113 protein-coding genes, 1 tRNA gene and 3 riboswitches (1 of these 117 cut by a window edge) are annotated in these 112,078 nt (G+C 60.5%); of the genes, 69 read left to right on the top strand and 45 right to left on the bottom strand.

Annotation, left to right across the window (positions count from 1 at the left end; genetic code table 11):
• On the top strand, positions 1-1,812 hold the 3' portion of the coding sequence (gene pyc / locus ASD32_RS13420) for a pyruvate carboxylase (protein WP_060638525.1). Its footprint begins 1,647 nt before the window's first position; 1,812 of the gene's 3,459 nt are visible here — the last part of the coding sequence; its start codon lies beyond the left edge, outside the window; its stop codon occupies positions 1,810-1,812.
• 54 nt (positions 1,813-1,866) lie between these two features.
• Here the strand turns inward: pyc and ASD32_RS13415 are convergent, their stop codons facing one another.
• From ASD32_RS13415 to ASD32_RS13405, 3 genes are all read right to left on the bottom strand, one after another.
• A complete protein-coding gene (locus ASD32_RS13415; protein WP_060638524.1) occupies positions 1,867-2,628 on the bottom strand; it encodes an amino acid ABC transporter ATP-binding protein in 762 nt (253 codons plus the stop codon).
• Positions 2,625-3,305 carry an amino acid ABC transporter permease gene (locus tag ASD32_RS13410; RefSeq protein ID WP_060638523.1) on the bottom strand — a complete coding sequence of 227 codons (681 nt, stop codon included), beginning with the start codon at positions 3,303-3,305 and terminating at the stop codon, positions 2,625-2,627. Before ASD32_RS13410 ends, ASD32_RS13415 begins: the two co-directional genes overlap by 4 nt.
• Positions 3,306-3,624: 319 nt before the next feature.
• Positions 3,625-4,398 carry an amino acid ABC transporter substrate-binding protein gene (locus tag ASD32_RS13405; RefSeq protein WP_060638522.1) on the bottom strand — a complete coding sequence of 258 codons (774 nt, stop codon included), beginning with the start codon at positions 4,396-4,398 and terminating at the stop codon, positions 3,625-3,627.
• A gap of 305 nt (positions 4,399-4,703) precedes the next feature.
• Here ASD32_RS13405 and ASD32_RS13400 point away from each other — a divergent pair, with 305 nt between their 5' ends.
• From ASD32_RS13400 to ispG, 4 genes are all read left to right on the top strand, one after another.
• On the top strand, positions 4,704-5,486 hold the full coding sequence (locus ASD32_RS13400) for a DeoR/GlpR family DNA-binding transcription regulator (RefSeq protein ID WP_060638521.1): 783 nt from the start codon (positions 4,704-4,706) through the stop codon (positions 5,484-5,486).
• Positions 5,483-5,866, top strand: coding sequence for a VOC family protein (locus ASD32_RS13395; RefSeq protein ID WP_060638520.1), 384 nt, complete (start codon positions 5,483-5,485; stop codon positions 5,864-5,866). Before ASD32_RS13400 ends, ASD32_RS13395 begins: the two co-directional genes overlap by 4 nt.
• Before the next feature lie 30 nt (positions 5,867-5,896).
• Positions 5,897-7,090: an MFS transporter gene (locus ASD32_RS13390; RefSeq protein WP_060638519.1), complete on the top strand. Its 1,194-nt coding sequence runs from the start codon at positions 5,897-5,899 to the stop codon at positions 7,088-7,090.
• Between the two features lie 335 nt (positions 7,091-7,425).
• Positions 7,426-8,679, top strand: a complete 1,254-nt coding sequence (ispG, locus tag ASD32_RS13385) for a flavodoxin-dependent (E)-4-hydroxy-3-methylbut-2-enyl-diphosphate synthase (protein ID WP_060638518.1) — start codon at positions 7,426-7,428, stop codon at positions 8,677-8,679.
• 1 nt (position 8,680) lies between these two features.
• Here ispG and ASD32_RS13380 read toward each other — a convergent pair whose 3' ends face one another.
• From ASD32_RS13380 to ASD32_RS13370, 3 genes are all read right to left on the bottom strand, one after another.
• Positions 8,681-9,319 carry a LysE family translocator gene (locus ASD32_RS13380; RefSeq protein WP_060638517.1) on the bottom strand — a complete coding sequence of 213 codons (639 nt, stop codon included), beginning with the start codon at positions 9,317-9,319 and terminating at the stop codon, positions 8,681-8,683.
• A gap of 108 nt (positions 9,320-9,427) precedes the next feature.
• Positions 9,428-9,985 (bottom strand): manganese efflux pump MntP family protein, encoded by a 558-nt coding sequence (locus tag ASD32_RS13375; protein ID WP_060638516.1) that lies wholly within the window; start codon positions 9,983-9,985, stop codon positions 9,428-9,430.
• Positions 9,986-10,065: 80 nt separating this feature from the next.
• A riboswitch (yybP-ykoY riboswitch) is annotated at positions 10,066-10,163 on the bottom strand.
• Between the two features lie 209 nt (positions 10,164-10,372).
• Positions 10,373-11,281: a polyprenyl synthetase family protein gene (locus tag ASD32_RS13370; RefSeq protein ID WP_060638515.1), complete on the bottom strand. Its 909-nt coding sequence runs from the start codon at positions 11,279-11,281 to the stop codon at positions 10,373-10,375.
• A 171-nt stretch (positions 11,282-11,452) separates the two neighbouring features.
• On the opposite strand from ASD32_RS13370, the gene mtgA reads away from it, so the two are divergent.
• The 4 genes from mtgA (at position 11,453) to ASD32_RS13350 (ending at position 13,910) form a co-directional block, all read left to right on the top strand.
• On the top strand, positions 11,453-12,199 hold the full coding sequence (mtgA, locus tag ASD32_RS13365) for a monofunctional biosynthetic peptidoglycan transglycosylase (protein WP_156383171.1): 747 nt from the start codon (positions 11,453-11,455) through the stop codon (positions 12,197-12,199).
• 79 nt (positions 12,200-12,278) lie between these two features.
• Positions 12,279-12,926 (top strand): glutathione S-transferase family protein, encoded by a 648-nt coding sequence (locus ASD32_RS13360; protein ID WP_060638514.1) that lies wholly within the window; start codon positions 12,279-12,281, stop codon positions 12,924-12,926.
• A gap of 159 nt (positions 12,927-13,085) precedes the next feature.
• The gene (gene rpmF, locus ASD32_RS13355) at positions 13,086-13,271 is read left to right on the top strand and encodes a 50S ribosomal protein L32 (RefSeq protein ID WP_037097119.1); all 186 of its coding nucleotides are present in this window, start codon (positions 13,086-13,088) and stop codon (positions 13,269-13,271) included.
• Between the two features lie 231 nt (positions 13,272-13,502).
• Positions 13,503-13,910, top strand: a complete 408-nt coding sequence (locus ASD32_RS13350; protein WP_060638513.1) for a hypothetical protein — start codon at positions 13,503-13,505, stop codon at positions 13,908-13,910.
• Positions 13,911-13,967: 57 nt separating this feature from the next.
• On the opposite strand, the gene phaR is transcribed toward ASD32_RS13350, so the two are convergent.
• The gene (gene phaR / locus ASD32_RS13345; RefSeq protein WP_060638512.1) at positions 13,968-14,549 is read right to left on the bottom strand and encodes a polyhydroxyalkanoate synthesis repressor PhaR; all 582 of its coding nucleotides are present in this window, start codon (positions 14,547-14,549) and stop codon (positions 13,968-13,970) included.
• Positions 14,550-14,782: 233 nt separating this feature from the next.
• On the opposite strand from phaR, the gene ASD32_RS13340 reads away from it, so the two are divergent.
• Together ASD32_RS13340 and phbB are read left to right on the top strand one after the other, a co-directional pair.
• Positions 14,783-15,964 (top strand): acetyl-CoA C-acetyltransferase, encoded by a 1,182-nt coding sequence (locus ASD32_RS13340; RefSeq protein ID WP_060638511.1) that lies wholly within the window; start codon positions 14,783-14,785, stop codon positions 15,962-15,964.
• 128 nt (positions 15,965-16,092) lie between these two features.
• Positions 16,093-16,818 (top strand): acetoacetyl-CoA reductase, encoded by a 726-nt coding sequence (gene phbB / locus ASD32_RS13335; RefSeq protein WP_060638510.1) that lies wholly within the window; start codon positions 16,093-16,095, stop codon positions 16,816-16,818.
• 403 nt (positions 16,819-17,221) lie between these two features.
• Here phbB and ASD32_RS29585 read toward each other — a convergent pair whose 3' ends face one another.
• Positions 17,222-17,398 carry a hypothetical protein gene (locus tag ASD32_RS29585; protein ID WP_156383170.1) on the bottom strand — a complete coding sequence of 59 codons (177 nt, stop codon included), beginning with the start codon at positions 17,396-17,398 and terminating at the stop codon, positions 17,222-17,224.
• Positions 17,399-17,529: 131 nt separating this feature from the next.
• Here ASD32_RS29585 and ASD32_RS13330 point away from each other — a divergent pair, with 131 nt between their 5' ends.
• The 5 genes from ASD32_RS13330 to gfa all read left to right on the top strand — a co-directional run bounded on the left by ASD32_RS13330 (position 17,530) and on the right by gfa (position 23,372).
• Positions 17,530-20,643 carry a helicase-related protein gene (locus ASD32_RS13330; protein ID WP_060638509.1) on the top strand — a complete coding sequence of 1,038 codons (3,114 nt, stop codon included), beginning with the start codon at positions 17,530-17,532 and terminating at the stop codon, positions 20,641-20,643.
• A 16-nt stretch (positions 20,644-20,659) separates the two neighbouring features.
• Entirely contained in the window at positions 20,660-21,073 is a 414-nt protein-coding gene (locus ASD32_RS13325; protein WP_060638508.1) for an RNA-binding S4 domain-containing protein, read from the top strand.
• A 203-nt stretch (positions 21,074-21,276) separates the two neighbouring features.
• Positions 21,277-21,615: a ferredoxin FdxA gene (gene fdxA / locus ASD32_RS13320; RefSeq protein WP_060638507.1), complete on the top strand. Its 339-nt coding sequence runs from the start codon at positions 21,277-21,279 to the stop codon at positions 21,613-21,615.
• Positions 21,616-22,022: 407 nt separating this feature from the next.
• Positions 22,023-22,592: a CarD family transcriptional regulator gene (locus ASD32_RS13315; protein WP_037097139.1), complete on the top strand. Its 570-nt coding sequence runs from the start codon at positions 22,023-22,025 to the stop codon at positions 22,590-22,592.
• A 204-nt stretch (positions 22,593-22,796) separates the two neighbouring features.
• The gene (gfa, locus tag ASD32_RS13310) at positions 22,797-23,372 is read left to right on the top strand and encodes an S-(hydroxymethyl)glutathione synthase (protein WP_060638657.1); all 576 of its coding nucleotides are present in this window, start codon (positions 22,797-22,799) and stop codon (positions 23,370-23,372) included.
• An 86-nt stretch (positions 23,373-23,458) separates the two neighbouring features.
• On the opposite strand, the gene typA is transcribed toward gfa, so the two are convergent.
• The 7 genes from typA to ASD32_RS13275 form a co-directional block, all read right to left on the bottom strand.
• Positions 23,459-25,288 carry a translational GTPase TypA gene (gene typA, locus ASD32_RS13305; RefSeq protein WP_060638506.1) on the bottom strand — a complete coding sequence of 610 codons (1,830 nt, stop codon included), beginning with the start codon at positions 25,286-25,288 and terminating at the stop codon, positions 23,459-23,461.
• A gap of 137 nt (positions 25,289-25,425) precedes the next feature.
• Positions 25,426-26,988, bottom strand: coding sequence for an alkaline phosphatase (locus ASD32_RS13300; protein WP_060638656.1), 1,563 nt, complete (start codon positions 26,986-26,988; stop codon positions 25,426-25,428).
• 136 nt (positions 26,989-27,124) lie between these two features.
• Positions 27,125-27,790, bottom strand: a complete 666-nt coding sequence (locus tag ASD32_RS13295) for a Fic family protein (RefSeq protein WP_060638505.1) — start codon at positions 27,788-27,790, stop codon at positions 27,125-27,127.
• Complete coding sequence (locus ASD32_RS13290) at positions 27,787-27,966, bottom strand: hypothetical protein (RefSeq protein WP_060638504.1); 180 nt, start codon at positions 27,964-27,966, stop codon at positions 27,787-27,789. The genes ASD32_RS13295 and ASD32_RS13290 overlap by 4 nt, the downstream gene beginning before the upstream one ends.
• 102 nt (positions 27,967-28,068) lie before the next feature.
• A complete protein-coding gene (locus tag ASD32_RS13285) occupies positions 28,069-30,129 on the bottom strand; it encodes a M3 family metallopeptidase (protein ID WP_060638503.1) in 2,061 nt (686 codons plus the stop codon).
• Between the two features lie 114 nt (positions 30,130-30,243).
• The gene (locus tag ASD32_RS13280; protein WP_060638502.1) at positions 30,244-30,885 is read right to left on the bottom strand and encodes a LysE family translocator; all 642 of its coding nucleotides are present in this window, start codon (positions 30,883-30,885) and stop codon (positions 30,244-30,246) included.
• 118 nt (positions 30,886-31,003) lie between these two features.
• Positions 31,004-31,267 carry a hypothetical protein gene (locus ASD32_RS13275; RefSeq protein ID WP_060638501.1) on the bottom strand — a complete coding sequence of 88 codons (264 nt, stop codon included), beginning with the start codon at positions 31,265-31,267 and terminating at the stop codon, positions 31,004-31,006.
• 244 nt (positions 31,268-31,511) lie between these two features.
• Between ASD32_RS13275 and ASD32_RS13270 the strand changes: the two genes are divergently transcribed.
• A complete protein-coding gene (locus ASD32_RS13270; protein WP_060638500.1) occupies positions 31,512-31,991 on the top strand; it encodes a MarR family transcriptional regulator in 480 nt (159 codons plus the stop codon).
• A gap of 8 nt (positions 31,992-31,999) precedes the next feature.
• On the top strand, positions 32,000-33,205 hold the full coding sequence (locus ASD32_RS13265; RefSeq protein ID WP_060638655.1) for a multidrug effflux MFS transporter: 1,206 nt from the start codon (positions 32,000-32,002) through the stop codon (positions 33,203-33,205).
• Positions 33,206-33,395: 190 nt separating this feature from the next.
• On the opposite strand, the gene ASD32_RS13260 is transcribed toward ASD32_RS13265, so the two are convergent.
• Both ASD32_RS13260 and ASD32_RS13255 read right to left on the bottom strand, forming a co-directional pair.
• Complete coding sequence (locus ASD32_RS13260; protein WP_060638654.1) at positions 33,396-34,613, bottom strand: argininosuccinate synthase; 1,218 nt, start codon at positions 34,611-34,613, stop codon at positions 33,396-33,398.
• A 258-nt stretch (positions 34,614-34,871) separates the two neighbouring features.
• The gene (locus ASD32_RS13255; protein ID WP_060638499.1) at positions 34,872-35,321 is read right to left on the bottom strand and encodes a BA14K family protein; all 450 of its coding nucleotides are present in this window, start codon (positions 35,319-35,321) and stop codon (positions 34,872-34,874) included.
• Between the two features lie 194 nt (positions 35,322-35,515).
• On the opposite strand from ASD32_RS13255, the gene ASD32_RS13250 reads away from it, so the two are divergent.
• Complete coding sequence (locus ASD32_RS13250; RefSeq protein ID WP_060638498.1) at positions 35,516-36,157, top strand: LysE family translocator; 642 nt, start codon at positions 35,516-35,518, stop codon at positions 36,155-36,157.
• Between the two features lie 6 nt (positions 36,158-36,163).
• On the opposite strand, the gene ASD32_RS13245 is transcribed toward ASD32_RS13250, so the two are convergent.
• From ASD32_RS13245 to ASD32_RS13225, 5 genes are all read right to left on the bottom strand, one after another.
• Positions 36,164-36,958 carry an ABC transporter ATP-binding protein gene (locus tag ASD32_RS13245; protein ID WP_060638497.1) on the bottom strand — a complete coding sequence of 265 codons (795 nt, stop codon included), beginning with the start codon at positions 36,956-36,958 and terminating at the stop codon, positions 36,164-36,166.
• Positions 36,955-37,833: an ABC transporter permease gene (locus ASD32_RS13240; protein WP_060638496.1), complete on the bottom strand. Its 879-nt coding sequence runs from the start codon at positions 37,831-37,833 to the stop codon at positions 36,955-36,957. The genes ASD32_RS13245 and ASD32_RS13240 overlap by 4 nt, the downstream gene beginning before the upstream one ends.
• A 164-nt stretch (positions 37,834-37,997) precedes the next feature.
• Positions 37,998-38,951, bottom strand: a complete 954-nt coding sequence (locus tag ASD32_RS13235) for an ABC transporter substrate-binding protein (RefSeq protein ID WP_060638495.1) — start codon at positions 38,949-38,951, stop codon at positions 37,998-38,000.
• A gap of 93 nt (positions 38,952-39,044) precedes the next feature.
• Positions 39,045-40,277, bottom strand: coding sequence for a 23S rRNA (adenine(2503)-C(2))-methyltransferase RlmN (gene rlmN / locus ASD32_RS13230; RefSeq protein WP_060638494.1), 1,233 nt, complete (start codon positions 40,275-40,277; stop codon positions 39,045-39,047).
• Positions 40,278-40,564: 287 nt separating this feature from the next.
• The gene (locus ASD32_RS13225; RefSeq protein ID WP_060638493.1) at positions 40,565-41,068 is read right to left on the bottom strand and encodes an invasion associated locus B family protein; all 504 of its coding nucleotides are present in this window, start codon (positions 41,066-41,068) and stop codon (positions 40,565-40,567) included.
• A gap of 444 nt (positions 41,069-41,512) precedes the next feature.
• Here ASD32_RS13225 and ASD32_RS13220 point away from each other — a divergent pair, with 444 nt between their 5' ends.
• On the top strand, positions 41,513-42,085 hold the full coding sequence (locus ASD32_RS13220) for a sigma-70 family RNA polymerase sigma factor (RefSeq protein WP_060638492.1): 573 nt from the start codon (positions 41,513-41,515) through the stop codon (positions 42,083-42,085).
• 9 nt (positions 42,086-42,094) lie between these two features.
• On the opposite strand, the gene ASD32_RS13215 is transcribed toward ASD32_RS13220, so the two are convergent.
• The gene (locus ASD32_RS13215) at positions 42,095-42,472 is read right to left on the bottom strand and encodes a YkvA family protein (protein WP_060638653.1); all 378 of its coding nucleotides are present in this window, start codon (positions 42,470-42,472) and stop codon (positions 42,095-42,097) included.
• 90 nt (positions 42,473-42,562) lie between these two features.
• Positions 42,563-42,880: a 4a-hydroxytetrahydrobiopterin dehydratase gene (locus ASD32_RS13210; protein ID WP_060638491.1), complete on the bottom strand. Its 318-nt coding sequence runs from the start codon at positions 42,878-42,880 to the stop codon at positions 42,563-42,565.
• A 117-nt stretch (positions 42,881-42,997) separates the two neighbouring features.
• Here ASD32_RS13210 and ASD32_RS13205 point away from each other — a divergent pair, with 117 nt between their 5' ends.
• Complete coding sequence (locus ASD32_RS13205; protein WP_060638490.1) at positions 42,998-43,459, top strand: low molecular weight protein-tyrosine-phosphatase; 462 nt, start codon at positions 42,998-43,000, stop codon at positions 43,457-43,459.
• On the opposite strand, the gene thpR is transcribed toward ASD32_RS13205, so the two are convergent.
• Together thpR and ASD32_RS13195 are read right to left on the bottom strand one after the other, a co-directional pair.
• Positions 43,399-43,986: an RNA 2',3'-cyclic phosphodiesterase gene (thpR, locus tag ASD32_RS13200; RefSeq protein ID WP_060638652.1), complete on the bottom strand. Its 588-nt coding sequence runs from the start codon at positions 43,984-43,986 to the stop codon at positions 43,399-43,401. The two genes, ASD32_RS13205 and thpR, sit on opposite strands and share 61 nt — an antisense overlap.
• A 133-nt stretch (positions 43,987-44,119) precedes the next feature.
• A complete protein-coding gene (locus tag ASD32_RS13195; RefSeq protein WP_244490162.1) occupies positions 44,120-44,710 on the bottom strand; it encodes an arylesterase in 591 nt (196 codons plus the stop codon).
• 123 nt (positions 44,711-44,833) lie between these two features.
• Here ASD32_RS13195 and ASD32_RS13190 point away from each other — a divergent pair, with 123 nt between their 5' ends.
• From ASD32_RS13190 to ASD32_RS13175, 4 genes are all read left to right on the top strand, one after another.
• Entirely contained in the window at positions 44,834-45,559 is a 726-nt protein-coding gene (locus tag ASD32_RS13190; RefSeq protein ID WP_060638489.1) for an ABC transporter ATP-binding protein, read from the top strand.
• Complete coding sequence (locus ASD32_RS13185; protein WP_060638488.1) at positions 45,556-48,108, top strand: ABC transporter permease; 2,553 nt, start codon at positions 45,556-45,558, stop codon at positions 48,106-48,108. Before ASD32_RS13190 ends, ASD32_RS13185 begins: the two co-directional genes overlap by 4 nt.
• Before the next feature lie 228 nt (positions 48,109-48,336).
• Complete coding sequence (locus ASD32_RS13180; RefSeq protein WP_060638487.1) at positions 48,337-49,080, top strand: Bax inhibitor-1/YccA family protein; 744 nt, start codon at positions 48,337-48,339, stop codon at positions 49,078-49,080.
• Between the two features lie 130 nt (positions 49,081-49,210).
• On the top strand, positions 49,211-49,768 hold the full coding sequence (locus ASD32_RS13175; RefSeq protein ID WP_060638486.1) for a GNAT family N-acetyltransferase: 558 nt from the start codon (positions 49,211-49,213) through the stop codon (positions 49,766-49,768).
• Here ASD32_RS13175 and ASD32_RS13170 read toward each other — a convergent pair whose 3' ends face one another.
• From ASD32_RS13170 to acnA, 3 genes are all read right to left on the bottom strand, one after another.
• Positions 49,769-50,176 (bottom strand): DUF2794 domain-containing protein, encoded by a 408-nt coding sequence (locus ASD32_RS13170; RefSeq protein WP_060638485.1) that lies wholly within the window; start codon positions 50,174-50,176, stop codon positions 49,769-49,771.
• Between the two features lie 402 nt (positions 50,177-50,578).
• On the bottom strand, positions 50,579-51,337 hold the full coding sequence (locus tag ASD32_RS13165) for a thioredoxin family protein (protein WP_060638650.1): 759 nt from the start codon (positions 51,335-51,337) through the stop codon (positions 50,579-50,581).
• Between the two features lie 206 nt (positions 51,338-51,543).
• Positions 51,544-54,234, bottom strand: a complete 2,691-nt coding sequence (gene acnA / locus ASD32_RS13160) for an aconitate hydratase AcnA (RefSeq protein ID WP_060638484.1) — start codon at positions 54,232-54,234, stop codon at positions 51,544-51,546.
• 269 nt (positions 54,235-54,503) lie between these two features.
• Between acnA and ccmA the strand changes: the two genes are divergently transcribed.
• The 5 genes from ccmA (at position 54,504) to ASD32_RS13135 (ending at position 57,692) form a co-directional block, all read left to right on the top strand.
• Positions 54,504-55,145: a heme ABC exporter ATP-binding protein CcmA gene (gene ccmA, locus ASD32_RS13155; RefSeq protein ID WP_060638649.1), complete on the top strand. Its 642-nt coding sequence runs from the start codon at positions 54,504-54,506 to the stop codon at positions 55,143-55,145.
• Between the two features lie 235 nt (positions 55,146-55,380).
• Complete coding sequence (gene ccmB / locus ASD32_RS13150) at positions 55,381-56,040, top strand: heme exporter protein CcmB (protein ID WP_060638483.1); 660 nt, start codon at positions 55,381-55,383, stop codon at positions 56,038-56,040.
• A gap of 110 nt (positions 56,041-56,150) precedes the next feature.
• Complete coding sequence (locus ASD32_RS13145; RefSeq protein WP_060638482.1) at positions 56,151-56,912, top strand: heme ABC transporter permease; 762 nt, start codon at positions 56,151-56,153, stop codon at positions 56,910-56,912.
• A gap of 4 nt (positions 56,913-56,916) precedes the next feature.
• The gene (ccmD, locus tag ASD32_RS13140; protein WP_200953596.1) at positions 56,917-57,087 is read left to right on the top strand and encodes a heme exporter protein CcmD; all 171 of its coding nucleotides are present in this window, start codon (positions 56,917-56,919) and stop codon (positions 57,085-57,087) included.
• Positions 57,088-57,089: 2 nt separating this feature from the next.
• Complete coding sequence (locus tag ASD32_RS13135) at positions 57,090-57,692, top strand: DsbE family thiol:disulfide interchange protein (protein WP_060638647.1); 603 nt, start codon at positions 57,090-57,092, stop codon at positions 57,690-57,692.
• 89 nt (positions 57,693-57,781) lie between these two features.
• Here ASD32_RS13135 and ASD32_RS13130 read toward each other — a convergent pair whose 3' ends face one another.
• Both ASD32_RS13130 and ASD32_RS28995 read right to left on the bottom strand, forming a co-directional pair.
• Positions 57,782-58,783, bottom strand: a complete 1,002-nt coding sequence (locus ASD32_RS13130) for an MBL fold metallo-hydrolase (RefSeq protein WP_060638481.1) — start codon at positions 58,781-58,783, stop codon at positions 57,782-57,784.
• Positions 58,784-58,851: 68 nt separating this feature from the next.
• On the bottom strand, positions 58,852-59,394 hold the full coding sequence (locus ASD32_RS28995; protein WP_210171107.1) for a hypothetical protein: 543 nt from the start codon (positions 59,392-59,394) through the stop codon (positions 58,852-58,854).
• A 172-nt stretch (positions 59,395-59,566) separates the two neighbouring features.
• Here ASD32_RS28995 and ffh point away from each other — a divergent pair, with 172 nt between their 5' ends.
• From ffh to ASD32_RS13095, 6 genes are all read left to right on the top strand, one after another.
• A complete protein-coding gene (ffh, locus tag ASD32_RS13120; RefSeq protein WP_060638479.1) occupies positions 59,567-61,150 on the top strand; it encodes a signal recognition particle protein in 1,584 nt (527 codons plus the stop codon).
• 13 nt (positions 61,151-61,163) lie between these two features.
• Positions 61,164-61,466: a chorismate mutase gene (locus tag ASD32_RS13115; protein ID WP_037097220.1), complete on the top strand. Its 303-nt coding sequence runs from the start codon at positions 61,164-61,166 to the stop codon at positions 61,464-61,466.
• A 65-nt stretch (positions 61,467-61,531) separates the two neighbouring features.
• Positions 61,532-61,894 (top strand): 30S ribosomal protein S16, encoded by a 363-nt coding sequence (gene rpsP, locus ASD32_RS13110; RefSeq protein ID WP_060638478.1) that lies wholly within the window; start codon positions 61,532-61,534, stop codon positions 61,892-61,894.
• Positions 61,895-61,986: 92 nt separating this feature from the next.
• Positions 61,987-62,550: a ribosome maturation factor RimM gene (gene rimM / locus ASD32_RS13105; protein WP_060638477.1), complete on the top strand. Its 564-nt coding sequence runs from the start codon at positions 61,987-61,989 to the stop codon at positions 62,548-62,550.
• Positions 62,551-62,553: 3 nt separating this feature from the next.
• On the top strand, positions 62,554-63,234 hold the full coding sequence (trmD, locus tag ASD32_RS13100; protein WP_060638476.1) for a tRNA (guanosine(37)-N1)-methyltransferase TrmD: 681 nt from the start codon (positions 62,554-62,556) through the stop codon (positions 63,232-63,234).
• Between the two features lie 127 nt (positions 63,235-63,361).
• Positions 63,362-65,251: a diguanylate cyclase gene (locus ASD32_RS13095; protein WP_060638475.1), complete on the top strand. Its 1,890-nt coding sequence runs from the start codon at positions 63,362-63,364 to the stop codon at positions 65,249-65,251.
• A gap of 47 nt (positions 65,252-65,298) precedes the next feature.
• Here ASD32_RS13095 and ASD32_RS13090 read toward each other — a convergent pair whose 3' ends face one another.
• Positions 65,299-66,522: an MFS transporter gene (locus ASD32_RS13090; RefSeq protein ID WP_060638474.1), complete on the bottom strand. Its 1,224-nt coding sequence runs from the start codon at positions 66,520-66,522 to the stop codon at positions 65,299-65,301.
• A 165-nt stretch (positions 66,523-66,687) separates the two neighbouring features.
• Between ASD32_RS13090 and ASD32_RS13085 the strand changes: the two genes are divergently transcribed.
• Positions 66,688-67,254 carry a TetR/AcrR family transcriptional regulator gene (locus ASD32_RS13085; RefSeq protein WP_060638473.1) on the top strand — a complete coding sequence of 189 codons (567 nt, stop codon included), beginning with the start codon at positions 66,688-66,690 and terminating at the stop codon, positions 67,252-67,254.
• Between the two features lie 17 nt (positions 67,255-67,271).
• Here the strand turns inward: ASD32_RS13085 and ASD32_RS13080 are convergent, their stop codons facing one another.
• A complete protein-coding gene (locus ASD32_RS13080; protein ID WP_060638472.1) occupies positions 67,272-68,018 on the bottom strand; it encodes a sulfite exporter TauE/SafE family protein in 747 nt (248 codons plus the stop codon).
• A 306-nt stretch (positions 68,019-68,324) separates the two neighbouring features.
• On the opposite strand from ASD32_RS13080, the gene rplS reads away from it, so the two are divergent.
• The 8 genes from rplS (at position 68,325) to leuC (ending at position 73,981) form a co-directional block, all read left to right on the top strand.
• On the top strand, positions 68,325-68,888 hold the full coding sequence (gene rplS, locus ASD32_RS13075; protein WP_060638471.1) for a 50S ribosomal protein L19: 564 nt from the start codon (positions 68,325-68,327) through the stop codon (positions 68,886-68,888).
• Between the two features lie 75 nt (positions 68,889-68,963).
• Complete coding sequence (locus ASD32_RS13070; RefSeq protein ID WP_060638470.1) at positions 68,964-69,788, top strand: class I SAM-dependent methyltransferase; 825 nt, start codon at positions 68,964-68,966, stop codon at positions 69,786-69,788.
• Positions 69,789-69,812: 24 nt separating this feature from the next.
• Complete coding sequence (locus ASD32_RS13065; protein ID WP_244490161.1) at positions 69,813-70,127, top strand: type II toxin-antitoxin system RelE/ParE family toxin; 315 nt, start codon at positions 69,813-69,815, stop codon at positions 70,125-70,127.
• Positions 70,127-70,435: a HigA family addiction module antitoxin gene (locus ASD32_RS13060; protein ID WP_060638469.1), complete on the top strand. Its 309-nt coding sequence runs from the start codon at positions 70,127-70,129 to the stop codon at positions 70,433-70,435. The genes ASD32_RS13065 and ASD32_RS13060 overlap by 1 nt, the downstream gene beginning before the upstream one ends.
• Positions 70,436-70,510: 75 nt before the next feature.
• Positions 70,511-71,308: a basic amino acid ABC transporter substrate-binding protein gene (locus ASD32_RS13055; protein ID WP_060638468.1), complete on the top strand. Its 798-nt coding sequence runs from the start codon at positions 70,511-70,513 to the stop codon at positions 71,306-71,308.
• A 10-nt stretch (positions 71,309-71,318) separates the two neighbouring features.
• Entirely contained in the window at positions 71,319-72,134 is an 816-nt protein-coding gene (locus ASD32_RS13050) for an amino acid ABC transporter permease (protein WP_060638467.1), read from the top strand.
• Positions 72,135-72,288: 154 nt separating this feature from the next.
• On the top strand, positions 72,289-72,462 hold the full coding sequence (locus ASD32_RS29580) for a hypothetical protein (RefSeq protein WP_162252665.1): 174 nt from the start codon (positions 72,289-72,291) through the stop codon (positions 72,460-72,462).
• 109 nt (positions 72,463-72,571) lie between these two features.
• Entirely contained in the window at positions 72,572-73,981 is a 1,410-nt protein-coding gene (leuC, locus tag ASD32_RS13045) for a 3-isopropylmalate dehydratase large subunit (protein ID WP_060638466.1), read from the top strand.
• A gap of 207 nt (positions 73,982-74,188) precedes the next feature.
• Here leuC and ASD32_RS13040 read toward each other — a convergent pair whose 3' ends face one another.
• Complete coding sequence (locus ASD32_RS13040; protein WP_060638465.1) at positions 74,189-75,691, bottom strand: MDR family MFS transporter; 1,503 nt, start codon at positions 75,689-75,691, stop codon at positions 74,189-74,191.
• Positions 75,692-75,811: 120 nt separating this feature from the next.
• Between ASD32_RS13040 and ASD32_RS13035 the strand changes: the two genes are divergently transcribed.
• From ASD32_RS13035 to ASD32_RS13025, 3 genes are all read left to right on the top strand, one after another.
• On the top strand, positions 75,812-76,336 hold the full coding sequence (locus ASD32_RS13035; protein WP_060638464.1) for a MarR family winged helix-turn-helix transcriptional regulator: 525 nt from the start codon (positions 75,812-75,814) through the stop codon (positions 76,334-76,336).
• 214 nt (positions 76,337-76,550) lie between these two features.
• Complete coding sequence (locus tag ASD32_RS13030; RefSeq protein ID WP_060638463.1) at positions 76,551-77,201, top strand: thiamine diphosphokinase; 651 nt, start codon at positions 76,551-76,553, stop codon at positions 77,199-77,201.
• A gap of 2 nt (positions 77,202-77,203) precedes the next feature.
• Positions 77,204-79,030 (top strand): ABC-F family ATP-binding cassette domain-containing protein, encoded by a 1,827-nt coding sequence (locus ASD32_RS13025; RefSeq protein ID WP_060638462.1) that lies wholly within the window; start codon positions 77,204-77,206, stop codon positions 79,028-79,030.
• A gap of 387 nt (positions 79,031-79,417) precedes the next feature.
• Here the strand turns inward: ASD32_RS13025 and ASD32_RS13020 are convergent, their stop codons facing one another.
• Both ASD32_RS13020 and ASD32_RS13015 read right to left on the bottom strand, forming a co-directional pair.
• Positions 79,418-80,002, bottom strand: a complete 585-nt coding sequence (locus ASD32_RS13020; RefSeq protein ID WP_060638461.1) for an SIR2 family protein — start codon at positions 80,000-80,002, stop codon at positions 79,418-79,420.
• A 1-nt stretch (position 80,003) separates the two neighbouring features.
• Positions 80,004-81,029 carry a ParA family protein gene (locus ASD32_RS13015; protein ID WP_060638460.1) on the bottom strand — a complete coding sequence of 342 codons (1,026 nt, stop codon included), beginning with the start codon at positions 81,027-81,029 and terminating at the stop codon, positions 80,004-80,006.
• A 334-nt stretch (positions 81,030-81,363) separates the two neighbouring features.
• On the opposite strand from ASD32_RS13015, the gene ASD32_RS13010 reads away from it, so the two are divergent.
• Positions 81,364-82,554, top strand: coding sequence for a GGDEF domain-containing protein (locus tag ASD32_RS13010; protein WP_060638459.1), 1,191 nt, complete (start codon positions 81,364-81,366; stop codon positions 82,552-82,554).
• A gap of 144 nt (positions 82,555-82,698) precedes the next feature.
• On the opposite strand, the gene ASD32_RS13005 is transcribed toward ASD32_RS13010, so the two are convergent.
• Entirely contained in the window at positions 82,699-83,130 is a 432-nt protein-coding gene (locus tag ASD32_RS13005) for a DUF4345 domain-containing protein (RefSeq protein WP_200953595.1), read from the bottom strand.
• A gap of 143 nt (positions 83,131-83,273) precedes the next feature.
• Positions 83,274-83,351: riboswitch (SAM riboswitch) on the top strand.
• A gap of 78 nt (positions 83,352-83,429) precedes the next feature.
• Here ASD32_RS13005 and metA point away from each other — a divergent pair.
• From metA to ASD32_RS12980, 5 genes are all read left to right on the top strand, one after another.
• Positions 83,430-84,356 (top strand): homoserine O-succinyltransferase, encoded by a 927-nt coding sequence (gene metA, locus ASD32_RS13000; RefSeq protein WP_060638458.1) that lies wholly within the window; start codon positions 83,430-83,432, stop codon positions 84,354-84,356.
• A complete protein-coding gene (locus tag ASD32_RS12995; RefSeq protein WP_060638457.1) occupies positions 84,353-84,805 on the top strand; it encodes a GNAT family N-acetyltransferase in 453 nt (150 codons plus the stop codon). Before metA ends, ASD32_RS12995 begins: the two co-directional genes overlap by 4 nt.
• Before the next feature lie 140 nt (positions 84,806-84,945).
• A complete protein-coding gene (locus ASD32_RS12990; protein ID WP_156383167.1) occupies positions 84,946-85,962 on the top strand; it encodes an aldose epimerase family protein in 1,017 nt (338 codons plus the stop codon).
• Between the two features lie 145 nt (positions 85,963-86,107).
• A complete protein-coding gene (locus ASD32_RS12985) occupies positions 86,108-86,875 on the top strand; it encodes an SDR family oxidoreductase (RefSeq protein WP_060638644.1) in 768 nt (255 codons plus the stop codon).
• A 78-nt stretch (positions 86,876-86,953) separates the two neighbouring features.
• A complete protein-coding gene (locus ASD32_RS12980) occupies positions 86,954-87,535 on the top strand; it encodes an intradiol ring-cleavage dioxygenase (RefSeq protein WP_060638455.1) in 582 nt (193 codons plus the stop codon).
• Positions 87,536-87,564: 29 nt separating this feature from the next.
• On the opposite strand, the gene ASD32_RS12975 is transcribed toward ASD32_RS12980, so the two are convergent.
• Positions 87,565-87,639 (bottom strand) — tRNA-Gly (locus tag ASD32_RS12975).
• Between the two features lie 253 nt (positions 87,640-87,892).
• On the opposite strand from ASD32_RS12975, the gene ASD32_RS12970 reads away from it, so the two are divergent.
• The 4 genes from ASD32_RS12970 to ASD32_RS12955 all read left to right on the top strand — a co-directional run bounded on the left by ASD32_RS12970 (position 87,893) and on the right by ASD32_RS12955 (position 90,504).
• Positions 87,893-88,402: a prolyl-tRNA synthetase associated domain-containing protein gene (locus ASD32_RS12970; protein ID WP_082546760.1), complete on the top strand. Its 510-nt coding sequence runs from the start codon at positions 87,893-87,895 to the stop codon at positions 88,400-88,402.
• Positions 88,403-88,460: 58 nt separating this feature from the next.
• On the top strand, positions 88,461-89,462 hold the full coding sequence (gene trxA, locus ASD32_RS12965; RefSeq protein ID WP_060638643.1) for a thioredoxin: 1,002 nt from the start codon (positions 88,461-88,463) through the stop codon (positions 89,460-89,462).
• 160 nt (positions 89,463-89,622) lie between these two features.
• Positions 89,623-90,306, top strand: coding sequence for an LON peptidase substrate-binding domain-containing protein (locus ASD32_RS12960; protein WP_060638453.1), 684 nt, complete (start codon positions 89,623-89,625; stop codon positions 90,304-90,306).
• Between the two features lie 9 nt (positions 90,307-90,315).
• Complete coding sequence (locus ASD32_RS12955; protein WP_060638452.1) at positions 90,316-90,504, top strand: Trm112 family protein; 189 nt, start codon at positions 90,316-90,318, stop codon at positions 90,502-90,504.
• Positions 90,505-90,720: 216 nt separating this feature from the next.
• Here the strand turns inward: ASD32_RS12955 and ASD32_RS12950 are convergent, their stop codons facing one another.
• Positions 90,721-91,935 carry a ubiquinone biosynthesis hydroxylase gene (locus tag ASD32_RS12950; RefSeq protein WP_060638451.1) on the bottom strand — a complete coding sequence of 405 codons (1,215 nt, stop codon included), beginning with the start codon at positions 91,933-91,935 and terminating at the stop codon, positions 90,721-90,723.
• A 102-nt stretch (positions 91,936-92,037) separates the two neighbouring features.
• Here ASD32_RS12950 and tesB point away from each other — a divergent pair, with 102 nt between their 5' ends.
• From tesB to ASD32_RS12920, 6 genes are all read left to right on the top strand, one after another.
• Entirely contained in the window at positions 92,038-92,922 is an 885-nt protein-coding gene (gene tesB / locus ASD32_RS12945; RefSeq protein ID WP_060638450.1) for an acyl-CoA thioesterase II, read from the top strand.
• A gap of 224 nt (positions 92,923-93,146) precedes the next feature.
• Entirely contained in the window at positions 93,147-93,497 is a 351-nt protein-coding gene (locus ASD32_RS12940; protein ID WP_060638449.1) for a P-II family nitrogen regulator, read from the top strand.
• Between the two features lie 29 nt (positions 93,498-93,526).
• The gene (locus ASD32_RS12935) at positions 93,527-94,891 is read left to right on the top strand and encodes an ammonium transporter (protein WP_060638448.1); all 1,365 of its coding nucleotides are present in this window, start codon (positions 93,527-93,529) and stop codon (positions 94,889-94,891) included.
• Positions 94,892-95,167: 276 nt separating this feature from the next.
• The gene (locus tag ASD32_RS12930; protein ID WP_060638642.1) at positions 95,168-97,843 is read left to right on the top strand and encodes a DNA translocase FtsK; all 2,676 of its coding nucleotides are present in this window, start codon (positions 95,168-95,170) and stop codon (positions 97,841-97,843) included.
• A 149-nt stretch (positions 97,844-97,992) separates the two neighbouring features.
• Entirely contained in the window at positions 97,993-98,643 is a 651-nt protein-coding gene (locus ASD32_RS12925; RefSeq protein ID WP_060638641.1) for an outer membrane lipoprotein carrier protein LolA, read from the top strand.
• Between the two features lie 372 nt (positions 98,644-99,015).
• Positions 99,016-99,822 carry an exodeoxyribonuclease III gene (locus ASD32_RS12920; RefSeq protein ID WP_060638447.1) on the top strand — a complete coding sequence of 269 codons (807 nt, stop codon included), beginning with the start codon at positions 99,016-99,018 and terminating at the stop codon, positions 99,820-99,822.
• Between the two features lie 77 nt (positions 99,823-99,899).
• Here ASD32_RS12920 and ASD32_RS12915 read toward each other — a convergent pair whose 3' ends face one another.
• The 3 genes from ASD32_RS12915 to ASD32_RS12905 form a co-directional block, all read right to left on the bottom strand.
• Entirely contained in the window at positions 99,900-100,922 is a 1,023-nt protein-coding gene (locus ASD32_RS12915) for an LLM class flavin-dependent oxidoreductase (protein ID WP_060638446.1), read from the bottom strand.
• 142 nt (positions 100,923-101,064) lie between these two features.
• Positions 101,065-101,520, bottom strand: coding sequence for a cyclic nucleotide-binding domain-containing protein (locus tag ASD32_RS12910; RefSeq protein ID WP_060638445.1), 456 nt, complete (start codon positions 101,518-101,520; stop codon positions 101,065-101,067).
• A 51-nt stretch (positions 101,521-101,571) separates the two neighbouring features.
• Positions 101,572-102,255 carry a response regulator transcription factor gene (locus tag ASD32_RS12905; protein ID WP_060638444.1) on the bottom strand — a complete coding sequence of 228 codons (684 nt, stop codon included), beginning with the start codon at positions 102,253-102,255 and terminating at the stop codon, positions 101,572-101,574.
• A gap of 142 nt (positions 102,256-102,397) precedes the next feature.
• Between ASD32_RS12905 and ASD32_RS12900 the strand changes: the two genes are divergently transcribed.
• Positions 102,398-102,946 carry a L,D-transpeptidase family protein gene (locus ASD32_RS12900; RefSeq protein WP_060638443.1) on the top strand — a complete coding sequence of 183 codons (549 nt, stop codon included), beginning with the start codon at positions 102,398-102,400 and terminating at the stop codon, positions 102,944-102,946.
• 11 nt (positions 102,947-102,957) lie between these two features.
• Here the strand turns inward: ASD32_RS12900 and ASD32_RS12895 are convergent, their stop codons facing one another.
• A complete protein-coding gene (locus ASD32_RS12895; RefSeq protein WP_060638442.1) occupies positions 102,958-103,488 on the bottom strand; it encodes a histidine phosphatase family protein in 531 nt (176 codons plus the stop codon).
• Positions 103,489-103,638: 150 nt separating this feature from the next.
• Positions 103,639-103,759, top strand: a riboswitch (TPP riboswitch).
• Between the two features lie 39 nt (positions 103,760-103,798).
• Between ASD32_RS12895 and thiB the strand changes: the two genes are divergently transcribed.
• The 4 genes from thiB to ASD32_RS12875 all read left to right on the top strand — a co-directional run bounded on the left by thiB (position 103,799) and on the right by ASD32_RS12875 (position 109,160).
• Positions 103,799-104,809, top strand: a complete 1,011-nt coding sequence (thiB, locus tag ASD32_RS12890) for a thiamine ABC transporter substrate binding subunit (RefSeq protein ID WP_060638441.1) — start codon at positions 103,799-103,801, stop codon at positions 104,807-104,809.
• A gap of 209 nt (positions 104,810-105,018) precedes the next feature.
• Positions 105,019-106,656 carry a thiamine/thiamine pyrophosphate ABC transporter permease ThiP gene (gene thiP, locus ASD32_RS12885; RefSeq protein ID WP_060638640.1) on the top strand — a complete coding sequence of 546 codons (1,638 nt, stop codon included), beginning with the start codon at positions 105,019-105,021 and terminating at the stop codon, positions 106,654-106,656.
• Positions 106,643-107,365, top strand: a complete 723-nt coding sequence (locus tag ASD32_RS12880; RefSeq protein ID WP_060638440.1) for an ATP-binding cassette domain-containing protein — start codon at positions 106,643-106,645, stop codon at positions 107,363-107,365. The genes thiP and ASD32_RS12880 overlap by 14 nt, the downstream gene beginning before the upstream one ends.
• Before the next feature lie 370 nt (positions 107,366-107,735).
• On the top strand, positions 107,736-109,160 hold the full coding sequence (locus ASD32_RS12875; protein WP_244490167.1) for a M48 family metalloprotease: 1,425 nt from the start codon (positions 107,736-107,738) through the stop codon (positions 109,158-109,160).
• A gap of 4 nt (positions 109,161-109,164) precedes the next feature.
• Here the strand turns inward: ASD32_RS12875 and ASD32_RS12870 are convergent, their stop codons facing one another.
• Positions 109,165-109,965 (bottom strand): APH(3'') family aminoglycoside O-phosphotransferase, encoded by an 801-nt coding sequence (locus ASD32_RS12870; RefSeq protein ID WP_060638438.1) that lies wholly within the window; start codon positions 109,963-109,965, stop codon positions 109,165-109,167.
• 199 nt (positions 109,966-110,164) lie between these two features.
• The gene (locus ASD32_RS12865; RefSeq protein WP_060638639.1) at positions 110,165-111,637 is read right to left on the bottom strand and encodes a diguanylate cyclase; all 1,473 of its coding nucleotides are present in this window, start codon (positions 111,635-111,637) and stop codon (positions 110,165-110,167) included.
• Positions 111,638-112,078: the final 441 nt, after the last annotated feature.

Genomic DNA, 112,078 nt, shown 5'->3' with positions numbered 1-112,078 from the left:
CACCAGTCGCTGCTTGCCACCCGCGTGCGCACCTACGATATCGCCCGCATCGCCGGCACCTATGCCCGCGCCCTGCCAAACCTGTTTTCGCTGGAATGCTGGGGCGGCGCGACATTCGACGTGTCCATGCGCTTCCTGACGGAAGACCCTTGGGAGCGTCTCGCCAAGGTACGGGAAGACGCGCCGAACCTGCTTCTGCAGATGTTGCTGCGCGGCGCCAATGGCGTCGGCTACAAGAACTATCCCGACAATGTCGTCAAATATTTCGTCCGCCAGGCGGCCAAGGGCGGCATCGACGTTTTCCGCGTGTTCGACTGCCTGAACTGGGTCGACAACATGCGCGTCTCGATGGACGCGGTGGCCGAAGAGAACAAGATCTGCGAGGCGGCAATCTGCTATACCGGCGACATCCTCAATTCCGCCCGGCCGAAATACGATCTGAAATATTACACGGCGCTTGCCGCCGAACTCGAGCGGGCCGGCGCGCATATGATCGCGCTGAAGGACATGGCAGGTCTGTTGAAGCCGGCCGCAGCCACGGTGCTGTTCAAGGCGCTGCGCGAAGCAACTGATCTGCCGATCCATTTCCACACGCATGATACGTCGGGCATCTCGGCTGCGACCGTTCTGGCGGCGGTGGATGCCGGTGTCGATGTGGTCGATGCGGCCATGGATGCCTTTTCCGGCAATACGTCGCAGCCGTGCCTCGGTTCGATCGTCGAGGCCTTGCGCGGCTCAGAGCGCGATCCCGGCCTCGATCCCGAATGGATCCGCCGCATCTCGTTCTATTGGGAGGCCGTGCGCAATCAGTATGCCGCCTTCGAGAGCGACCTCAAGGGTCCGGCGTCGGAAGTCTACCTGCATGAAATGCCGGGCGGCCAGTTCACCAACCTTAAGGAACAGGCCCGTTCACTCGGTCTTGAAACCCGCTGGCACCAGGTGGCGCAGGCCTATGCCGATGCCAACCAGATGTTTGGCGATATCGTCAAGGTGACGCCATCCTCCAAGGTGGTCGGCGACATGGCGCTGATGATGGTCAGCCAGGACCTGACGGTGACCGACGTGAAAAACCCGGCCAAGGATGTGTCCTTCCCGGACTCGGTCATCTCCATGCTGAAGGGCGATCTCGGCCAGCCTCCGGGCGGATGGCCGAAGGACATTCAGGACAAGGCGCTGAAGGGTGAGAAAGCCTATACGGAACGTCCAGGCTCGCTGCTTGCCGATGCCGATCTTGATGCCGAGCGCAAGGTGATCGAGGAAAAGCTGGAGCGTGCGGTCAGCGATTACGAGTTTGCCTCCTACCTGATGTACCCGAAAGTCTTCACCGACTATGCACTGGCCGCCGACACCTACGGCCCGGTCAGCGTGTTGCCGACACCAGCCTATTTCTACGGCCTGACCGCCGGCGAAGAACTGCTGCCGGAGCTTGAAAAAGGCGTCTCGCTGGTTGTCCAGCATCAGGCGATGAGCGAGCCCGACGAGCAGGCGATGGTCAAAGTGTTCTTCGAGATCAACGGCCAGCCGCGCCTGATCAAGGTTCCCGACCGCAACCGCGCAGCCTCCAGCACCGCCCGCCGCAAAGCGGATCTCGGCAACGCAGCCCATCTCGGCGCCCCGATGCCCGGCGTCATCTCGACAGTCTCGGTATCCGCCGGCCAGACGGTCAAATCCGGTGACGTGCTGCTCTCCATCGAAGCGATGAAGATGGAAACGGCCCTGCACGCGGAAAAAGACGGCACCATCGCCGAAGTCCTGGTCAAGACCGGCGACCAGATCGACACCAAGGACCTGCTGATCGTTTATGGGGTTTGAGGGCCTGTTCTTTGAATGAAAATGGCCGGGCAAAACCCGGCCATTTTCATTTTCCTAGATATCGTAGCTATGGCTCGCGCTCAGCGAGGAGATGAACTTTTTCGTGCGCTCGCGTTCCGGGGTTTGGAAAATATTCCTGGGCGCGCCGCTTTCGACGATCAGGCCGCCGTCGAGGAAGAGGACCTGGTCGGCGACTTTGGAGGCGAGGCGCAGGTCGTGGGTGGCCATGATCATGGTCGTGCCTTCGGCGGCAAGACGGTTGAGGACCTCGACGACTTCTTCGGCAAGTTCGGGATCGAGCGCCGAGGTCGGTTCGTCGCAGAGCAGGACGCGGGGCGACGGGGCAAGGGCACGGGCAATCGCCACGCGTTGCTGCTGGCCGCCGGACAGGGTTGCCGGCCAGGCGTCGGCCTTGTGTGACATGCCGACCTTTTCGAGCAGTTCCTGAGCCCGCGCTTTTGCCTTTTCCTTTGGCCATTTCAGGACCGTGACCAGCCCCTCCATGACGTTTTCGATGGCTGTCTGGTGCGGGAAGAGCTGGAAATTCTGGAAGACCATGCCGGTCTGGCGGCGCAGGCGCTGGATGGCGTCCCAGCCGGTCTTCCTGCCGGGCTCAAACGTGATCTGTTCTTCGCCGAGCTTGATCGTGCCCGATGTCGGAATCTCCAGCAGGTTGACGCAGCGCAAAAGCGTGCTCTTGCCGCCGCCGGATGGACCGACGAGCGCCGTCACCGTGCCTTCGGCGATCCGCACGCTGATATCCTTCAGGACGACATTGTCGCCGAAACGTTTTTCGATATGGGTAAGCTCGATCATGTGCGCGCCTCCAGGAAGCCGCCATAGCGGGCGAAGCGTTTTTCCAGCCGCACCTGTAGCGAGGAGAGAACAGAGCTCAGCGCAAGGTAGAGCAATGCCGCCTCGATATAGAGGATCAGCGGCTCATAGGTGGTGGCGACGATGCGTTGTGCCGTCTGAAAAAGCTCCGGCACGGTGATGGCGGCGGCAAGCGACGTGTCTTTCACCAGCGAGATGAACGTGTTCGACAAGGGCGGTACGGCGACACGTGCTGCCTGCGGCAGGATGGTGCGGCGCATGGCCTGGCTCCAGCTCATGCCGATCGAATAGGCGGCCTCCCACTGGCCGCGCGGCACCGAGGAGATGACGGCCCGGATGATCTCGGAAGTATAGGCGCCGATATTGAGCGTGAAGCCGATGAGGGCGGCCGGGAAGGCGTCGAGCAGGATACCGAGGCTCGGCAGGCCGTAGAAGATGACGAAAAGCTGGACCAGCAAGGGCGTGCCGCGAATCACCCAGACGTAGAACCGCGCGATGGCGACCAGCGGCTTTGGTGCGAACAGCCGTGTGACGGCGGTCAAAAGCCCCAGCGCCAGGCCGAGCGTGAAAGAAAGCAGCGTCAGCGGGATTGTGAAGATCAGCCCGGCGCGGATGAGCGGCCAGAGCGAATCGAGCATGAGTTGAAGCCAAGGGGGCACGGCTATTCTTTCGTGGGCTTTATGACGTGAGCAGAATACACGTCCTTTCAGACAGAGATACCCCTCGCATAAGGGCAGGGCCGTCGTCTATGACCTGTGGGAGGATGGGAATGATGTCCGCGTTTTGCCCGCCTCAAGAGATGTGCCGGGCGGCTTCGAGGGGGCTTTGGTCAAGCTGGGGCCGGACATATGGGGCGTGTGGCCCCCTCATCCGGCGCGGTGCGCCACCTTCTCCCCGCTGGGGAGAAGAGGGAGGACGCGGTTGGTCCTGTGCGTGTCCCCTCTTTTTCGGGGAGGGGACTTTGCCTGTTACCTGTAATTACTTCGAAACGTCGGCGCCGAAATATTTCTGCGAGATGGTCTCATAGGTGCCGTCGGCCTTGATCTCGGTCAGCGCCTTGTTGATGGCGTCGAGAAGTTCCGGCTCGCCCTTGCGCACGATGATGCCGGAATAGTCGGCATTGGCCTGTTCGGCGGCGATCTTGACCGGTGCGTCCGGCTTCTTCTTTTTGAAGTCGAGGAAGGACAGGCTGTCATTGATGGTGGCATCGGCGCGGCCGGTCAGGACCAGCTGGATCGACTGGTCGAAGCCGTCGGTGCCGATCAGTTCAGCGCCGGACGCCTGCGCCAGCTTGCCGAAATTGCTGGTGAGCGACTGGGCGGAATTCTTGCCCTTCAGATCCGGGAAATCCTTGATCTCGGCATTGTCGGACTTGACGATCAAAACGGCCTTCGAAGCGATGTAGGGCTCGGAGAAGTCATACTTCTTCTTGCGCTCTTCTGTAATGCCGACCTGGTTGATGACGGCGTCGTAGCGGTTGGCATCGAGACCGGCGATCAGGCCATCCCATTTGCCTTCGAGGAACTCGGCCTTCACGCCAAGCTTCTGAGCAACGGCCTCGCCGATTTCGACGTCAAAGCCGACGAGCTTGCCGCTTTCGTCGTGATAGGTGAACGGGGCATAGGTGCCTTCCGTGCCGATCTTCAGCGCGCCGGCCGATTTGACGGCTTCCAGGTTTTCACCGGCAAAAGCAGAGCCGGAAGCCAGCTGGGCAAAGGCGGCAGCGGCGAGAAGTGTGGGAACCCATTTCATTTTATTTTTCCATCTTTTGGTCCGGCTCGTCTGCCGGTGTGGGGGGACAATCGCATGCCGCTTGATCCATGACAGCGCACAAAACTTCATTGTTCCCTGCAGGAGCGAAAGGTTTTTCTCATATTCACAAGGTTTCCACGCAAAATTGGCGCCGTGCGCTTAAAATCAAGGCTGGGAGCTGATTTTTGCGGCAGGGCTTTCAGAGGCTCATCTAAAAACCTCAATAAATCGATTGAAATTCCGGCACTCTACGTTTATGCACGTTTATGCCGATTTACACTCGTTTATCCGTGGTTTGAGTTTTCATGCAGACAGAGCTGCTTTTGCGACAGAGACAGAGCCTCATTCAGGACCGGTTGCGGTTGTCCGGCCGCGTGCTGGCGGTTGATCTGGCGCAGGAGTTCAACGTTTCTGAGGATACGATCCGCAGGGACCTGCGCGAACTGGCGGCAGCCGGGCTTTGCGAGCGGGTCTATGGCGGTGCGCTGCCGGTCGCGCCGGGCGGCACGACGCTGGTCCAGCGCGTTGGCGAGGCTTTGGGGCGCAAAGCAGCGCTTGCTTCAGCCGCCGTGCCCTTCCTCACATCAGGCATGACTGTGTTTTTCGATGCGAGCTCGACCAATCTTGCGATCGCCCAGGCGCTTCCAAACGGGCTGGAGCTGACGGCGGTGACCAATACGCCGCTGATTGCAGCCGAACTGATGAAAAATCCCGCTGCCGATATCATTCTTATCGGCGGCAAGATCGTCCGGCAGGTTGGGGCCGCAGTCGGTGCCAAGGCGCAGCGCGACGTGTCCGTGCTGCGGCCGGATCTGTGCATCCTTGGGGTTTGTGGCGTTGATCTTGCGGCCGGATTGACGGCTTTCGAATATGAGGATGCGGAATTCAAGCGGCTCGTGGCCCGCAACAGCGCTGCCGTGATCGCGGCCGTCACCAATGACAAGCTCAGCACATCGGCGCCGCATTCGGTCATTGCGGCGCAGGAATGCCAGACGCTGATCGTCGAGCATGACGCCGCCAAAGACAAAGCCGAACTCTACGAAACCCAAGGCATTACAGTTGTTTATGCAGGAGAAGCAAGATCATGAGGATTGCCCATGTCGCACTCTGGACCACAGACCTCGATCGTCTCTGCCGTTTCTGGGCCGATATCTTTGGCGCCACCGTGGGTGATCTATACGAAAGCGCGCGGCGTCCCGGCTTTTCCTCGCGGTTTCTATATCTGAAGGACGGTCCCTCGGTCGAGGTCATGCAAGGCCCCTGGATCAGCGCAGAGAATGCGCAGGCCGAGCGCCAGGGCTATGCGCATTTGGCGCTGTCTCTCGGCAGCCGCGAGGCCGTCGACGAACTGGCGGCGAAGGCTGCGGCATCGGGCATCCTGTTATCGCCGGCGCGCATGACCGGCGACGGCTTCTACGAGGCTGTGCTGAGCGATCCCGACGGCAACCCCATCGAAATCACGGCCTGACGCCGTCACCACGTTCTACAGGAAAAGACCATGGACCAGCATCGTATCAACCCGCCGCAAGCCGCCGTCCGGCAACCCTATATGCCAAAAACGCGGCTTGCCGTTTCGCTGCTGTTCCTGATGAACGGCTTCGTTACCGGGAGCTGGGCGCCCAAAATCCCGGAATTCAAGGACAGGCTCGGCATTAGCGAAAGCGTGCTCGGCTTGCTGATCCTTGCTTTCGGTCTGGGGTCGCTGGTGCTGATGCCGATTGCTGGCGGGTTTATCGCAAGGCTCGGGTCGCAAAAGGTGGTGAAGGTAACGGCGATCCTGCTGTCGCCGATGCTGCTATTGCTCACGCTCCTTCCCAATGTCTGGACGGCGGTGATCGGCATGACCCTGCTTGGCGGTTTCGTCGGCGCGATGGACGTGGCGATGAATGCCAACGCGGTGGAGGTCGAAAAATCGATGCGGCGGGCGATCATGTCGTCCTGCCATGCCTATTGGAGCCTTGGCGGTCTGATCGGCGCTGCGAGCGGCGGCCTCATCATGGCGCATTTCGGCGTCTATGCGCATGCCATCCTCGTCACGCTGGTCTGCCTTTCGGTGCTCACGATTGCCTGGCCGATGATCCTTGCCGACCAGCCGCATCCGGATACGGCCAAGCAAAAATTGCGGCTGCCGTCCAATCCGCTGCCCTGGCTGATCGGCCTGGTCGCCTTGTTCTCCATGGTGCCGGAAGGCACGGTGCTGGATTGGGGCGCGCTCTACCTGCGCAACGAACTCGGCGCTTCCGTTGCCATGTCCGGTTTCGGCTTTGCCGCCTTCTCGGCCACGATGGCGATCATGCGTTTTGCCGGTGACCATGTCCGCGACCGGTTCGGGGGCGTGAGAACCCTGCGCGCCTGCACGCTGACGGCGCTGGTTGGCCTCGTGCTGGCCGGTTTGGCGCCCAATGCGCCGCTCGCCATCCTCGGCTTTGCGCTCGCCGGTGTCGGCATTTCCAACATGGTGCCCATCGCCTTTTCGGCCGCCGGCAACATGCCGGGCCTGGCGCCGGGTATCGGCCTGTCGGTCGCCACGTTCATGGGCTATTCCGGCATGCTGTTTGCGCCGTCGCTGATCGGTTTCGTTGCGGAACATACCGGCTTCTCGATCATCTTTACCTGCGTGCCGATCCTGTTCATCGTCGTTCTGGCGCTGTCGCATCACGCCGTGCATGCCGATCCGAAGGAGCGTGGGTGAATGATGATTGACTTTTGCAACGGCCCCTCGTGATCTCCCTCTTCTCCCCAGCGGGGAGAAGTGCCGAGCGAATGCGAGGCGATGAGGGGGCTTCGGCGAAGCCGGAGCCAGATAAAGTGGCCTTCGGCCCCCTCATCCGCCCTTCGGGCACCTTCTCCCCGCCGGGGAGAAGAGGGAGTGCGCCGAAAGCCCTTGGTAGAAAGCACTGACAGGATGAGCCGATTGGCGCGGCAGACATCAATTCGCCGTCAATCCATGAATGTTGCCGTTGACAAGGCGGCTTTCCTCATCCACCTCAGGGAAAGTCGCCGCAACAGCACGTGCAAGGGGCTTTCATGTCTTCCGCCTTCGATTACGAACCGCAACCCCGCAGGGCCTCCGTTGCCGTCGATGTTGGCGGGGTGATCGTCGGAGGATCGGCGCCCGTGGTCGTCCAGTCGATGACCAATACCGATACGGCCGATGTCGATGCGACCGTCGCCCAGGTGGCTGCCCTGCACCGGGCAGGCTCGGAGCTGGTGCGCATCACGGTTGACCGCGACGAGAGTGCGGCTGCGGTGCCGAAGATACGCGAGCGTCTGGAACGGCTTGGCCTCGATGTGCCGCTGATCGGCGATTTTCATTATATCGGCCACAAGCTTCTTGCCGATCATCCGGCCTGCGCCGAGGCGCTGGCGAAATATCGCATCAATCCGGGCAATGTCGGCTTCAAGGCGAAGAAGGACAAGCAGTTCGTCGAAATCATCGAACGCGCCATCCAGTTCGACAAGCCGGTGCGTATCGGCGTCAACTGGGGCTCGCTCGACCAGGAGCTTCTGACCCGCCTGATGGATGACAACCAGGCCAAAGGCTTTCCGCTGACGGCGCAGCAGGTGATGCGCGAAACCATCGTGCAATCGGCGCTGATTTCGGCCGAGCTTGCCGAAGAGGCAGGCCTTGCCCGCAACCGCATCATCCTGTCGGCCAAGGTCTCCAACGTCCAGGATCTGATCGCCTGCTACGCGATGCTGTCGTCACGCTCCAATCATGCGCTGCATCTGGGGCTGACGGAAGCCGGCATGGGCTCGAAAGGCATCGTTTCCTCGGCGGCCTCGCTCGGCATCCTGATGCAGCAGGGTATCGGCGATACCATTCGCATTTCATTGACGCCGGAGCCCGGCGGCGACCGCACCCGCGAGGTGCGGGTGGCGCAGGAGCTTCTGCAGGTCATGGGCTTTCGCCAATTTATCCCGGTCGTTGCCGCCTGTCCTGGGTGCGGGCGCACCACATCCACGGTGTTCCAGGAGCTGGCCCAGAAAATCGAGGGCGATATCCGCCGCAACATGCCGGTCTGGCGCGAGAAATATCCGGGCGTCGAGGGCCTGAAGGTCGCGGTCATGGGCTGCATCGTCAACGGACCCGGCGAAAGCAAGCATGCCGATATCGGCATTTCGCTGCCGGGTACGGGCGAGCTTCCGGCAGCCCCTGTCTATATCGATGGCAAGAAGGCGCTGACGATCCGCGGCACCAATATTGCCGGCGATTTCGAGACGCTTGTCGGCGAATATATCGAACGGCGCTTTGGCCAGGGCCAGGCGGCCGCCGAATAGGCTATAGTTTCACGGTCAACAGCTTGAGGCCGGCAAAGGCGAAAAACCCAGCCATGGCGCCTTCGATCCAGCGGCGGGACTTTTTGTAGCCGCGGTGTACCGGCTCGATCGAAAACAGCAGCGCAAAGCCCATGAAGATGATGATGCCGAGCACCATGCAGCCGCCGATCAGGACGGGCATGACTTGCGGCGCATCCTGCGGCGTGCCGAGCGATACCAGCGTCAGCCAGGAAAAGATTGCCTTCGGATTGGTCAGGTGGATGCCGAGCCCCTTGAAGTAGAGACGGCGCAACGAGGGTGGCTGTTTCTCGAGCGGCAGAGTGGCCTCTGTCTCCTTCCGCATCGCCGATTTCAGTGCCTTGAACGCCAGCCAGAGCAGATAGAGACCGCCGGCAATCTTGAGGATGAACAAGGCGTTGCCATAGGTGCTGATCAGCGCCGAAAGCCCAGCGGCTGCCAGCATCGCCCAGGTATAGGACCCTGTCAGAACACCAAAGGCCAGCGCCAGTCCGGCATTGCGGCCCCGGCTGATGGCCGTCGAGATGATGGCGACGACGGCCGGGCCCGGCGATGCGGTGGCGATGACATAGGCGCCCCAGGCGACCATCAGTTGCGGCAGGTAGGGCAAAATGGTGGACATGCAGCAATCTCCGGGCAGCGCTTTCAAGCGCGGCAGGGCGCCATCATGCAGACCGCGCCAATAAAGAAAACGCGCATTCTTGTTGCGGTGACAATTTTGCCGGCTTGCTCAAGCCGACAGATGTTCGATCAGGATGGAGATCCCCAGGCCCACCAGAACCACGCCCGCCAGCGCCTCGGCGATCCGGCCAAAACGCTCGCCGATCAGGCGCCCGACCAGCATGCCGCCCGAGGACATCAGGAAGGTCGCAACGCCGATGGCGGCTGCAATGACGAAAATGTTGACGTCGAGAAAGGCCAGCGAAACGCCGACAGCCATCGCGTCGAGGCTGGTGCCGATCGCCGTCGCCATCAACAGCGGAAGAGACAATTGCGCGGATGGTGCCGCTTCGCTCTTCTGTGTCGATGCGTAGAGCATGTGGATGCCGACGGTTCCCAGCAGCGCGAACGCGATCCAGTGATCGACCGCCTGGACGAACTGGCTGGCGGCAACGCCTGCGGCCCAGCCGATGATCGGGGTGATGGCTTCGATGATGCCGAAGACGAGACCGGTGCGCATGGTTTCGCGAAATTTTGGCCGGCCGATGGCAGCACCCCGGCCGACGGCAACAGCAAAAGCATCGACGGACATGCTGATTGCCAGCATGGCAATGGTAAACGGTGACATGGATGAGCCTTCAAAAACGGACGTGGGAACCCGGGCGTTGATTGCCTGTCCGGCAGGGCATCGTCGCCACGGTCTTGCCGGGCCGAGCGTCTCGGCCGATCGCACCATGCGCATGGGCGCAAGCATGTTGATACGATCCTGCAGGGATATGCAGTGGCTACTCCCCGATGCCGTTGGAGATATTTCAAACACACAGACGTGTCAATAAGGCAAAGTTAAAATGCCTTTTATTACAGGCGCTTGAAATATGCATCCATGCATAAATCCAAGACTGTGCAGGCAAAATCAGATACAACTATCCCCCTTAGCGGACAAGCCGTTGCAGTGCGTTCTTGCGTTGAGAGTGAGACGAAAATGCCGTGAAAAACCGGGCGCCGTCCGCCGATATCAGTGGCTGCGATTAGCGATAAAACGCGCGGTCTGGTTCAGAATATCGGCACGGTTGCCGAATGGCTGAAGCAGGGTGGCCGCCTCAGCCACGAGGGCTGCCAGCCGGGTTTCCGCCCAGGCCTGGCCATGCAGCGAGACCAGCGTGCCCTTGCTACGGGCGGCGTCCTTGCCAGTCGCCTTGCCCATCGTCTTTGCGTCCGCCGTGAGGTCGAGCAGGTCGTCGGCCAGCTGGAAGGCAAGGCCGATCGTCTCGCCGTAGCTGCGCATCAGCCGGCGGTCGCCGGCGCTGCCCCCGGCGATGATGGCGCCGGCTTCGCAAGCAAAGCGGATCAGCGCGCCGGTCTTCATCGCCTGCAGCGTCACAATCGCGGCTTCGTCCGGGGCCGATGTCTCGGCAGCCAGATCCAGCGCCTGCCCGCCTGCCATGCCGCCAATGCCGGAGGCACGCGCCAAGGCCAGCACCAGTTCGGTCTTCTGCCGGTCGGACAAGTTTGTTTGCGGGGCTGCAATGATATCGAAGGCAAGGGTCAGCAGACTGTCGCCGGCAAGGATCGCATTGGCCTCGCCATAGGCGATATGCACCGTCGGTTGGCCGCGGCGAAGATCGTCGTCATCCATGGCCGGCAGGTCGTCGTGAACCAGCGAATAGCTGTGAACGCATTCGAGCGCTGCGCCGATGCGTAAGGCCGCTTGCCTGTCGCCGCCGAGAAAGGCGGTGCTTTCCATCACCAGAAAGGGCCGCAGCCGCTTGCCGCCATTCAGCACACCGTGGCGCATGGCGGCAAGGAGCGGTGCGGGCCTGGCGATTTCGTCCGGCTGCGGCTCTTCACTGAGAATGCCGGTCAGGCACGCCTCGACCTCTGCGGCGCAGGACTTCAGGCGGATTTCGAAGGATGTCTCGCTCATGCGGCGCTGTTTGGCATGACTGCGCGCCCGCTGGCAACGGGATTTTACCATATCGGCGCTCCCATCGGCGCTCGCGGGCGTGTCTTGCTGTGCGTTACCGAGAAAACCGTTCAATTTTATCCGCGCTTGTTCTATGAAAATTGGATGGATCATCAGGCGGGCGTTTCAGGGGTGGACATTGTACCGGAATCTCGGGAGGAAAAGGACGTGCCGACGAGCCGTGCGCGGGGATGGGGCGAGGCCTTGCGCCGGCGCTGGCGCCAGATTCTTCTGATCGCGGTCGCGATCGCCATCCTGCCCTATCTGTTGATCGTCATTTATGCACCGGGCTTCATCCATCCGATTTCGACGCTGATGCTGCGCGATCTCGTTCTGTTGCGCGGCTATGACCGCCAATGGGTCGCTTTCGAAGACATCTCGCCCAATCTGGTGCGCTCGGTGATGATGTCGGAGGATGGGCAGTTCTGCATCCACGACGGTGTCGATTGGGTGCAGATGCGCGGCGTCGTCAACGATGCGCTGGAAGGCGAATCCACCCGGGGCGCCTCGACGATCCCGATGCAGACAGCCAAGAACCTTTTTCTCTGGAACGGCCGCTCCTTCATTCGCAAGGGAATGGAGCTGCCTTTGGCGCTGGCATCCGATTTCGTTTGGAGCAAGCAGCGGATGATGGAACTCTATCTCAATGTCGCCGAATGGGGTCCCGGCATCTATGGCGCCGAGGCGGCGGCACAACACCATTTCGGCGTTCCCGCCGCAAAGCTGACACGGCGGCAGGCGGCACTTCTTGCCGTGTCCCTGCCCAATCCGATCGAACGCAATGCCGGCAAGCCCGGCCGTGGCCTGCGCAGCCTCGCCGCAATGATCGAGCGCCGCGCCAGCCGTTCGGGTGACTATATCAAATGCCTTTATGGGTGAGATCAGGTCTTTTGATTGGCTGTGATGCTCATGTGTCCTCTATAGCAGGATCTCGTTTGGCACGGACCGGAGAAGATCGATGACCCAACTGACACTCTATGTCGGGAATAAAAACTATTCCTCCTGGTCGTTGCGGCCCTGGCTTGCGCTGGAGGCCTGCGGCATTCCGTTTCAGGATGTGGTCATCCCCTTCGATTTTCCGGCGGGGAACCCGAAGTTCAAGGATATTTCGCCGACAGGACAGGTTCCGGTTCTGCATCATGGCGATGTGCGGGTCTGGCAATCGCTGGCGATCATCGAATATGCCGCCGAACTTTTCCCCGATGCCGGGCTTTGGCCGAAGGATCCGGCTGAGCGGGCGGTGGCGCGGGCCTATTCGATGGAGATGCTCTCCGGTTTCCGGGCATTGCGCGGTGCCTGCCCGATGAACATCCGCCGCGAGAAGCGGGCGATCGCGCTGCCCGACGGTGTCACGGAGGATGTCGAGCGGATCGAGACGATCTGGCGCGAGGCGGTGGCGCGCTCCGGCGGTCCGTTCCTGTTCGGCAGCTTTACGGCGGCCGATGCAATGTTTGCGCCGGTGGTCAATCGTTTCGAGATCTACGACCTTACCCGCAATCCCGGCTCTCTGGCATATATGGATGCGGTCAAGACGCATCCGGCCTTCCGCAAGTGGCAGGAGGCGGCCCTGCAGGAAACCTGGATCGTGCCGGAGGACGAGGCCTGAGGATTTTCCTCGGCGGGCATCGCGAAAAAATGCCTGCAGGGACTGGTCAAATGCCTGTGGGGCATGTATAAGCCCGGCAAATTCCGAGATTGACATCTGTTTTTCCAGGCCAACAGACTGGCTGCGAAACAGAGTTTTGCCCGATAAGTGGAGTATGAAATGGCTGTACCTAAAAGAAAAACAAGCCCGTCCAAGCGTGGCATGCGCCGCTCCGCCGATGCGCTGAAGACACCGACCTATATCGAAGACAAGAACTCCGGCGAACTGCGCCGCCCGCACCACATCGACCTGAAGACAGGCATGTATCGCGGCCGTCAGGTTCTGACCCCGAAGGCTTCCGCTTAATCAGCGGGCCGTCAGGCTGTCATTGAAAGGGCTGGCTTTTGCCGGCCCTTTTTGCGTTGTTCGCCGGGATGCTTACGTGCATGCCGGCTATGCCGCGCCGCCTTAGTTTTCCCAAATCTCTGCCCTATCTGCCAGCCGCAGCCGTTTTCTTGACGCCTGCCGCGCTGTGATGCACATATCGACAAACGTCCGGCCCGGAGAGGCGGGGCGAGAAATTGGGAGCCGTTGCTGATGATTGCCGCCATTCCGTTGCTGATCGTGCCGTTCATTCTCTACAATCTTGGAATGATGGGCATCCTGGGAAGCGGCGGTGTCGCGGTCTTTGAAGACACGGTGTTCTCGATGACGATGTTGTCGGGCGCGATCTGGACGATGAGCATGGGCGATCTGACGATCGTGATTGCGCTGGTGCTGCTTTTCGTCGAAATCCTCAAGGCAACCCGCATCAGCTCCAAGGCGCTGATGGATCATTTGCTCTCGATGGTTCTGTTCATCGTCTTCCTGGTGGAATTCCTTTTGGTCGCCAATGCCGCGACCCATGTCTTCTTCATCCTGATGACGATCTGCTTCATCGACGTCATCGCCGGTTTTTCCGTGTCGATGCGCACGGCCGGGCGGGATGTGTCCATCGGGCTGTAACTGCGCCCTGAAAGGTGCCGCGCGCCGTTTTGGACGGCAGCGCGGCACGAAAGCGTGTCAGCCGAGATTTTCCAGCTTCGTTTGCAGGGCGCGCAGCTGCTCCTTCAGCTCATCGATATCCTTGGCCTCGGCCTTGCGCGGCTCCTTGGTGGCCGGTGTTGCCGCCATGAAGGGCGAGAACATCTGCATGGCCTGATGGAAGAGATCGGTGTTGCGCTTGACCTGTTCTTCTACCAATTGCAGTGGAACAGTCAGGTTCTTGCCAAGCGGCGTATCGCCGAAGGCCTTGTTGATCTGTTCGCGCATCGTCACCTGCTGGTCGGTGAACGCCTGCATCGAATGTTCGAGATAGCTCGGCACCACCATCTGCATCTGGTCGCCGTAAAAGGAGATCAGCTGACGCAGGAAGGAAATCGGCAGAAGCGTGTTGCCGGTCTTGGATTCCTGCTCGAAAATGATCTGTGTCAGCACCGAATGGGTGATGTCGTCGCCTGATTTCGCGTCCTGAACGGTGAATTCCTCTCCCTTTTTCACCATCACAGCGAGATCGTCGAGCGTCACATAGGTGCTCGTCCCGGTATTGTAGAGCCTCCGGTTGGCATATTTTTTAATGACAATCTGACCGTCGTGTTTGGCCATCTGGGTCTCCTCCCATGCTCCCGTCTTTATTATGTTTTTCAGAGTACCCGCAAAAAACCGGTTCTGACAATCTCTTTGTGCGTTGCGTGGACGCAGGTGCAAAATTTTGCCTCCTGACGAGCTTGTGATCGGATTGTGGAGCGAAACGCGCCGCACTGCATCAAGGCGTTTGACTTGCGCCACGTCCTTTGCCAGTCTTTGGCAATCGCGAGAAAAGAACGAGGAAATATCTCATGAGCACGCCCTCCATTGTCATTGCCAGCGCCGGCCGGACCGCAGTTGGCTCGTTCAACGGCGCCTTTGCCAATACGCCTGCCCATGAGCTGGGCGCCGCTGTCATCAAGGGTGTGCTGGAGCGCGCCGGTGTCGAGGCCGCCGAAGTTGATGAAGTCATTCTCGGTCAGGTTCTGTCGGCCGGCGAAGGCCAGAACCCGGCGCGCCAAGCGGCAATGAAAGCCGGTATTCCGCAGGAAGCGACGGCCTGGGGCATGAACCAGCTCTGTGGCTCGGGACTGCGCGCCGTGGCGCTCGGCATGCAGCAGATCGCCACCGGCGATGCCAAGATCATCGTGGCCGGCGGCATGGAATCCATGTCGATGGCGCCGCATTGCGCGCATTTGCGCGGCGGCGTCAAGATGGGCGATTTCAAGATGATCGACACCATGATCAAGGATGGCCTGACCGACGCCTTCTACGGCTATCACATGGGCACGACAGCGGAAAACGTTGCCAAGAAGTGGCAGCTGTCGCGTGAAGACCAGGACGTGTTTGCGCTGGGATCGCAGAACAAGGCCGAAGCCGCGCAAAAGGCGGGGCGTTTTGCCGATGAGATCATTCCCTTCATCGTCAAGGGCCGCAAAGGCGACGTGACCGTCGATCAGGACGAATATATCCGCCACGGCGCAACGCTGGAATCGATGGCGAAACTGCGCCCGGCCTTTGACAAGGAAGGCACGGTCACTGCTGCCAACGCTTCGGGCCTGAACGACGGGGCGGCTGCCACGCTGCTGATGAGCGAGGCGGAAGCCGGCCGCCGCGGCATCCAGCCGCTCGCCCGTATCGTTTCCTGGGCCACGGCCGGCGTCGATCCGCAGATCATGGGCACAGGGCCGATCCCGGCTTCGCGCAAGGCCCTCGAAAAGGCCGGCTGGTCTGTCGCCGATGTGGAACTTGTCGAAGCCAACGAGGCGTTTGCCGCGCAGGCCTGCGCCGTCAACAAGGATCTCGGCTGGGATACCTCCATCGTCAACGTCAATGGCGGTGCCATCGCCATCGGACATCCGATCGGCGCATCCGGCGCACGCGTTCTGAACACGCTTCTGTTTGAAATGAAGCGCCGTGGCGTTTCCAAGGGTCTCGCCACGCTTTGCATCGGCGGCGGCATGGGTGTTGCCATGTGCGTCGAGCGGCTGTGACACTCTGACTGTCGTTGATCGCCCCGGCGCCAAGGCCGGGGCGAACTTCACGGCAAAAGCCGGAAGAGCTGTCCGGCGCCCTTCAGCGCCAGCGTCAAAACAAAAAGATTCAACAGGGGAGAAGTCGGATGAGCAGGGTAGCATTGGTCACAGGCGGATCGCGCGGCATCGGCGCGGCCATATCCATCGCGTTGAAGGGGGCCGGATACAAGGTGGCCGCGACCTATGCCGGCAATGACGAAAAGGCGAAGGCCTTCAGCGATGTCACCGGCATTCCGACGTATAAATGGGACGTCTCCGACTATAAGGAATGCACCAAAGGAATCGCGCATGTGGTCGATGATCTCGGCCCAATCGAAATCCTCGTCAACAATGCCGGCATCACCCGCGACGCAATGTTTCACAAGATGACGCCGGAGCAATGGGGTGACGTGGTCGGTACCAACCTCACCGGCCTTTTCAACATGACGCATCCGGTCTGGACCGGGATGCGCGACCGCAATTTCGGCCGGGTGATCAACATATCCTCGATCAACGGCCAGAAGGGCCAGATGGGTCAGGCGAACTATTCGGCCGCAAAGGCCGGCGATCTCGGCTTCACCAAGGCGCTGGCCCAGGAAGGCGCCGCCAAGGGGATTACCGTCAACGCCGTCTGCCCCGGCTATATTGGTACCGAGATGGTCCGTGCCATCCCGGAAAAGGTACTGAACGAACGGATCATCCCGCAAATACCCGTCGGCCGTCTGGGCGAGCCCGACGAGATTGCCCGGATCGTCGTGTTCCTGGCCTCCGACGATGCCGGTTTCATCACCGGCTCGACGATTTCGGCCAATGGCGGTCAATTTTTCGTCTGATTGAGCCCTGCTTGGGTTGCTGACGGCGCCTTCGGGTGCCGTCTTGCGTTTTCAACACACATGAATGTGCCGGTCTCTTTCGATCATAAGGATTGCTGGCTCGATTCATGCCCAATTCGCTCCCAATTTCGGGAGGATATGAATTCGGCGAAGAAAACTTTGAAGCATCACGCTTTGTTCTACCATATCGTGTGGGTGCTGGCTGGGTGAAAGCCCCTGGATCACTCTTTGTATGCTTTTTGTTCTGGGTGCTATTTTAAAATACCCTAATATTTAAGGGTATTTTCTCCAACGGACCGGCTGGGAAAATTTTCCGGGAAATTCAGCTATTTGGATTCTGAATCTCAGATTCGTGCTTCATTGCGCACGCCGTGCAATCTTCATTTTTCGGTGAAACGGACGCTCAAAATAGCGATTCAGCATCTGGTGCGAATCCGGCTTCGAAAGCCCAGATGTAGCGGTGAACAAACCCTGAATCCGCTGGAGTCTGCGTTTCGTCGCTGATTCGTTCCACCGCTGTTCCGAATTCGGCAGGCAGGGGGTGGAAATGACAGCCAAAGGCCCCATTTGAACGTTTCATGATCCCATGCCCCTTGCGTTTGTGCTTTTGCGTGGGCATGTGTTCTGCGCCGGTTGAAACGGCTTTGAAACGCCGTGAATGGCCTTCGCAGATTGAAAGTGCGCAGGATCGATATAGTGCCTGACCAACCGATGATCTTGAGTGGCCGCGGCGTGATCGCGGTGCTCGGCCCCACCAATACCGGCAAGACGCATTACGCGATCGAGCGCATGGTTGCGCATGAGAGCGGCGTCATCGGCCTGCCGCTGCGCCTGCTGGCGCGCGAGGTCTATACGCGTGTCGTCGAAAAGGTGGGTGCCCACAATGTCGCGCTGATCACCGGCGAGGAAAAGATCACGCCGCATATGGCGCGCTTTTCCGTCTGCACGGTCGAGGCCATGCCGCGCGAGACCAAGGCTGCCTTCGTTGCCATCGACGAGGTGCAGCTTGCCGGCGACCTGGAGCGCGGTCATATCTTCACCGACCGGCTGATGCATCTGCGCGGCCGGGTGGAGACACTGCTCCTCGGTGCCTCCACCATGCGGCCGATCCTGGAACATCTGCTGCCGGGGATCACCGTCGTCGAGCGCCCGCGCCTGTCCCAGCTTCTCTATGCGGGTTCCAAGAAAATCACGCGCCTGCCGCAGCGCACCGCCATCGTCGCCTTCTCCGCCGAGGAGGTCTATGCGATCGCCGAGCTGATCCGCCGCCAGCGCGGCGGTGCCGCCGTCGTGCTGGGCGCTCTGTCGCCGCGCACGCGCAATGCGCAGGTGGCGCTCTATCAGGCCGGCGATGTCGAATATCTGGTGGCGACGGATGCCATCGGCATGGGGCTCAATCTCGATGTCGATCATGTCGCCTTCGCCCAGGGCCGCAAATATGACGGCTACCAGTTCCGCGATCTCAATCCCGGCGAGCTGGCGCAGATCGCCGGACGCGCCGGGCGTCACCTGCGTGACGGGACATTCGGGGTCACCTCGCGGGTCGAGCCGTTCGACAACGAGCTGGTGCACCGGATCGAATCACATCAGTTCGATCCCGTCCGCGTTCTCCAATGGCGCTCCAAATCGATGAATTATGCCTCGATCGCGGCTCTGAAGAAGAGTTTGGATGCCGCGCCTGCCGTCCATGGCCTCACCAGGGCCCTGCCGGCGGTCGATCAGCAGGCTTTGGACTATCTTTCGCGCTATCCGGAGGTTACCAGTGTCGCGACGACACCGGAGCGTGTAGAGAAACTGTGGGAAGCCTGTGCGCTTCCCGACTACCGGCGGATAACGCCGGCGCAGCATGCGGATCTGATTTCGACGATCTATGCCGATCTCGTCCGGCGTGGCACAGTGAATGAAGATTTCATGGCCGAACAGGTCCGCCGCGCGGACCATACGGATGGTGAAATCGACACATTGTCCGCGAGAATTGCACAAATCAGGACATGGACCTATGTGTCCAACCGTCCGGGATGGCTTGCCGATCCGACACACTGGCAAGAAAAGACGCGGGAAATCGAGGATCGATTGTCTGACGCGTTACATGAAAGGTTGACGAAACGCTTTGTTGATCGCAGGACATCTGTGCTCATGAAGCGCCTGAGAGAGAATGCGATGTTGGAAGCTGAAATCAGTGTAAATGGCGATGTCTTCGTTGAAGGTCATCATGTGGGACAATTGGCCGGGTTCCGTTTCACGCTGGCGACAGTGAGCGATGGTCTCGACGCGCGTGCAGCGCAAGGAGCTGCGCAAAAGGCGCTGGCTCTCGAGTTCGAAGCGCGTGCGGCACGGTTGCATGCGGCCGGCAATGCCGATCTGGCGCTGTCGTCGGATGGTCTCGTGCGCTGGCTCGGCGATCCCGTGGCGCGGCTGACGGCCAGCGACCATGTCATGCGTCCGCGCGTGCTCTTGCTTGCCGACGAGCAGCTGCAGGGCAATGCCCGCGAGCATGTGCTGGCCCGCATCGAACGCTTCGTCAATCATCACATCTCGACGGTTCTAAAGCCGCTTGACGATCTCTCGCGCGCCGAGGATCTCGAAGGTCTTGCCAAGGGCCTGGCTTTCCAGCTGGTCGAAAATCTCGGCGTCATGTTCCGCCGCGATGTCGCCGATGACGTCAAGTCGCTGGATCAGGAGGCGCGCGCTTCCATCCGCCGCCATGGCATCCGTTTCGGCGCCTATCACATTTTCATGCCGGCGCTGTTGAAGCCTGCTCCGGCCGAACTCATCACGCTGCTCTGGGCGTTGAAGAATGACGGTCTCGACAAGCCGGGCTATGGTGATCTGATCCCGGTTCTGGCCGCTGGCCGCACGTCGGTGGTCACCGATCCGTCGTTCGAGCGCACGTTCTACAAGCTGGCCGGCTTCCGCTTCCTCGGAAAACGTGCCGTCCGCATCGACATCCTTGAGCGCCTGGCTGACCTCATCCGTCCGCTGTTGCAGTGGAAGCCGGGCACGACGCCGCGTCCGGACGGCGCCTATGATGGCCGCCGCTTCACCGCAACGACGGCAATGCTGTCCATTCTGGGGGCGACGCCTGACGATATGGAAGAGATCCTCAAGGGTCTCGGCTACCGGGCAGATTCCGTCAAGGTCGAGGACGCCGCTGCGTTCCTGGCCGCCCAGTCCGGATCGGCCGCACCGGCAACGGATGCTACAGCGTCCGATGCGCCGGCTGAAACCGCCGATCATGACGACGCCGACGCTGATCCTGCAGGGGAAGAGGTGCAGGCTTCCGAACCGGCAGCTTCCGAACCGGCAACTGCCGAACAGGCTGTAGAGACTGTTCCGGCCGCCGCTGAAGCCAAAGCGTCCGATCAGGCCGTTATTGCAGAGCAGGCAGGCGAACTGGCTGAGCCGGTTGAGGCCAAGCCGGTTCTTCTGTGGCGCCCGGGCAGCCGCAATGACAACCAGCGTTCCGGTGGACGCCCGCAGGGCGATCGCCGTGGCGCGGGCAACCGTGCACCGCAGGGTGAAGCCCGCCGCGAGGGTGGCGAGCCGCGCCGTGAGGGCGAAGGCCGCCGCGAAGGCCGCGACGACAATCGCAAACCGGGTGGTGGCGGCAAGCCGGATCGCAACCGTGGCCGTGACGGTGGCAAGCCCCAGGGTGGCCAGCGGCATGAAAAGGGCGACCGTCAGGATCGTCCCGATCGCAACGACCGCGGCGGAAAGCCGCAGGCCGCCAAGTTCGAGGCCCGTCCGCCGCGCAAGGAAAAGCCGATGGATCCGGATTCGCCTTTTGCCAAGCTCGCTGCTCTCAAGGAGCAGATGAAGAAATAAGGCTGAAGGTCAGCGTATGGGTGAAAAGCAGCCTCAGTCCCTGCCGGTTCTGCGCCAGCGTCTCGACAAATGGCTGTTCTTCACGCGCCTGCAAAAATCCCGCTCGATCGCCCAGAAGGCGATCGAGTCCGGTGATATCCGGGTCAATGATGCCAGGATCACCCAGCCTTCCCATGCTTTGAAAGCTGGTGATATCGTCGCCGTTTCGCTGGACCGGCGCGACACGATCGTGCGCGTTCTCCTCCCCGGTGTGCGGCGCGGCCCCTATGAAGAAGCCCGCCTGCTCTACGAGGATCTGACGCCCGCAGCCGTTCCCGGCGAAAAGCCGAACGCCTTTGAGCAGGCAACCCGCGAGCGTGGCAGCGGCCGGCCGACCAAGAAGGAACGCCGCGACGTCGATAGGCTCAAGCAGGGTTGGGACGAGGAATAGAAAACTGTCCCGCCAGGGGGCCGTTTGGCGCATGGATTATTCTTGCAAAGCCCCCGCAAAGCCTTTACCTCACGGGGTAAATGAGCAGCCATGTTGCGCCGCGAGAGGCGTTGGCGGGCTGGTATCCCCGAACCGATGCGGACAAGCGGGCCTCTTCTCAGGTTCCTGTCTGCCGTCAACGTGAGAAATCGCTGGAGTACCTCATGACGTATGTCGTGACCGACAATTGCATACGCTGCAAATATACCGATTGCGTTGAAGTGTGCCCGGTGGACTGCTTCTACGAGGGCGAAAATTTTCTGGTCATTCATCCCGACGAGTGCATCGACTGTGGTGTCTGCGAGCCAGAATGTCCGGCAGGCGCCATCAAGCCAGATACCGAACCGGGCCTCGACATGTGGCTGAAGGTCAATGCCGACTTCGCCACACAATGGCCGAATATCACCGTCAAGCGTGATGAGATGCCGGAAGCCAAGGAAATGGACGGCGAAGAAGGCAAGTACGAGAAATACTTTTCGCCGAAGCCCGGCACGGGCGACTGACGCGCGCGAGTGTCTGCCAGCCGGTCGATTCCCGGCTGTAAAAGATGGCGAAATTTGGGGAATCATGGCTTAACCATGTCCGTGCAGGGCTGGTTGGCCTTGATGGCCGTTGTAAAGCAAATTATTGATTTCCGCAGTTTTTTATGATAGGGTCTAAAAACTGATCCACATCGTGGCACTTGCGTGTGCCCGAAAAACCATCACGAAAGCAAAACAATCCCACTGCGCGGCTGACCCCAAATACGCAACGGCAGTTGCTTGTGTGTGATCGCTCCGCAGAAGATCGATTTGATGACCGTTGGAACGGATCAGCATGGAGTCACCCGACGGTGCCCCCGTCCATCCCGGGCCTGACTGACCCGGCCCCGGCTCGCAGCCGGGAGCGTAACAGGGAGTTTTTGAAACGAATGACGACCCAGCAGAAAAAATCTTCAACACGCCATGGATTCAAGACCGGTGAATCGATCGTTTACCCGGCTCATGGCGTTGGACAAATCGTTGCTATCGAAGACCAGGTGGTTGCGGGCATGTCGCTCGAACTGTTTGTGATCGATTTCGAAAAGGACAAGATGCGTCTCAAGGTACCGGTCGCAAAAGCCGTTTCCATTGGCATGCGCAAGCTCTCCGAGACCGATTTCGTCGAACGTGCATTGAAGGTCGTCCAGGGCAGGGCACGCGTCAAGCGGACCATGTGGTCGCGCCGCGCGCAGGAATATGATGCCAAGATCAATTCCGGTGACCTGATCTCGATCGCCGAAGTCGTTCGCGACCTCTATCGTGCTGAAAACCAGCCGGAGCAGTCCTATTCCGAACGTCAGCTCTATGAAGCTGCGCTTGACCGCATGGCGCGCGAAATCGCAGCCGTAAACAAGATGTCGGAAACCGAAGCTGTCCGTCTCGTTGAAACGAACCTGAACAAGGGTCCGAAGCGCGGCAAGGCCATCGAAGAAGACGAAGCGCAGGAAGAAGCTGCGTAAGCCTTTCGTCAAGCACTACTTTCATCTCAAAAGCCCTGTCAGCAATGACGGGGCTTTTTTGTATCTTGCGGCAGGGTCTGTCATCGTTCCCGGCAGGGCGTGCCAGGAGACTCTTTTTAACATCGTGATATGCTGATGGAAACGCCTTGCCGCGATCTGCCGGCACGGGAGGCGGGATTGTTTAAACCGGCATGGGAGGAAGACATGCCTGCTACCGTTTCTCTGCATCCCCTGCTCGACCAAGGCGTGCCCAGGGCCGCAACCGGCTTCTCCGGCGGCGTTCTGGTCTGCGCCTGCGCTGACAAGCCTGTACGCGTTAAAATCGAAGGGGACGTCGCCCATAACCATGCCTGCGGCTGCACCAAATGCTGGAAGCCGGCCGGGGCAACATTTTCGGTTGTTGCAGTCGTTCCGCATGACAAGATCACGGTGCTTGAAAACGGCGACAAGCTTGAAGTCGTCGATACGTCGGCACTGATCCAGCGGCATGCCTGCAGGGGCTGCGGCGTGCACATGTATGGTCCGGTGGAGCGCGAGCATCCTTTCCAGGGGCTGGACTTCATTCACCCGGAACGTTTCGATACCGACGGCTGGTCGCCGCCCGGCTTTGCCGCTTTCGTCTCGTCCATCATCGAAGCCGGTACCGATCCCGATGATATGCCCGCCATCCGGGCCCGCTTGAGCGAACTCGGCCTGACGCCATCCGATTGCCTGAACAATGCGCTGATGGACTATATCGCCACCTGGACCGCGAAGAAGAGCGGTGTGTTGAAATCCTGATCTACCCATAGACAATGTGGCTCGAACGAAAAAGGGCGCAGCGATCGATATCGCTGCGCCCTTTTTCATTGTTTTAAACGGTCTGCTTATGCAGCGCCGCGCGACTTTTCGAAACGCTTGCGGTCGTTACTGTCGAGGTACATCTTGCGCAGGCGGATGTTCTTCGGCGTCACTTCGACCAATTCGTCGTCCTGGATCCAGGAGAGTGCACGGTCGAGCGTCATGCGGATCGGCGGGGTCAGCTTGACGGCTTCGTCCTTGCCAGAGGCGCGCATGTTGGTGAGCTTCTTGCCCTTCAGCACGTTGACTTCCAGATCGTTGTCACGCGTGTGGATGCCGATGATCATGCCGGCATAGACCTTCTCGCCGACATCGATGATCATCGGGCCGCGGTCTTCCAGGTTGAACATGGCGTAGGCAACGGATTCGCCAGCGTCGTTGGAGAGCAGAACGCCCTGAACGCGGCCGCCGATATCGCCCTTGTAAGGCTGATATTCGTGGAACAGACGGTTCATGATCGCCGTGCCGCGCGTGTCGGTCATCAGTTCCGACTGGTAGCCGATCAGGCCACGGGTCGGAGCAAAGAACTTCAGGCGAACGCGGTTGCCACCGGACGGACGAAGCTCGGCCATTTCAGCCTTGCGCTCGGACATCTTCTGGACGACGACGCCGGAATATTCCTCATCGACGTCGATGACGACTTCTTCGACCGGCTCCAGCATCTGGCCAGTGGCTTCGTCCTTGTGCATGACGACGCGCGGACGCGATACGGCAAGCTCGAAACCTTCGCGGCGCATGGTCTCGATGAGAACGGCCAGTTGCAATTCGCCACGGCCGGACACGTAGAACGAATCCTTGCCTTCGGCTTCTTCGATCTTCAGCGCGACGTTGCCTTCGGCTTCCTTGAACAGGCGGTCACGGATGACGCGGCTTGTTACCTTGTCGCCTTCGGTGCCGGCAAGCGGGCTGTCATTGACGATGAAGGACATGGTGACGGTCGGCGGGTCGATCGGCTGGGCATGCAGCGCTTCCGTGACCGAGGGGTCGCAGAACGTGTCGGCGACCGTGCCTTTGGACAGGCCAGCGATGGCGACGATGTCGCCCGCATGCGCTTCGTCGATCGGCGTACGCTCGATGCCGCGGAACGCGAGGATCTTGGAGATACGGCCGTTTTCAATCAGCTTGCCGTCCTGGCCGAGAACCTTGACGGCCTGGTTCGGCTTGATCGAGCCGGAATGGATACGGCCGGTGATGATGCGGCCGAGGAAGGGGTTGGCTTCCAGGATCGTGCCGATCATGCGGAACGCGCCGTCTTCCTCGCCGACGCTCGGCTCGGGAACGTGCTTGAGAACGAGGTCGAGAAGCGGGGCGAGGCCCTCTTCCTTCGGACCTTCCGGATTGACGTTCATCCAGCCGTTACGGCCCGAACCGTAGAGGATCGGGAAGTCGAGCTGTTCGTCGGTCGCATCCAGGTTTGCAAAGAGGTCGAAGACCTCGTTGATGACTTCTTCATGGCGGCCGTCCGGACGGTCGATCTTGTTGATCGCGACGATCGGGCGAAGGCCGACCTTCAGGGCCTTGGAGACCACGAACTTGGTCTGCGGCATCGGGCCTTCCGAGCTATCGACCAGAACGATCGCGCCATCGACCATCGACAGGATACGCTCGACTTCACCACCGAAGTCGGCGTGGCCGGGGGTGTCGACGATGTTGATGCGCACGCCCTTCCACTCGATCGAGGTGGCCTTGGCCAGAATGGTGATTCCGCGCTCTTTTTCGAGGTCGTTCGAATCCATCATGCGCTCGGTCGTGCGCTGGTTGTCGCGGAACGAACCCGACTGCTTCAAAAGTTCGTCGACGAGCGTGGTTTTCCCATGGTCAACGTGTGCGATGATCGCGATGTTGCGCATTTTCATGTGTGAATACTCGGAGGTTTCGGGGCGTATGTGATGAACGCCGCATCTTCAATTGCGCGGCTCATACAGGTTTTTTTGCATTTGCGAAAGGGGGGAAGGCGGCAAAGTCTTGAGAGAGAGTGAATCCGGCCGATGTTTCATACGGAATTCCCGGCAGGATCGAGGGTGATCTGCCACAACTCGTGATCGTCCCGATCCATCAGCCGGACCGTCATCTGTTCCGTCTGGCCGTTAATATCGACAAGGCCGAAGAATTGCAGGCCGGCAGACGGCGGCAGATTCTGGTCGATGCCGCTGCCGGCGGCCTTTATGAAGCGCACCTGCGGACCAAAGGTCATGTCCAGTTCCTTGGGCCCATAGGTGCCCGAGTGCAGTGGACCGGAGACGAATTCCCAGAATGGCAGGAAGTCCTTGAAGGCGGCACGGGAGGGGTCGTAGTGATGGGCGGCGGTATAATGCACATCCGCCGTCAGCCAGACGGTATTCTGGATGGCATTGTCACGGATGAAGGTGAGAATATCGGCAAATTCCTTTTCGCGGCCTGTTGGCAGACCGTTGTCGCCATTGGCGATCGCATCGGAGCCCTGCCTGTTGGCAAAATCGTCCCAGACGACGAGGCCGATCGGCATATCGCAGGCGATCACCTTCCAGGTGGCTTTCGAGGCTGCCAGCTCCCGCTTCAGCCAATCCGCCTGCTGCCAGCCGAACAATTCATCGCCGCCGCCCTGATTGGCTTCGCGATAGGAGCGCAGATCAACGAAGAAGACATCGAGCAGCCGGCCATAGGGGATCTTGCGGAAGATGCGGCCGGGCTGGGCCGGAAAGGCGCGGATCGGCGTCATCTCCTGGAAAGCCTGCATTGCGCGGGCCGCATAGACGGAGACGTCCTTGTCCGGATAGCGGGGATCGTCGCGCAGATGGGTCGACGGCGACCAGTTGTTCAAGACCTCATGATCGTCCCATTGGTAAAAAGTCGGGCATGTGGCGTTCAGTGCGCGGACGTGATCGTCGAGAAGATTGTATTTCCACTGGCCACGATATTCCTCAAGCGTGCGGGCCACCTCGCGCTTTTCCGGGGTGACGATCCGGTTTTTCCAGATGGTGCCGTCGCGGAGCGGAATTTCATCGGGGATCGGGTTGTCGGCATAGATCGTATCGCCGGAATGGATGAAGAAATCCGGCTCGTGCAGCTGCATGGTCGAATAGGTCTTCATGCCTATGTCGTCGATGCCCCAGCCCTGGCCTGCTGTATCGCCCGACCAGACGAAACGCACCGAGCGGCGGCGCAGCGGTGCGGTGCGGAACCGGCCGATAACCGGTTCGGAAACGCTGTTGCTGTCATAGAGATCCGTCGCGGTGAAGCGGTAAAAGATGTCCTGATCGGGCAAGAGATGATCAAGCGCGCATTTCACCGTGTAGTCACTTTTGGGCAGCGCATCGATCGAGGGAAGGCGGACGGGGGAAGAGAAACTCTCGGTGGTCGAATATTCGACCGCTATGCGCGAGGGCCGGTCGGCCCGTGTCCAGATCATCCCGGATTTCGTATCGACATCGCCGGACTGGACACCATGCGTGAAGGACGGCCTACCGTAACCTCGTGAATAAAATGGCGTTGCAAGAACCGATGTGGCGGCAAACCCGGCAGCCCCGGCAGACACAAGGAAGGAGCGGCGGGTCAGCGTATCCTGAATATCGACCAAATCGGCCTCTGGTACCGTCACGGGAATCACGCGAAACCCGAGGCGGACCTTTGGCGAAAGCGATGTCAGTTCGTTTACAGTTGGATGAATCTATTCCAACGGTTTGGCGACAGTTCCGTGACGCGAGGTAGCTGTTTTACAGATATGGCTTACCTGTTGCGGATTCCATGACACTCGCAAGCTGCACTGCGAGCATCGTTTCCATCAACGCTTCCATTTTAGAAAGGTCGTACACGTCCGAGTTGGAGTCTTGATCAGCCTGTTCCAGAGCTTCAAAATAAGGACGTCTGTTATCGACTATTTGATCCGGTATTGTATTTCTGCCTGGCAACATAAGGCCCAGCTTCACGCATAAGACGACATACGAAATCATCCGGGACGTTCGTCCATTGCCATCGCTGAACGGATGTATCCAATTGAGGCGCCACATCGCGTAAGACGCCAGATGTATTGCCGTCTTTTCATTCCAATGCGCATTGATGTAGTCGCAAAGCTCTTCGATCAACTCAGGAACGAGATGGGCTTCGACCGGCTTGTGCTTGCTTCCCTGTATTTCTACGGATGCAGGACGGTAATTTCCAGCGTGATGGCTAATCCCCTGCAGGGCTTCCCTGTGGAGGCTCAACAGAGCTGAAGGGCGAAGCTTCCACTGCGCGCCTTTTTCAATGGCATCAAAAATGATCTTGCAGGCGGTGTCATATTGCAACAGTCCGTTGCGTGCTTCAGCTTCAGCGCGCTCTTGTGCGTCAGTGATGATGTACGCTTCTGTTGCAATACTATGCCGCCGGATCGTGTCCGTCATTTCTGCTTCTTTGCTGCCATCTGCTCCGCGATTTTATCCACCATTTCGCGCGTAATAAGTTCGTTTTCGAAATGTGTATTTCCATAGGCGAAGCTACGCCTTTGCAACTCCAAATCCCTTTCCGTCTGAGGGATCTTTCTAGCGGCTTCCAGAAGATTTTTAAGCGGTTCGTTCATAACGAAAAATCCTTTCAAGCGTTCAGGAAGCTTTTATCAGTTTCTCAAGTCGAAACTCATCCTGAACATAATAACATGGAATTGCGCAAGTCTTGTGGCCACTCACGCCGCCAGCCCCTTCTTCGCCAGCATCGCATCCGGGCTCGGCAGTTTGCCACGAAAGGCCTTGTAGGCATCTTCCGGGTCGATCGAGCCGCCGACGGAATAGATGTGGTCCTTCAGCTTTTTGGCCATGGCCGTGTCAAAGGCATCGCCGGTTTCCTCGAAGGCGGCAAAGGCGTCGGCATCGAGCACTTCCGACCACATGTAGGAATAATAGCCGGCCGAATAGCCGCCGGCGAAGATGTGCTGGAAGTGTGGCGCGGCGTGGCGCATGACCAGTGATTTCGGGATGCCGAGTTCGCTGAGGATCTCCGCTTGAACCGCCATCGGGTCGTCGACCGGACCCCGGGTGTGGAATTCCATATCGACGATCGCCGACGAGGTGAATTCCACCGTGTTGAACCCGGCATTGAAGGTTCGGGCGGCCAGAACCTTGTCGAGCAGCGCCTGCGGCATAGGTTCGCCGGTCTCGACATGCACGGCATATTGCCTGAGGATCGCCGGTACCGTCAGCCAGTGTTCGTAGAGCTGCGAGGGCAACTCGACGAAATCGCGCGACACCGAGGTGCCGGAGACGGATGGGTAGGTCACGTCCGAGAGCATGCCATGCAGGGCATGGCCGAACTCGTGAAAGAGCGTGCGGGCATCGTCGAGCGACAGCAGCGCCGGCTTTCCCTCCGCCGGTTTGGCAAAGTTGCAGACATTGTAGATGATCGGCAGTTCGCCGGTCTTCCCGTTTTTCAGCGGCAGCTTGTGCTGCGACTGGAACGCGCTCATCCAGGCGCCGGAGCGCTTCGAGGAACGGGCAAAATAATCACCGAGGAAGAGAGCGACAAGCTTGTCCTGAGCGTCGCGGATTTCAAAGACGCGCACATCCGGGTGATAGGCGGGGATGCCCTTCTTTTCGATCGCGCGGATGCCGAACAGCCGGCTGGCCACATCAAAGCAGGCCTCGATGATCTTTTCGAGCTGCAGATAGGGCTTCAGCTCTGCTTCAGAAAAGTTGAATTTTTGCGCGCGGATGCGTTCTGAATAAAAGCGCCAGTCCCAGGGCATGACGTCGTGGTTCTTGCCGTCTTCTGCGATCAGGCCGGCAATATCGGCCTCTTCCTCACGGGCCCGCGTTACGGCCTTTGCCCAGACCGCGCGCAGGAGACCGTTTACTGCGGCCGGGGTCTTGGCCATGGTGTTGTCGAGCTTCATTTCGGCGAAATTACCATAGCCCAGCAGTTTGGCGACGTCGCTGCGCAGTGCCAGCGTTTCCCGGATGACACCGCGATTGTCGGTCTCGCCGGGATTTTCGCCGCGCGCAACCCATGCCTTGAAGGCCTGTTCGCGGAGATCACGGCGTTCAGAGAAAGTCAGGAAGGGCTCGATGATCGAGCGCGACAGGGTCACGGCATATTTGCCGTCCTCGCCGCGTTCGCGGGCCGCCGAAGCCATGGCGTCCTTGAGGAAATCCGGAAGGCCGTCAAGTTCCGGACCGTCGGACAGAATAAGCGACCACCGCTTCTCGTCGGCCAGAACGTTCTGTCCGAACCGGGTGCTGAGGCCTGCGAGCTTTTCGTTGATCCCCGCCAGTTGTTCCTGTTCCGGCTTCGGCAGCTTGGCGCCGGATTTGACAAAACCCTTCCAGTGGCGCTCCAGCACCCGTGTCTGCTCAAGATCAAGCCCAAGCGTTTCGCGCATCTCCCAGAGCGTGTCGATGCGCTGAAACAGCGCGGCATTCATGCCGATCTTGGAATAATGCCGCGACATCTTCGGCGAAATATCCCGTTCCAGCGCCTGGATCGTATCGTTGGTATGGGCGCCGGCGCGGTTCCAGAATAGCGAGGAAACCCGCGACAGCGCTTCGCCTGCGGTCTCAAGGGCGACGATGGTGTTTTCAAACGTGGCAGGCTGCGGATTGTTGGCGATGGTATCGATTTCGGTTTCGTGGCCGGAAAGGGCCGCCTCGAAGGACGCTGCAAAATCGCTGTCGCCGACCGCCTCGAAGCGCGGCAGCCCATCCGGGCCGTTCCAGTCGGTGATGGCGGGGTTCAGCGCGGGGCTCGACGTCATAAGGCAGTCCTTTCGCAGTCCGGTCTATCCCGCAGGTGGCGGGTGCCGCCCACATTTGCTGGCAGCGATTTTGGAAATATTCAGAGTGTCAGGTGGGCGTTTGCGAGCCGCCGGTCAAGGCTTGCGCAGGCCTAAAAGTCCGGGTGCTGCATGCCAGATGGCCTGCACGGCAAAGCCCATGAACAGGACACCGGAGAGCCGCACGATTGCCAGTTCATGGCGGCGGTAGAAACGCCGCACCACCGATGCGCCGATGATGCCGATCAGAATGATATCGGCAACCAGAAACCCAAGGAAGGAAACGGCTAGCAGCGCCGGCAGCGCATGAAAATCCAGCGCATTGGAAGAACCGGCAAGCAGCGCCGTAAAGGTCGCCAGCGCCACCGGATAGCCCTTCGGGTTCGTCAGGCCGAAAATCAGGCCGCGCCGGTAGGGCCGCTCGACGCTGATCAGCGGCTGGTTTTCGCCGCGCGGTTTGGCCCGCAGCGCGTTCCAGCCGATCCAGGCGAGATAGAAGCCGCAGAAAAGGCCGAGAATGTCGAACACCGTGCTGCCGATCGTCTTGGCGCCGACAATCGCGACGAGCGCCAGGGCCGACCAGAGCAGGTCACCGGCCAGATGTCCGCCCATGAACATCGCACCCGCCTTGCGGCCCTGTCCGGCACCGATGCCAAGCAGCGCGAGAAAGGCCGGACCGGGAATGAGGACATAAAGGAGGGCGGCCAGGAAGGCGCCGAAAAGCAGGGTCTGCGTCATGGAATCTCCTCGCGCGTGAAAGCACATTCGACCCTGCGCAGATGATTCCGTCAAGATGCCCGGGGAAAGGTGCGGGGCAGGGCCAGGCAAGGCTCTGCCCCGCGCGAAAAGCGGCGATCTACTTGGCTTCGGTTGCCTTCATGGCATTGTCGAGATGCATGGAGCAGTCGCTCGTCTTGCCATCCTTCATCGCCATCTTGGCGCTGTCGACTTCCTTCATGGCCATCATCATCTGATCCTTCTTCATCGGATCGGTCATGCCCTTGGCCATTTCCTCTGTCTTCATGATCGAGGCGTCGTCGCAGGCCATCATGCCGGCGGCAAAGGCCGGGGCCGACAGGCTGGCAACCAGCGCGGCGGCTGCAAAAATCATCTTGAACATAGTCTCTCTCCCAGTGAATGCGGGGAGCATCATTGCTCCCGCAGCGAACTCTGCGCCTGCGCTGCGAACACGTTCAATTCACGCATGCGCGATGCACGCGGTTGTCATAACCCGTGCTTTTAGTTGATATTTTCGTGATCGATTTATTACGTAATTTGCATATTTAAGCGGTGTTTTCCGGGCCTTGCCGGACTATCTCGCGCTTGATAAGTAATGCTTACGATATCCTAAAAGGCGAGTTCCCATGCCGGTCAGATTGGAAACCGATACGATCGGCATGTTGCTCACCGATGTGTCCCGGCTTTTGCGTGGTGCTTTCGATCGCTGCATCACGGCATCGGCCCTGGGCGTGACGCCGGGCGAGGCCAGGGCGCTGATCCAGGTGGCGGCGACCGAAGGCATCAAGCAGGCCGACATTGCGGTGCGGATGGGCATCGAACCGATGACGCTCTCCACCTATCTCGATCGTCTGGAAGCGCTCGGGCTGGTGGAGCGGGTGCCGGATCCCGGTGATCGCCGGGCAAAGAATGTCGTCGTCACCGATGCGGCGGATCCCTTGCTTCTCGCTCTTCGCAGCGAGGTCCGCACCCTGATGGACCAGGTCACGTCGGGGCTCGATGCGCAGGGCCGCGAAGCGCTGCGCGCGAGCCTCAAGGGCCTGCGCGAAAATCTGCACCAGCTCGACCGCTGCGTCTCCTCCGACAAGAAAAGTATCGGCGAATGAACCTGCGGATGAGCGAACGGCGTACCAGCATTCTCGGTGCCTTGCTGGCGACCCTTGGGCCGATCTCGATGTCGATCTACACACCGGCCATGCCCGAACTGGTAAAGGCCTTCGCCACCACCGAATCGATGATCAAGCTGACGCTATCGGTCTATTTCGGTGGCTTCTCGGTGGCGCAACTGATTGCCGGACCGATGTCGGATGCGTTTGGCCGCAAGCGGGCGACGGTCGCGTTCGTCGGCATCAATCTTATGGGCAGCCTCATCTGCGCGTTTGCGCCCACCGTCGATTGGCTGCTGGCCGGGCGGCTGATCCAGGGGATTGGCGCGTCCGTGGGGATCACCGTTGCACGCGCCATCGTGCGCGATCAATTTACCGGTGCCGAGGCGTCGCGGATCATGAACCTGATCGGCATCATGCTGGCCATCGGCCCGGCCATGGCGCCGACCATCGGCGGGTTGGCACTGGCGGCCTTCGGCTGGCAGGCTATTTTCTTCCTGCTGGTTGGTTTCGGTCTGATCGCCATCGCCGCCGTCCTCGTCTTCATGCGCGAGACCACCACGCCGGATCCGCGCCGCGCGCGGCCATGGCCGCTTCTGTCGGCCTATGGCGACCTCATCCGCGATTCCCGCTTCGTCGCCGCTGCCATCGTGCTCGGCGGTTCGGTCGGCGCGCTCTATGCGCAGTCAACGATGCTGTCCTTCATCCTGATCGACAAAGTCGGCATGACGCCAACGGCTTTCGGGATAGGCATGCTGATGCAGAGCGGCTGCTATTTTTCAGGCTCGGTCTGTCTGAGGCTGACGGCCGCAAAACTTGGCGGCGAAGGATCGGTTCGCGCAGGTCTGGCCCTGTGTGCCACCGGCGGACTGCTGATCATATTGTCCGTGCTTTTCGTCGCGCCGAGCTATCTGTCGGTCATGCTGCCGGTTGCGTTTTCCAGCTTCGGCATCGCTTTTTTGACACCGCATATGACCACGGCGGCTCTGCATTCCTTCCCGCATATTGCCGGTTCCGCATCGGCGATGATGGGGTTCATCCAGATGGCCGGCGGCTTTCTCGGCGGCCTCGCGGCCGCCCTCCTCGGCACCCCCTTCACAGCCTTCGGCGTGATCATCCCGGTGATGCTGTTCACGTCGATTGCCAGCTATGCCTGGTTTCAACATGCGACGCGGCGGCAGGTTCTGGATGCGGACAGAACGCAGGACAAGTAAGGAAGCCGGCGTTTTCTAAAGGATGCCCCTCTCGGGTCATCCTCGGGCTTGACCCGAGGATCCACGCTCCGGCGTCGGGCATGGCGGCTGGATGCTCGGGTCAGGCCCAAGCATGACGGAGTGTGGGTACCAACGAAAAAGCCCGCCTTCTTGCGGAGGCGGGCTTTCGAAACACGGATTAGCCCGGCTGTTACTTGTCGCGGTTGCGGGCGGCCAGTGTGCGCAGGCGCAGTGCGTTGAGCTTGATGAAGCCGGCGGCGTCCTTCTGGTCGTAGGCGCCTTGGTCGTCCTCGAAGGTGACCAGCTTGTCGGAATAGAGCGACTTGTTGCTTTCGCGGCCGGTGACCATGACATTGCCCTTGTAGAGCTTCAGCGTCACTTCGCCCTCGACATGATCCTGGCTCTTGTCGATCAGTGCCTGCAGCATTTCGCGTTCCGGCGAGAACCAGAAGCCGTAATAGATCAGCTCGGCATAACGCGGCATGATGTCGTCCTTGAGGTGGGCTGCACCCCGGTCGAGCGTGATCGATTCGATGGCGCGGTGGGCCGTGAGCAGGATCGTGCCGCCGGGGGTCTCGTAGACGCCGCGCGACTTCATGCCGACGAAGCGGTTTTCGACGAGATCGAGGCGGCCGATGCCGTTGTCGCGGCCGAGCGCGTTGAGCGCGGTCAGGATCGAGGCCGGGCTCATCTCCTTGCCATCGATCGAAACGGCATCACCCTTGCGGAAGCCGATCTTCACGGTTGTCGCCACATCCGGCGCTTCTTCCGGCGAAATCGTGCGCATGTAGACGTAGTTCGGCGCTTCGACGGCCGGGTCCTCGAGAACCTTGCCTTCGGAGGAGGAGTGCAACAGGTTGGCATCGACAGAGAACGGCGCCTCACCCATCTTGTCCTTGGCAACCGGGATCTGGTGCTGTTCGGCAAAAGCGAGCAGGTCGGTGCGGCTCTTGAACGACCAGTCGCGCCAAGGGGCGATGATCTTGATGTCGGGGTTCAGCGCATAGGCCGAAAGCTCGAAACGGACCTGGTCATTGCCCTTGCCGGTCGCACCATGCGCAATCGCATCGGCGCCGGTTTCCCGGGCGATGTCGATCAGGTGCTTGGAAATCAGCGGACGGGCGATCGAAGTGCCGAGCAGATAGACGCCTTCATAGACGGCATTGGCGCGGAACATCGGGAAGACGAAATCCTTGACGAATTCCTCGCGCACATCGCGGATGTAGATATCCTTGATGCCCATCATCTCAGCCTTCTTGCGGGCCGGCTCCAGCTCTTCGCCCTGGCCAAGGTCGGCGGTGAAGGTGACGACTTCAGCGCCGAGTTCGGTCTGCAGCCATTTCAGGATGATCGAGGTGTCGAGACCGCCGGAATAGGCGAGAACGACCTTTTTCACTTGCTTTGCCATGTTTGTCTGTCCGTCTTGTCCGAAAAGACGCGGGATCGCGCCCAAGAAAATTCTGCTGCACTTTTAGCGAGATTGCCGGTGCGTGCAAGCCTTTCGCGGCCAGAATTGCGCGGGCGGCACCTCGATGAGGGCTCGCGCCTCGGCATTCTGCATCTACCAAGGATTTGAAAAACGGAAAGCCCGCCGTCCCTGAGGGGCAGCGGGCTTGATCGAACAATTATTGTCCGCAGTGTGGCTATCGCCGCTCCTCGCAAACTGTTACCTGCACTGACGGCGCGGGCCGTAATTCGGCTGGTAGGTATTGTCGTAAGCGCGGTACGATCGGTAGCGCGCGTAGCAGGACTGGGTGTGCGAATTGCCATTCGAATAGCGCGGCTGCGATGCGATGGCACCGCCGATGATGGCACCAGCGGCAAGGCCACCGATGATCGCACCGGCATTGTTATTCCGGTGGCGGCGATAATCGTTGCGGTAATAGCCGTGACGATTGTTGTGGCGGCGGTCCCAGCGGTTGCTATGACGGTTACGGTCCCAGCCGTGGCGGCGGTGATTGTTGCGGATGATCCGGCGCTCACGATGATCGCGCACCTGCACGATATCTGTCTGAGCCGTCGCGGCCTTTACCGGCGCAGACGGAAATGCCTGTGCAGGCGCAAAGCTGGTCAAAGCTGTGACGGCGGAGATGAAGAGTACTGCAAGTTTTCTCATGAATGTTTCCTCGTTTCACCACATGAACGGATAGGCCGAAATTTCGTTCCGCCGCCGTCTTCACCATTTGGTGATCGGATTGGTTGTCTGACAGCGTTATGGGCGCGGAAAAGCAGAATTGCTTTCAGGTATCATTTCAGTCATTCAATGTTTGCTGATCCACCGAATGCGTGAACCTTCCATAGGATTGAAAGATGGATTTCCTGCCGAGCCTGCCGACACTTCTGGCTTTCACCGCAGCGACGCTGCTGCTCGCGGCGACGCCGGGTCCGGATATGACGCTGTCGATCAGCCGGGCGCTGAGCCAGGGCAAGGCCGCCGCCTTTTTCGTTGTCGTCGGAACCAGCCTTGGCTGCGTCGTACACACGCTCCTGGTCGCCTTCGGGATCTCGGCGCTGATCACGGCTTCGCCGACAGCCTTCATGATCCTGAAGACAGGCGGTGCCGCCTATCTGTTCTGGCTGGCGGTGCAGGCGATCCGCTATGGATCGACGCTAACGGTCAAGAAGGTGGATGACACCGGTGCCTCGGCGCTGGCCAATATATCCACCGGGCTCTGGGTCAACCTGCTCAACCCGAAAGTCATCATCTTTTTCATGACCTTCCTGCCGCAGTTCGTCACCGCCCATGATCCGGCCGTAACGCAGAAGCTGCTGTTCCTCGGCTTCTTCTTCATCGTCGCGGCGATGCCGGTCAATGTGCTGGTCATCCTGACGGCCGATGGCCTGTCCGGCTGGCTGCAGCGCCGCAAAAGCGTCATGCGCGGCATCGACTATACGTTTGCCGGTGTGTTCTCGATCTTTGCGGTAAAAATCCTGTTCACGCAGACGCGCTGAACAGGGTCAGCCGATCAGAAGCGCATCGTCATCCAGCGTCTGGCCGCGAATCTTGCGGAACATGGCGATGAGGTCTTCGACCTGCAGCGTCTTGCGGCTGTCGCCGGAGACGTCGAGCACCACTTCGCCCGCATGCAGCATGATGGTGCGGTGACCGAAATCGAGCGCCTGGCGCATCGAGTGGGTCACCATCAGCGCCGTCAGCTTGCGCTCGGAGACGATCTTCTGGGTGAGGTTCATGATGAACTCGGCCATGCCGGGATCGAGCGCTGCGGTATGTTCGTCGAGCAGCAGGACTTCGGAACCGGCAAGGGTCGCCATGACCAGCGAAACCGCCTGCCGCTGGCCGCCGGAGAGCAGGTCCATCCGGTCGCGCATGCGGTTTTCAAGGCCAAGGTTGAGCTCGGCGATGCGGTCGCGGAAATGTTCGCGGCGCTTGGGGCCAAGGGCCGGTGTCAGCCCCCGGCTTTCGCCGCGCCGTGCGGCCAGCGCCAGGTTTTCCTCGATCGACAGGGCGCCGCAGCTTCCCGCCAGCGGATCCTGAAAGACACGGGCAACGAGCCCGGCGCGGGCGGCCGTGCCCTTGCGGGTCACGTCTGTATTGCCAATGGTCACCTGTCCCGCCGCGGGGATAACGTCGCCGGCGAGAACCCCGAGCACGGTGGATTTGCCCGCACCATTGGAGCCGATGACGGTCACGAATGTGCCTTCCTCGATGGTCAGGCTGACGCCGTTCAGCGCCTGCTTCTGCAGCGGCGTTCCCTTGCCGAAGATCACCTGGATATTGTCGAGCTTGATCATGCGGCACCTCCGCGGCGCAGGCGGGGAAGGACGAGGGCGACCGTGACGAGCGCTGCGGTGACCAGATTGAGGTCGGAGGCCTGCAGGCCCAGGATATCGGTGGAGAGCGCCAGCTGGATGGCGATGCGATAGAGGATCGAGCCGAGCACACAGCCGATCAGCGCGATCAGGATGCCGCGCGCTCCGAGCAGCGTTTCGCCGATGATGACGGCCGCAAGGCCGACGACGATGGTGCCGACACCCGAGGTGACATCGGCAAAGCCGTTGGTCTGGGCAAACAGCGCGCCGCCAAGCGCAACCAGCGCGTTGGAGAGCGCCATGCCGAGATAGATCTGGCGGCTGGTATCGACCCCTTGCGCCCGCGCCATGCGCGCATTGGCGCCGGTTGCCCGCATGGCAAGACCGGCATCGCTTTCAAGGAAGCGCCAGACGGCAATGACGGCGACGATGACGAGAAGGCCAATGAACAGAGGCCGCACGTAGAAGTCCCGCAGGCCGAGGCCGAAAAACGGCGACAGCATCGTGTCGGCATTGATCAGCGCGACATTCGGCTTGCCCATGACCCGTAGATTGACGGAGAACAGCGCGATCATCGTCAGGATCGATGCGAGCAGATTGAGAATGCGGAAGCGGACGTTGAGGATGGCGGTGACGATGCCTGCAGCCGCGCCAGCGATCATGGCAACGCCCGAGGCGAGCCAGGGATTGACGCCGGCGATGATCAGGACGGCTGCAACGGCGGCGCCGAGCGGAAAGGAGCCGTCCACGGTCAGATCGGGAAAATCGAGCACGCGGAAGGCAAGGAATACACCGATGGCGACGAAGGCATAGACGAGCCCAAGCTCGACTGCTCCCCAGAAGGCAATTTGGCTCACCGCTGTCGGTCCTCTTCTTTTTACGTCTTCAAACCCGCTGCGGCACTCAGGGCTTTGCAAGGTGCGCCGCCTAACCCAGGTCTTTTTTACAAATGAACCGCCCCCGTATGGAAGGAGGGCGGCTCAAAATCAATCGGATTGTGCAAATTTCGGGTGGTTTGGCGTTATTCGACAACGCGGGTGGCGCGGTCAAGAACGCTTTGCGGGAAGGTCACGCCCATCTTGGCGGCCGAACCCTTGTTGATGACCAGGTCGGTGCCGGCGGCAACCTTGACGGCGATATCGCCGGGGTTTTCACCCTTCAGGATGCGAACGACGATATCGCCGGTCTGCTTGCCGACATCGTGATAGTTGAAGCCGAGGGCGGCCACGGCCCCGCGCGATACGGAATCGGTATCGGCGGTAAACAGCGGCAGCTTGGCTTCGACAGCCACGGCCACAGCACCTTCGAGCGCCGAAATGATCGTATTGTCGGTGGGGATGTAAATGACGTCGGCACGGCCGACCAGTGCGCGGGCAGCACCCTGGACTTCAGCCGACTTGGTCGCAGCCGATTCAACCACCGTCAGGCCGGCCTTTTCGGCTTCGGTCTTCAAAACGGCGAGCAGCGATACGGAGTTTGCCTCGCCGGAATTGTAGAGATAGCCGATCGACTTCACGTTCGGCAGGATTTCCTTGATCAGCGCCACATGTTCGGCAACCGGCGACAGATCGGACAGGCCGGTGACGTTGCCGCCGGGCTTGTCCATGTCCTTGATCAGCTGGGCGCCGAGCGGGTCGGAGACGGCGGTAAAGACGACCGGGATATCGCGCGTCGAGGAAACGACGGCCTGCGCCGACGGGGTCGAGATCGGAACGATCACATTCGGTGCCTCCCCGGCAAACTGGCGGGCGATCTGGGCTGCGGTTGCCGGGTTGCCCTGCGCGGATTCGTAGAGGAACTTGAGGTTCTCGCCTTCCTTGTAGCCGGCAGCGGCGAGGGTTTCCTTGACGCCGTCACGCACGGCATCGAGCGCCGGATGTTCGACGATCGCGGTGACCGCAACCGTGACATCTTCCGCACGGGCGGGCAGGGTGAGGGCGGCAGTAGCCGCCAGGGCGATGAGAAGCGAACGCATGGGTGTCCTCCAAGACTGATTTTTAGGCAGTCTTAGGAAGGCTCGAGGTTTAAATCAATCGAATTGCGGACCAGCATCCATCAAATTTGCTGATCAATCCTCACCGTGATTGGCAATCATCATCGCCTCGAACGCCATGCGATCGACCTTGCGCATGCGCTCGGAATCGGATTTCAGCTGGCCGCAGGCGGCGAGAATGTCGCGGCCGCGCGGTGTGCGGATCGGCGATGCATAGCCGGCCGCATTGATGAAATCGGCAAATTTCTCGATCTGCTCCCATTTCGAACACTGGTAGTTCGTGCCCGGCCAGGGATTGAACGGGATCAGGTTGATCTTGGCCGGAATGCCCTTCAACATGCGCACCAGTTCTTTGGCATCTTCCAGCGTGTCATTGACGCCTTCAAGCATGACATATTCGAACGTGATGCGGCGGGCATTCGACAGGCCCGGATATTTCCGGCAGGCGTCGAGCAGGTCCTTCAGCGGGTACTTCTTGTTGATCGGCACCAGCATATCGCGCAGGTCGTCCTTCACCGCATGCAGCGAGATCGCCAGCATGACGCCGATTTCCTCGCCGGTGCGAAAGATTTCCGGAACGATGCCAGAGGTCGACAGCGTGACGCGGCGCTTCGACAGCGACAGGCCGTCGCCATCGGTCGCGATCAGCAGTGCGGTCTTGACGTTTTCGAAATTGTAAAGCGGCTCGCCCATGCCCATCATCACCATATTGGTGACCTTGCGGCCCTCATTGGGGACAACGGTGCCGACCGGCGTGTCGCGGTCCGGGAAATCGCCGAGCCGGTCGCGGGCAAGCAGCAGCTGCGAAAGGATTTCCTCGGCCGTCAGATTGCGCACCAGCTTCTGGGTGCCGGTATGACAGAAGGAACAGGTCAGCGTGCAACCGACCTGGCTGGAAACGCACAGCGTGCCGCGGCCTTCCTCGGGGATATAGACCGTTTCAATCTCGACAGGACGGCCGGCACCGCGCGGCGGAAAGCGTAGGAGCCATTTGCGGGTGCCGTCGGTGGAGATCTGCTCTTCGACGATTTCAGGCCGGGCGATGGTGAAATGCTTCTTCAGAAGCTCGCGCATGTCCTTCGACACATTGGTCATGTGGTCGAAATCGGAAACGCCGCGCACATAGAGCCAGTTCCAGAGCTGGCTGGAGCGCATCTTGACCTGCTTTGCGGGAACGCCGACATCGGCGAGCGCCTTGCCCATGTCTTCGCGCGAAAGACCGATCAGCGTCGGCTTTTCGGCTGCGATTGCCGTGCGGACAGCTGCCTTGACGGGACGGTCCAGATCGAGTGCTTCAGTCGCGGCCATTCTCGCCATTTCCCATGTTTGCGATACGCAAGGCCCGTTCAAGCGCTTTTGCCTGTAGCCGGTTGCGTCAATGCTGAGATCAGAATTCGTTTGCCGCGCATCGGGATCGCCAGCGATCCCTGGGTCGTCAACGATCCACGCAGCTATCGTCAAGCGGGCCTTTAGCACGGTTTTCGCCCGGCGTCACCCTCCGGCGCCTCAGGGCAGATCTGCAAAAAGACGACGGCGTTAACGCCAAAAGGCCGGATGAACCGGCCTTTTGCGATAATGATGATGTCCGGCTGCGCTTACTTGCAGTTTTCGATCTGCTTCAGCGCAGCCGAAATGCCCGAAAGCGAATAGGAATAGGCCGTCGGCGTGCCCTTGCGGGACTTTGCGGCAATCGACATCGCCTTGCCGGTCTTCATGGCGGCAACCAAAGCCGGTTCTTCCGCAGCGTTCTCCACCCAAGCGGAGTTGCCCTTGGTAAACATCGTGAAGTTCTTCGCGTCGATGGTGACGGTAACCTTCGAATTTTCCTGGAGCGGATAGCCCATCATCGCCTGCGGTTCGTAGGAAATGTTCTGGCCGGGACGCTGCGACACCAGGAAGAAGATATCGCCGTGATCGACATTGGCCGGGCTCTTTTCCTTCGGAACCGACAGCACATAGCAGACCTTGCCGGCGCCGGCCTGATAGGAATAGGCGCCCCAGGCATTGAACTGCTGAATGCGGGTCGGCGACTGGGCCGAAGCAACGCCGGCAAATGCCAGCACGAGTGCGAGTGCGAGGTTGAGCTTTCTTACAAACATCTTGTCCTGCCGGTTTCTTGAGCGCCCAAAGCCCGATCAGCATCAGCCGGGCAACGCTTGGTCACGATTTGATTTATTTTGACTTAATTCAGGTTACTAAACCGTCAACATTCCCTGAACTTACTGCGCTATCCGCTTTAATATGGAACAAAGTACGGCGCAAACCCTGCTCCGGTTTCAGGGCTTCGATAAAGCGCCTGAACTCTGCGAGCCTGCCTTGATCCACGGTGTACGAAAACCCCAGAGAACGGGTGCTTCGGAAAAATTCCCGAATTCCGTCCGCCAAGCACGTTTCGCTTGCCGGGCAGCTGCCCGATCAGCCGACGCGTGCCCGGCGTTCGTTTTATGTCACAAAGAATCAGGCAAGAGTTTGACCTTTGGCAAAAGCGCTGTACCTCTGGTGCAATACTGCAAAAAACAGGGCGGGAGGCCATCAAAAGCGGAATGAATGTTGAAGTGAGACAGCATTTTACCGCCCTTGCCGTGGCCGTCGCACGCGATCGTGATCAGACCGCCTTTTCGGAGCTCTTCGACTTTTTCGCGCCACGGCTGAAATCCTTCCTGATGCGGCAGAATGCCGGCGTCACGGAAGCGGAAGAGGTTGTGCAGGAAGTGATGGTTATCCTGTGGCAAAAGGCGCATCTCTACGATCCGGAAAAGTCCTCGCTTTCGACCTGGCTGTTCCGCATCGCCCGCAACCGGCGCATTGACGTTGCCCGCCGCCAGCGTAACGGCGCGCTGGATGCGCACGAACCGCTGCTCCTGCCCACCGCACCGCCCGCGCCGGATCAGCTGATCGAAAGCGAAGATCGCGAACAGATCGTCCGCACGGCGCTGGCCAAGCTGCCCGTCGAGCAGGTGACCCTGATCAGGATGGCGTTTTTCTTTGGCCAGTCGCATTCGGAGATCTCGGCAGCCACCGGCCTGCCGCTGGGAACCGTCAAGTCACGCATCCGCCTTGCGTTCGGCAAGTTGCGGGCCATGCTCGAAGAGGGCGGGGTCGATAGCGCCTATTGAACTCGGTGGTCAGCCCGGAAGCTTTTCCTTCAGCGTCTCGTCGGCCTCGATATAGTGCTTTTTCTTGATCTGGCCGCTGATCGCGGCAAAGGCCGCCGTCAAAACGGCGATATCGTCGGAAAAGCCGACAACGGCCAGGACGTCGGGAATGAAATCGAACGGCATAACGAAATAGGCCAGGGCGCCCAACAGGATGCCGCGTGTGCGCAGCGGCGTCGCCGGATCCATTGCGCAATAGTAGGCGGCAACCACATCGCGGCTGAACGGGATCTGCCGCATTGCCCGTTTCAGGGTCGGCCAGAAACGCCGCTTCACCTTGCGGGCTTTCGCTTCCTGCTCACTTTCCTCGCCAGGCAGCAAAATCTCGCCGATCTTGATGTCATCCATCTTGCTTGTCCCATCCGTCATGGAAAATCATATGGTGAGCAGGCCCGCGATTTCAAATGGTGTGATGTCACATCCGCTATTTCAGATGCCCTATTTCATATGCTCGGGCATGCGGCCCGCCGCCGCCTTGTCCATCTTCGCGGCAAGCTTGAAGTCCAAATCGGTCAGCCCTTTTGAATCATGGGTGGTGAGCGTCACATCGACTTTGTTGTAGACATTGAACCATTCCGGGTGATGGTTGAGTTTTTCCGCATTGATCGCACTTTCGGTCATGAAACCGAACGCTTCAATGAAACTCTTGAAACGGAAGGCTTTCCAGATCGACGCGCCGTCCTCGGCCAGCACCCAGCCGTCCATGGAAGACAGGTTTTCGGCAACGGCCTCCTTGGTGAGCTTTTCCTGTTTCATGGGGCTTCCCCTTCCAGATTTTTTTGATGGCGGTAACCGGTTCCAGTTTCACAACGCAGCGGCCGCAGATAGGTTCAACCTTTTCCAGAGCCGCTTGGCCAGAGCCGCTGGATAGTCATGAAGACTGTCAGAATTCTCTTCGTCTGTCTCGGCAATATCTGCCGCTCACCCCTTGCTGAGGGTATTCTTAGGCATGTGGCAGGGGATATTCCGGTGGATGTCGATTCGGCCGGGACGGGCGGGTGGCATATCGGCAATCCGCCGGATCGCCGCTCGATCGCCGTCGCGCTGAAGCATGGGATCGATATCGCGTCAGAGCGGTGCCGCAAAGTTCATCCGGGCGATTTCGACGCCTTCGATCTGATCTTTGCGATGGACCGCAGCAATCTTGCCGATCTGCGCGCGATGGCTCCACTGTCGGCGGGCCACAAGCTGCACCTGTTTCTCGCCTATACGAAGGGGACCGCAACCGATGTGCCCGACCCCTATTATGAGGGGCCGGAAGGGTTCGAGACCGTCTACAGCATGCTCTTTGAGGGGTGCAGCTCGCTGGCCGGCACGCTCAGGGAGCGCTCGTAGAGCGGAAAGACTTCCTCGGTGACATAGGGGCCGCCGCCGACTGAATCGCGTGATGACAACAGCACGAAGCGAGAGACGGTGAACGGATTGGTGTAGAAGCCGCCTCGTCCGGAGAGATAGTTGACCACATCCTCCACCCGCGACGACCGCAGCCGGCCAAGCGTCACATGCGGGGTGAATTTGCGGGGATCGGCGGGCAGGCCGAGCCTCTGGCAGATGCGTTCGATTTCCGCCTGAAGCGCATAGAGTTCCGGCGGGTTGCTGACGCCCGCCCAAACGGAATGCGGCTTCTTCGATCCGAAGGCGCCGGTTCCCGTCAGTTGCAGCTGGAATTCCGGGCGCTCGATCCGATCCAGCCGGTCAACGATCTCGTCGGCGGTGCGGTTGTCGACGTCCCCGATGAAGCGAAGAGTGATGTGGTAATTCTCCACATCGATCCAACGGGCACCGGGAAGACCACCACGCAACAATGAAAGGCTCATTGCGGCATTCCGTGGTATCTCGAGGGCGGTGAAAAGTCTCGGCATGACGAGCTCCCCGAATCTCTTGAAGATAACCCAGCGAATCATGCTTGCCTGCGAGAAGCAAATACAATTTCGCACCTGCAATATTTATCCAACGCGATTAACAGGCGCTGAACAGCGGTATATTTCTTCCCGCCTAGCCTCCGGTCGCGAGTGACTGAAGGAACCGTTCGGCCGAAGGAAGGAAGCGTTCGACCATGACGCCGACGCCATCGCCATTCGGGTGCATGCCGTCCTCGATCTTCAGCTTGGCATCCTCGACCACACCATCGAGGAAGAACGGATAGAGTTCGAGACCGTAAGTCTTGGCAAGCTCCGGATAGACCGGATTGAACCGGGCTGCATAGTCTGCGCCCATGTTCGGTGGCGCCATCATGCCGACCAGAAGCACGGCGATGCCGCGCGATTTCAGTTTCTCGATCATGGCGATAAGGTTTTTGCGGCTTTCCTCGGGCGCGATACCGCGCAGGGCATCATTGGCGCCGAGTTCGAGAATGACGCCCTTGGTACCGTCCGGAACCGACCAGTCGATCCGCGCGAGACCCCCCGATGTGGTGTCGCCGGAGACGCCGGCATTGGCGATCGTCACGTCGTGACCCTTCTCGCGCAGGGCTTTTTCCAGCCGGGCGGGGAAGGCGTCTGCCGATGGTAATTGGTAGCCGGCCATCAGGCTATCGCCGAAACCGACGAGGCTGAGCGGCTCGGCACGGCTGATCACGGGCATCATCACAATCGCCGTGATCGCCAACAAAAATGTACAGAAACCTTTTATTCGCATGAACGCGCCCTTAAATCGGTAAAAGTCAGCCGTTCCGGCAACCTTCATAATGTACATATAGGACAGTTTCCCTTGGCAAAAACCATGATCGACCTGAAAAATGCGGATCTGACCCTCGGCCAGGCCGCTGCGTCCGTTCATGTGCTCAAGGGAATGCAGCTTACGATCGATGCCGGCGAATCCGTCGGGATCGTCGGTCCGTCCGGATCGGGCAAATCGACGCTGCTGATGGTTCTGGCAGGGCTGGAGCGCCTGGATAGCGGTGAGATCATCATTGACGGCACGCCGCTGCATAATTTGAGCGAAGACCGGGTGGCGGAATTTCGCGGCCGCAATATCGGCATCGTCTTCCAGTCCTTCCATCTGATCCCCAACATGACGGCGCTGGAAAATGTCGCCGTGCCGCTCGAACTCGCCAATGTCCGCGATGCTTTCGAGATCGCGCGGCAGGAGTTGATCTCCGTCGGTCTTGGCGAGCGGCTGTCGCATTATCCCGGCCAGCTGTCGGGCGGCGAGCAGCAGCGCGTTGCCATCGCCCGGGCACTGGCGCCGTCGCCCAAGCTTCTGATCGCCGACGAACCGACCGGCAATCTCGATGGCGAAACCGGCAAGCAGGTTGCCGACCTGATCTTTTCCAAGCAAGTCGAGCGCGACATGACATTGGTTCTGGTGACCCATGACGCGTCGCTCGCCGCCCGCTGCTCGCGCCAGGTGCGCGTCCGCTCCGGCGAGATCGTCTCCGGGTCAGGGCATGAACAGCCCGCTGCCACGCCGCTGTCCAAGGCCGTGTCCGCATGAGGGCCGCTATATCCGGCCGTTTCCGTCTTGGTCTGGCCCTCCGTCTGGCGCTGCGCGAAATGCGCGGCGGCCTTCGGGGTTTTTACATTTTCCTCGCTTGCGTGGCGCTGGGAACGGCCGCCATTGCCGGGGTCAATTCCCTCTCGCAGTCGATCACCGGTTCGATCGCCAGCCAGGGCCGCGAGCTTCTGGCCGGCGATATCCGCTTCGAGCTCAACAACCGTGTCGCCACCGACGAGGAAAAAACGTTTATCGACAGCCTCGGTACGGTCGCCGTCTCATCCGGCCTACGCTCGATGGCCCGGCTGCCGGATGGCTCCAACCAGGCTTTAGTGGAGCTGAAAGCGGTCGATGCTGCCTATCCGCTTTATGGATCCTTGGAAAGCGAACCGGCGGTGCCGCTGGCCCAGGCGCTCGCTGAAAACAATGGTGTCTACGACGCGCTGGCCGCGCCGCTTTTGCTGGAGCGGCTTGGGCTTAAGGCCGGCGATGAAATTCTGCTCGGAACCGCCCGCATTCGCGTTGCCGGCACGATCGTGCGCGAGCCCGATGCGCTGTCCGACGGCTTTGGTTTTGCGCCGCGCCTGATGATCTCGAAGCAGGCGCTCGACGCGTCGGGACTGGTGCAGACGGGAAGCCTGGTGGAGCATACCTACAAGGTCAAGGTCGCAGATAGCACCAGCGTGCCCGCCTTGCGCAGGCAGGCGGAGGAAAAGTTTCCGCAGGCCGGATGGTCCATTCGCACCAGCCAGAATGCCGCTCCGGCGCTGACGGCCAACATCACCCGCTTTTCGCAGTTCCTCACACTGGTCGGCCTGACGGCGCTGATCGTCGGCGGTGTGGGCGTCGCCAATGCGGTGCGCGCCTATCTCGATTCCAAGCGCGGCGTCATTGCCACCTTCAAGTGCGTCGGCGCACCTGCCTCGATGGTCACCACGATCTATCTCATCCAGATCCTGTTGATCGCCTTCATCGGCATCGGCATCGGCCTTGTGCTCGGCGCGCTCATTCCGTTCATCGCGGCACAATTTCTGGCAGGCGTCCTGCCGGTTTCGACGGCGTTCCAGCTCTATCCGGGTGCGCTTGGCCTTGCTGCGGTGTTCGGCCTGTTGACGTCGCTTGCCTTCGCCATCCTGCCGCTCGGCCATGCCCGCGAAGTGCCGGCAACCGCGCTGTTTCGCGAGCAGGGGTTCGAGCGGGCCCGGCTGCCGTCCTGGCCCTATCTCGTGGCGGCGGCGATCTGCCTTGGCGCTCTTGCCGGTCTTGCGATCTTCACCGCCTATGACCGGACGATTTCGCTGATCTTCCTTGGCGCCATCGCCTTTTCCTTCGTCGTATTGCGCGGTGTCGCCATTCTGGTGGCGGCGCTTGCTCGCCGCGCGCCGCGCGTCAATTCGCCGGCGCTTCGGCTAGCCATCGGCAATATCCATCGGCCCGGCGCGCTCACCCCCTCGGTCGTCCTGTCGCTCGGCCTTGGCCTGGCGCTTCTGGTCACCTTGGCGCTGATCGACGGCAACCTGCGCCGCGAGCTGACCGGCAACCTGCCGGAACGGGCGCCGAATTTCTTCTTCGTCGATATCCAGGGCGCCGAGGTCGAGGGGTTCCGTAATCTTCTGCAGACAAGCCTGCCGGAGGGCAAGGTCATCGAAGTGCCGATGCTGCGCGGCCGTATCCTCGCCTTTAACGGTGAGGACGCCACCAAGATGAATGTGCCGCCTGCCGGTCAATGGGTGCTGCGCGGCGACCGCGGCATCACCTATGCCAAGAACCGGCCGGAAAATTCGACTTTGACCGAAGGCGACTGGTGGGCACCGGATTATACCGGCGAACCGCTGGTGTCGTTTTCGTCCGAAGAGGCTGGCGAACTTGGCCTGAAGATCGGCGATACCGTGACCGTCAGCGTGCTCGGCCGCAGCCTGACAGCGAAGATCGCCAATTTCCGCAAGGTCGAGTGGGAATCCCTGTCGATCAATTTCGTCATGGTGTTCTCGCCCAATACCTTTGCCGGCGCGCCGCATGCCTGGCTTGCCACGGTGATCGATCCGGGTGCGACGGCTGCAGAGGAGGCGGCGACGCTGAAGGCCGTCACCAATACCTATCCGACCATCACCAGTGTCCGGGTCAAGGATGCGCTCGATATCATCAATGTGCTGGTCGGCCAGCTGGCGACAGCCATCCGTGCCGCTGCCGCCGTGGCGCTGGTTGCCTCCATCCTGGTGCTGGCCGGAGCGCTTGCGGCGGGCAACCGGGCCCGTACCCATGATGCCGTGGTCTTGAAGACGCTGGGCGCTACACGCTCGACGCTGATCCGCGCCTTCTGCTACGAATACGCCATGCTTGGACTGTCGACGGCGATTTTCGCGCTGTTTGCCGGCGGGGTCGCGGCCTGGTTCGTGGTCAGTAACATCATGAAGCTTCCGTCCTCCTTCCTGCCCGATGTGGCGCTTGTCACCATGGCCGTCGCGCTGATCGTCACGGTCGGTTTCGGTCTGGCCGGCACCTGGCGGGTGCTTGGGCAGAAGGCTGCACCCGTCCTGCGCGAGCTGTGAAGGGCAGTTAACCGTTAACGCTACCCCTCGAAAGCCCGCAGAATCCGCATTTTGGCGGATTCTGCGGGCTGCCGGTCTTGTGCAAGTCGTATTTCGACATCATATTCCCTTTAGGCATGCTGGAGCCCCGCAGCGGCGCCTGGGTCAAGTGGCTGGCACCTTTAAAAAAGGGATGCGCCCTTACCGCCCGACACCGTAAACTTAACCGGGGCTTTTAAAGAGGAAACAATGGCTGATCTTAGAAACTACCAAACCCGAATGTCGCCTGCCGGCGCACAGGCGGGGGCCGTAATCGACGAAGGTCTGCGCACCTATATGCTCAAGGTGTACAACCTGATGGCCCTCGGTCTGGCGATCACCGGTATCGCGGCCTTCGCTGCGTTCCAGTTCGCTTTTGCAGACGGACAGCTGACAGCTTTCGGTCAGGCGATCTATGTGAGCCCGCTGAAGTGGGTTATCATGCTCGCGCCGCTGGCTCTGGTGTTCTACATGAGCTTCCGCATCAACTCGATGAGCGTATCCGCCGCGCAGACGACCTTCTGGGTCTATGCCGGTCTGATGGGTCTCTCGCTGTCGTCGATCTTCCTGATCTACACCGGCCAGAGCATCACCCAGACGTTCTTCGTCACGGCCGCTTCGTTCGGCGCCCTGTCGCTGTACGGCTACACCACCAAGCGTAGCCTGTCGGGCATGGGCTCGTTCCTGATGATGGGCCTGTTCGGCCTGATCATCGCCTCGATCGTCAACATCTTCCTCGCCTCCTCGGCGCTTGATTTTGCGATCTCGGCCATCGGTGTTCTGATCTTCGCAGGCCTCACCGCCTACGATACCCAGAAGATCAAGGAAATGTATTTTGAAGAAGACGGCGCCGAAGCCACTGGCCGCAAGGCTATCATGGGCGCGCTGACCCTCTATCTCGACTTCATCAACCTGTTCCTGTTCATGCTGCGTTTCCTCGGAAACAAAGAATAGTCCGGAACGGACATAGATCTGAAAAGGCGGCCTCGGCCGCCTTTTTTGTTGCCCAGTTTCTGCAAGCTGCACACTTGAATGCCTGAATGCGATATGGCAAACGGGATTATTCTTCCAGACAGGTTTGCCCATGTCCTTCACCCTGCGCGACGCGACCGCATCCGACATCCCGGCCATAACTGCAATCTACCGCGAATCGGTGCTGAACGGGGTGGCATCCTACGAAATGACGCCGCCGGACGAAGCCGAAATGGCCGCGCGCTTTTCTCTCATCACCGGCAATGGCTATCCTTATATCGCTGCTGTCGATGCGGGTGGTCTGCTGCTGGGCTATGCCTATGCTTCGGCATTCCGCACCCGCACCGCCTACCGTTTCCTGGTCGAGGATTCGATCTATCTGGCGCCGGAGGCGCGCGGGCAGGGTGTGGGCAAGGCGCTGCTTGCAGAACTCATCCAGCGCTGCACGCAACTCGGTTTCCGCCAGATGGTCGCCGTTATCGGCGCAGCGCATCCGGCCTCCGTCGCGGTTCACCGTGCTGCGGGATTCGAGCATGGCGGGCTGATGAGGGGCACGGGCTTCAAGCATGGCCGCTGGCTTGATACGATCATCATGCAATTGCCGCTCGGCGAAGGCCTGAAGAGCGATCCGGAGCCCGGCCTTTATCCCGATACGCTCTATCGCAGCTGATCAGCTCTTGATGACCTTGAGCATCTTGTCGAAGACTTTGAGAACCTGCTGCAGGTCATGGCCGCGTTTCAGAATCATGCCATGCGTGTTGACGACGCTGAAGGCGCCCTGTTTGGCTGACAGTTTCGGGTTCTTCTCAATCCTGAACAGCGGCATTTCCCCCGACCGCTTGAAAACCGAGAACACGGCCTTGTCGCGCAGATGGTCCATGGCATAATCGCGCCATTCGCCTTCGCCCACCATGCGGCCGTAGACCCTGAGGATCATATCGAGTTCGCGGCGGTGGAAGGTGATGGGGAGCTGGTCCTGATTGCTGCTGCGATATTCCTGCAGGTTAACAACCACATCGGATGATTTCTGCCTTTCGGAACGGGTCTCGCCTTGCGGCAAATCCGGCTGATCAGTCATCGGTACTCCGGCCTTTTTTTGTGACAGGACGGTTACAGTTTGCCTGACCTTGGGCGAAAAGCAAGCCGCAACGCCGCCCGCAATTGTGGGAGACTTTTTTCAGCGTGCCGCATTTCAAACAAATCGTCGCCCCAATTGACACGGAAACTCGCGCTCGTTGGTACTGGGAAGTCCTTCCCTGTGTCCGGCCTGCATGTCTGTTTGAGGATTTTTCTGCCTTGAGCGGTGCAGCAATGGAGCGGCAAGCGTCCTTCGGTCGCGGCTACTCCAGACGCCGTGTGGCTCGGGTGCTGCTTGCATCTGCAAAACATGGCCGGTTCGGTCCGGCATCTTCGAACCCTCAGCCCCAGCCCCTCGATGCTGCCGGGCCGAACCATATTGGCGTCAAAATCGCCCTGACCGTCAGTTGGCGGTCGTCTCTGCCATCACTGTCGTCGCTCCGACGATGGCGCCGGGCGTCTCGCTGTCCTTCATCTTCTGCAACAGCACGGCGCAGCCGCCATTTTCGCCTTCATTAAGGACAGAGGCCGGCAGAACAAAGTTGGCGGGCTTGCCATCCCACATGCCGATCGTCTGGATGTCGCGCACCGAGTGCCAGTAGGAAATCTTCTTGCCGCTGTTTTCGCCCTTCTGGACATCGACCAGCTTCTCGCGATTGAAATAGACGACGACGACATTGGCCTTGCCGGTACCGGCGCCGATCTTGATCGTCATCTCATCCTTGTTGACGCTGGCCGAGATCGGGACGGCAAGGCCTTTTCCGGCGGCATCCATCGATGAAAGCCGGTTGTTGATTCCGTCCAGATCCGCGCCATTGATATGATCGCGGCCATTGAGCACGGCCTGTGGCGTATAGACGCCGCTGCGGCCAAACATTCTGGCATAGGCATATTGCCGGGCGGTGTTGTCCTTGGAAGCCAGCGTATCGGCCCAGCCGAGATAGTTCCAGTAATCGACGTGATAGGACAGCGCCACGACCTTGCCATCGTCGATCAGCGTCTTCAAGGCAGCATCGGCGGGCGGGCACGACGAGCAGCCCTGGCTGGTGAACAGTTCAACGACGCCTGCCGGCTTGCCCGCGTCCTGCGCCACCGCCGGCATCGCCAGGAGGCCAAGGCCACAGGCGAGCATGATACGGCAAACGGTACTTGATGCGGACATCGGCACTTCCATGGCAAGGGCTTTCGGCATTGAACGGTCTGTATTTCACGGTGTTGTACAGGCGTACAGTCTCTGTCGGCCTCCTTCATACGCCGCTCCTCTTTCAACGGAAAATCACGTTGGAGTGAGGCCTGAGCAGCCGCGATCACAAAAAAGCCGGGGCTCGTGAAAGCCCCGGCTTCGTTCATATCAGCATCAAGGATGCATCAGGCCGCGAGATCACGCAGAACCGTCTGCAGAATGCCGCCATTGTTCATGTAGGTGACCTCATCGAGCGTATCGATGCGGCAGATCAGCGGAACATCCTTCACCGTACCGTCAGCATAGGTGATCTTGGCAACGCGCTTTTCGCGCGGCTGGACGTTGGACAGGCCATCGATCGTGACGCTCTCGTCGCCCTTCAGGCCAAGCGATTCCCAGGTCGTGCCTTCCTCGAAGACGAAGGGCACAATGCCCATGCCAACGAGGTTGGAGCGGTGGATACGCTCGAACGACTGGGCGATCACGGCCTTGACGCCAAGCAGGTTGGTGCCCTTGGCAGCCCAGTCACGCGACGAGCCGTTGCCATATTCGACACCGGCGAAGATGACCAGCGGAACGCCTTCGGCCTTGTACTGCATGGCCGCGTCATAGATCGACATCTCTTCCTTCGAAGGATAGTGGATCGTGTAGCCGCCTTCCTTGCCGTTCGGACCCATCATGTGGTTGCGGATGCGGATATTGGCGAATGTACCGCGCATCATCACTTCATGGTTGCCACGGCGCGTGCCGTACTGGTTGAAGTCGGCAACGCCGACGCCATGGCCGATCAGATAGGCACCGGCAGGCGATGCTGCCTTGATCGAACCGGCAGGCGAAATGTGGTCGGTGGTGATCTTGTCGCCGAACAGGCCAAGGACGCGGGCGCCCTTGATGTCGGAGATGCCAGAGCCGGTCTTGCCCATGCCGACGAAGTAGGGCGGGTTCTGGACATAGGTCGAGTTGTCGTCCCAGGCATAGGTCTGGCCGGCCGGAACCTGAACCGCCTGCCAGTTGGCATCGCCCTTGAACACGTCGGCATATTTCGATGCGTAGAGTGCACGGGTGACGTATTTCAGGATATATTCCTGGATCTCCTGCGAGGTCGGCCAGACGTCCTTGAGGAACACGGGCTGTCCATCGCTGCCGATGCCGAGCGGCTCGGTGGTCAGGTCCTTCTGCACCGTACCGGCGAGCGCATAAGCCACGACCAGCGGCGGCGAAGCCAGGTAGTTGGCCTGAACGTCCGGAGAGATGCGGCCCTCGAAGTTGCGGTTGCCCGAGAGAACGCCGGACATGATCAGGCCCTTCTCGTTGATCGTCTTGGAGATCGGCGCCGGCAGCGGGCCGGAATTGCCGATGCAGGTCGTGCAGCCGAAGCCGACGAGGTTGAAGCCCAGGGCATCCAGCGAATCCTGCAGGCCGGATTTCGACAGGTATTCGCCGACAACCTGGCTTCCCGGTGCAAGCGATGTCTTGACCCAAGGCGCGGTCTTCAGGCCCTTGGCGACGGCGTTGCGGGCGAGAAGGCCGGCAGCGATCAGAACGCTAGGGTTGGACGTATTGGTGCAGGAGGTGATGGCGGCAATCGCCACGTCGCCGTGACCGATGTCGTAATCCGCGCCTTCGACAGCATAGCGCATGTCGAGCTGGCCCGGCTTCTTGTATTCGCCTTCGAGCGAACCGGCAAAACCGGATGCGATGTTTTCGAGCGGGATGCGGCCTTCCGGACGCTTCGGGCCGGCCATGGCAGGCACAACCTGGCCGAGGTCGAGTTCGAGCGTGTCGGTGAAGACCAGATCGGCGCCGTCATTGTCGCGCCACATGCCTTGCGCCTTGGAATAGGCTTCGACCAGCGCGATGCGCTGTTCTTCGCGGCCGGACATGGTGAGGTAGTTGATGGTTTCGGAATCGACCGGGAAGAAGCCGCAGGTCGCGCCATATTCCGGGCCCATATTGCCGATCGTCGCGCGGTCGGCCAGCGTCATGTTGTCGAGGCCGGAACCGAAGAATTCGACGAACTTGGAAACCACGCCCTTCTTGCGCAGCATCTGCACGACCATCAGCACGAGGTCGGTCGCGGTGACGCCTTCCTTCAGCTTGCCGGTCAGCTTGAAGCCGATGACTTCAGGCAGAAGCATGGACACGGGCTGGCCAAGCATGGCCGCTTCGGCCTCGATGCCGCCGACGCCCCAGCCGAGAACGCCGAGACCATTGATCATGGTCGTGTGGCTGTCGGTGCCGACGCAGGTATCGGGATAGGCGGTGATTTCACCGTCTTCTTCCTTGGTCCAGACCGTCTGGCCGAGATATTCAAGATTGACCTGGTGACAGATACCGGTGCCGGGCGGGACCACGCGGAAATTCTTGAACGCCTGCTGGCCCCATTTCAGAAAGCGGTAGCGCTCGCCGTTGCGCTCGTATTCGAGCTCGACATTGCGGGCAAAGGCGGTCGGCGTACCGAATTCATCAACGATGACCGAATGGTCGATGACGAGATCGACCGGAACCAGCGGGTTGATCTTTTCCGGGTCGCCGCCGAGCGAGACCATCGCGTCGCGCATCGCAGCCAGATCGACGACGGCGGGAACGCCGGTGAAGTCCTGCATCAGCACGCGGGCCGGGCGATAGGCGATTTCGTTTTCTTCGCGGCCCTTGTTGTTGAGCCATTCGGCGACGGCCAGGATATTTTCCTTGGTGACCGAGCGGCCGTCTTCGAAGCGCAGGAGGTTCTCAAGCAGAACCTTCATCGAATAGGGCAGCTTTGAAACGCCGGCGAGGCCGTTTTCTTCTGCCTTCGGCAGGCTGTAATAGACATAGTCTACGCCATTGACCGAGAGCGTCGACCGACAATTGAAACTGTCTAGGGATTTGGACACTGGAATACCCCGTTCCGTTAGATCGCCAAAACGTGACGCACGAACGCCCGAACGCATTTAAAGCGCGATATGGGATGCGGGTACGGCCATTTCCGCTGTCCGTACGTGGAAATCATTCCATGTTCGGCGCTAGGATGAAATTCACGCCGACCGCTGGCGTGTTGGGGCGGTTATAGATAATTTCTCCGGAACGTGCCAGACCATCCGTCCTCAATTTGAGACAATTTTTTTGCACTGCGACGAACGTCGTAAAAGGAATGTGAATGCCGATCCGCCTGCGTGTCGAAGGCCTCAGTGCGAAACGGGGCGAGGACCTGATTTTCCACGATATTTCGTTCGTTCTTGAAGCGGGGGAAGCCTTGATCGTCACCGGTCCGAACGGGTCCGGCAAATCGACTTTACTGCGCGTGCTGGCGGGACTTTTGACGCCGGAATCCGGCAGCGTCCGGCTGGACGATACATCCGCCGACATTGGCCATCCGCGCGAGCTCTGCCATTATCTCGGCCACCGCAATGCGATGAAGCGCGAGCTGACCGTTGCCGAAAATCTCTCCTTCTGGAAATCCTTCATGGGTGATTCGCCCAGTGGGTCCGGCATCGGCATCGAAGAGGCAACGGAAGCCCTCGGTCTCGGTGGAATTTCGCATCTGCCTTTCGGCTATCTCTCGGCCGGACAGCAGCGCCGCATCGCCATGGCCAAGCTCCTGGTCGCCCACCGGCCGGTCTGGATCCTCGACGAACCGACGGCAGCGCTGGATGCGGCGGCGGACCGGATGTTTGCCGGACTGGTGGAGCGGCATTTGAGCGCTGGCGGTATCGCGGTCGCGGCGACGCATCAGCCATTGGGGGTGGATGCGCGGGAATTGCGGATGACGGGGTTTGCGGGCGTATTTGAGGAGGTATCGTCCTGATGCCGTGGACATTCTTCCGTGTGGTTCCCCCTCATCCGGCCCTCCGGGCCACCTTCTCCCCGCTGGGGAGAAGAGGGAGCGCGCTGCGGCTGCGTCGATCCCAGCCAACTATCGAGACTAGAGTGTTTCATGTGGCGAGGTGTTCGCCACAAGCTACCTCTTCTCCCCAACGGGGAGAAGGTGGCCCGAAGGGTCGGATGAGGGGGTTTTCACCAAGCATTCGGGGAGTCCCGCTATGATCTCCCTCTTCCTGCGCGATCTCAAACTCTCCGTCAGGGCCGGTGGCGGCGCGTTGATCGGTGTGTTGTTTTTCATGACCGTCGTTGCCGTCGTGCCGTTTGCCGTGGGTCCGGATCTCAATCTTCTGTCCCGCATCGGGCCGGCGATCCTCTGGATCGGGGCGCTGCTTGCCTCGCTGCTGGGTCTCGACCGGCTGTTTCAGGCGGAGCGGGAAGATGGGTCGCTGGATTTGATGCTGATGCAGGAAGCGCCGCTGGTGTTGACGGTGCTGGTCAAATGCCTGGCGCACTGGACGGCGACCGGGTTGCCGCTGGTGATTGCCGCGCCTCTGCTCGGGTTGTTCATGAATATGAGCGAAGTGGCCATCGGTGCGACGATGCTGACGCTGCTGGTGGGCACGCCGGCCATCACCTTTATCGGCGCTGCCGGGGCTGCGGTTGCGGTAACGCTGCCGCGCGGTGGATTGCTGGTGTCGATCCTGGTCCTGCCGCTGGCCATCCCGGTGCTGATCTTCGGCGTCAGCGCCGCCTATGCCGCAGTCCAGGACCCGGCGCCGTTTTTGCCGCCGCTGATGATCCTGTTGGCCATCACGCTGTTCTTTGCCGTCATCGGTCCGCTGGCGGCGGCGTTGGCGCTCCGCGCGGCATCGGATTAGAAGGGTGCCAGGGTGGTCTTCGCGTGCCATTTCAACGCGTGACGCTCTGACGCAAATGTGATTGTAGCCCCTTCATTGAAGAGAAGCCGTTTCAGCGTTAAAGAACCATCATGAGCGAAAACAGTTTGGCCATCCGAAAATTCAGCGATCTTGCCAATCCGACCCGGTTTCTGGCCTTGGCGGCCCGCGTCTTGCCGTGGTTTGCCGGGGTGACGGTGCTGTTGTTCGCTGCCGGGCTCTATCTGTCCTTCACCACCGAGGGCGATTACCAGCAGGGCGAGACAGTGCGCATCATGTATGTGCATGTGCCGTCCGCCTGGCTGTCGATGATGTGCTACACGGTCATGGCGGTCTCGGCGCTCGGCACGCTGGTCTGGCGCCATCCGCTGGCCGATGTCGCTGCCCGTGCCGCTGCCCCGATCGGCGCGTCCTTCACGTTCCTGGCCCTGGTGACCGGTTCGCTCTGGGGCAAGCCGATGTGGGGCACATGGTGGGTCTGGGATGCGCGGCTGACCTCGGTCTTCGTGCTGTTCCTCATGTATCTCGGGCTAATCGCGCTCAACCGCGCCATGGACGAGCCCGGCAAGGCAGCCAAGGTGTCCGCCATTCTGATCCTCGTCGGCTTCGTCAATATTCCGATCATCAAGTTCTCCGTCGAATGGTGGAACACGCTGCATCAGCCGGCCAGCGTGCTGAGGCTCGGCGGCTCGGCGATCGATCCGGAATTTTTGCGGCCGCTGCTCGTCATGGCGGTTGCCTTCACCATGCTGTTCTTCACCCTGCATATTGCCGCCATGCGCAACGAGATCTGGCGCCGCCGGGTGACCTCGATGCGCCGCCAGGCCGCGCGCAGCACCGGCCGGGAGGTCTGAGCCGATGATGACCCACACAGCCTATGTTCTTGCCAGCTACGGCGTTGCAGCGGTCACCGTGCTTGCCCTCGTACTCTGGGTCTGGAGCGACGGGCGGGCGCGGCGCCGAGAGTTGCAGGCGCTCGACGCCGTCGGTATCCGCCGCCGCTCGGCGCAGGCCGGAGACGCGCCGTGAGCATCGAGACCCCCGCCACTGCGGACAGCAACCGGCCGGGCAAGGTGCGTATCGTCCTTGCGCTCTTGCCGCTTTTGATCTTTGCCGGGCTCGCCGTGATCTTCTGGTCCCAGCTGGATTCCGGCCGCAGTATCAGCGAAATCCCCTCGGCATTGATCGGCACCAAGGCGCCCTCCCTGGACATGCCGCCGCTTGAGGGCGCGACGTTCAAGGGCGCCGACATGCCGGCGCTGACCGATGCCGCGATCAAGGGCAAGCTGACGCTGGTCAATGTCTGGGCATCCTGGTGCGTGCCCTGCCGCGAGGAAAACCCGATCATCCTGGAGCTGGCGAAGGATCCGCGGCTGACCGTGGTCGGGATCAATTACAAGGACCAGACCGGAAATGCGCTGCGGTTCCTCGGTGAACTCGGCAATCCCTTCTCCGCCGTCGGCGTCGATTCGCGCGGCAAGGCGGCGATCGACTGGGGCGTTTACGGCATCCCGGAATCCTACCTCGTCGATGCCTCCGGCACAATCGTCTACAAACGGGTCGGGCCGTTCGATGATCGCAGCCTGAAGGAAGGTCTCTATCCGGCGATCGAAAAGGCAGTGGCTGGAAAGTAGGCGACCGGGCGGCGTCACGCCGTCAATTTCGTGTGTCGGATAGCCTTGTTTTTCCGTCATCCCACGGCAGGCATGGAATAGAGGATTGCCTACACCCCAGGCACGTCGAACACCTCGCCGGCCCGCAGCGCCCGGAATCGTTCCGGCGCGATGCCCTGATCCTTCAACGCCACTTCCAGCGCTTCTACCGGCGCCTCGATCCCCTCATTGGTCAGCTGCACCGTGCCGAAATGGTGGCCGGCCGCGTAGGCGGCGTTGCAGAGCTGCATTCCGTTGACGGCTTCCTGCGGGTTCTGGTGCTGGGCTTTCATGAACCAGCGCGGCTCATAGGCGCCGATCGGCAGGTTGGCGAGGCGGAACGCGCCGTGTTTTTCTGCCGCCGCCCGGTAGTTGATGCCGTCGTGAAAGCCGGTATCGCCGATATGGTAGATCTTTCCCGATGGCGTCGAGATCACGAAGGCGGCCCAGAGCGCCATGCGGCGGTCGCGGGCGGTGCGTGCCGACCAGTGATGGCAGGGTTCGCAGTCGATGGTGACGCCGTCCCAGAAGGAGATTTGCTCGCCCCAGTCCATGTCGGAAATCTTGGCGCCGGGAATGGCGCGGTGGATGATCGTGTCGTTGCCGAGCGGGGTGATGATGTGGGGGCTGTGCGCCTCCTGCAGGCGCTTGAGGGTAGCAAGGTCGAGATGGTCGTAGTGATTGTGGGTGACGAGAACGATATCGATGGGCGGCAGGTCATCAAAGGCAATGCCCGGCGCGACCACGCGCTGTGGACCCGCAAAGGAAAACGGGCTGGTGCGTTTCGACCAGACCGGATCGGTCAGGATGTTGAGCCCGGTGACCTGGATCAAGAGTGTCGCATGTCCAACCATCGTCACGCGCAAGGACTGGCCGCCGGCGCGATCATCGGGCTTTGCCTGCGGGAACGGGCTTTTGATCGTCTTTGGCCAGGCCATGCGGCCACCGCCGAACTGCCAGCGCAGCAGTTCGCGAAAGCCAAGCGGCGCCTCGCCCTGCGGGTTGAAGAAATGGGTGCCGTCGAAATGACCGGAGACGGGGCCGGTATAGTAAGGATTTCTGGTCTGGCTCACTGCGGCTCTTTCATCGCACCTGGTTCGCGCATTAAGGTGGGGACCAGCGGCGGCATGTTCAATCCATTTCAAATAGTCTCGATCCTGTTGAGACTATTTTGTGCGCGAAGATACCATGCGAAATGCATAAGGCTCTCAAGCTCACGACGTTGACCACTCAAGGTAGCGAGATGAGTAGGAAACGCGCGGACACCCTCTGCCGCAAAGTCGTAGTCGGAGAGCAGCGCTGAAAACTGATCCAAAGCGATCGATGCGGATAAAACAACTTTTTCCTGCCACGATGATGGCTTGGACAGGGCTGCAGATGTATCTACCTCAATCCAATAGCATTCACATATGCCCCCATCCGGCAGCCAGAATTGTAATTGCCCGCCAATGTTGACTAGATCCGCTTTTTGGGCGGCATCGATAACATGCGGGATGTCATGAACGCGCCAAGCGTATTCATTCCCTCTTTTGGTCGATAACCGAAGCGTTTCTTTCGGGAGATGGAGTTCGGCATCCAGCATCATGGTTCCTTCGCGCTTTCGGGAAGCAAGTCGAAATTGCCGCCTCGCCTTGACTTTCCCGGCCAGATCGTGTTTACCGCCCGCAATCTGCGACAAGAACAAGACTTGTAGCCACCGACCCGGACCCCTTGCGGAGATCCCGGAGGTCAACACCCGACAGCGCGTTGCGCCCTCGGGTGCTTTTTGGCTTTGCGTCTTGTTTTCGTCAAGGAAAAGCACAACGTTTCGGGCATCCGCGTAAAACCAGACGCCATGAAACGACAAGGATGAAGCGATGTTTGAAAGTCTCCAGGACCGCCTTGGATCAATCCTGAATGGATTGACCGGCCGTGGCGCGCTATCGGAAGCCGATGTCTCGGCGGCCCTGCGCGAGGTTCGCCGTGCGCTCCTGGAAGCCGACGTCGCGCTGGAAGTCGTTCGTTCCTTCACCGACAAGGTGCGCGAAAAGGCCGTCGGCGCCGAAATCCTGAAGTCGATCAAGCCCGGCCAGATGGTCGTCAAGATCGTCCATGACGAGCTGATCAACATGCTCGGCTCCGAAGGCGTGCCGATCGATCTGAATGCCGCTGCCCCCGTCGTGATCATGATGGTCGGTCTGCAGGGCTCGGGCAAGACGACGACGACAGGCAAGATCGCGCTTCGTTTGAAGACACGGGACAAGAAGAAGGTCCTGATGGCGTCGCTCGACACGCGCCGTCCGGCCGCGCAGGAGCAGCTGCGCCAGCTCGGCGTCCAGACCGGCGTCGATACGCTGGCGATCATTGCCGGCCAGTCGCCGACCGATATTGCCGCGCGCGCCGTGCAGGCTGCCAAGCTCGGCGGCCATGACATCGTCATCCTCGACACCGCCGGCCGTACCCATATCGACGAGCCGCTGATGCTCGAGATGGCCGAGATCAAGCGCCGCTCCAATCCGCACGAAATCCTGCTCGTCGCCGATGCGCTGACCGGCCAGGACGCCGTCAATCTCGCCCGCAATTTCGACGAGCGCGTCGGCATTACCGGCCTTGTGCTCACCCGCATGGACGGCGACGGCCGTGGCGGTGCGGCGCTTTCGATGCGTGCCGTCACCGGCAAGCCGATCAAGCTGATCGGTGTCGGCGAAAAGATGGCGGAGCTTGAAGAGTTTCACCCGCGCCGCGTTGCCGACCGTATCCTCGGCATGGGCGATATCGTCTCGCTCGTCGAGAAGGCTGCCGAAAACATCGATGCCGAGAAGGCGGCGGCCATGGCCGCCAAGATGAAGACCGGCAAGTTCGATCTGAACGATCTCGCCGATCAGCTCGGCCAGATGCAGAAGATGGGCGGCATGGGCGGCATCATGGGCATGATGCCCGGCATGGCCGGCATGAAGGACAAGATGGCCTCTGCCGGTCTCGACGACCGCATGTTCGGCCGCCAGCTCGCCATCATCTCCTCGATGACCAAGGCCGAGCGCGCCAATCCGGATATTTTGAAGCATTCCCGCAAGAAGCGCATCGCGGCCGGTTCCGGTACCGATGCGGCCGAAATCAACAAGCTTTTGAAAATGCACCGCCAGATGGCCGACATGATGAAAATGATGGGCGGCAAGGGCAAGGGCGGCATGATGAAGCAGATGATGGGCGGTCTTGCCGGCAAGATGGGTCTTGGAGGCATGGGCGGCCTTGGGGGCGGAATGGGCGGCATGCCTGATCTGTCGAAGATGGACCCCAAGCAGCTCGAAGCCCTGCAGAAGCAGGCGGAGGCCGCTGGCCTCGGCAAGGGCGGCATGCCTGGGATGGGCGGTGGCGGTCTGCCCGGTTTGGGCGGCGGCATGAAGCTGCCCGGTCTTGGTGGCGGGTTCCCGGGGCTTCCCGGCCTGCCGAAGAAAAAGTGAGGACTGGAGCCTAATGATTGATCCAGCAGTCAAACAGGAACTCTCGGGCTATCGCCAGTCGATCGACAATATCGACGCGGCGCTCGTCCACATGCTGGCCGAACGCTTCCGCTGCACCAAGGCAGTGGGCGTGTTGAAGGCCAAATACAATTTGCCGCCGGCAGACCCGGCGCGCGAGGAATACCAGATCGAACGCCTGCGCCATCTGGCGCGGGATGCCAATCTGGATCCGGATTTCGCGGAGAAGTTCCTGAACTTCATTATCCACGAAGTCATCCGGCATCATGAAGCCATCGCTGCCGATCTCAAGGATTGATCAGCTTTAACGCATACACAAAAAACACCGTCCCAGACGGTTTGATATCTCAAGGAGTACATGACATGGCACTGAAAATTCGTCTCGCCCGCGGTGGTTCCAAGAAGCGCCCGTTCTACCAGATCGTTATCGCTGACGTGCGTTCGCCGCGCGACGGCCGTTTCCTGGAAAAGGTCGGCTCGTGGAACCCGATGCTCAAGAAGGACGACGCAAAGCGCGTTGAACTGAACGTCGAGCGCATCCAGTATTGGATCTCGAACGGCGCGCTGCCGACCGACCGCGTCCTGCGCTTCCTCAACGAAGCCGGCATCGCAACCCGCGAAGCACGCGTCAACCCAACCAAGGGCCTGCCGGGCAAGAAGGCTGTCGAGCGCATCGCCGAAGCCAAGCAGAAGGCTGAAGACGCAGCCGCCGCCGCTGCCGAATAAGCCTGGCGATAGCCAATTTCTGAAGCGGGCGGCGTTTTCATGCCGCCCGTTTTCGTTTATGCGAAGGGCATGATCTGGAGAACGACCCGGCAATGAGCAAACTCAAAAATCCTGTCCATATGGGAACGATCGGCGGCGCTCAGGGTCTGCGCGGCGAAGTGCGCGTCAAGTCGTTTGCAGAAGAGCCGACGGCAATCGGTGATTATGGTCATCTGCATGCTGAAGACGGGCGTACGTTCGAGGTCTTGGAAGTGCGCGAGGCGAAGAATGTCGTCGTCGTGCGGTTTCGCGGCGTCAACGACCGCAATGCCGCCGAAGCGCTGAACGGGCTCGAGCTTTATGTCGAGCGCGACAACCTGCCGGATGACGATCTGGACGAGGACGAATTCTTCTATGCCGATCTGGAGGGCCTGGAGGCGCTCGATGCCGACGGCAAGAGCTATGGCACTGTGACCGGCGTATTCGACTTTGGCGCTGGCGATCTCCTGGAGCTGAAAGGGCCCGGCAAGCGGCCGGTGCTCATTCCGTTTACCGAATGGTCGGTGCTGGAAATCGATCTGGAAGCCGGCACGATGCTGGTCGATCCGCTTGCCGCCGGCCTGACCGAAGACAAGGACGAGGATCCGACCAAGCAGTTCAAGCCGAAGGCGAAGTAAGAATTGCCCTTCCACGCCACCATCCTGACGCTCTATCCGGACATGTTCCCGGGGCATCTCGGCCAGTCGCTGTCCGGCAAGGCGCTCGAGCGTGGTCAATGGGCGATCGATACGCTGCAGATCCGCGATTTTGCCGCAGACAAGCACCGCACCGTCGATGATACGCCGGCCGGTGGCGGCGCGGGCATGGTGCTTCGGGCCGATATTCTGGCAAAAGCGATCGATCACGCGTCGGATGGCGATAACCGTCCCCGGCTGCTGATGAGCCCGCGCGGCAAACCGCTGACGCAGGAACGCGTTCGCGAACTGGCGGCCGGTCCCGGCGCCATCATCGTCTGCGGGCGGTTCGAAGGTGTGGATCAGCGGGTCATCGACGGGCGGGAACTCGAAGAGGTTTCGATCGGCGACTATATTCTCTCCGGCGGCGAACCGGCGGCGCTGATCCTGCTCGACGCCATCGTGCGAATTTTACCGGGTGTCATGGGCAACGATCTCTCCGGCGTGCACGAGAGTTTCGAGGGCGGATTGCTGGAGCATCCGCATTATACCCGGCCGCAGGTCTTCGAAGGTGAGGAGATCCCGGCGGTGCTCACCTCCGGCCATCATGGCGACATCGCCAAATGGCGCGAGGGGGAAGCACGACGGTTGACGGCGCAGCGCCGGCCGGACCTCCTGCGCAAATAGCGTCCGGCTGTCCCTTTCCCGGTCACAATGGGCGCTGCCTGCGGATTTGGATTTTTGCCCGGAATAAGCTTTATGTAACGTCTTGATGGTATCAGTCGTCAATTCGATTAGGACGGCAAAAAACGAGATGACTTCAGCCTGGCAGGTATTGGTCGGCAATCTGGCTTCGGTGGCGTTGCTGATCTCTCTCTGGATGCACTTATATTACCGGTTTTACCGTTTCTCCCTGACGCAGCTGAAGCTGGGTTTCGGGGCGATGATGGGGCTTGGCGTCGTCATTTCGATGCTTTTGTCGGTCGAGCTTGAAAAAGGCATCTATTTCGACCTCCGAAACTCGCTATTGGCGATATCCGCCATGTTCGGTGGGCCGTTGGCGATCGCGATTACGGCCCCCATGGCGGTGTTGTTCCGCCTGGCCATGGGCGGCGCCGGCGCCATGATCGGGATCATCTCCATCGCCACCGTATCGGCTCTCTGCCTGATCGCGCATCTCGCCTTGGGAAAACACGCATCGGGTTTTCGCGGCATCGTGGCGGCCGTGCTTCTGCTGCCGGTGTCGTCGTTCGCATTGATCTTCATATTTACAAACCCGGACACGGCGCCGGCCGTCTATCAGATGAGCCTGATCACCGCCTCCTTGAACATGATGGCTGCGGCCATTGCCGGCTCGGTCATGGCCCATGTGCACAAGTCAACGCTGGAGCGCGATATCCTGCGGGCGGCGCTGACGCAGGCGCCGGACTTTCACTACGTCAAGAACCTCGACAGCCAGTTCGTCATCACCAACCTCAACGTCGCCGTCCATAGCGGCCGTCAGGAATCATCGGAAATGGTTGGCCTGACCGATTTTGACCTCGTGCCTGCCCGCGCGCAGGCGCTGTTCGATGCCGAGCAGCGCATCATGCGATCGGGCGAGCCGCTGATTGATTTCGAAGAGGCGCTTGAGGATGAAAACGGCGCCTCACGCTGGTTTTCGACCACGAAAGTGGTGTTAAGAAACAGGCATGGCGATACGGTGGGGCTGGCGGGCGTCACGCGTGACATTACCCGGCGCAAACAGCTCGAGCAGGAGTTGACGGACAGCCGCAACCTCTTGTCGCAGGCGATGACCGAAATGTCGGACGGGCTGGCGATGTTCGACCGGCACGGATACCTCCTGTTCTGCAATGAGCGGTACCGCAGCGCATTTCCGCTCTCGGCCTATGCGCGCCAGCCCGGCGCACATATTGCCGACATCATGCGCGCCTCTGCCCGCAACGGCGAGCGTAAGGATATTGCGGTGGATGTCTCCGAAGAATGGATACAGGAAACCGTCAAGCATCTGCACGTCACCCGCGATACGGAAATTCCGCTCTGCGACAATCGCTGGCTTAGCCTGCGCACCCGTCTGACGGAAGATGGCTCGGCCCTGGTGGTGGTTTCCGATATCACGGCGATGAAGCATGCCGAATTGTCCCTGCGGCAGCTTGCAGAGCAGATGCGGGATCTGGCCGAGACCGATGGGTTGACCGGGCTTGCCAATCGCCGCGTCTTCGATGAAACCCTGGCCTCGGAATGTGCCAATGCATTGCGCCTTTCGGCCCCGCTCAGCCTGCTGATGATCGATGTCGATCGCTTCAAGTCCTACAACGACACCTATGGCCATCCCGCTGGCGACGCCTGCCTGAAGGAGGTCAGCGAGTGCCTGAGCGCGATCAGCATGCGGCCCGGCGATCTCGTTGCACGGTACGGCGGAGAGGAGTTTGCCATCGTGCTTCCGGGAACGGACCTGACGGCGGCAGTGCATCTCGCCGAAATCTTCCGGATGGCGCTGCAGCACCGTGCCCTTGCCCATGCGGGCAGCCGGTTCCAGGTCGTCACGGCCAGCATCGGCGTCTCGACATTTGCGGCGGGAACCCATGTCCTGTCGCCACAGGATCTGGTGGCAAGCGCGGATGCAGCCCTGTACCGCGCCAAGCAGATGGGCCGCAACCGGGTGGAGACATTCCGCGCCGAGGCAAAGGCGAGACGCCGTTAGCCGGTAAACCATGGCGCACTTGAGGGCGCGCCATGGTCTTTCCTATCTTATTCGGCAGCCTGCGGCAGCGCGCAGCCCGTGGTTTCCGGCCTGCCGCCGGAAAGCGTCTTCTGGCCCAGCGCGATGGTGACGACCACTGCAGCGCCGGCGGCCACCGAAAGCCAGAAGCCATTCTCAGCACCGAAAGTATCGACCACCCAACCGGCCAGAAAGGCGCCGAGCGCCATGCCGATGCCAATGCCGGTCGTGACCCAGGTGACACCTTCGGTCAGCATCGATTCCGGCACCCGGCGCTCGATCAGGCCAAAGGCCGTGATGAACGTGGGCGAGATGGCGATGCCGCTGACGAAGACGGCAAGAGCAAGAAACGGAACCGTATCGGCGATCAGCAGCGGCAGCGCGGTCACCGCCAGCGTGCTGACGGCGATCAGCAATTGCTTGTGCAGTGGCGTGCGCAGGTTCAGCGCGCCAAGGACAAGGCCGAGGACGAAAGAACCGATCGCATAGACCCCGATGACGAAGCTGGCCGCGCCGGGTTGGCCGAGTTCCTTGGTCATGGCCACAGTGGTGACCTCGGCGGTCGCAAACATTGAGCCGACGAAGATCAGCGCCAGCGTGATGATCTGCACTGGGCGCAGGCGGATGGCCGATGTCCGGACCGCTCCGGCGATAGCCGGCCGCACGGCCGGTTCGGTTGATTTCTGCAGGGCGAAAGCGGCGGTGCCGACGGCGAGGAAAATCGTCGAGATCAGCATGCCGGCTTCCGGAAAGAGCGAGACCGCCAGCCCGACAGAGAGCGAAGCGCCGGCAATATAGACCAGTTCGTCGGCTGCGGATTCGAACGCAAAGGCAGTGTTCAACTCCGGCCGGTCGCGAAAGAGCTCGGTCCAGCGCGCCCGCAGCATGGCCGGCATGCTGGGCATGGCGGCGGCAAGGAGGGCTGCGGCAAACAGCGTCCATTCCGGCCAGTTCTGGTTGGCCGAAAGGATGAGTAGGGCGAAGGCGATGACCGACACGCATGTTGCGGGTACGATGATGGCGGTTTGCCCGAAACGGTCCACCAGGCGCGATATCTGCGGCGCAATCAGTGCGTTGGTCAGCGCGAAAATGGCCGAAACCGCGCCGGCAATCCAATATTCGTCGCGCGTCTGCGACAGCATGGCAACGATGCCGATCGGCGCCATGGCAATCGGCAAGCGGGCGAAAAAGCCGGCTGCGGAAAAGCTCTTTGCGCCGGGAACGCTGAATATTTCCTTGTAGGGGTTGGACATTGGAAAGGCTCCTGAAATCGTCCGGTGAACCACTTACATACGTGGCGTATGTCTTAACGTGGTTGCATACCTCGCGTATGTCAACTAAAATACGCGCCGTATGTAAAAATAAATACGCCGCGTATGTAACCAGGAGTTTTTGTGGTCAAGAAGCCCCGCCCGGAAATGATCGCAGAAACGCGCGCCAAGCTCGTGGCGGCAGCGCGCCACGCCTTTGGCACAATCGGCTATGCGCAATCCTCGATGGATGATTTCACCGCAGAGGCGGGCCTGACGCGCGGTGCGCTCTACCACCATTTCGGCGACAAAAAGGGATTGCTGCAGGCGGTGATCGGGGAAATCGATGCGGAAATGACGGAGCGCCTGCATCAGGTCTCCTCTGTATCCGCGACACGCTGGCAGGGGTTTGTCGATGAGTGCTCGACCTATATCGAGATGGCGCTGGAGCCGGAAATCCAGCGCATCATGTTCCGCGACGGCCCGGCCGTGCTCGGCGATATCTCGCAATGGCCGACCACCAACGGCTGTATCGCCGCTCTCAAGCAAAGTCTGCGCGAACTTAAGCAGGATGGCGTCATCATCGATGTCGATGAGGAAGTGACGGCGCGCCTGATCAATGGCGCCAGCAGCCATGCCGCGCTGTGGATCGCCAATTCCGACGACCCGCAGCAAACCTCTCAGCGTGCGGTGGCGGGGTTTCGCACCCTGCTGGATGCTCTGCGGTTAAAGTAGACGCGGATGCCGGGAGCCTACCCCGTGATGAAATAATAGACCGCCAGCAACAGTCCGACAGCGACCACCAATCCCCGGATCAGCGCCTGCGGCACGCGGCGGGCCAGCCAGACGCCGGCATAACCGCCAAGTGCACCACCTGGGATCATCACGGCGGCCTGCAGCCAGCCGACGACATTGCCGCCGGCAAAGACGACGATCGCGACACCGGCGATCACCATGGCGAGGAAATTCTTCAGCGCGTTCAGCCGGTGATAATCGCCGCCCTTGGACAGGCCAAGCACGGCCAGCATCATGATGCCCATGCCGGCGCCGAAGAAGCCGCCATAGATGGCGGTGGCAAACTGGCCGAAAAGGCCGAGCGGACCGGCCGGGGCGCCGTCTGCCGCCGTTTTCGGCCGCAGCAGCGGACCTGCGGCGAAGATCACCGTCGCGGCGATCAGGAGCCAGGGGACCAGCGCCCGGAAGGACGGATTGGACAGCGACAGAAGGATCAGCGCCCCAGCAAGGCCGCCGATCAGCGATAGCACGCCCAGAATGGCGGCCTCGCGCCGGTCCGCCCAGATTTCTTTTGAATAGGCGAGTGCGGATGTAACATAGCCTGGAAACTGGACTATGGAGGAGGTGGCATTGGCAACGATCGGCGGCAGTCCGGCCAGCGTCATGGCGCCGAATGTCAGAAAGGTGCCGCCGCCGGCCACCGCATTGACGGCGCTCGACAGGAAGCCTGCCATGAAGAGCAGGATGGCAGTGGATATGGACATGGCGCTCCTCCAGCGGTAGAATCCGGCATAGCGCGCAGGTTTACCGGCGGCAAGACGCTGAAATCATCCTTCGCCGGCTTGCGGCAGGGAGAATTTTTACCGTGCGGGGATGACAAACGCTACGCTTTGGTGTATTCGCCCGACCGGTTCGGGAAAAATCCCGTCAGCCGAAAACAAAGAATGGTGAATTCGCTCCTGTTTCTCTTCGGTGAGAAGCAAAACCCTGAGGCACCTCTTGCGAGGTCTGGTCCAACGGGTCGATCGAGCGCTCTGGCTGTTGCAGAAGAACTTGAGAAGGTTAGACCCATGAACATCATCCAGCAGCTGGAAGCCGAACAGGCCGCCAAGATTGCCGCCAAGCGCACGCTTCCGGAATTTTCGGCAGGCGACACCGTCCGCGTCAACGTTCGCGTCACGGAAGGCACCCGTACCCGTATCCAGGCCTATGAAGGCGTTTGCATTGCCCGCTCCGGCGGCGGCATCAACGAAAGCTTCACGGTCCGCAAGATTTCCTATGGCGAAGGCGTCGAGCGCGTTTTCCCGGTTTACTCCCCGATGGTCGAAGGCGTCGAAATCGTTCGCCGTGGTAAGGTCCGTCGCGCCAAGCTGTACTACCTGCGCGATCGCCGCGGCAAGTCGGCTCGTATCGTTGAAGATACCGGCGTTCGCGCCCGCAAGCTGAACGACGCCGAACGCGCCGCCGTTCAGGAAGAAAAGGCACGCCTGGAAGCTGAAAAGGTCGCAGCAGCACAGGCTCTGGCCGCCGAAAAGGCAGCCGCCGAAGCCGCAGCTGCAGAAGCCAAGGCTGCTGAAGCCAAGGCAGCCGAAGAAGCAGCTGCTGCCACCGCCGCCGAGCCGGCAGCAGAATAAGCTTCAATCCATTGGGATTGTCAGACATTTTTGAAAGGCGGTCTTCGGGCCGCCTTTTTCTTTGGGGGAACGGGAATGGACGATTATCTCAAGACAAACCTTTTGAACTGGGACGACCGGGCGTCACTGCATGCCACCGATACGACCGGCAGCTACCGCATTGACCGGGTGCTTTCAGGCGGCTCGTCGTTGCATGCGCTGGAAGCCGGCGAGATCGGTGATATCGCGGGCAAGGACATCATCCACCTGCAATGCCATATCGGGCTCGATACGCTGAGCCTCAAGCATCTGGGCGCACGCTCCGTCACCGGGCTCGATTTTTCCCCGGTCGCAATTGCCGCCGCGCGGGATTTTGCGCAGAGGGCAGGGACCGAGGCAACCTTCGTCGAGGCCTCGGTCTATGACGCTCCGCAGGCGCTGGAACACCGGACCTACGATATCGTCTTCGTCACCTGGGGCGCCATCCACTGGCTGCCGGATATTTTCAGATGGGCTGGTGTCGTTTCCACCCTGCTGCGGCCGGGCGGCCGGCTCTACCTGCTCGACGGTCATCCAAGGATGTATCAGTACGAAGGCGCCGAGAACGGCCGCCTGTCGCTTGCCTATGGCTGGCGCACGCCCGCCGATCAGCCGCTATTGTTTGAGGAAACCCATACCTATACCGGCGACGAGAGACCGCTCACCCATCAACGCATGTATGAATGGCTGCATCCGGTCAGCGATACCGTCAATGCGCTCCTGAAAGCCGGAATGACGCTCGATTTCCTCAACGAACACGAAATCCTCACCTGGCGGCATTATCCGGCCATGATCGAGACCGGCGAAGACCAATTCGAACAGGCACCGGGCCTGCCGCGTATCCCACTGTCGTTTTCGATCTGGGCGACGAAGGTGCGGTGATCGATCGGCTGGCCATCTTGATAAATGTACGGCATTACCGTACATTTATCACTGATGAAAATCCGTTCCGTCCGACACAAGGGATTAAAGCGCTACATCGAGGACGATGATGCGAAGGGTATCCGGCCGGACCTGATCAACCGTGTGCGCAATATTCTGGCCATGCTGATTTCAGCTGTAGATATTGACGGCATAAACGGTCCGCCCGGCTGGCGCATCCATCGCCTGACCGGGGACCGCGCGGGAACTTGGAGTATCTCAGCCTCTGGAAACTGGCGGATCACGTTCGAGCTTGAAGATGGCGAAATAGGAAGTCTGGACTTGGAGGACTATCACTGATGACTGAAATCGTTGAAAAAATCGGTATGACGCCACCGCATGTGGGCGCGTTCATTCGCGAGGAAATCCTGGACGAACTCGGTCTATCGGTTCTCAGAGCGGCAGAAGTGCTTGGCGTGCGCCGCGCGACCCTTTCGGATCTCGTAAACGAGAAAGCCTCGCTATCGCCTGAAATGGCATTGCGGATCGAAAAAGCATTCGGCGTGAGCATGGATACGCTATTGAAAATGCAAGCCTGGTACGACACCGTAACCATGCGTCAGCACGCCGATGAAATTCGGGTGGAGCGTTACAGCCCGAGATATTGAACGGGACCGCGAATAGTCTTGCCAGCCCGCTGGCATCTGTGACAGGTTCCGGTCGCCACAATTCTGGAGCCGCCCATGTTTTTCCTCCGCACCCTTCTCGCCGGCCTGACCGCCCTTGTTCTTTCTCCCTTGAGCACTGTGGCCGCCGGTCTGCCGGATCTTGGCGGGCGCACTGTCACCGTGGTCACCGAGAATGCCTATCCGCCGCTGCAATTCGTCGATCCGAAGAGTGGCAAGGCGATCGGCTGGGAATATGATGCGATGGAAGAGATCGCCAAGCGGCTGAATTTCAAGCTGGAAATCCAGAACACGTCCTGGGATGCGATGATCCAATCGGTATCCGACGGTCAATACGATATCGGCATGACCGGCATCACCATCAAAGACGAGCGCAAGGCGAAGGTGGATTTCTCCGATCCCTACATGCGCTCGCAGCAGTTCATGCTGGTGCGCGGCGACGAGACCCGCTTCACCGATGCCAAGACATTTGGTGCGTTCACAGACGGCCTGGTCGGCGCCCAGCCCGGCACCTCGCCGTTCTACACCGCTGTTTACGAGATGCTTGATGGCAACGAGCAAAACCCGCGCGTCAAACTGTTCGAGACATTCGGCGCGACGGTGCAGGCCCTGAAGGCCGGTGATGTCGATGTCGTGCTGACTGACAGCGTTGCCGCCAAGGGGTATGTCGATTCCTCCGCCGGTGGCCTGAAGGTGGTCGGCGGGCCGCTCGGCACCGAGGATTTCGGCTTCATCTTCAAGAAAGGCTCGGATCTGGTCGCGCCGGTCAATGCCGCGATTGCGGCACTGAAGGCGGATGGCACGCTCGACCGGCTGAACCAGAAATGGTTCGTCGATTACAAGATGGGCGAATGATCGCCCGCCGATGACGCCTGCGCACGACACATCTCAAAAGGGCGACTATCCCTGGTGGCTGGTCGCCCTTGCCGTGATCGCCGTGGCACTGGCCGTGGTGATCATGTCCAGTGGTGTGTACCGCCAGGTCTTCGCCATTGTTTCCACCGGTATCGGCATCACCATTTTCGTCACTTTGTGCGGCTTTTTCTTCGCCACGGCGCTTGGGCTCGCCATCGCGCTGATGGCGCTGTCGGACCGGGCAACGCTGCGCCAGATCGCCCGTTTCTACACCGAGGTGATCCGCGGCATCCCGATCCTGGTTCTGCTGTTCTACATCGCCTTTGCCGGCGCCCCCGCCTTGGTCGCCGCCATCAATTTTTTCCTCTCGCCGCTGATTTCCGCCGGTGCGATGGAGCCCATGGTGGTGCGCGACCTCTCCTTGATGTGGCGGGCGATCATCGCGCTGTCGATCGGCTATTCCGCCTTCATTGCCGAAGTGTTCCGCGCCGGCATCCTGTCGGTCGACAAGGGGCAGATCGAGGCGGCCAAGGCGCTCGGCCTGTCGCGCTATCAACGCTTCCGGCTGGTCGTCTTCCCCCAGGCCATCCGCATCATCCTGCCGCCGCTCGGCAATGATTTCGTGGCAATGGTCAAGGATAGCTCCCTGGTCTCCGTCCTCGGCGTCGCCGATATCACCCAGGCAGGCAAGATCTACGCATCCGGCTCGTTCCGCTTCTTCGAAACCTATTCGATCGTGGCGTATATTTATCTGATCCTGACGGTCGGCCTGTCGCTCGGTTTGCGCCGGCTGGAGCAAAGGTTACGGAAAGGGCAGAGAGCATAGGTTGACCGCTGCAACCCTCTTCTCCCCGGCGGGGAGAAGGTGCCCGAAGGGCGGATGAGGGGGCGGCACGCTCCGATTTCGTGGGAGGACCCCCTCATCGCCTCACTGTGTTCGGCACGTCTCCCCGCTGGGGAGAAGGGGGAGATGGCGCGGCATGACCCCGTTCATCTGTCCAATTGCCGAACCGTCAAAATATTGCTATATCCCGCTTATGGAATCCAAATTCGGATGTTACGAGCAGAAAATCGTCGTGCTGCAGGACCACAAGCGTCTGCCGGCACGGTTTTTTGCGTGCGTTTCCGGCGCGTTGAGCAGCCGGCTGATCTGACCGCCGGGGCTTGACCCGGCCGGGTGACCGGCGCCTTCGCCGGAATTTTCCTTTTTCACAATGCCCGAACTTCTTCACAATGCCCAAACTTCACAATGGATGCACAGCCATGAGCGCACCGCGTACCCTCTACGACAAGATCTGGGACGACCATCTGGTCGATCAGCAGGATGACGGAACCTGTCTTCTCTATATCGATCGCCATCTCGTCCACGAAGTGACGAGCCCGCAGGCGTTCGAAGGCCTTCGCTTGACGAACCGTCAGGTCCGGGCTCCGCAGAAGACGCTTGCCGTCGTCGATCACAATGTGCCGACCTCGCCGGATCGCCATCTCGGCATCAAGAACGAGGAAAGCCGCATCCAAGTCGAGGCGCTCGCCCAGAATGCGGCCGATTTCGGCGTCGAATATTATTCGGCCAGCGATATCCGCCAGGGCATCGTCCACATTGTCGGGCCGGAACAGGGCTTTACGCTGCCGGGCATGACCATCGTCTGCGGCGATAGCCATACGTCCACGCACGGCGCTTTCGGCGCGCTGGCGCATGGTATCGGCACGTCCGAGGTCGAGCACGTGCTCGCCACCCAGACGCTGATCCAGAAGAAGGCCAAGAACATGCTGGTGCGTGTCGATGGCGTTCTGCCGGAACATGTCACCGCCAAGGATATCATTCTTGCGATCATCGGCGAGATCGGCACGGCCGGCGGCACCGGCAGCGTCATCGAATTTGCCGGCGAAGCCATCCGCGCGCTGTCGATGGAAGGCCGCATGACGGTCTGCAACATGACGATCGAAGGCGGCGCCCGTGCCGGCCTGATCGCGCCGGACGAAAAGACTTTTGAATATATCAAGGGAAAACCGCGCGCGCCGAAGGGCGAGGATCTCGAAAAGGCCATCGCCTACTGGAAGACGCTGCAGACCGACGAAGGCGCGCATTATGACCGCGTCGTCGTTTTGAATGCCGCCGACCTGCCGCCGATCGTGTCCTGGGGGTCCTCGCCGGAAGACGTCATTTCCGTTCAGGGCATCGTGCCGAACCCGGACGAAATCGCCGACGAAAACAAGCGCACCTCCAAGTGGCGCGCGCTCGATTATATGGGCCTGAAGCCGGGCACGAAGATCACCGATATCTCGATCGACCGCGTCTTCATCGGCTCCTGCACCAATGGCCGCATCGAGGACCTGCGCGAAGTCGCCAAGGTCGTCGAAGGCAGGACCGTTGCCTCGACGGTTTCGGCGATGATCGTTCCCGGCTCCGGCCTCGTCAAGGAACAGGCGGAGGCCGAAGGTCTCGACGTGATCTTCAAGGCAGCCGGTTTCGACTGGCGCGAGCCCGGGTGCTCCATGTGTCTCGCCATGAACGACGACCGCCTGAAGCCCGGCGAACGCTGCGCCTCCACCTCCAACCGCAACTTCGAAGGCCGCCAGGGCTTCAAGGGCCGTACACACCTCGTCTCGCCGGCGATGGCTGCTGCGGCGGCGGTCTCGGGCCATTTCGTCGATATCCGCGACTGGAAATGAGCGTATGGCCCTGCCGTTTATGGCAGGGCCATCGCATATGCGAAATAGAAACGCGAACAAATAGAATCGCAGCAGGAGCGAATGCTCCCCGACGATCTTTGTTCCGGATATACAATGCCGCGCCTTTGTGGGGGGCGGGTTAGAGAAGGGCTTCGTTTCGGAGAAACGAGTTCCAATCTTCCCCGCAAGAGAGAGGGCCGGCCTCACTCACTCAACCACTTTTTGCGGCAGCCGCACCGCCTTCAGGCTGATCGCCGCAATCAGCGCGATCAGCGCGATGCCGCCTGCCGTCAAGAACAGCGGCAGGAAGGCGGCCGTATAGCTCTCAGCCACCAGCTGGCGCGTTGCCTCCGGCAGCGTCGAAAGCACCAGCGGCGTCAGCTTCTCGATGTCTTCGATCCCTGGTATCGCGGTCGTTCCCCGCGCCAGGCCCGCTGCAATGATGGCGCCGTAGATCGAGATGGCTATCGAGGCGCCGCCCATGCGCGACAGGGTGACGGCGCCGGTGGCCGCCCCGACATCGCCACGCGCGGCAATATTCTGCACCGCGACGATCGGCACCTGCTGGCCAAAACCGATGCCGATGCCATGCAGCGCCATGATCGCGCAGATGATGTAGAGCGGCGTGCCCGGCTGGATCTGCGTGAAGATCAGGAGCGACATGACGGTCAGGCTGGCGCTGAGGATGGCAAACGGCTTGTAACGGCCCGAGCGCGAAATCAGCCGTCCCGCCGTCAGCGAGCCGCAGACGATACCGCCAGTCAGCATGATGAACAGCATGCCGGCGATTGACGGCGTCAATCCGGTCGTCGTCTGCAGGTACAGCGCGAAATAATTGACCATGCCGATACCGACGGCGCCGCTCGCCAGCGAAATCACCAGCATGAGACTGAAGGTCGGGTTGCGAAACAGCGTCAGCGGAACGATCGGCTCCGGCGCGCGGCGCTCGACGAACACCCAGGTTGCCGCGCACACCGCGCCCAGCACAACAATCGCCAGGCTGCCCAATGAAAACAGCGATCCGAACAGCTCGGCGCCATCGCCGAGAAGCACGACGCAGGTAACGGCGGCGGCCAGAAGCAGCGCTCCGGCATAATCGATTGTCGGACGGCGCGTCGGGCGGCGGTAGGGCAAGAAGAAGAACAGGCCGATCAGCACCGCAATGCCGATCGGAATATTGATGAGAAAGATCGAACGCCAGCCGAACAGGTCGCTCATCGTGCCGCCAAGCACCGGGCCGACGGCGCCCGACGCCATCAGTACCAGGCTGGAATAGCTCTGGTAGCGCGCCCGCTCGCGCGGCTCGAACAGGTCGGCATTGATCGAGAAGATCGACACCATGATGCCGCCGCCACCAAGCCCCTGCAGCACGCGCGCCGCAATCAGCGTGTTCATCGACACCGCAAGCCCGCAGGCGATCGAGCCCAGCGTGAAGATCGTCACCGCAGCCAGCATCACATATTTGCGGCCAAAGAGGTCGCCGAGCTTGCCATAGAGCGGCATGACGGCGCAGGTGGCCAGAAGATAGGCCGAGCCGATCCAGCCGAACCGCTCCATCTGCCCGAACTCGCCGACAATGGTCGGCAGCGCCGTCGCCACGATCTGGTTGTCCAGCGTCGCCATGAACAAAGCCGTCATCAGGAAGAAGAAAAGCGTCAGGCGAAGGGCCGGGTTCGAGACCAGCGGCGCCGGGGTGACATGCATGTCCATGAGGGATATCCGGTTGCGTTGGGCAATTTATGTGCTGTTAGCATATAATTGTCAACAGCACATTTGTGCCATCAGCATATTCATGCTTTATGAAGCACGCGTGTTTTGCTAGGATGAGCCATGGATCACGGACATTTACCCTTGGAATGCACCACTGAGACCGGAGACCCGGAGACCAGCCGCCTCCGCATCAGCCAATCGATGGGGCGCTGGCGCACCATGATTGGACGGCGGGTGCTTGCGCGCCTTGCCATCAGCAATGTCGCCCCGAGCCTTGAAATCACCCATCTCGACGTCCTCGACAGCATCCGGCGGGCCGAGCCGGAGGGCGAGGTCACCGTCGGGATCATCGCCGAGATGATGCGCATCGACCCCTCGCGCGCCAGCCGCATCGTCGGCGAAATGGTCACCCGTGGCGCGCTCCGCCGCGAAGCCTCGCAGGCCGACGCCCGCCGGATCATCGTCGTCATGACCGACACGGGACAGCAGCTGATGGCCGAAATCCAGTCCGTCAAACGCAGCGTCATCGACAGCGTGCTCGCAGACTGGCCCGAAGACGACGTCGCCACCTTCTCCCACCTCTTCGACCGCTTCGTCACCTCCTTCGAACAGGTCTGCACCACCCGCGAAAAGAATACGGATTAACCTGCCCACTCGCCGCACACTCCCCCTTCTCCCCCCGGGGAGAAGTGCCGAGCAAAGCGAGGCGATGAGGGGGCCGCCCGGCACGTTCAGAGCCGGCGCCCCCTCATCCAACGCCTCGCACCACCGTCTCCCCGCAGGAAGAGGGGAACCATCGCCACCAAATCCACGCCCGCCCCTTCCCCTCCTCCCCCTGTTTACGCTATGGCCTTGCGCCATGAGCAAACAGGCTTTCGTAATCTTGATGGGCGGCCCGCTGACGCCGACGGGCAGGCTGGCAGCGCAGCTATCCGGCGCCCGCGTGATTGCGGCGGATGGCGGCATGCGCCATGCGAGCGCGCTTGGCCTGGCGCCCGAACTCTGGGTCGGCGATTTCGATTCCACGCCGCAATCCCTGATCGACGCATGGCCGGAGGTTGCCCGCGAGCCCTATCCCGCCGCCAAGAACGAGACCGACGGTGAAATCGCCGTCGCCACCGCCCTGGAACGCGGCGCGCAAAAACTCGTGCTGGCCGGTGCGCTCGGCGGTGAGCGCAGCGACCATGCCTTCATGCACCTGCTTTATGCGGCGAGACTTGCCGAAGACGGCATCGAGGTGCTGCTGACGTCGGGCGAGGAGGAAGCCTATCCGCTCTTGCCTGGCAGCGTCGAGATCGGCCTGCCGAAGGGCAGCCTGTTTTCCATCCTCGGGCTCGATACGCTGACCGGCCTCTCCATTACCGGTGCCCGTTATCCGCTCAGCGATTTCCATTTGCCGTTCGGCTCCTCGCGCACCGTTTCCAACGTCGCCGAAGGCACCGTCCGCTTCACCCTTTCCTCCGGCCGGGCGCTGATCCTTGCCCGTCCCCAAGACTTTTCGGGAGCCTGACCATGGCACCACCCATTTTGAAACTCGACAATATTTTCCTGTCCTTCGGCGGCACGCCGCTGCTTGCCGGCGCCAATCTGCAGGTGGAGCCGGGCGACCGCATCTGCCTGGTCGGCCGCAACGGCTCGGGCAAATCGACCCTGATGAAGATGGCGGCCGGCCTTGCCGAGCCCCAGTCCGGCGATATCTTCCGCCATCCCTCCACCACCATCCGCTATCTGCACCAGGCGCCCGATTTCGACGGTTTCGACAGCGTGCGCGCCTATGCCGAGGCCGGCCTTGGCCCCAGCGACGATCCCTACCGCGTCGCCTATCTCCTGGAACATCTCGGCCTCACCGGCGACGAGGACCCATCGCAGCTGTCGGGCGGCGAATCCCGCCGTGCGGCGCTTGCCCGCGTCATGGCGCCCGAGCCCGATATCCTGCTTCTCGATGAGCCGACCAACCATCTCGATCTGCCCACCATCGAATGGCTGGAAGGCGAGCTCATTAAGAGCCGCTCGGCGCTTGTGGTCATCTCGCATGACCGGCGCTTCCTCGAAAAGGTCTCCAATTCCACCGTCTGGCTCGATCGCGGCCAGTCGCGCCGCCTCAACCAGGGCTTTGCCTTCTTCGAGGCCTGGCGCGACAAGGTGCTGGAGGAAGAAGAGATCGAACAGCACAAGCTCGGCAAGGAGATCGAGCGCGAGGAACATTGGCTGCGCTATGGCGTGACCGCACGGCGCAAGCGCAACATGCGCCGCCTCGGCGCGCTGCAGGACCTGCGCGCCAAGCATCGCGGCCATAACGGCCCTCAAGGCTCGGTCCAGGCGACCGTGTCGGACGCCCGCGAATCCGGCAAGCTGGTGATCGAGGCCGATCAGATCACCAAGACCTATGGCGAGCGCACCATCGTCGCCCCCTTCTCGATCCGCGTCCATCGCAGCGATTGCATCGGCCTCGTCGGCCCGAACGGTGCCGGCAAGACCACGCTCTTGAAGATGCTCACCGGCCAGATCAAGCCCGACAGCGGCTGGGTCAAGCTCGGAACCAACCTCGAGATCGCCACGCTCGACCAGCGCCGCGAGGACCTGAACCTTGAGGACACGCTGGCGCATTACCTCACCGACGGGCGCGGCGACAACCTGCTCGTCAACAGCGAGCAGCGCCATGTCACCGGTTATATGAAGGAATTCCTGTTCCAGCCCGAACAGGCGCGCACCCCGATCAAGAATCTCTCCGGCGGCGAGCGCGCCCGCCTGATGCTCGCCCGCATCCTGTCGCGCCCGACCAACCTCCTGATCCTTGACGAACCGACCAACGACCTCGATATCGAAACGCTCGACCTGCTCCAGGAAATCGTCGCGGGTTTTCCCGGCACCGTCATCCTGGTCTCCCACGACCGCGACTTCCTCGACCGTACCGTCACCTCGACCATCGCACCCGCCAATCCCGACGCCCCCGACGGCCGCTGGATCGAATATGCCGGCGGCTATTCCGACATGATGGCGCAGCGCAAGGGTGCCGCCGACGAAAAGAAGCGCGCGGACAAAGCCGAAAAAGCCAGATCCGCACCCGAGAACGGCACGTCCTCCGCGCCCAGAACCGGCAAGGGCAAACTCTCCTTCAAACAGAAATTCGCCCTCGAAAACCTGCCGAAGGAGATGAAAAAAGCCGAAGCCCAGATCGGCAAACACGAACAGGAAATGGCCGACCCGAACCTGTTTGCAAAAAACCCGTCCCGGTTTTCCGCGCTCGCCTCCGAGCTGGAGAAACTGCGGGCGTCGATAGCAAAGATGGAAGAGGAATGGCTGGAACTAGAGATGCTGCGGGAGGAGATTGAGGGGTAGGAAGAATTGGACAAGGGAAATTAGGTCATTGAAAAAGTTCTTTTTAAAGAATTAAAAGAACCGAATTCAAAACATAGGTAGTAAATTATAAGTATAAGAATTTGGGTCCTGTTGAAAAAATCTACACAATACCCCTAGCTGACCTATCAGCTGCAACTGCAGCGGTTAGGGAAGCAAGATAGTCTGGTACTAGACTATGCGCGCCATCTGGGTATTCAATACAGCTAATGTTATATGACTGTTTAAAGGCTCCCACTATAGATCTGTGATTTTGTTTCGGCAAAAGGGAGTAATGGCTATGCGAACTTTCTGAGGCCGCATGTATATTTTCCAAAATTATTTGCATGTCAGGATCACCCAATGAATAACCCAAAAATAATACCGTATTTACTGTAAATAATGATGCCATAACATCAAAAAACCTCTATTGTTTTGTCTTGCCTTAAAATAGGAGGATCTGTCTAGCACAATCTTCCCAGGCTCAGTAATGCACCCGTGCGCCTTTACCACGAGGCGGCTCGGCGAACGTAAATGCTCGAGTAAATCAACCGACGCATAGCGACAGACACTATATGCAGCATTTCCTCCACTGTAATATTCGAAATTTTTTTCCATAAATTCATCATAGTTTGTGGTCACGATAGTTTTTAAGTCTAGATCTAAGATATACTTATATATACTGTGATGAGGGGTCGCGTTTGGTTGAAAAACCTCTCTGAGTCTAGCGTTTATATCGGCGCGACCGACCCCGTCAGAAATAATCTGCGCAGCATCAAGCAAGCCATTCTGCTTAATTAGCTGGGTTACTAACTTTTGATCCGCCTTCTTCTCAAGTTTCCTTGATAAACTGCTTAGCAACTGCCCCCATGTCGGAGTTGTGGGAGATGCCGCCTTCGATATTCCAGCACCTATAAAAAGCAATACACGTCGATCAGCTAATTCCCTTACCAAAGCCTCGGGCCAATGAACCATATCAAAAGACCTTTGCAGCTATAGCCTGAGCCAAATTGCCAATAATGCCCTTGTACGTTTCAGCCTGGCTAAATTGACTTCCTACCAACCCGTCTTTTGCTCTGAGCCCAATTATTGGAGAGTTTACAGTCTGCGCGAGAGGGATGAGGCTATACAAATTCGGAACATCACCCAAGTATAGCCTCTTTTTCTCAGTCGCAAACTCCGATAGATAAGTAGTTAATTCTTGCGGAATATCCGTCAGAATGCGCTCGTATGCTTTTGTTGGGCGACGTATCCCCTCTTTGGACTTTGCGATATACTGCTGCAATGTATAACCAACAAAGCCTTCTCTAATTGGTATTGTCTTTGGCACCTCAAATTTCTCTAAAGCCCCAGGATTTAGTCTTTCTGCCTGCTCTAGCGCCACCTCATAATAATCAATCCAACCATTTATCCAGCGGGAAATGTTTCGTACACCAAGGAGACTAAACGCATCTGCACCAAGAGGCGTTACAAAATTATCGCAGGATAGAAGGACGGAACGGTTGAGCGCGCCAAGCGATGGACTAACGTCTACAAAGGCAACGTCGTAATTCTTTTCATATGAGACCAGGTACGATCTGAGCCAATTACTAACTCGAAAACCGCCAACTTTTCCGCTCGGAATGTCTGTCCACGCCTGGGATAGTTGATCTTCGAACAGAGAAATCCTTGGATTTCCAGGAAGCAAATCGACGCCGAATCTATTTGATCTCGCCAAAATTGGCCTTACATTCCTATTAATAGATGCGTCACCATCAACCATTGGCTGTATGACATCCATTATTGTCTTTATTTTAGTATCGTCTTTCGTTTTCCCAGTAGGCCAATATAAATCAATCGTTTTGTCGTCTCCAAGAATGTATTGAGTGATATTACACTGCGGGTCGCAATCTATTATAAGAACGCGCTTTCCCATCTCAGCCGCGAAATAGGCTGCAATGTTTCCAGTCAGTGTAGTTTTACCCACGCCGCCTTTATTATTAAAGAACGATATTACTTTCATCCCCAGCAACACCCCGATCCCAACATGCAGTTTTTTCCATTGGCAAAATCGCTAGCATAATTACGTCGTGTGTTGAAGACCGATCCTTGACAATCGCGGGTAGCTAATCCGACTTCGAAATTCACTTTGAAGATTAACTGTGGCTTCAGAGGAAGCCGCCCGGCCGACCCTGCCGTGCCAAAAGCCGGCAGACATTGCAGATGACACAAGCCACGGGCGACAACTGCGCCGCGTGAAGGCCGCGCCATGGCCGCAATCAGAGCTGCCACCCGAATATACGGGAGATGAAATCTTAGGAGACGCCAGCTATAGTGCCGCACAAAAGGGGAACGGGATGGCCAAAGCCATACATCGGTTTCAAAGCGGGACGGATGTGCTCGCGCTGCAGATGGACGCGCTTTACAAGGCCGCACCGGCATCGGTGCTGACCATCTTCGGCGGCTTGATCGCGATATCAGCCTATTGGTCGCCGCAGGCGAAAACAGGGCTGTTGATCTGGTTTTTCTGCATCTGCGCCCCGGCTGCCGCCTATGCCATCGGCGCCATGGCCCGTCGAAGCGGCCGTCCCAAAGGCTGGGGGCCGGTCGCATGGTCTCATATCAGCAAGGCTATTTTCCTCATCTCCGGTCTGGCCTGGGGCATCGGCGGCGCCTGGATGCTCAGCATCGGCGACCACAGCCAGACGCTGGTGATCTGCTGCGTGGTCATGGGCGCGATCACCTGCACCTTTCCCAATGTCGTCTATGAGCCGGCTCACTTTCTTTTTCAGGTGCCGATCCTGGCGATTTTCACCATCACGCTTGCCGCCAGCGATGTCGAATTTGGCGGCCTGCTCGCGATCGCCGCAGCCCTTCTGTGCCTTGCCCTGGTGGTGATGGCGCGGGCCGTTGGATCGCAGCTGACGCTCGCCCTGCATCTATCGCTGGAAAACAAGCAGCTCGCGGAGGATCTGGCCGAACGCGGCATAGCATTGGAGCGGGCCAACCGGCAGCTCTCCGTCGAAGCGCTGACCGATCCGCTGACGGGCATGGCCAACCGCCGCCAGCTGATGAATTTCATGCGCACCAATGCCGGCCGCACGGCACTTTTGATCGCCGATATCGACCATTTCAAATCCTATAATGACAGCTTCGGCCATGTCGATGGCGATATCTGCCTGGTGCTGGTGGCGGGCGCCCTGCAAAACGCCATCCGGCCCGGAAAGGACCTTGCCGCCCGCCTCGGCGGCGAGGAATTCGCCGTCATCCTCAGCGATCTCTCGTTGGACGAAGCGATCGCCGTGGCCGAGCGGATCCGCGGCGATGTCCAGACGCTCATCGATGCACATCCGCGCCAGATCCGCCGCCCGGTGACGATCAGCATCGGCCTTGCCTATCGCAGCAGCGAGCGGGACAAAACCCATGCGAACCTGATGGAGGAGGCCGATTCCGCCCTCTACGAGGCCAAGAATTCCGGCCGCAACCGCGTCTCCGCCCATTCTTCGCCATCAGGCGATCTGCCCGGTGCAGCCCCGGCCCGCGCATGATTTCCCGGAAAGGAACGAATTGGCAAAGCTCCACCATGCGGCAAAGGGTGAGACGGCCCTCCCAGCCACGCCTAGGACCGCCCCACCCGCCGCTTGCGGCAATTGCCTCCACCCGTTTCGGATGAAGGACGCCGCGCGACCTTTTCAGCCCCGGCCCTGGCTCAAGGCCGAAACGCGGCCGTGCCAGAAGACCAGGCAGGGCACGACCACAAGCTCCATGCCGAGCCCCAGAAGATGCCCCGCCGAAGGCACGCCATCGGCGACCAGCGATACGAGCCTCGCCAGCCCGCCGGCAAAGGTCAGGATCGCCAGAAGCCGGATCCGCGCCGCTTTCGTTTCGATTGCGGGAATGCAGCTGTACCAGGCAATTCCAAAGGCGAGGAAAAGCCCGGAGAGGAACCGCACATGGCTGCTCAGATCCACAGGCGGCGTCTTTTCCCCGAGAAATGCCGGTCCCATCACCACGCCGCCCAGTCCTGCAAAAACCGGCAGCATCGCAAGTATGGCGATGGTCGCCTGCAACAGGCGCCGCTGGCGGAAATCGGCCGGGCTGATCTGATAGGCAAGACTGGGCATCGCGCATCCTCCTGTAATCATGAGGGTTACGTATGAAGGAGCGGCCAAGTTTCAAAAAAGCAGGACACAACAGCGTGAAAAAGCGCACGGCGCACCTGCCGCAGAAGCACTGCATATTGATTCGCAGCCGCACAGGCGCTATCTAGGAAGCTCGTGGTGATTTGGCCGGCCGGCTTGCAGCCACGTTAAATAAGTTGCTAAAGGGCCGTGCGAGCGCAAGCAAGCGGGCCCGGTAGCGATTCTGTCGTTGCCGGTTTTTTTATGCCGGCCCCGCGAGTTCGTAGATCCGAGTGTTGTCCATGCCGATCAAGATTCCCGATACGCTGCCCGCCTATGAGACCCTCGTCAAAGAGGGGGTGCGGGTGATGACCGAAACTGCGGCGATCCGTCAGGATATCCGGCCGCTGCAGATCGGCCTGCTCAATCTCATGCCCAACAAGATCAAGACCGAAGTGCAGATGGCGCGCCTTGTCGGCGCCTCGCCGCTGCAGGTCGAGTTCTCGCTGATCAGGCTCGGCGGCCACAAGCCCAAGAACACGCCGGAAGAACATCTGCTTGCCTTTTACCAGACCTGGGACGAGGTGAGGCACCGCAAGTTCGATGGCCTGATCATCACCGGCGCCCCGGTCGAGACGCTGGATTATGAGGACGTCACCTATTGGAACGAGATGAGTGACATCCTCGACTGGACCCATACCAATGTCCACTCGACGCTCAACATCTGCTGGGGCGCGATGGCGGCGATCTACCATTTCCATGGCGTGCCGAAATATACGCTGAAGGAAAAGGCTTTCGGCGTCTATCGCCACCACAATCTCAACCCGTCCTCGCCCTATCTCAGTGGCTTCTCGGATGATTTCCAGATCCCCGTCTCGCGCTGGACCGAGGTGCGCCGCGCCGATATCGAGAAAAATCCGGCGCTGGAAATCCTGATGGAATCGGAGGAAATGGGCGTCTGCTTCGTACACGAAAAGGCTGGCAACCGACTCTATGTCTTCAACCATGTCGAATATGATTCGACCTCGCTCTCGGACGAATATTTCCGCGACGTCGATGCCGGCGTGCCGATCAAGATGCCGCACAACCATTTTCCCCATAATGATCCGACACTGACGCCGCAGAACCGCTGGCGCAGCCACGCCCACCTGTTGTTCGGCAACTGGATCAACGATATCTATCAGACCACATCCTTTGATCTCGCCGATATCGGGAAGGACAGACGCTGACCGCAGATCTCATCATCCGGCCCATCGAGACCGGCGACGAACAGGATTGGCGCCGCCTGTGGAAGGCCTATCTCGCCTTTTACGAAACCACCCTGCCGGAGGAGATCTACGCTCTCACCTTTTCACGGCTGCTGACGGGTGCGGCCCATGAATATGCGGGATTTCTGGCCGTTCTCGATGGCAAGCCGGTCGGCCTTGCGCATTATCTCTTTCACAGATCCTGCTGGCACGAGAATTCCATCTGCTACCTGCAGGACCTGTTTGCCGATCCCGATGTGCGCGGACAGGGGATCGGCCGGGCGCTGATCGAGGCTGTCTATGCGAAAGCCAACGCGCAAAAAGCGGATGAAGTCTACTGGATGACCCAGGATTTCAATGCCAATGCCCGCAAGCTCTACGACCGGATCGCCGAAAAGACGCCCTTCATCATCTATCAGAAGACGTTTTGAAACAAATCTGCTGTCGTCACGGCCACGCAACCGCTGGAACGGAAAAGGCCGGCGGATCGGCGTAAATTGTATGACTTTTCGGTTGCCGACATCGGCGAAATGACGCAGTTTGCGGCCGGATGAGTGGAGGAAGAAAAGCCGTGCAGACAGAGACTGAAGTGTTCGGCCATATGCCATCCGGCGAGCCCGTGCATCGCATCGTGATCAAGGGCGGTGGACTGACCGCGCATATCCTCACCTGGGGCGCAGTTATCCAGGACCTGCGCCTGAACGGCCACGCCGCGCCTTTGGTACTTGGCTTTGAGAATTTTTCCGATTATCTCGCCCATTCTCCCTATTTTGGCGCGACACCCGGCCGCAATGCCAACCGCATCGGCGGTGGACGCTTTGACATCGACGGCGTTCCCTATCAGCTGGAATGCAATGAAAAAGGCGTGACACACCTGCACGGCGGCAGCGACGGTATTGCCAAGCGCCTGTGGAGACTGGTCGAGACGGCGCAGGACCGCGTCGTGCTTGAGATCACCGATCCTGATGGCCGCGCCGGCTACCCCGGCAACTGCACCATCACCTGCACCTACACGGTCAGCGATGGCGGCGTCCTCAATGTTCTCTACGAGAGCACGACCGACCGGGCAACGATCTGCAATGTTTGCCAGCACAGCTATTTCAATCTCGACGGCACCGCCGATGCGCTCAGTCATGACGCGATGATTGCCGCCAACAGCTATCTTCCGACCAACGATCTGCAGGTGCCGACCGGCGAAATCCGCGCCGTTGAAAACACCGCTTTCGACCTGCGCGCCATGACCCCGCTGCGCCGCCAGCTGGACGGCGAAAAAATCGGCTACGACCATAATTTCTGCCTGGCCGAGAGACGCGGTCGGAAACAGCCGGTCGCTCTGGTCCGCAGCATCAATTCCGGCATTTCGCTGGAAGTCCGCACCACCGAGCCCGGCGTGCAATTCTACACCGGCTTCAAGATGAACATTCCCGTACCCGGCCTCGAAGGCCGCCAGTACGGCCCCTTCGCCGGTTTCTGCCTGGAAACCCAGATCTGGCCGGATGCGGTCAATCACGCCAATTTTCCAGAAGCCATCCTGCGGCCAGGCGAAACATTGCGGCAGGAAACCGATTACGTCTTTACCCGGACCTGATTGGCTCTCCCGGCCCCCTTCGTCCAGGCTTGCACAACACGTCGCAGCATCACGCCGCGATATGCAAATACCAGCCCACTATGCTTTTGCGGCAAAACCGGTTTTGATGTCCCTGCCGATGATGCGGCAGGAGAAGGACGTGGCCATGGCTGAAGCGAGTGTATCCAAGATTGCCCTGGTCACGGGTGGCGGCACCGGGATCGGCCGCGCCATTGCTCTCGCGCTGCTGAAAAACGCCTATACGGTCGTCATTTCCGGACGCCGCCTTGATGTTCTGCAAAGGGCGGCAAACGAACTGTCCGCTGAGACAGGCGGCACGGCACACGCCTTTGCCGCCGATGTCGGCGATCCGCAGGCGGTCTCCGCATTGTTTTCCACCATCCGCCGGGATTTCGGCCGTCTCGACCTGCTCGTCAACAATGCCGGCATGGGTCTTCCCGCCGTGCCGATGGAGGACATCACCTTCGAACAGTGGAACGCCATCGTCAGCGCCAACCTGACCGGCGCCTTCCTCTGCACCCAGCAGGCGATGAAGCTGATGAAGGCGCAGACACCGCGCGGCGGCCGGATCATCAACAATGGCTCGATTTCCGCCTCCACACCCCGCCCGATGTCGGCGCCCTACACGGCCACCAAACATGCGATCGCCGGCCTCACCAAATCCACCGCTCTCGACGGCCGCCTGTTTGACATCGCCTGCGGCCAGATCGATATCGGCAATGCCTCGACGGACATGACGGCAAAGATGAGCGGCGGCGTCCTGCAAGCCAACGGCGAAACCGCCCCCGAACCCACCATCCCGGCCAACCTGGTGGCCGACGCGGTCATCTATATGGCGGGACTGCCGCTCGACGCAAACGTGCTGACGATGACCGTAATGGCGACGCAGATGCCGTATGTGGGGAGGGGTTGAAGGCGCAAGAATATCGCCTCACTTCCGCCTTATGAAGCCGCAAGGATTTTGATATCCACAAACGGGAGATACAGCGCAATGCCCACCCGGCGACATTTCCTGATCGGCTTCGCTGCCGCCCCGATTGCGCTGCCGGGACTAGCTCAGGCAAGCGATGCGCCGGCACAATTATCGCTGACACCAACGTGCAGTGACGATGACGATCTGACGCAAAGGCAAACGGAGGGCCCGTATTTTTCCATGGAAAGCCCCGAAAAACAGGACTTCGCGAACGACGCACCCGACGGTGAAAGGATGACACTCGCCGGGTACGTGTTGACCCAGAACTGCCGCCCCGTTTCAAAAGCGCTGATCGAGCTATGGCATGCCGACGAAACCGGGCGCTACGACAACAGCGGCTACAAACTCCGCGGACATCAATTCACCGATGCTGAAGGGAAATGGTGGTTCGAGACGATCGTTCCAGGCCTATATCCTGGCCGCACCCGGCATTACCACCTGAAAGTCCAGCGGCCCGGCGGGAGCGTGCTGACGACGCAACTCTACTTTCCGGGCGAGCCGCTCAACGAGCGCGACCGGATATTCAACGAAACTCTGTTGCTCGATGTCAGCCCGACTGACGACGGCAAATTCGGCCGCTACGACTTCATCGTCGCGTAATGCAAAGTTCTGCTGATCTTAGAAGAAAATGGAGCGGGTGAAGCGATTCGAACGCTCGACCCCAACCTTGGCAAGGTTGTGCTCTACCCCTGAGCTACACCCGCTCATCAGCCTCGGTCCGGGGGTAGTCGGTGGACCGTGGCGCCGCTGCGTTGTTGTTTGCTGCGACGACGGCTATATGGCCCAGACGATTTTTAAATGCAACAGGGAAATGACGGCCGATCCAAAAAAAATTCATGCGCATGTCGCAAGCCCCTGAAAACAAGACGTTTTACGGCCTGCTTTCTGTGGAAGATTGCGATTTTTTGCCCTTCAGCGTAAGCAGGACCGCCATTTTCAAGCCAGAAGGATGCCGTCATGAGTGAAATGCAGCCGAAAACGCCGGACGAATTATTCCAGTTTCTCGACAGCCTCGGCATCGCGCATCAGACCCTGCGGCACGCGCCGGTTTTCACCGTCGCCGAATCGGTGGCGCTGCGTGACGCCATTGCTGGCGGCCACACCAAAAACCTGTTCGTGAAGGACAAGAAGGACAATTATTTCCTGCTCACCGTCGAGGAAAACGCCACCGTGGACTTAAAGACGGTGCACACGATCATCGGTGGCGCCAGCAAGGTTTCGTTCGGGCGGCCGGAAAAGCTGATGGAATATCTGGGCGTCATTCCCGGCGCCGTCACCGCCTTCGGTGTGATCAATGATACCGGCCGGAACGTGAAGATCATCATCGACGAAGAGCTGATGAAGGACGAGATCGTCAACTGCCATCCGCTTTCCAACGATGCGACGACATCGATCGAGTCAAAGGACCTCCTGCGCTTTATCGAGGCGACGGGACATGAAGCCCTTGTCTTGAAAGTGACGTCCTGACATACGATCTCTGACGGGAAGACAGTCAGACGGACGAGGATGTCCGCGAGGAGACATGATGAGCGGCAACGACAATCCCTATGCAGCATCCTACGGCAACCAGATGACGGCAACGGCGAGCTATGGCGGCGCCCCGGCACAGACGCCCGTGACGGCGCCAGCGGCCGCAGCCGCACCGGCCGGCGAGCTAATCAAGGAGACGACGACCGCCAACTTCACCCGCGACGTGCTGGAAGCCTCCCGTGAGCAGCCGGTGCTCGTCGATTTCTGGGCGCCCTGGTGCGGCCCGTGCAAGCAGCTGACCCCGGTGATCGAAAAGGTGGTGACCGAAGCCCAGGGCCGCGTCCGGCTGGTCAAGATGAATATCGACGATCATCCCTCGGTTGCGGGCCAGCTCGGCATCCAGTCGATCCCGGCCGTTATCGCCTTTGTCGGCGGCCGGCCGGTCGATGGTTTCATGGGTGCCGTTCCCGAAAGCCAGATCCGCGAATTCATCGACAAGGTTGCCGGCCCGATGATCGATGACCAGCAGGCGGGGATCGATGCGGCGCTCGCAGACGCCAAAGCCTTTGCCGAACAGGGCGACCTTGAGAATGCCGCTGGCCTCTTTGGCGCCGTGCTGCAGGCCGATCCCGAAAATGCCGTGGCGCTTGCGGGGCTTGCCAATTGCCTTGTTACCGCTGGCGAAGTGGAACAGGCGCGCGAGGTTCTGTCTGATCTCAGCGACGAGCTTGCCAAGGATGCCGGCATCGCCGCTGTCGTGAAAAAGCTCGACCAGATCGAGGAAGCGCGCAAGCTCGGCGATCCGGATGCACTGGAACAGATCCTCGCTGCCGATCCCGACGATCACGGCGCGCGCATCAAGCTTGCCAAGATCCGCAATGTCGAAGGCCACCGCGAGGCGGCGGCAGACCACTTGCTCAAGGTGATGAAGCGCGACCGCACGTTCGAAGATGATGGCGCGCGGCGCGAGCTGTTGCAGTTCTTCGACGTCTGGGGGCCGATGGATCCTGCAACCCTTTCGGCACGCCGCAAACTGTCCTCGATCCTGTTTTCATAATCACTTTTCAAGGGAAGTCTTTATCGTTACGGCTTGGTGACGATCTCCCTTGAGATTTGAGTTTGGCGCCCCATTTCTTGTCTTTAAGCGGCACGGCCCCCCTGGCCATCACAAAGTGGGCCGTCATAAGAGCGCTGACAGCGACGGGGTGAATTGAGACATGCAAGTTGGTAACGCACGTTATCTGAGGCCTCAGGACCTACCGGAGATGCTTCCGGTATTCCCGCTGACGGGCGTGCTCCTGCTTCCCGGCTCGCAGCTGCCGCTCAATATCTTCGAACCGCGCTATCTTGCCATGTTTGACGATGCACTGGCCGGAAACCGCCTGATCGGCATGATCCAGCCCTCCTTCGGTGAAATTCGCGACGAGGCGGGCCAAGCGCATGTTCAGGCGCTCTGCCAGGTCGGCTGCGTCGGCCGGATCACGTCCTTTGCCGAGATGGAAGACGGCCGTTATATTGCCTCGCTTACCGGCATCTGCCGGTTCCGGCTGTTCGACGAGGTGCCCCTGTCGAAAAAAGGCTATCGTTCCTTCAAAATCGTCCCCTTTGCCACAGACCTCACCGAACCCGATGACGAGGCGCAGGTCGATCGCGATGCGCTGCTGGCCGCCTTCAAGGCCTATCTCGATGCCAACAAGCTGGAAGCCGACTGGGAGAGCGTCGAGCGCGCCAGCAACGTGACGCTCGTCAATTCCATGGCGATGATGTCGCCCTATGGCCCGGCCGAAAAGCAGGCACTGCTGGAAGCACCGGATCTCAAGACCCGCGCCGAAACGCTGATTGCCATCACCGAGATCGTGCTCGCCCGCACCTTCGGCGACATCGAAACCATGCTGCAATAGGCGGATCAGATGGAAGACAGGACCAGCCGGGTCGATCCCAAACTGCTTGAACTTCTGGTCTGCCCGCTGACCAAAGGCCGCCTCAGCTACCACGCTGCTGACAACGAGCTGATTTCGGAAAAGGCAAGACTTGCCTACCCGATCCGCGATGGCATCCCGATCATGCTGATTTCCGAGGCGCGCAAGATCGAGGATTGAGGCGACCTCCTCACTTCCGCTTAGGCTGGTGAGATTGGCGAAACACCCCCCTCTGTCGGCTACGCCGACATCTCCCCCTCAAGGGGGGAGATCACCATTGGCTTCGGGCACAAGGAAAAAGAATGATCTCCCCCCTTGAGGGGGAGATGTCACGATAGTGACAGAGGGGGTAAGGTTCCACACGTGCTGACAATGCGACGATGACCGGCACCCCGTTCAAATCGCCTGACCGCCCAGCATCTTCGGTTCGGTCTGCCCACCAAGCCCCGACGCCTGGCGGATGAAGAACGATTTGACCGATGGCATGCGATCGACGAGCCCCAGTCCAAAATCGCGCAGGGCGCGCACCGGTGTGACATCGTTGGAAAACAGCCGGTTCAGCACGTCGGTGGTGACCCCCATGCGGAATGTGTCGAAGCGGCGCCAGCTCTGGTAGCGTTCGAGCACGGCGAGCGAACCGATATCGAGACCGAGGCGGTCAGCATCGACGATGGTTTCGGCAAGGGCTGCCACGTCCTTGAAGCCGAGATTGAGGCCCTGGCCCGAAATCGGGTGAATGCCATGGGCGGCATCGCCGGCAAGGGCAAAGCGCGGCGCGATGAAATCGCGTGCCAGCGTCAGCCCCAGCGGAAAGGCGCGGCGTCCGCCGACGACCTTCAGCGTGCCGAGTTTATGGCCGAAGCGGCGCTCCAGCTCTTCCTCGAACACCAGATCGTCGCTGGCGATCAGCCGGTCGGCATCGCGCGTCCGCTCGGTCCAGACCAGCGAGGAACGGTTGTTCTTGAGCGGCAGCGTTGCAAAGGGGCCGGCGGGCAGGAAATGCTCTTCCGCCGTGCCCTCATGCGGCCGCTCGTGCTCGACTGTCGTGACGATACCGGACTGGCCATAATCGAAATCGACGGTCTTGATGCCGGCGGCATCGCGCAGTTTCGAGCGCACGCCATCGCAGGCCACCAGCAGCCGCGCTTCGATCGCCCCGCCCTTCGCAAGGTCGATGGAAACCGAGTGATCGCCGCTCTTGAAACCTGCAGCCGCCGTCGATTGCAGGATCTCGACGCCGAGCTCCAGGGCAGCCCTGCGCAATGCGCCGACCAGGGCGACATTCGGCACCATATGGGCAAAAGGCCGGCCCTCGACCTTTTCGTCCTCGAAGGTCAGGAAGACCGGGCGGACCGGATCGGCGGTCTTTGAATCGGTAATGACCATGCGCCGGATCGGTTCGGCCTCCGGCTCGATTTCGCTCCAGACGCCGAGCACGTCGAGCATCTGCGAAGCCGCCGCGATGATCGCCGAGGCGCGCTCGTCCTTTTTCCAGGCGGTTTCCGGCGCGCCGTCGATCAGGCTCACGGACAGATGCGGGGCGGCCTTCTTGACGGATACGGCCAGCGACAACCCGACATAACCGCCGCCCGCAATCAGCACATCGATCATCTCTCATTCTCCCGTCGCTCTTGAGCATTGCTTATGGCCTATATAGATCATTGATGCGCTCGTTCCTACCGCTTGGGCGCTCGACCCGAGGAGATTGCCGAAATGCCGCGCCCTGCCGAAAACCCCGCCCCGATGGACGTCCTGTTGCAGACGCTGGATCTGGAGAAGCTGGAGGAGAACCTGTTTCGCGGCCGCTCGCCGCAGGTCGGCTGGCAGCGCGTGTTCGGCGGGCAGGTCATCGGTCAGGCGCTGGTGGCAGCCCAGCGCACCGTCAGCGAAGGCCGCTACGTGCATTCGCTGCACGCCTATTTCATGCGACCGGGCGATCCCGCCGTGCCGATCATATACGATGTCGACCGCATCCGCGACGGATCGAGCTTTGCCACCCGCCGCGTCGTTGCCATCCAGCATGGCAAGGCGATCTTCTCGCTCTCGGCCTCCTTCCAGTTCGACGAGGAGGGCTTCGACCACCAGATCACCATGCCGGATCTCGCGCCGCCGGAAACGCTGATGGGCGAACAGGATATTAAGGAAAAATATCTCGCCAATGCGCCGGAAGCCGTCCGCCGGTACTGGGAGCGGCCAAGACCGATCGAGATCCGCCCGGTTTCGCTGAAGCACTATTTTTCGCGCGACAAACTGGAGCCGTCGCAGGACGTCTGGGTGAAAGCCGTCGGCACCGTTCCGGACGAGCGCCATATCCAGGCGGCGGTGCTTGCCTATATCTCCGACATGACCCTGCTGGACACCGCACTTTACGCGCACGGCACCTCGGTGTTTGACCGCGACTTGCAGGTGGCGAGCCTCGACCATGCCATGTGGTTCCATCGCCCCTGCCGCATGGACGACTGGCTGCTCTACACGCAAGACAGCCCCAGCGCTTTCGGTGCACGTGGCATGACGCGTGGCAGCCTTTTTGATCGCTCCGGGATGCTCATCGCTTCCGTTGCCCAGGAAGGCCTGATCCGGAAAAAGGCATCTGAATAAAAAAACGCCAATTTTTCGATTCAGCCTATTTTTTCATCGTTTAATTTGACAAATTTTTGATATTCCGCCGGAAGTCCCCGGCGGAATGTGGCATTTCCATGTCTTTTCATGGACTTACCCATCCACTCCCAAACTGGCACGCCCCTTGAATAGCTAAGAGCAGTCGTTGGGGAAATGTGCTCGGCGGCAAGGAGAGACGGCCCCGAGCCGAAAGTGGAACAAGGATGGGAAACCAGATGAAAATTGTGATGGCCATTATCAAGCCGTTCAAGCTCGATGAGGTTCGCGAAGCCCTCACTGCCGTTGGCATCCAAGGCCTGACCGTGACCGAAGTGAAGGGTTACGGACGTCAGAAGGGACATACGGAAATTTACCGCGGCACCGAATACGCCGTGAGCTTCCTGCCAAAACTGAAGATCGAAATCGCCGTTGCCACCGAAATCGTCGACAAGGCCGTGGAAGCGATCGCCACGTCAGCCAAGACCGGCCAGATCGGCGACGGCAAGATCTTCGTCTACTCGATTGACCATGCCGTGCGCATTCGTACCGGCGAAACCGACACAGAAGCGCTGTAAGTCACGGCCGTTCAGGGAGCTACATGTCAATGTCTTCATTTAAACTTTCTACCTCTCTTGGACGCGTGGGCGCTGCAGCCGCAGCTCTTCTCGCTCCGGCCGTCGCCTTTGCGCAGGAAGCCGCCCCGGCAGCAGCCGAAGCAGTCGCCGCCGCACCGGTTCCGGACAAGGGCGATACCGCCTTCATGTTCGTCTGCACCATCCTCGTCCTGTTCATGCTCATCCCGGGCCTTGGCCTGTTCTACGGCGGCCTCGTACGCGCCAAGAACATGCTCTCGGTCCTGATGCAGTGCACCGTTGCCGGCTCCGCCGTCATGCTGATCTGGGTCATCTACGGCTATTCCTTCGCCTTCGGCGGCTCGACATCGCCCTATTGGGGCGGCACGGCCAAGATGTTCCTCTCGGGCGTCACCATGGATTCCACCGCCGCTACGTTCTCTGATGGCGTCGTCATTCCGGAAATGATCTTCATCATGTTCCAGATGACCTTCGCGGCCATCACGCCCGCCCTGATCGTCGGCGCCTTTGCCGAACGCATCAAGTTCTCGGCTGCGGTCCTGTTTTGCGTCCTGTGGGCAACCTTCGTCTACTTCCCGATCGCCCACATGGTCTGGGACGCAAACGGCCTGATCTTCGGCTGGGGTGCACTCGACTTCGCTGGCGGCACGGTCGTTCACATCAACGCCGGCGTTGCCGGTCTGATCGGCGCGATCATGGTCGGCAAGCGCACAGGCTTCGGCAAGGACATGATGGCTCCGCATTCCATGACACTGACACTCGTCGGTGCTGCCATGCTCTGGGTCGGCTGGTTCGGCTTCAATGCCGGTTCCAACCTCGAAGCCTCGGGCGGCGCAATGCTGGCCACCGTCAACACCTTCATCGCAACGGCCGCTGCCATCATCTCCTGGTCGCTGGTTGAAACCTTCACCCGCGGCAAGGCGTCCATGCTCGGCGCCGCGTCCGGCATGATCGCCGGCCTCGTCGCCGTCACCCCCGCCGCCGGCATTGTCGGCCCGATGGGTGCGATCGTCATGGGTCTGATCGTTTCGCCGCTGTGCTACTTCTTCGTCTCCGTGGTGAAGAACAAGTTCGGCTATGACGACACGGCAGACGTGTTCGGCGTCCATGGCATCGGCGGTCTGTTCGGCGCTCTTGCCACCGGCATCTTCGCCTCGTCCTCGCTCGGCGGCATCGGTTATGCCGACGGCGTCACCATGGGCGGCCAGTTCATGACGCAGGTCTATGCCGTTCTCGTCACCATCGCCTGGTGCGGCATCGGCTCGGCGATCCTCTACAAGATCGTCGATGTGGTCGTCGGCCTGCGTGTTCCGGTCGAAGCCGAACGCGAAGGTCTCGACCTCTCCTCGCACGGCGAAGCCGCCTACCACTCGTAAGCAACCTGCGGAGCCGGCAAACCGGCTCCGCAACCAGTCCCGTCGCGGTTTCGCCTCGTGCGCGACCGCTTTTGACCCGGTCCTCCCGTCCGGGTCTTTTTTTGCTCTCAGACGTTCTTCGCCCGCCGCAAAACCGGTTCCAGTGGTGAAAACTCGCCCATCAGCCCTCTTTCACGTAAACGAAGCGTCAAGGTTAATAGGGCTTTAACCCTCGTCTGCTTACCTTGGAAACATGCGCGCATGGCGTTTTTCCGGAATAACAGGCAGCAGGTCATCATGAGCAGAAGCAATCAGGCGGTATACGACAACCGTTCCAACCGGTTTGTGCTTTCCACATTCGTCTGGAAGCAGATCGCCGCCCTGGCGGGGTTTGCGATCTTCGCCGCGCTCGGCTTCGCGATCGCCGCTCTATCGACCTGGAATGTCGCTGACCCCAGCTTCTCCTATGCGACCGCCGATGCCCCGACCAATCTGCTCGGCTATACCGGTGCTGCCTTTGCCGATATCTTCATGCAGTTCTTCGGTATTGCGAGCGTCGTGTCGCTGCTCCCCGTGGTTGCCTGGGGTTTGGTGCTGATCATGGCCAAGCCCTTCGATCATATCGTCAAGCGCGCCGGTGCCTGGTTCTTGGGCTCGGTCTTGGCGTCCGCAGCGCTCAGCTGCATTCCGGCCCCGGTCACCTGGCCGCTGCCAAACGGCCTTGGCGGCGTCTTCGGCGACATGATCCTGCGCTTTCCGGCCCTTTTCACCGGCACCTACCCGAGCGGAACGTTCGGCACGGTTCTCGCTGTTCTCTTCACGCTTCCCGCCGCCTATTTCCTGATCTACAGCGCCGGCCTCATCGGCGTATCCGATCCTCAGGACGAGATCGACGTTAAGGCACCGGCGCCCAGCAAAGCCCGCACCGTCAGCGACGAATCCGAAGACGACGAATCCGAAGGCATCATCATGGTGATGGCCGGCGCACTCACCCATATGCGCTTTACCGCCCAGGCCCGCATCCGCCGCCTGTTCGGCCTGACCGGCCGCCGCAAGCCGGCAACGCGCGACTATGACGAACCCTATGATTTCAACGGTGATGAATTCGGCACGCTGAACGAGCCGTCGCGTCCAAAACCCATTGCCCGCTCCGAGCGGGTCGAGCCGTCTCTCGACCGCTCCGAGCGCCGCACCGTGGACGCCCCTCCCATGTCGATGGACGATGAGGACGACGATTTCCCCGTTCTTGACAACCGCCGCGCCTCCACCGACATCATGCCCGACGACGATGATGACATCGATCCCGCCGCCGACTGGGCGCCGGTTCCGGCACCGCGCAAGCCGGCGATGCCGCAGGCCACCGCCCGCGTCGTTCCGGCCGCCCCGCGTCCCAAGACCGGCCAGCGCATCGAGCGCGAGGCGCAGGCCTCGCTGGTTTCCGATGATGACGATTTTACTTTGCCGCCGCTGCATTTCCTCGCCGAGCCGAAAAACGTTGCCCGCGACGCAACGCTCTCTGCCGATGCGCTGGAACAGAATGCCCGCATGCTGGAAGGCGTGCTGGAGGATTTTGGCGTCAAGGGCGAGATCATCCATGTCCGCCCGGGGCCCGTGGTCACCATGTACGAGCTTGAACCTGCACCGGGAATCAAGTCGTCCCGCGTCATCGGCCTGGCCGACGATATCGCCCGCTCGATGTCGGCGATCGCCGCCCGCGTCGCCGTGGTTCCCGGCCGCAACGCCATCGGCATCGAACTGCCGAACCAGCGCCGCGAGACCGTTTACCTGCGCGAGTTGATCGGCTCGCGCGATTTCGAGACCAGCAAGACCCGTCTTGCCATGGCGCTCGGCAAGACGATCGGCGGCGAACCCGTGATCGTCGATATCGCCAAGATGCCGCATCTGCTCGTTGCCGGTACAACCGGATCGGGTAAATCGGTTGCCATCAACACCATGATCCTGTCGATCCTCTACCGGCTGAAGCCGGAACAGTGCCGGTTGATCATGATCGATCCGAAGATGCTCGAACTCTCCGTCTATGACGGCATTCCGCATCTGCTCTCGCCTGTCGTTACCGATCCGAAGAAGGCCGTCGTCGCGCTGAAATGGACCGTGCGCGAGATGGAAGAGCGCTACAAGAAGATGTCGAAGATCGGCGTGCGCAACATCGACGGCTTCAATTCGCGTGTCGAGCAGGCCATGGCCAAGGGCGAGCAGATCAGCCGCACCGTCCAGACCGGCTTTGACCGCCAGACCGGCGAGGCCGTCTACGAGACGGAAGAATTCGACCTGCAGCCGATGCCCTATATCGTCGTCATCATCGACGAAATGGCCGACCTGATGATGGTGGCCGGCAAGGATATCGAAGGCGCCGTCCAGCGTCTGGCGCAGATGGCGCGCGCCGCCGGTATCCACGTGATCATGGCAACGCAGCGTCCGTCGGTCGATGTCATCACCGGCACGATCAAGGCCAACTTCCCGACCCGCATCTCCTTCCAGGTCACGTCGAAGATCGACAGCCGCACCATTCTCGGCGAACAGGGCGCCGAACAGCTGCTCGGCATGGGTGACATGCTCTATATGGCCGGTGGCGGCCGCATCCAGCGTGTGCACGGCCCGTTCGTTTCCGACACCGAGGTCGAGGACGTCGTCAAATATCTGAAGACGCAGGGCTCGCCGCAATATCTCGACGCCATCACCGAGGATGACGACGATGACGGCGAAGGCGGCAGTGGCCCGGCCGGCACCGCTAACCTTGCCGAATCCGACGACCCCTATGACCAGGCGGTCGCCATCGTTCTGCGCGACGGCAAGGCGTCCACATCCTATGTCCAGCGCCGTCTCGGCATCGGTTATAACCGGGCGGCCTCGCTGATCGAGCGCATGGAGCAGGAAGGCATCATCGGTGCCGCCAACCATGCGGGCAAGCGCGAAATCCTGGTGCCGACCGAAAGCGACATCACCGGCCGATAAATCTTGAAGCAAGCCGTTGACGGCAAAGCGGCATTCCCGGCGAAGCCCTGCCGGGAATGGTCTCACGGCGAAATGACGATGCGCGCGGCAAAGGCCTTGAAGGTGCCGTACTTGCGCTCCACATGAGACTGGAAATGAAGGAGATTGCGATGACAGACACCGGAACCGGCCATTTTGAACAGGATACGAAACGTCTGTCCCTGTCACGCCGCAGCTTCGTCGGCGGTCTCGCCGTTGTCGCTGCCCTGGCCTTCATCGGCATGCCCATAGAACCCGCGCAGGCGCAGCAGTCAGTTGTCGCGCAAAAGATCGCCAACCATTTCGCCTCGGTCAAAACCATGAGCGGCGAATTTGTACAGTTTGGCCCGCGCGGCGAACAGACCGGCGGCAAGTTCTTCATCAGCCGCCCGGGAAAAATCCGCTTCAACTATGATGCCCCCTCGCCAATGCGGGTGATTTCCGACGGCCGGACCGTGGTCATCGGCAACCAGAAAATGAAGACCTGGGACGTCTATCCGCTGTCAAAGACCCCGCTGAAGCTGCTTCTGTCGGACGAGATCGACCTGAGCGGCAAGATGGTCCGCGACGTCAAGGAAGAGCCGGACCTCATCACCATCGTGCTCGGTGACCGCACCATCTTCGGCGATGCGACGATCACCCTGATGTTTGACCCGAAGACCTACGACCTGCGCCAGTGGACGATCACCGACGCGCAGAAGAAGGACACCTCGGTGATGATCTTCAACGTCAAGAACGGTGTGCCGATGGACGACAAGGTCTTCCAGATTCCCAAACAGTGATTTTACAGACCCTGTCCGTTCAGGGGTCTTGAGGCTCAAAGCCACCCGTCCGGTGCGCCGCCTTTGTGCGGCGCACCGTCATGACGTCATCGACATCCCTGCCTTCGAGCAGAATGCTGCTCCGAACATACGGACGGTCCGGGCAAACCCCTCGCGGTGATAAAACCGCAAGGCCACCGGGTTTTAGGCGCTGTGCAAAGCTGCATCCTGAAGCGGGATCGCGGCAATTGAAAAGCTGAGCGGCAACAGATATCACCGTTAGCGGCGATCAAAACGGGCTTGAGCGCAGATGAACGCCTCCAAGACCTCTTAGGCGAATGCGCAAGGCGGCGTTCGTTTTCACGCAGCATTTTCACGGAAAGAACCCCCTGCATGGCATTGTCGATCGCGACCTGGAACATCAATTCGGTGCGCCTGCGCATGCCGCTGGTCGAGCATCTCCTGAAGACGGCAGCCCCGGATATTCTCTGCCTGCAGGAAACCAAGGTCACCAACGACCTCTTCCCCTTCGCGCCGCTCAGGGCGCTGGGTTACGAGCACATCGCCATCCATGGCCAGAAGGGCTATCACGGCGTCGCCACCATTTCCCGCCTGCCGTTGCATGAGCTGACCGACCGGCGCGACTATTGCGGCGTCGGCGATGCCCGGCATATCTCGGTGGTGTTTGAAAAATCCGGCAAGAGAATCCGCCTGCACAATTTCTATGTGCCGGCCGGAGGCGACGAGCCGGACCGGACGATCAACCAGAAATTCGGCCACAAGCTCGATTTCATCGACGAGATGAAGCTGCTGCATGCCGAAAGCGAGGCGGGAATATCCTCCATCCTCGTCGGCGATCTCAACATCGCACCGCTGGAGCACGATGTCTGGTCGCACAAGCAACTCTTAAAGATCGTCAGCCATACGCCGATCGAGACCGAAGGCCTGACGGCGGTACTCACCGGTGGTGGCTGGGTGGATCTGATGCGCCAGCATACGCCATCGCCGGAAAAGCTCTATACCTGGTGGAGCTACCGCGCCAAGGACTGGGAAGCGGCCAATAAGGGCCGCCGCCTCGACCATGTCTGGTCATCCGCCGACCTTTCCCCGCACCTGACCCGCGTCGATATCCTGAAGGAAGCGCGCGGTTGGGAACGGCCTTCCGACCACGTCCCGGTCATCGCCCATTTCGATCTTTAGAGCCTCGTACGGAGGCTGAATCGGGCGCGGCTTTCCTGATGGATAAGGCCGCGCCTGATCAATGCCGGTAGCAGATCCTATCGCCAGCCCAGCGCCGGGGCGATATGCTTCAAGACCGCCTCGATGACATGGGCGTTGTAATCCACGCCCAGCTGGTTTGGGACGGTGAGGAGCAGGGTATCAGCCTCCGCAATTGCCTCATCCTCAGCCAGCTGCCGGATGAGCGCTTCGGGTTCTGCGGCATAGGAGCGGCCGAAGATCGCCCGTGTCTGGTCATCGATATAACCGATCGTATCGCTTTCCTTGCTGGCGCCACCGAAATAGGCGCGGTCGCGGTCATCGACCAGCGGGAAGATGCTGCGGCTGACCGACACGCGCGGCGTGCGCGCATGGCCTGCCTCCTGGAAGGCCTGGCGGTAGGCGCGGATCTGCGCGGCCTGCTGGACGTGGAAGGGCTCACCGGTTTCGTCGTTCTTCAACGTCGAGCTCTGCAGGTTCATGCCGAGCTTGGCAGCCCAGATCGCCGTGGCATTCGAGCTCGCACCCCACCAGATGCGCTCGCGCAAGCCTTCCGAATGCGGCTCAAGCCGCAGCAGGCCCGGCGGATTGGGAAACATCGGACGCGGGTTGGGTTCGGCAAAGCCCTGGCCTTTCAAAACCTCCAGAAACGCTTGCGTATGCGCGCGGGCCATGTCGGCATCGCTTGCGCCGTCCTGCGGCGCGAATCCGAAATAGCGCCAGCCGTCGATCACCTGCTCGGGCGAACCGCGGCTGATGCCGAGCTGCAGGCGGCCGTTCGATATCAGGTCGGCGCTGCCGGCATCCTCAGCCATATAGAGCGGATTTTCATAGCGCATGTCGATCACGGCCGTGCCGATCTCGATCGACTTCGTGCGGGCACCGATGGCCGCCAGAAGCGGAAAGGGCGCGGCAAGCTGCCGGGCAAAATGGTGGACGCGGACATAGGCGCCGTCTGCGCCCAGCTCTTCGGCGGCAACAGCCAGATCGATTGACTGCAACAGCGCGTCACCAGCCGAGCGCGTGCCCGATTGCGGCGAGGGCGACCAGTGCCCGAATGAAAGGAATCCGATTTTCTTCATGATTGTCTATCCCGCTAATGGCGATGTGTTGTCCGATAGATGGGGAAGAACTACCGCGCGCGAAAGAGCATGTCGCGGCTGCGGACGCGCGACAATCGAAACACACTGTCTCCTCAAAGGAAACGCTCTTGCAAGGAAACGCCTATCCGAATTTTGGCGCGAGTTTCTGCATGGCGCTGATCATCGCCTGCAGGTTTGCCTTGATCCGGCCCTCGACGACGACGGCGACCTCGGGGTATTCCTCCAGCATGCGGCGAAACAGCGGCCGGTTGATGCGGATGACTTCGCTGTCTTCCTCGGCGGTCGCCGTGAACTTGCGCTCGACAAAGGAGATCATCGCCAACTCGGACAACAACGTGCCGCGCCCAACGGTGTCGACCACCTCGACACGGCCATCGACAAGATGACGCGTCAGCGTGACGGAGCCGCTGGCAATGGCATAGGCGCAATCGGCCGGCGCACCCTCGCGAAACAGCTGCTGGCCCCTGTTGAGACGCCGGCGCTCGGCACCGAAGGCGATCAGCCGCAGCTTGTCGTCATCGATATTCGCAAACAGCGGCACGAGGGACAAAAGGGCGATATCGTCGTTCAGCGACAAAGGGATACCTCGAAGCGAGGCATGACACCGGATGGGATCAAGCCTCAGGCGTTAGGGAACTATCTTGTAGCCGCCATTCTCTGTCACCAAAATCTCCGCATTGGAAGGGTCGCGTTCGATTTTCTGGCGCAGCCGGTAGACATGGGTCTCCAGCGTATGGGTGGTAACGCCGGAATTATAGCCCCAGACCTCTTCCAGGAGCACATCGCGGGTCACGACCTTCTGCTCGGCGCGATAGAGATAGCGGATGATCGCCGCTTCCTTTTCGGTGAGCCGGATTTTCTGGCCGTTTTCCAGTGTCAGGAGCTTCTGGCCGGGTTTGAACGTGTAGGGGCCGACAGTGAAGGTGGCGTCTTCGCTCTGCTCGTGCTGGCGCAGCTGCGCCCGGATGCGGGCGAGAAGCACGGCAAAACGGAAGGGCTTGGTGACATAGTCATTGGCGCCGGCTTCCAGGCCGAGGATCGTGTCGCTGTCGGTATCGTGGCCAGTCAGCATGATGATCGGCGGCTTGAACCCGCCCTTGCGCAGAAGCTTGACCGCCTCGCGGCCATCCATATCCGGCAGGCCGACATCCATCACCAGAAGTGCGATCTGCTGGTTGCGGGCGGTATTGATGCCCTTGGCCGCCGTCGATTCCTGCAGAATGGTGAATTCCTCGTAGAGGGCAAGCTGCTCCACCAGTGTTTCGCGCAGGTCGTTGTCGTCATCGACGAGAAGAATGGTGCGGGCCGACATGGGTCTTTCTCCTTGCTTCCGGTTGAAACTAACCCAATCGGTGCTTTTGACAAGCAGCGGAAGCTTTCACCCGGTTGTTACATATTGTGTAGTGCTATTGTTATGTTTCAGATCACGCACAACGCAAAAAACTGTGAGCAAAATGCGATTGAAACCCCGAAAGGTTGCGAGTTCCACCCGCACCATCACCGTCAGGACCAAGCCCGGAAATCCAACGCGCGCGCTCGTGACCTTTGCCGGGCGCACCGAGGAGGCCGCCATCGGCCGCAGCGGCACGACGGCGCGCAAGCGCGAAGGCGACGGCGCCACCCCGATCGCGCCCATGCGCCTGATCGGCGGCTATGTCCGCCACGACCGGATCACCCGCCTGCAAACCGCCCTGCCGCTGCGCTTCACGCCAAAGGACTTGCTTTGGTGCGACGAGCCCCGCCACGCGCTTTATAACCGTCCCGTCAGCGTGCCATTCACGCCAAGCCACGAAAAGATGTGCCGGGATGACGGGCTCTATGATGTCTGCCTGGTGATGGACTGGAACCTGCGCAGCCGCAAACGCCATGGCGGCTCGGCGATCTTCTTCCACCTTGCCAAACCAGGCTATCCGCCGACAGAAGGCTGCGTGGCGGTCAGCCTGCCGGCCATGAAGCGGCTCTTGCGGTTCATGCGGCGGGGCACGGTGGTCAAAGTCCTGTAGCGCGAGCGCGGTCAGCCCAGAAAACGCGGCGTCACGAACCGCTCGAGATACCCGGTCCCTGCTGCAACCGCATCCCATCCGCCGATCTCGAAATCGATCACCGCAAGACCGGCCGTCGGGAATTTTTCGCGTATCCTGGCGACAGCACCGGCATCGCCATCTTTCATAAGCAACGACGCAAGGTCCTCCAGGCCCGGATTATGCCCGATAAGCAGCAGGTTGCGGATATTTTGTTCGGTAGCCTGGATCACCGCAAGAATATTGTCTGCAGGAACCTCGTAAAGACCTGCAGCCGGACGCTCCGCTACGCCGTCCGGCAAAGCCTCATGGACAAGCTGCCAAGTCTCCCGTGCGCGGCGGGCCGGTGATACGAGGGCGAGATCGGGGATCAGTTTTTCACGCGCCATATAGGCGCCGATGACGGGGGCTGCCTTGCGTCCGCGATCAGACAGCGGGCGCTCCTCGTCGATGACACCGTCGGGCCAGGCGGATTTGGCGTGGCGGAGGAGGATGAGACGGCAGTTGTTGGAATTCCGGGTCATTGTCGTCTTTCCGCCTCCCCCTTGAGGGCAGGGATATTTGTTTATGAGTAAGAGGGGCCTGACCGTGGCCGTGCCACCGCCTGCACGCCATATCACAAAGCGCATTTTTGTGCCCCCTTGCCAAGCATTTCACGCAGGGCTAAACCTCCTCCTGCTCTAACGGGGTGCCGGCCGTTCTTTATGAGAACGTTTGGCTGAGAGGCTTTTTCAAAGCCAACCCGAAGAACCTGATCCGGTTTGTACCGGCGGAGGGATTAGGCGGCACATTCCAGCGCCCTATTCCCAATTTTTGGATTTAAAGGAGGCGCGGATGCGCAAGGCGATCATTTCATTCATCGGGGCTTTGGCTGTGTTTGCTGCGCCGTTTCCGGCGCTTTCGCAAGACAAGGTGCTGACGGTCTATACCTATGAGAGCTTCACCAGCGAATGGGGCCCCGGCGCCAAGGTGGCGGAAGCGTTCGAGGAGACCTGCGGCTGCAAGCTTTCCTATGTCAGCGTTGCCGATGGCGTCGAGCTTCTAACCCGGCTGAAGCTCGAGGGCGCCTCTTCCAAGGCGGATATCGTGCTCGGGCTCGATACCAATCTGGTCTCCGAGGCCAAGGCGACCGGCTTCTTTGCGCCGCATGGCATCGATACCTCCGCCGTCAAGGTGCCCGGCGGGTTTTCCGACGATACGTTCGTGCCCTATGACTACGGCCATTTCGCCGTGATCTACGACACGCAGGTGATGAAACAGCCGCCCAAGAGCCTGAAGGAGCTGGTTGAGGGCGATCCGGACCAGAAGATTGTCATCGAGGACCCGCGCACTTCGACGCCGGGCCTTGGCCTGCTGCTGTGGGTCAAGTCGGTCTATGGCGCGGACGCGCCTGCCGCCTGGGCGAAACTCAAGAATCGCGTGCTGACCGTCACCCCCGGCTGGTCGGAAGCCTACGGCCTGTTTACCAAGGGCGAGGCGCCGATGGTCCTGTCCTATACGACGTCGCCGGCCTATCACATGGTGGCCGAAAACACCGACCGTTATCAGGCGGCCGCGTTTTCCGAGGGGCATTACATCCAGATCGAAGTGGCTGGCATCACCAAGGCTGCCAAGGATCCGGCGCTCGCCAAACAGTTCCTCTCCTTTGTTACAGGGCCAGAGTTCCAGTCGATCATCCCGACGACCAACTGGATGATGCCGGTTGCCGCCACCAAGGAGCCGTTGCCGGAGGCTTTCGGCAAGCTGGTGACGCCGGAAAAGACGTTTTTGATGTCTTCGGACGCGGTGGCGGCCAATCGCAAGGCCTGGATCGATGAATGGCTGGCGGCGATGAGCCGGAATTAAGGCGGTTACGGATTCTTGAGGTTGCCGCACCACCCCCCTCTGTCGGCGACGCCGACATCTCCCCCGCAAGGGGGGAGATTGGCCGCCAGCTCTGCCGCCATGAGGGAAAAGAATGATCTCCCCCCCTTGAGGGGGAGATGTCACGGACGTGACAGAGGGGGGTGGGTTTCGGCATGCTCCGAATTTAACGCAAACATGACAAGGCCATGATGATCGGCCGTATTGAACGTCGATGGACATTGACCGCCGGGGCGCTCTGCCTTGGGGGCATCGTGCTGTTCGTTTGCCTGGCGGGAGCTGCGCTTCTGGCGTTCGACGAGCCGGGGTCTGCCCGTGATGGGGCGCTGTTTGATGCCTATGTCTGGCGTGTGGCCCGGTTCACGCTGTTGCAGGCGACGCTGTCCACGATGCTCTCCATTGCCTTTGCCATTCCCGTGGCGCTTGCGCTGGCGCGGCAGGTGGATTTTCCCGGCCGCGTCTGGATCATCCGGCTGATGGCGCTGCCGCTTGGGTTGCCGGCGCTGGTGGCGGCGCTCGGGTTGATCGGGATCTGGGGGCGGCAGGGCGTTTTGAACACGGGGCTGGTGGCTTTGGGGCTTGATCAGCCTGTCAGCGTCTATGGCCTGTCGGGCATTCTCGTTGCGCATGTCTTCTTCAACATGCCTTTGGCCGCGCGACTGATGCTGGGCGGGCTGGAGCGTATTCCCGGCGAATATTGGCTTGCCGGGGCCAATCTCGGTATGCGGCCGCTGTCGATTTTCCGCTTTATCGAATGGCCGGCGATCCGGGGACTGTTGCCGGGGATCGCCGGGCTGATCTTCATGCTCTGCGCCACCAGCTTTACCCTGGTGCTGACGCTTGGCGGCGGGCCTGCGGCCAGCACGATCGAGGTGGCGATCTACCAGGCGCTGCGGTTCGATTTCGATCCGCCGCGCGCCATCGGCCTGTCGCTGCTGCAGATTTCGGTGACCGCAACGCTTCTGGTTGTAATCCGGCTGATGACGCCGGCTGTTGACGATGGCCATGGCGGCGGGCGCCGGGTGCGCCGGTTCGATGGGCGCCGCGGGTTTGGGCGGGTGGCCGACGGACTGGTGGTCGCGCTGGCTGTCCTGTTCCTCGTCCTGCCGCTTGGGTCCGTTGTCGCCTCGGGTCTGCGCTCCGACCTTGTCCGGCTTGCCAGCGATCCGATGGTGCAGCGGGCCTTGCTTACCAGCGTCGTCATCGCGCTCACCTCCGGCCTGCTCTGCGTCCTGTCGGCTGCGGTGATGATCCGGGCGCGGCAGGTAGCGCTGTCGCCACGGCGGCCTATTATGGTTCAACGCGGGCTGGCGGCCGGTATATCTGCCAGTTCGTCGCTAGTGCTTCTGGTGCCGCCCGTGGTTCTGGGGGCCGGCTGGTTCCTGCTGTTGCGGCCGCTCGGCGATGTCGCCCGGTTTGCGCCGCTGCTGGTTATCCTGATCAATGCGCTGATGGCGCTGCCTTTCGTCTACCGCGTGCTGGAGCCGGCCATGGCGACCCATGCGGCGCGCACCGGCAGGCTTGCCGTCAGCCTCGGTCTTGGCGGCTGGCACCGTCTGCGGCTGATCGACTGGCCGGGCTTGCGCAGGCCGCTGATGATGGCCCTGTCCTTTGCCTGCGCCCTGTCGCTGGGCGATCTTGGCGCGGTGGCGCTGTTTGGCTCGCAGGATATGGTGACCTTGCCCTGGCTGCTCTATAGCCGTATGGCCGGATACCGCTCGACCGATGCGGCCGGGCTGGCGCTGTTTCTCGGCCTCGTCTGCCTGGTGCTGACGATCGCCGGGACGCCGCGCGCCGATGCTGACAGGAGAAAAAATGCCGCCGCCTGACACGACTATTGCGGTTCGCCTCAGCGATGTGCGGGTGCGGTTCGGGGCAACGCAATTGCAGTTCGATTGCGCTATCGGCAAGGGTGAGATCGTTGCCGTGACCGGCGCATCCGGGTCCGGCAAATCGACGCTGCTCAATGTGATCGCCGGGTTCGAGACGCCGGATGCGGGCAGGGTTGATATTCTCGGAGAAGATGTGGCCGGGCGCGATCCGGCGGAGCGGCCGGTCTCGGTGATCTTTCAGGAGCATAACCTGTTTGCCCATCTCGACGTCGCCACCAATATCGGGCTCGGCATCGATCCGGCGCTGAAGCTTGGCCTCAAGGAAAAGGCAAAGATCGCCAGCGCGCTCATCCGCGTTGGGCTCGACGGTTTCGGCAAGCGTTTGCCGCCGACATTATCGGGGGGCGAACGCCAGCGCGTGGCGCTTGCGCGCGCTCTGGTGCGCCGCAAGCCGGTGCTTCTGCTCGACGAGCCGTTTGCGGCGCTTGATCCCGGCTTGCGCGCCGGGATGATCGATCTGCTTCTCGATCTGCACCGGCAGGAAGGCCATACGATCCTGGTCATCACCCATCATCCCGACGATGTCCGGATGATGGCCGACAGCGTGCTCTTTCTCGACAAGGGCCGCATCATTCTGCACGAGACCAAGGCGCAGTTTCTGGCGCATTCCGGCCTTGCGGCTGTCGATCGCTTTCTCGGACGGTGAGCATCGCCTGCGATGCTCTTGCCACAATTTGAACGATAGCCTGTGCGACGGCGATTTCGATGTCCCGCGCCACCCTGTTATGGGCGGCGTGGCCGGGATATCACGGGGAAACTATTTCTGTGCTGGTAAGCTAGGCATATATGGCGCGAAAGGCTACAGCAGGTCATTGCCGTAGCGGCCGCCGGACCTATTTATACGGCTGTAATGAATACTGAATTTGCACGCGTGCGAGGGCCTGAACGGTTTGCACGGCTGGCTTGAAGACTGGAAATGAGCTGAGGCGATGAGCACAACGACAGGCACGCAAAGGCGGGTAACGCGCGCAGGCGCCGGCGTGCCCTCACGCGCCGCCGCAGCGCTCCTGGGTTGCATGCTGCTGTCGTCCTGCCAGTCGGTGATCGAGCAGACCTACGAGCCCAAGGTTTCGCCATCCTCCAATCCGCAGATCGTCGAGGAAGTGCAGAAGAACGACCCGCGTGCGCAGGTCGGCGCGCGCGAACATCCACGCATCGTCGCAAGCTATGGCGGCGAATATCAGGATGAAAAGACCGAGCGCCTGGTTGCCCGCATCACCGGCGCGCTGACGGCGGTTTCGGAAAATCCGAACCAGTCCTACCGGATCACCATCCTCAATTCTCCCGCCATCAACGCCTTTGCGCTGCCGGGCGGCTATCTCTACGTGACGCGCGGTCTTCTGGCGCTCGCCAACGATGCCTCGGAAGTGGCTGCCGTGCTCTCCCATGAAATGGCGCATGTGACCGCCAACCACGGCATCGAGCGCCAGCAGCGCGAAGAGGCGGAGGTGATTGCCAGCCGCGTCGTGTCCGAGGTGCTGTCGAGCGATCTCGCCGGCAAGCAGGCCTTGGCGCGCGGCAAACTGCGGCTGGCGGCATTCTCGCGCAATCAGGAATTGCAGGCTGACGTGATCGGCGTGCGCATGCTGGGCGAAGCCGGCTACGACCCCTATGCGGCGGCGCGCTTCCTGGATTCGATGGCCGCCTATAGCCGTTTCTCCTCGGTCGATCCCGACAGCGACCAGAGCCTGGACTTCCTGTCGAGCCATCCGAGCGCGCCGCAGCGCGTCGATCTCGCTCGCCGCCATGCCCGCGCCTTTGGGGCGGAAGGGGCCGTGGGTGACCGGGGCCGTGACTATTATCTCGCCGGTATCGACGGTCTGCTCTATGGCGATAGCCCGCAGGAAGGCTATGTGCGCGGCCAGACGTTCCTGCACGGCAAGCTCGGCATCCGTTTCGACGTGCCCGCCGGCTTCCAGATCGACAACAAGGCGGAAGCGGTGCTGGCGACCGGGCCGGATGAGACGGCGGTCCGGTTTGACGGCGTGGCCGATGGCCAGAAGCGCAGCCTGACGGATTATATTGCCAGCGGCTGGGTAACCGGCCTGCAGCCGGACACGATCCGCGCCGTGGAGATCAACGGGCTGGAGGCGGCAACGGCGCGGGCATCGGCCGAGCGCTGGGATTTCGACGTGACCGTGATCCGCATCGACACGCAGATCTACCGTTTCCTCACCGCCGTGCCGAAGGGCGCACCGAGCCTGGAGCCAACCGCCAATGTGCTGCGAACCTCCTTCCGCCGCATGACGCCACAGGAAGCGGCGGCTTTGAAGCCGCTGCGCATCCGCGTGGTCACGGCCCGGCCGGGCGATACGCTGGCAACGCTGTCGGCCCGGATGATGGGCACCGACCGCAAGCTCGACCTCTTCCGCCTGATCAATGCCATGCAGGTGACCTCGACGGTGAAGCCCGGCGACAGGGTGAAGATCATTTCGGAATGAGGGCTCAGCCCCAGGTCAGCGGGTCGAGCCGGAGATAGAAGCCGAGGCGGCCGTCGTCCTCCGTCAGGCCGTTGATGCCGAACAGGATCTGCCGGGCGCTTTCGGCCTGCGCCCCGGTCTCCCAGCTTTCCCGCGCATTGGCCAGCATCAGCGCAAAGTCGGCATGGCGATCGGCAAGGCCGAGACGGCCGAGATCGATGAGGCCGGTGCATCGCAGGGTCTCAGGATCGACCATGAAATTCGGCATGCAGGCGTCGCCGTGGCAGATCACCAGACCAGCCTTTTCCTGCTCAAGCCGCTGCGGCGCCTCCGTCTCGATCTCGGCGAGAAGTTCTGCAGGCGGTCGGCCTTTGTCTTGCGGGGAGAGGAACTCCGGATTGACGGCATCGCGGTTAACGACATCGCGCGCGATCACTACCATATCGGCAAGGCGGCGGGAAAAGGGGCAGGACGCCACCGGCAGGCTGTGCAGGGCTGTCAACGTTTCGGCCATCGATGGCCAGGCTTTCAACAGGTCTGCCGCCGGAAGCGCGCTTGCGGGAATGCCGGGAACCGCCGAGAGGATAAGGGCTGCGCCGTCGTCGCTCTCGATCCAGTCCATCACGCGCGGCGCGCCAATGTCCGTCTTTGACAGCCATTCGACCCGCCGCCGATCTTGCGCCAGCACTTTCCGGCGGGCGGGGCCGGCAACCTTCGCATAACGGCTTGCATCACCGCTGCGAAAAACGGCATCGCCGGATTCACCATGGCTGACGGGCTGCCAGCCGGCGCTTTGAGGCAGGAAAGACGGGAGATGAAGCGGCATGGCGGGAATGTCCTGAGCGAAGGATTCCGGGGGTAAGGTCGTTGATTTAGGAATGCTTCGTTTGCGGATCAATGCCGTGCGTGCAAAGCCGTGCGACAGCTGCGGGCGAGTGGGGGAATGCTGTTAGTTGCATTTGAAGCTCAGACCCGGAGCTTTGGTCTTTGTTAACGTTTGCTTTCCAGATGCCGGCGTTTTGCGCTTATGAGGTCCGGCGTGCGATGCGGCTGCCGCTTGCGCTCAAGGTGCCCCTGGCAGCGTAAAAGGCCCGCTTGTGCTCGTACATCAACGTGTCGGCGCGCTGGACGAGGGATTCCATGGATTCGCCCTGTTCGCTGGTGGCGACGCCGAAGGACATGGTGAGCGGCGCGCTCGAGTAGAACTGGTTGTTGATCTTCAGGAGCTCGTTGATCGTATCCATGATCGCGGCCGCTGCCTTGTTGTCAGCGCCCGGCAAGAGGACGGCGAATTCGTCGCCGCCGATGCGGGCTGCATGGTTGGGCTGCGACACCGCGCCATTGAGGATTTCGCCGAACCGGCGCAACAGGGCATCGCCGGCATCGTGGCCGAGCTGATCGTTGGCTTCCTTCAGTCCGTTGAGATCGATGATAATGGCCGAAATCGGGCGCAGCGACTTGCGTTCCAGCCGGTTGATCTCCTCGGCATAGAAGGCGCGGTTGTAGAGCTTGGTGAGCACATCGTGCTTGCCGAGATATTCGAGATAGGCCTCGGCCTTCTTGCGCGCGGTGATATCGGTGAGCGCGACCTGGACGCGGGCCCAGTCGTGTTCGCGGCCGGGAAAGACCGAAAAATGCAGCAGAATGTGCCGCTCCGACCCATCCAGCGCATAGTTGATGACTTCGCGGTGGTGGAACAGGTTTCCGTTCCAGAGTTCGATCAGCTGCTCGCGGAACGGCTTTTCCATGTCGCCGCGGAAGATGTCGCTGAGCCGCTGCAGCAGCGTCATGCGGTCTGACGCGCAGAACAGGTCGAGCGTGGCCTGGTTGACGTCGATGACGCGGATTTCGCTCATGCACTGTGTGACGAATTCCGGGTGGACATCCATGAAGGTGCGAAAATCAACGATGCCGCGGGCGCGGATATCCTCGATCAGCGTCTTGATGCGGCTGAAATCCTCGATCCACAGCGAGACCGGCGAATGCTCGAAAATGCCTTCGGCATAGAGCCTCTGCGTGATCTCAGCCCGGCGCGCGTCTTCGCGCGCGGTAATGTCCTCGGTGGTCAGCAATATCTTGGCAAGCGAGCCCTCATGGCCCGGCATGACGGCGCCACGAAGCTGGATATCGAGGCGGCGGCCTGAAAGCGTGTAGTTGACGGTGGTGCTGGAAAACGCCAGCTTTCCGTCGAAGAGGTCGGCCAGTTCATTGATATGGGTTTCGAGCATGTCGTCGCGGAAGATCTGCGCCACACCGAAGCGAAGATGATCGACGTCATCGGCCTCAAAGAGCTCAAGCGTCTTCCGGTTGACATCGATAACGCGGATCAGTGTGGAGCATTGCGCGATACGCGAAACGTCTTCGCGCAGGAAGGTGCGGATATCTGTGATCCCCTGCGATCGCCAGATATCGAACAGCGCTTTGACCTCGCTGAAGTCCTCGATCCACATGGCAATCGGCGCAAGATTGAAGACGCTGGACTCGAATGTGTCTTGCATTGTGCCACCTGAAAGCGAGCCGGCGAAAGAGGTGCAACCGGCGGAGATATGCGTATCCACAGTCTTACCCGCGAAAGGTAAACCGCGTCTTGATTGCTGCATCACAACATTTGAGGGTGGGATGTCGTTTCGGCCGAATTTGGCGCTTACAGCTCGGGTTGAATAGCTTTACCCGGCAGAGGAGGGGTTGAGATTACCGAAAGGCTATTTCCAATTGTCCTGCAGATCATGTTGGAAATGGAACGGGTTGCTGAATTCCTTCTTCCTTCCCCCTTTGGCTTAAGGAAATTGATTTTAACTAGACTCAAGACAGTCAAGTCATTGATCTGAAATAGTCTTTTGACCCGACGGACGTCGGGTCACTGGATCCCCGCCACAGATGTAAAGCCCGGAGACATCCCTGACAGGTGTTCGGAGACATGCTTTACACATTTGGCTGGG

The organism is Rhizobium sp. Root483D2, assembly GCF_001426685.1.
Lineage (GTDB): Bacteria > Pseudomonadota > Alphaproteobacteria > Rhizobiales > Rhizobiaceae > Pararhizobium > Pararhizobium qamdonense.
The sequence above is the reverse complement of the archived record's forward strand: the minus strand, read 5'-3'. Positions and strand labels throughout refer to the sequence as shown.

Bases quoted from the DNA above. Each gene is read 5' to 3' on its own strand.
- ASD32_RS13415 (WP_060638524.1), bottom strand. From the start codon at position 2,628: ATGATCGAGCTTACCCATATCGAAAAACGTTTCGGCGACAATGTCGTC.
- ASD32_RS13405 (WP_060638522.1), bottom strand. From the start codon at position 4,398: ATGAAATGGGTTCCCACACTTCTCGCCGCTGCCGCCTTTGCCCAGCTG.
- ASD32_RS13400 (WP_060638521.1), top strand. From the start codon at position 4,704: ATGCAGACAGAGCTGCTTTTGCGACAGAGACAGAGCCTCATTCAGGAC.
- ASD32_RS13395 (WP_060638520.1), top strand. From the start codon at position 5,483: ATGAGGATTGCCCATGTCGCACTCTGGACCACAGACCTCGATCGTCTC.
- ASD32_RS13390 (WP_060638519.1), top strand. From the start codon at position 5,897: ATGGACCAGCATCGTATCAACCCGCCGCAAGCCGCCGTCCGGCAACCC.
- ispG (WP_060638518.1), top strand. From the start codon at position 7,426: ATGTCTTCCGCCTTCGATTACGAACCGCAACCCCGCAGGGCCTCCGTT.
- ASD32_RS13380 (WP_060638517.1), bottom strand. From the start codon at position 9,319: ATGTCCACCATTTTGCCCTACCTGCCGCAACTGATGGTCGCCTGGGGC.
- ASD32_RS13375 (WP_060638516.1), bottom strand. From the start codon at position 9,985: ATGTCACCGTTTACCATTGCCATGCTGGCAATCAGCATGTCCGTCGAT.
- ASD32_RS13370 (WP_060638515.1), bottom strand. From the start codon at position 11,281: ATGAGCGAGACATCCTTCGAAATCCGCCTGAAGTCCTGCGCCGCAGAG.
- ASD32_RS13360 (WP_060638514.1), top strand. From the start codon at position 12,279: ATGACCCAACTGACACTCTATGTCGGGAATAAAAACTATTCCTCCTGG.
- rpmF (WP_037097119.1), top strand. From the start codon at position 13,086: ATGGCTGTACCTAAAAGAAAAACAAGCCCGTCCAAGCGTGGCATGCGC.
- ASD32_RS13350 (WP_060638513.1), top strand. From the start codon at position 13,503: ATGATTGCCGCCATTCCGTTGCTGATCGTGCCGTTCATTCTCTACAAT.
- phaR (WP_060638512.1), bottom strand. From the start codon at position 14,549: ATGGCCAAACACGACGGTCAGATTGTCATTAAAAAATATGCCAACCGG.
- ASD32_RS13340 (WP_060638511.1), top strand. From the start codon at position 14,783: ATGAGCACGCCCTCCATTGTCATTGCCAGCGCCGGCCGGACCGCAGTT.
- phbB (WP_060638510.1), top strand. From the start codon at position 16,093: ATGAGCAGGGTAGCATTGGTCACAGGCGGATCGCGCGGCATCGGCGCG.
- ASD32_RS29585 (WP_156383170.1), bottom strand. From the start codon at position 17,398: ATGAAACGTTCAAATGGGGCCTTTGGCTGTCATTTCCACCCCCTGCCT.
- ASD32_RS13330 (WP_060638509.1), top strand. From the start codon at position 17,530: ATGATCTTGAGTGGCCGCGGCGTGATCGCGGTGCTCGGCCCCACCAAT.
- ASD32_RS13325 (WP_060638508.1), top strand. From the start codon at position 20,660: ATGGGTGAAAAGCAGCCTCAGTCCCTGCCGGTTCTGCGCCAGCGTCTC.
- fdxA (WP_060638507.1), top strand. From the start codon at position 21,277: ATGACGTATGTCGTGACCGACAATTGCATACGCTGCAAATATACCGAT.
- ASD32_RS13315 (WP_037097139.1), top strand. From the start codon at position 22,023: ATGACGACCCAGCAGAAAAAATCTTCAACACGCCATGGATTCAAGACC.
- gfa (WP_060638657.1), top strand. From the start codon at position 22,797: ATGCCTGCTACCGTTTCTCTGCATCCCCTGCTCGACCAAGGCGTGCCC.
- typA (WP_060638506.1), bottom strand. From the start codon at position 25,288: ATGAAAATGCGCAACATCGCGATCATCGCACACGTTGACCATGGGAAA.
- ASD32_RS13295 (WP_060638505.1), bottom strand. From the start codon at position 27,790: ATGACGGACACGATCCGGCGGCATAGTATTGCAACAGAAGCGTACATC.
- ASD32_RS13290 (WP_060638504.1), bottom strand. From the start codon at position 27,966: ATGAACGAACCGCTTAAAAATCTTCTGGAAGCCGCTAGAAAGATCCCT.
- ASD32_RS13285 (WP_060638503.1), bottom strand. From the start codon at position 30,129: ATGACGTCGAGCCCCGCGCTGAACCCCGCCATCACCGACTGGAACGGC.
- ASD32_RS13280 (WP_060638502.1), bottom strand. From the start codon at position 30,885: ATGACGCAGACCCTGCTTTTCGGCGCCTTCCTGGCCGCCCTCCTTTAT.
- ASD32_RS13275 (WP_060638501.1), bottom strand. From the start codon at position 31,267: ATGTTCAAGATGATTTTTGCAGCCGCCGCGCTGGTTGCCAGCCTGTCG.
- ASD32_RS13270 (WP_060638500.1), top strand. From the start codon at position 31,512: ATGCCGGTCAGATTGGAAACCGATACGATCGGCATGTTGCTCACCGAT.
- ASD32_RS13265 (WP_060638655.1), top strand. From the start codon at position 32,000: ATGAGCGAACGGCGTACCAGCATTCTCGGTGCCTTGCTGGCGACCCTT.
- ASD32_RS13260 (WP_060638654.1), bottom strand. From the start codon at position 34,613: ATGGCAAAGCAAGTGAAAAAGGTCGTTCTCGCCTATTCCGGCGGTCTC.
- ASD32_RS13255 (WP_060638499.1), bottom strand. From the start codon at position 35,321: ATGAGAAAACTTGCAGTACTCTTCATCTCCGCCGTCACAGCTTTGACC.
- ASD32_RS13250 (WP_060638498.1), top strand. From the start codon at position 35,516: ATGGATTTCCTGCCGAGCCTGCCGACACTTCTGGCTTTCACCGCAGCG.
- ASD32_RS13245 (WP_060638497.1), bottom strand. From the start codon at position 36,958: ATGATCAAGCTCGACAATATCCAGGTGATCTTCGGCAAGGGAACGCCG.
- ASD32_RS13235 (WP_060638495.1), bottom strand. From the start codon at position 38,951: ATGCGTTCGCTTCTCATCGCCCTGGCGGCTACTGCCGCCCTCACCCTG.
- rlmN (WP_060638494.1), bottom strand. From the start codon at position 40,277: ATGGCCGCGACTGAAGCACTCGATCTGGACCGTCCCGTCAAGGCAGCT.
- ASD32_RS13225 (WP_060638493.1), bottom strand. From the start codon at position 41,068: ATGTTTGTAAGAAAGCTCAACCTCGCACTCGCACTCGTGCTGGCATTT.
- ASD32_RS13220 (WP_060638492.1), top strand. From the start codon at position 41,513: ATGAATGTTGAAGTGAGACAGCATTTTACCGCCCTTGCCGTGGCCGTC.
- ASD32_RS13215 (WP_060638653.1), bottom strand. From the start codon at position 42,472: ATGGATGACATCAAGATCGGCGAGATTTTGCTGCCTGGCGAGGAAAGT.
- ASD32_RS13210 (WP_060638491.1), bottom strand. From the start codon at position 42,880: ATGAAACAGGAAAAGCTCACCAAGGAGGCCGTTGCCGAAAACCTGTCT.
- ASD32_RS13205 (WP_060638490.1), top strand. From the start codon at position 42,998: ATGAAGACTGTCAGAATTCTCTTCGTCTGTCTCGGCAATATCTGCCGC.
- thpR (WP_060638652.1), bottom strand. From the start codon at position 43,986: ATGCCGAGACTTTTCACCGCCCTCGAGATACCACGGAATGCCGCAATG.
- ASD32_RS13195 (WP_244490162.1), bottom strand. From the start codon at position 44,710: ATGATGCCCGTGATCAGCCGTGCCGAGCCGCTCAGCCTCGTCGGTTTC.
- ASD32_RS13185 (WP_060638488.1), top strand. From the start codon at position 45,556: ATGAGGGCCGCTATATCCGGCCGTTTCCGTCTTGGTCTGGCCCTCCGT.
- ASD32_RS13180 (WP_060638487.1), top strand. From the start codon at position 48,337: ATGGCTGATCTTAGAAACTACCAAACCCGAATGTCGCCTGCCGGCGCA.
- ASD32_RS13175 (WP_060638486.1), top strand. From the start codon at position 49,211: ATGTCCTTCACCCTGCGCGACGCGACCGCATCCGACATCCCGGCCATA.
- ASD32_RS13170 (WP_060638485.1), bottom strand. From the start codon at position 50,176: ATGACTGATCAGCCGGATTTGCCGCAAGGCGAGACCCGTTCCGAAAGG.
- ASD32_RS13165 (WP_060638650.1), bottom strand. From the start codon at position 51,337: ATGTCCGCATCAAGTACCGTTTGCCGTATCATGCTCGCCTGTGGCCTT.
- ccmB (WP_060638483.1), top strand. From the start codon at position 55,381: ATGATCTCCCTCTTCCTGCGCGATCTCAAACTCTCCGTCAGGGCCGGT.
- ASD32_RS13145 (WP_060638482.1), top strand. From the start codon at position 56,151: ATGAGCGAAAACAGTTTGGCCATCCGAAAATTCAGCGATCTTGCCAAT.
- ccmD (WP_200953596.1), top strand. From the start codon at position 56,917: ATGATGACCCACACAGCCTATGTTCTTGCCAGCTACGGCGTTGCAGCG.
- ffh (WP_060638479.1), top strand. From the start codon at position 59,567: ATGTTTGAAAGTCTCCAGGACCGCCTTGGATCAATCCTGAATGGATTG.
- ASD32_RS13115 (WP_037097220.1), top strand. From the start codon at position 61,164: ATGATTGATCCAGCAGTCAAACAGGAACTCTCGGGCTATCGCCAGTCG.
- rpsP (WP_060638478.1), top strand. From the start codon at position 61,532: ATGGCACTGAAAATTCGTCTCGCCCGCGGTGGTTCCAAGAAGCGCCCG.
- rimM (WP_060638477.1), top strand. From the start codon at position 61,987: ATGAGCAAACTCAAAAATCCTGTCCATATGGGAACGATCGGCGGCGCT.
- ASD32_RS13095 (WP_060638475.1), top strand. From the start codon at position 63,362: ATGACTTCAGCCTGGCAGGTATTGGTCGGCAATCTGGCTTCGGTGGCG.
- ASD32_RS13090 (WP_060638474.1), bottom strand. From the start codon at position 66,522: ATGTCCAACCCCTACAAGGAAATATTCAGCGTTCCCGGCGCAAAGAGC.
- ASD32_RS13085 (WP_060638473.1), top strand. From the start codon at position 66,688: ATGATCGCAGAAACGCGCGCCAAGCTCGTGGCGGCAGCGCGCCACGCC.
- ASD32_RS13080 (WP_060638472.1), bottom strand. From the start codon at position 68,018: ATGTCCATATCCACTGCCATCCTGCTCTTCATGGCAGGCTTCCTGTCG.
- rplS (WP_060638471.1), top strand. From the start codon at position 68,325: ATGAACATCATCCAGCAGCTGGAAGCCGAACAGGCCGCCAAGATTGCC.
- ASD32_RS13070 (WP_060638470.1), top strand. From the start codon at position 68,964: ATGGACGATTATCTCAAGACAAACCTTTTGAACTGGGACGACCGGGCG.
- ASD32_RS13065 (WP_244490161.1), top strand. From the start codon at position 69,813: ATGTACGGCATTACCGTACATTTATCACTGATGAAAATCCGTTCCGTC.
- ASD32_RS13060 (WP_060638469.1), top strand. From the start codon at position 70,127: ATGACTGAAATCGTTGAAAAAATCGGTATGACGCCACCGCATGTGGGC.
- ASD32_RS13055 (WP_060638468.1), top strand. From the start codon at position 70,511: ATGTTTTTCCTCCGCACCCTTCTCGCCGGCCTGACCGCCCTTGTTCTT.
- ASD32_RS13050 (WP_060638467.1), top strand. From the start codon at position 71,319: ATGACGCCTGCGCACGACACATCTCAAAAGGGCGACTATCCCTGGTGG.
- ASD32_RS29580 (WP_162252665.1), top strand. From the start codon at position 72,289: ATGACCCCGTTCATCTGTCCAATTGCCGAACCGTCAAAATATTGCTAT.
- leuC (WP_060638466.1), top strand. From the start codon at position 72,572: ATGAGCGCACCGCGTACCCTCTACGACAAGATCTGGGACGACCATCTG.
- ASD32_RS13040 (WP_060638465.1), bottom strand. From the start codon at position 75,691: ATGGACATGCATGTCACCCCGGCGCCGCTGGTCTCGAACCCGGCCCTT.
- ASD32_RS13035 (WP_060638464.1), top strand. From the start codon at position 75,812: ATGGATCACGGACATTTACCCTTGGAATGCACCACTGAGACCGGAGAC.
- ASD32_RS13030 (WP_060638463.1), top strand. From the start codon at position 76,551: ATGAGCAAACAGGCTTTCGTAATCTTGATGGGCGGCCCGCTGACGCCG.
- ASD32_RS13025 (WP_060638462.1), top strand. From the start codon at position 77,204: ATGGCACCACCCATTTTGAAACTCGACAATATTTTCCTGTCCTTCGGC.
- ASD32_RS13020 (WP_060638461.1), bottom strand. From the start codon at position 80,002: ATGGTTCATTGGCCCGAGGCTTTGGTAAGGGAATTAGCTGATCGACGT.
- ASD32_RS13015 (WP_060638460.1), bottom strand. From the start codon at position 81,029: ATGAAAGTAATATCGTTCTTTAATAATAAAGGCGGCGTGGGTAAAACT.
- ASD32_RS13010 (WP_060638459.1), top strand. From the start codon at position 81,364: ATGGCCAAAGCCATACATCGGTTTCAAAGCGGGACGGATGTGCTCGCG.
- ASD32_RS13005 (WP_200953595.1), bottom strand. From the start codon at position 83,130: ATGCCCAGTCTTGCCTATCAGATCAGCCCGGCCGATTTCCGCCAGCGG.
- metA (WP_060638458.1), top strand. From the start codon at position 83,430: ATGCCGATCAAGATTCCCGATACGCTGCCCGCCTATGAGACCCTCGTC.
- ASD32_RS12985 (WP_060638644.1), top strand. From the start codon at position 86,108: ATGGCTGAAGCGAGTGTATCCAAGATTGCCCTGGTCACGGGTGGCGGC.
- ASD32_RS12980 (WP_060638455.1), top strand. From the start codon at position 86,954: ATGCCCACCCGGCGACATTTCCTGATCGGCTTCGCTGCCGCCCCGATT.
- ASD32_RS12970 (WP_082546760.1), top strand. From the start codon at position 87,893: ATGAGTGAAATGCAGCCGAAAACGCCGGACGAATTATTCCAGTTTCTC.
- trxA (WP_060638643.1), top strand. From the start codon at position 88,461: ATGAGCGGCAACGACAATCCCTATGCAGCATCCTACGGCAACCAGATG.
- ASD32_RS12960 (WP_060638453.1), top strand. From the start codon at position 89,623: ATGCAAGTTGGTAACGCACGTTATCTGAGGCCTCAGGACCTACCGGAG.
- ASD32_RS12955 (WP_060638452.1), top strand. From the start codon at position 90,316: ATGGAAGACAGGACCAGCCGGGTCGATCCCAAACTGCTTGAACTTCTG.
- ASD32_RS12950 (WP_060638451.1), bottom strand. From the start codon at position 91,935: ATGATCGATGTGCTGATTGCGGGCGGCGGTTATGTCGGGTTGTCGCTG.
- tesB (WP_060638450.1), top strand. From the start codon at position 92,038: ATGCCGCGCCCTGCCGAAAACCCCGCCCCGATGGACGTCCTGTTGCAG.
- ASD32_RS12940 (WP_060638449.1), top strand. From the start codon at position 93,147: ATGGGAAACCAGATGAAAATTGTGATGGCCATTATCAAGCCGTTCAAG.
- ASD32_RS12935 (WP_060638448.1), top strand. From the start codon at position 93,527: ATGTCTTCATTTAAACTTTCTACCTCTCTTGGACGCGTGGGCGCTGCA.
- ASD32_RS12930 (WP_060638642.1), top strand. From the start codon at position 95,168: ATGAGCAGAAGCAATCAGGCGGTATACGACAACCGTTCCAACCGGTTT.
- ASD32_RS12925 (WP_060638641.1), top strand. From the start codon at position 97,993: ATGACAGACACCGGAACCGGCCATTTTGAACAGGATACGAAACGTCTG.
- ASD32_RS12920 (WP_060638447.1), top strand. From the start codon at position 99,016: ATGGCATTGTCGATCGCGACCTGGAACATCAATTCGGTGCGCCTGCGC.
- ASD32_RS12915 (WP_060638446.1), bottom strand. From the start codon at position 100,922: ATGAAGAAAATCGGATTCCTTTCATTCGGGCACTGGTCGCCCTCGCCG.
- ASD32_RS12905 (WP_060638444.1), bottom strand. From the start codon at position 102,255: ATGTCGGCCCGCACCATTCTTCTCGTCGATGACGACAACGACCTGCGC.
- ASD32_RS12900 (WP_060638443.1), top strand. From the start codon at position 102,398: ATGCGATTGAAACCCCGAAAGGTTGCGAGTTCCACCCGCACCATCACC.
- ASD32_RS12895 (WP_060638442.1), bottom strand. From the start codon at position 103,488: ATGACCCGGAATTCCAACAACTGCCGTCTCATCCTCCTCCGCCACGCC.
- thiB (WP_060638441.1), top strand. From the start codon at position 103,799: ATGCGCAAGGCGATCATTTCATTCATCGGGGCTTTGGCTGTGTTTGCT.
- thiP (WP_060638640.1), top strand. From the start codon at position 105,019: ATGATCGGCCGTATTGAACGTCGATGGACATTGACCGCCGGGGCGCTC.
- ASD32_RS12880 (WP_060638440.1), top strand. From the start codon at position 106,643: ATGCCGCCGCCTGACACGACTATTGCGGTTCGCCTCAGCGATGTGCGG.
- ASD32_RS12875 (WP_244490167.1), top strand. From the start codon at position 107,736: ATGCTGCTGTCGTCCTGCCAGTCGGTGATCGAGCAGACCTACGAGCCC.
- ASD32_RS12870 (WP_060638438.1), bottom strand. From the start codon at position 109,965: ATGCCGCTTCATCTCCCGTCTTTCCTGCCTCAAAGCGCCGGCTGGCAG.
- ASD32_RS12865 (WP_060638639.1), bottom strand. From the start codon at position 111,637: ATGCAAGACACATTCGAGTCCAGCGTCTTCAATCTTGCGCCGATTGCC.